This is a genomic window from Ensifer sp. M14 (genome assembly GCF_003355565.1).
Classification (GTDB): domain Bacteria; phylum Pseudomonadota; class Alphaproteobacteria; order Rhizobiales; family Rhizobiaceae; genus Ensifer.
This window is the reverse complement of record NZ_QJNR01000007.1, coordinates 573104-688446: the sequence shown is the minus strand read 5'-3', so window position 1 is coordinate 688446 and position 115343 is coordinate 573104. Positions and strand designations below refer to the sequence as shown.

Annotated in this window: 98 protein-coding genes and 1 pseudogene; 59 read left to right on the top strand and 40 right to left on the bottom strand. The window is 62.5% G+C overall.

Features of this window, described 5'->3' with window-relative positions; genetic code table 11:
- Positions 1-145: 145 nt before the first annotated feature.
- From BLJAPNOD_RS24875 to BLJAPNOD_RS24855, 5 genes are all read left to right on the top strand, one after another.
- The gene (locus BLJAPNOD_RS24875) at positions 146-442 is read left to right on the top strand and encodes a hypothetical protein (RefSeq protein ID WP_115421794.1); all 297 of its coding nucleotides are present in this window, start codon (positions 146-148) and stop codon (positions 440-442) included.
- Positions 443-539: 97 nt separating this feature from the next.
- On the top strand, positions 540-923 hold the full coding sequence (locus BLJAPNOD_RS24870) for a hypothetical protein (RefSeq protein ID WP_077501628.1): 384 nt from the start codon (positions 540-542) through the stop codon (positions 921-923).
- Between the two features lie 87 nt (positions 924-1010).
- Entirely contained in the window at positions 1011-1685 is a 675-nt protein-coding gene (locus BLJAPNOD_RS24865; protein WP_077501630.1) for a response regulator transcription factor, read from the top strand.
- Positions 1682-3151 carry a HAMP domain-containing sensor histidine kinase gene (locus BLJAPNOD_RS24860; protein WP_115421793.1) on the top strand — a complete coding sequence of 490 codons (1470 nt, stop codon included), beginning with the start codon at positions 1682-1684 and terminating at the stop codon, positions 3149-3151. Before BLJAPNOD_RS24865 ends, BLJAPNOD_RS24860 begins: the two co-directional genes overlap by 4 nt.
- Before the next feature lie 208 nt (positions 3152-3359).
- Positions 3360-4580 (top strand): adenylate/guanylate cyclase domain-containing protein, encoded by a 1221-nt coding sequence (locus BLJAPNOD_RS24855; protein ID WP_244611098.1) that lies wholly within the window; start codon positions 3360-3362, stop codon positions 4578-4580.
- A 46-nt stretch (positions 4581-4626) separates the two neighbouring features.
- Here the strand turns inward: BLJAPNOD_RS24855 and BLJAPNOD_RS24850 are convergent, their stop codons facing one another.
- Both BLJAPNOD_RS24850 and hutC read right to left on the bottom strand, forming a co-directional pair.
- Positions 4627-5265 carry an alpha/beta family hydrolase gene (locus BLJAPNOD_RS24850; protein WP_077501800.1) on the bottom strand — a complete coding sequence of 213 codons (639 nt, stop codon included), beginning with the start codon at positions 5263-5265 and terminating at the stop codon, positions 4627-4629.
- A 233-nt stretch (positions 5266-5498) separates the two neighbouring features.
- Positions 5499-6254, bottom strand: coding sequence for a histidine utilization repressor (gene hutC, locus BLJAPNOD_RS24845; RefSeq protein WP_077501635.1), 756 nt, complete (start codon positions 6252-6254; stop codon positions 5499-5501).
- Here hutC and BLJAPNOD_RS35215 point away from each other — a divergent pair.
- Positions 6165-6395 (top strand): hypothetical protein, encoded by a 231-nt coding sequence (locus BLJAPNOD_RS35215; protein WP_147294581.1) that lies wholly within the window; start codon positions 6165-6167, stop codon positions 6393-6395. The genes hutC and BLJAPNOD_RS35215 overlap by 90 nt on opposite strands.
- A gap of 448 nt (positions 6396-6843) precedes the next feature.
- Here BLJAPNOD_RS35215 and BLJAPNOD_RS24840 read toward each other — a convergent pair whose 3' ends face one another.
- Complete coding sequence (locus BLJAPNOD_RS24840; RefSeq protein ID WP_115421791.1) at positions 6844-7035, bottom strand: hypothetical protein; 192 nt, start codon at positions 7033-7035, stop codon at positions 6844-6846.
- 418 nt (positions 7036-7453) lie between these two features.
- On the opposite strand from BLJAPNOD_RS24840, the gene repA reads away from it, so the two are divergent.
- From repA to BLJAPNOD_RS24815, 4 genes are all read left to right on the top strand, one after another.
- Complete coding sequence (gene repA / locus BLJAPNOD_RS24835) at positions 7454-8650, top strand: plasmid partitioning protein RepA (RefSeq protein WP_077501639.1); 1197 nt, start codon at positions 7454-7456, stop codon at positions 8648-8650.
- A gap of 3 nt (positions 8651-8653) precedes the next feature.
- A complete protein-coding gene (repB, locus tag BLJAPNOD_RS24830) occupies positions 8654-9658 on the top strand; it encodes a plasmid partitioning protein RepB (protein ID WP_115421790.1) in 1005 nt (334 codons plus the stop codon).
- A 155-nt stretch (positions 9659-9813) separates the two neighbouring features.
- Positions 9814-11106: a plasmid replication protein RepC gene (gene repC, locus BLJAPNOD_RS24825; protein WP_115421789.1), complete on the top strand. Its 1293-nt coding sequence runs from the start codon at positions 9814-9816 to the stop codon at positions 11104-11106.
- Positions 11107-13905: 2799 nt separating this feature from the next.
- Positions 13906-15060 (top strand): RHE_PE00001 family protein, encoded by a 1155-nt coding sequence (locus BLJAPNOD_RS24815; protein WP_115421788.1) that lies wholly within the window; start codon positions 13906-13908, stop codon positions 15058-15060.
- Positions 15061-15271: 211 nt separating this feature from the next.
- Here BLJAPNOD_RS24815 and BLJAPNOD_RS24810 read toward each other — a convergent pair whose 3' ends face one another.
- Both BLJAPNOD_RS24810 and BLJAPNOD_RS24805 read right to left on the bottom strand, forming a co-directional pair.
- Positions 15272-16426, bottom strand: a complete 1155-nt coding sequence (locus BLJAPNOD_RS24810) for an amidohydrolase (RefSeq protein ID WP_115421787.1) — start codon at positions 16424-16426, stop codon at positions 15272-15274.
- A gap of 335 nt (positions 16427-16761) precedes the next feature.
- Positions 16762-17586, bottom strand: a complete 825-nt coding sequence (locus BLJAPNOD_RS24805) for an IclR family transcriptional regulator C-terminal domain-containing protein (protein WP_077501648.1) — start codon at positions 17584-17586, stop codon at positions 16762-16764.
- A gap of 148 nt (positions 17587-17734) precedes the next feature.
- Between BLJAPNOD_RS24805 and BLJAPNOD_RS24800 the strand changes: the two genes are divergently transcribed.
- Genes BLJAPNOD_RS24800 through proC form a run of 6 tightly spaced genes read left to right on the top strand, consistent with a single transcriptional unit; the run spans position 17735 to position 24915 of the window.
- On the top strand, positions 17735-18505 hold the full coding sequence (locus BLJAPNOD_RS24800) for an enoyl-CoA hydratase/isomerase family protein (protein WP_115421786.1): 771 nt from the start codon (positions 17735-17737) through the stop codon (positions 18503-18505).
- A gap of 57 nt (positions 18506-18562) precedes the next feature.
- Positions 18563-19639: an ABC transporter substrate-binding protein gene (locus BLJAPNOD_RS24795; protein ID WP_115421785.1), complete on the top strand. Its 1077-nt coding sequence runs from the start codon at positions 18563-18565 to the stop codon at positions 19637-19639.
- Positions 19640-19650: 11 nt separating this feature from the next.
- Complete coding sequence (locus BLJAPNOD_RS24790; protein ID WP_077501653.1) at positions 19651-20730, top strand: ABC transporter ATP-binding protein; 1080 nt, start codon at positions 19651-19653, stop codon at positions 20728-20730.
- Positions 20727-22493 (top strand): ABC transporter permease subunit, encoded by a 1767-nt coding sequence (locus tag BLJAPNOD_RS24785; protein WP_077501654.1) that lies wholly within the window; start codon positions 20727-20729, stop codon positions 22491-22493. The genes BLJAPNOD_RS24790 and BLJAPNOD_RS24785 overlap by 4 nt, the downstream gene beginning before the upstream one ends.
- Before the next feature lie 21 nt (positions 22494-22514).
- Complete coding sequence (locus BLJAPNOD_RS24780; protein ID WP_115421784.1) at positions 22515-24047, top strand: AMP-binding protein; 1533 nt, start codon at positions 22515-22517, stop codon at positions 24045-24047.
- A gap of 28 nt (positions 24048-24075) precedes the next feature.
- The gene (proC, locus tag BLJAPNOD_RS24775) at positions 24076-24915 is read left to right on the top strand and encodes a pyrroline-5-carboxylate reductase (RefSeq protein WP_244611072.1); all 840 of its coding nucleotides are present in this window, start codon (positions 24076-24078) and stop codon (positions 24913-24915) included.
- A gap of 30 nt (positions 24916-24945) precedes the next feature.
- On the opposite strand, the gene BLJAPNOD_RS24770 is transcribed toward proC, so the two are convergent.
- A complete protein-coding gene (locus BLJAPNOD_RS24770; RefSeq protein ID WP_077501659.1) occupies positions 24946-25872 on the bottom strand; it encodes a LysR family transcriptional regulator in 927 nt (308 codons plus the stop codon).
- A gap of 288 nt (positions 25873-26160) precedes the next feature.
- On the opposite strand from BLJAPNOD_RS24770, the gene BLJAPNOD_RS24765 reads away from it, so the two are divergent.
- The 5 genes from BLJAPNOD_RS24765 to BLJAPNOD_RS24745 are packed head-to-tail and all read left to right on the top strand — an operon-like array spanning position 26161 to position 30414.
- Positions 26161-26937: a 5-oxoprolinase subunit PxpA gene (locus BLJAPNOD_RS24765; RefSeq protein WP_077501660.1), complete on the top strand. Its 777-nt coding sequence runs from the start codon at positions 26161-26163 to the stop codon at positions 26935-26937.
- Between the two features lie 16 nt (positions 26938-26953).
- Positions 26954-27196: an acetyl-CoA carboxylase gene (locus tag BLJAPNOD_RS24760; protein ID WP_077501662.1), complete on the top strand. Its 243-nt coding sequence runs from the start codon at positions 26954-26956 to the stop codon at positions 27194-27196.
- Positions 27193-28578 carry an acetyl-CoA carboxylase biotin carboxylase subunit gene (locus tag BLJAPNOD_RS24755; protein WP_077501664.1) on the top strand — a complete coding sequence of 462 codons (1386 nt, stop codon included), beginning with the start codon at positions 27193-27195 and terminating at the stop codon, positions 28576-28578. Before BLJAPNOD_RS24760 ends, BLJAPNOD_RS24755 begins: the two co-directional genes overlap by 4 nt.
- The gene (locus BLJAPNOD_RS24750) at positions 28578-29453 is read left to right on the top strand and encodes a carboxyltransferase domain-containing protein (protein ID WP_115421783.1); all 876 of its coding nucleotides are present in this window, start codon (positions 28578-28580) and stop codon (positions 29451-29453) included. Before BLJAPNOD_RS24755 ends, BLJAPNOD_RS24750 begins: the two co-directional genes overlap by 1 nt.
- A complete protein-coding gene (locus BLJAPNOD_RS24745) occupies positions 29443-30414 on the top strand; it encodes a biotin-dependent carboxyltransferase family protein (RefSeq protein WP_115421782.1) in 972 nt (323 codons plus the stop codon). Before BLJAPNOD_RS24750 ends, BLJAPNOD_RS24745 begins: the two co-directional genes overlap by 11 nt.
- 94 nt (positions 30415-30508) lie before the next feature.
- On the opposite strand, the gene BLJAPNOD_RS24740 is transcribed toward BLJAPNOD_RS24745, so the two are convergent.
- A complete protein-coding gene (locus BLJAPNOD_RS24740; protein WP_077501670.1) occupies positions 30509-31519 on the bottom strand; it encodes a GntR family transcriptional regulator in 1011 nt (336 codons plus the stop codon).
- A 575-nt stretch (positions 31520-32094) separates the two neighbouring features.
- Here BLJAPNOD_RS24740 and BLJAPNOD_RS24735 point away from each other — a divergent pair.
- The 20 genes from BLJAPNOD_RS24735 to abc-f all read left to right on the top strand — a co-directional run bounded on the left by BLJAPNOD_RS24735 (position 32095) and on the right by abc-f (position 55786).
- Positions 32095-33171, top strand: coding sequence for an ABC transporter ATP-binding protein (locus tag BLJAPNOD_RS24735; RefSeq protein WP_077501672.1), 1077 nt, complete (start codon positions 32095-32097; stop codon positions 33169-33171).
- A gap of 60 nt (positions 33172-33231) precedes the next feature.
- Positions 33232-34131 carry an ABC transporter permease gene (locus BLJAPNOD_RS24730; protein WP_077501673.1) on the top strand — a complete coding sequence of 300 codons (900 nt, stop codon included), beginning with the start codon at positions 33232-33234 and terminating at the stop codon, positions 34129-34131.
- A gap of 2 nt (positions 34132-34133) precedes the next feature.
- Positions 34134-34979: an ABC transporter permease gene (locus tag BLJAPNOD_RS24725; protein WP_077501675.1), complete on the top strand. Its 846-nt coding sequence runs from the start codon at positions 34134-34136 to the stop codon at positions 34977-34979.
- Positions 34979-35728, top strand: coding sequence for a 3-oxoacyl-ACP reductase family protein (locus BLJAPNOD_RS24720; RefSeq protein WP_077501677.1), 750 nt, complete (start codon positions 34979-34981; stop codon positions 35726-35728). Before BLJAPNOD_RS24725 ends, BLJAPNOD_RS24720 begins: the two co-directional genes overlap by 1 nt.
- Positions 35729-35742: 14 nt before the next feature.
- Entirely contained in the window at positions 35743-36516 is a 774-nt protein-coding gene (locus BLJAPNOD_RS24715; protein WP_115421781.1) for an SDR family NAD(P)-dependent oxidoreductase, read from the top strand.
- Between the two features lie 78 nt (positions 36517-36594).
- Positions 36595-37827 (top strand): extracellular solute-binding protein, encoded by a 1233-nt coding sequence (locus BLJAPNOD_RS24710; protein ID WP_077501680.1) that lies wholly within the window; start codon positions 36595-36597, stop codon positions 37825-37827.
- A gap of 74 nt (positions 37828-37901) precedes the next feature.
- Positions 37902-39008, top strand: a complete 1107-nt coding sequence (locus BLJAPNOD_RS24705; protein WP_115421780.1) for an ABC transporter ATP-binding protein — start codon at positions 37902-37904, stop codon at positions 39006-39008.
- 90 nt (positions 39009-39098) lie between these two features.
- A complete protein-coding gene (locus BLJAPNOD_RS24700; RefSeq protein WP_077501684.1) occupies positions 39099-39980 on the top strand; it encodes a polysaccharide deacetylase in 882 nt (293 codons plus the stop codon).
- 59 nt (positions 39981-40039) lie between these two features.
- Positions 40040-40372 carry a hypothetical protein gene (locus BLJAPNOD_RS24695; RefSeq protein ID WP_077501685.1) on the top strand — a complete coding sequence of 111 codons (333 nt, stop codon included), beginning with the start codon at positions 40040-40042 and terminating at the stop codon, positions 40370-40372.
- Positions 40365-41444 (top strand): GTP-binding protein, encoded by a 1080-nt coding sequence (locus BLJAPNOD_RS24690; RefSeq protein WP_115421779.1) that lies wholly within the window; start codon positions 40365-40367, stop codon positions 41442-41444. Before BLJAPNOD_RS24695 ends, BLJAPNOD_RS24690 begins: the two co-directional genes overlap by 8 nt.
- Positions 41441-42661, top strand: a complete 1221-nt coding sequence (locus BLJAPNOD_RS24685; RefSeq protein WP_115421778.1) for an extracellular solute-binding protein — start codon at positions 41441-41443, stop codon at positions 42659-42661. Before BLJAPNOD_RS24690 ends, BLJAPNOD_RS24685 begins: the two co-directional genes overlap by 4 nt.
- A 12-nt stretch (positions 42662-42673) precedes the next feature.
- A complete protein-coding gene (locus BLJAPNOD_RS24680; protein ID WP_077501688.1) occupies positions 42674-44041 on the top strand; it encodes an amidase in 1368 nt (455 codons plus the stop codon).
- Between the two features lie 226 nt (positions 44042-44267).
- A complete protein-coding gene (locus tag BLJAPNOD_RS24675; protein ID WP_077501689.1) occupies positions 44268-45239 on the top strand; it encodes a helix-turn-helix domain-containing protein in 972 nt (323 codons plus the stop codon).
- Positions 45240-45346: 107 nt separating this feature from the next.
- Positions 45347-47386: a hydantoinase/oxoprolinase family protein gene (locus BLJAPNOD_RS24670; RefSeq protein ID WP_115421777.1), complete on the top strand. Its 2040-nt coding sequence runs from the start codon at positions 45347-45349 to the stop codon at positions 47384-47386.
- Positions 47379-49334, top strand: a complete 1956-nt coding sequence (locus BLJAPNOD_RS24665) for a hydantoinase B/oxoprolinase family protein (protein WP_115421776.1) — start codon at positions 47379-47381, stop codon at positions 49332-49334. The genes BLJAPNOD_RS24670 and BLJAPNOD_RS24665 overlap by 8 nt, the downstream gene beginning before the upstream one ends.
- Before the next feature lie 56 nt (positions 49335-49390).
- Positions 49391-49834, top strand: coding sequence for a GNAT family N-acetyltransferase (locus tag BLJAPNOD_RS24660; protein ID WP_077501692.1), 444 nt, complete (start codon positions 49391-49393; stop codon positions 49832-49834).
- Between the two features lie 41 nt (positions 49835-49875).
- Positions 49876-51255 (top strand): aspartate aminotransferase family protein, encoded by a 1380-nt coding sequence (locus BLJAPNOD_RS24655; protein WP_077501693.1) that lies wholly within the window; start codon positions 49876-49878, stop codon positions 51253-51255.
- A 246-nt stretch (positions 51256-51501) separates the two neighbouring features.
- The gene (locus tag BLJAPNOD_RS24650; RefSeq protein ID WP_077501695.1) at positions 51502-51978 is read left to right on the top strand and encodes a GNAT family N-acetyltransferase; all 477 of its coding nucleotides are present in this window, start codon (positions 51502-51504) and stop codon (positions 51976-51978) included.
- Between the two features lie 17 nt (positions 51979-51995).
- Entirely contained in the window at positions 51996-54020 is a 2025-nt protein-coding gene (locus BLJAPNOD_RS24645; RefSeq protein WP_077501697.1) for a beta-N-acetylhexosaminidase, read from the top strand.
- A 143-nt stretch (positions 54021-54163) separates the two neighbouring features.
- Entirely contained in the window at positions 54164-55786 is a 1623-nt protein-coding gene (gene abc-f / locus BLJAPNOD_RS24640; protein WP_077501699.1) for a ribosomal protection-like ABC-F family protein, read from the top strand.
- 130 nt (positions 55787-55916) lie between these two features.
- Here abc-f and pepT read toward each other — a convergent pair whose 3' ends face one another.
- A complete protein-coding gene (gene pepT / locus BLJAPNOD_RS24635) occupies positions 55917-57149 on the bottom strand; it encodes a peptidase T (protein WP_115421775.1) in 1233 nt (410 codons plus the stop codon).
- Between the two features lie 136 nt (positions 57150-57285).
- Entirely contained in the window at positions 57286-58821 is a 1536-nt protein-coding gene (locus BLJAPNOD_RS24630) for an MFS transporter (protein WP_115421774.1), read from the bottom strand.
- A gap of 169 nt (positions 58822-58990) precedes the next feature.
- Between BLJAPNOD_RS24630 and BLJAPNOD_RS24625 the strand changes: the two genes are divergently transcribed.
- Positions 58991-59902, top strand: a complete 912-nt coding sequence (locus BLJAPNOD_RS24625; protein ID WP_199566022.1) for a LysR family transcriptional regulator — start codon at positions 58991-58993, stop codon at positions 59900-59902.
- 135 nt (positions 59903-60037) lie between these two features.
- Here BLJAPNOD_RS24625 and BLJAPNOD_RS24620 read toward each other — a convergent pair whose 3' ends face one another.
- The 17 genes from BLJAPNOD_RS24620 to BLJAPNOD_RS24540 form a co-directional block, all read right to left on the bottom strand.
- Positions 60038-60430, bottom strand: a complete 393-nt coding sequence (locus tag BLJAPNOD_RS24620; protein WP_115421772.1) for a hypothetical protein — start codon at positions 60428-60430, stop codon at positions 60038-60040.
- Positions 60431-60599: 169 nt separating this feature from the next.
- The gene (locus BLJAPNOD_RS24615) at positions 60600-61592 is read right to left on the bottom strand and encodes a dihydroxyacetone kinase subunit DhaK (RefSeq protein ID WP_077501706.1); all 993 of its coding nucleotides are present in this window, start codon (positions 61590-61592) and stop codon (positions 60600-60602) included.
- 60 nt (positions 61593-61652) lie between these two features.
- Positions 61653-62063 (bottom strand): hypothetical protein, encoded by a 411-nt coding sequence (locus tag BLJAPNOD_RS24610; RefSeq protein ID WP_077501707.1) that lies wholly within the window; start codon positions 62061-62063, stop codon positions 61653-61655.
- A 1-nt stretch (position 62064) separates the two neighbouring features.
- Complete coding sequence (locus BLJAPNOD_RS24605) at positions 62065-63657, bottom strand: putative PEP-binding protein (protein WP_115421771.1); 1593 nt, start codon at positions 63655-63657, stop codon at positions 62065-62067.
- The gene (locus tag BLJAPNOD_RS24600; protein WP_077501709.1) at positions 63641-63982 is read right to left on the bottom strand and encodes an HPr family phosphocarrier protein; all 342 of its coding nucleotides are present in this window, start codon (positions 63980-63982) and stop codon (positions 63641-63643) included. Before BLJAPNOD_RS24600 ends, BLJAPNOD_RS24605 begins: the two co-directional genes overlap by 17 nt.
- Positions 63982-64380 carry a dihydroxyacetone kinase phosphoryl donor subunit DhaM gene (gene dhaM, locus BLJAPNOD_RS24595; protein WP_115421770.1) on the bottom strand — a complete coding sequence of 133 codons (399 nt, stop codon included), beginning with the start codon at positions 64378-64380 and terminating at the stop codon, positions 63982-63984. Before dhaM ends, BLJAPNOD_RS24600 begins: the two co-directional genes overlap by 1 nt.
- Positions 64377-64985 (bottom strand): dihydroxyacetone kinase subunit DhaL, encoded by a 609-nt coding sequence (dhaL, locus tag BLJAPNOD_RS24590; RefSeq protein WP_115421769.1) that lies wholly within the window; start codon positions 64983-64985, stop codon positions 64377-64379. Before dhaL ends, dhaM begins: the two co-directional genes overlap by 4 nt.
- Before the next feature lie 33 nt (positions 64986-65018).
- Positions 65019-66659: a dihydroxyacetone kinase subunit DhaK gene (locus BLJAPNOD_RS24585; protein WP_115421768.1), complete on the bottom strand. Its 1641-nt coding sequence runs from the start codon at positions 66657-66659 to the stop codon at positions 65019-65021.
- Positions 66660-66714: 55 nt separating this feature from the next.
- Positions 66715-67722, bottom strand: a complete 1008-nt coding sequence (locus tag BLJAPNOD_RS24580; protein WP_115421767.1) for an ABC transporter ATP-binding protein — start codon at positions 67720-67722, stop codon at positions 66715-66717.
- A complete protein-coding gene (locus BLJAPNOD_RS24575) occupies positions 67715-68812 on the bottom strand; it encodes an ABC transporter ATP-binding protein (RefSeq protein ID WP_115421766.1) in 1098 nt (365 codons plus the stop codon). Before BLJAPNOD_RS24575 ends, BLJAPNOD_RS24580 begins: the two co-directional genes overlap by 8 nt.
- A gap of 3 nt (positions 68813-68815) precedes the next feature.
- Positions 68816-69028, bottom strand: a complete 213-nt coding sequence (locus BLJAPNOD_RS24570) for a hypothetical protein (RefSeq protein WP_077501715.1) — start codon at positions 69026-69028, stop codon at positions 68816-68818.
- Entirely contained in the window at positions 69025-69978 is a 954-nt protein-coding gene (locus BLJAPNOD_RS24565) for a carbohydrate ABC transporter permease (RefSeq protein WP_077501717.1), read from the bottom strand. Before BLJAPNOD_RS24565 ends, BLJAPNOD_RS24570 begins: the two co-directional genes overlap by 4 nt.
- Positions 69975-70931 (bottom strand): sugar ABC transporter permease, encoded by a 957-nt coding sequence (locus BLJAPNOD_RS24560; RefSeq protein ID WP_199566021.1) that lies wholly within the window; start codon positions 70929-70931, stop codon positions 69975-69977. Before BLJAPNOD_RS24560 ends, BLJAPNOD_RS24565 begins: the two co-directional genes overlap by 4 nt.
- A 99-nt stretch (positions 70932-71030) precedes the next feature.
- The gene (locus BLJAPNOD_RS24555) at positions 71031-72356 is read right to left on the bottom strand and encodes an ABC transporter substrate-binding protein (RefSeq protein ID WP_115421764.1); all 1326 of its coding nucleotides are present in this window, start codon (positions 72354-72356) and stop codon (positions 71031-71033) included.
- Between the two features lie 346 nt (positions 72357-72702).
- Entirely contained in the window at positions 72703-73944 is a 1242-nt protein-coding gene (locus BLJAPNOD_RS24550) for a saccharopine dehydrogenase family protein (protein WP_115421763.1), read from the bottom strand.
- Positions 73945-74087: 143 nt separating this feature from the next.
- On the bottom strand, positions 74088-75185 hold the full coding sequence (gene nspC, locus BLJAPNOD_RS24545; RefSeq protein ID WP_115421762.1) for a carboxynorspermidine decarboxylase: 1098 nt from the start codon (positions 75183-75185) through the stop codon (positions 74088-74090).
- Between the two features lie 49 nt (positions 75186-75234).
- Positions 75235-76053: a hypothetical protein gene (locus BLJAPNOD_RS24540; RefSeq protein WP_147294580.1), complete on the bottom strand. Its 819-nt coding sequence runs from the start codon at positions 76051-76053 to the stop codon at positions 75235-75237.
- Between the two features lie 816 nt (positions 76054-76869).
- Here BLJAPNOD_RS24540 and BLJAPNOD_RS24535 point away from each other — a divergent pair.
- The 8 genes from BLJAPNOD_RS24535 to BLJAPNOD_RS24500 all read left to right on the top strand — a co-directional run bounded on the left by BLJAPNOD_RS24535 (position 76870) and on the right by BLJAPNOD_RS24500 (position 86913).
- Positions 76870-77916 (top strand): LacI family DNA-binding transcriptional regulator, encoded by a 1047-nt coding sequence (locus BLJAPNOD_RS24535; protein WP_077501728.1) that lies wholly within the window; start codon positions 76870-76872, stop codon positions 77914-77916.
- 2 nt (positions 77917-77918) lie between these two features.
- Positions 77919-78896, top strand: a complete 978-nt coding sequence (locus BLJAPNOD_RS24530) for an ABC transporter permease subunit (protein WP_077501730.1) — start codon at positions 77919-77921, stop codon at positions 78894-78896.
- The gene (locus BLJAPNOD_RS24525) at positions 78896-79792 is read left to right on the top strand and encodes a carbohydrate ABC transporter permease (RefSeq protein ID WP_077501732.1); all 897 of its coding nucleotides are present in this window, start codon (positions 78896-78898) and stop codon (positions 79790-79792) included. The genes BLJAPNOD_RS24530 and BLJAPNOD_RS24525 overlap by 1 nt, the downstream gene beginning before the upstream one ends.
- A 49-nt stretch (positions 79793-79841) precedes the next feature.
- Complete coding sequence (locus BLJAPNOD_RS24520) at positions 79842-81266, top strand: extracellular solute-binding protein (protein WP_244611070.1); 1425 nt, start codon at positions 79842-79844, stop codon at positions 81264-81266.
- Positions 81253-82437 carry an ADP-ribosylglycohydrolase family protein gene (locus BLJAPNOD_RS24515; protein WP_115421760.1) on the top strand — a complete coding sequence of 395 codons (1185 nt, stop codon included), beginning with the start codon at positions 81253-81255 and terminating at the stop codon, positions 82435-82437. Before BLJAPNOD_RS24520 ends, BLJAPNOD_RS24515 begins: the two co-directional genes overlap by 14 nt.
- Before the next feature lie 17 nt (positions 82438-82454).
- Positions 82455-84563 carry an ADP-ribosylglycohydrolase family protein gene (locus tag BLJAPNOD_RS24510; RefSeq protein WP_244611069.1) on the top strand — a complete coding sequence of 703 codons (2109 nt, stop codon included), beginning with the start codon at positions 82455-82457 and terminating at the stop codon, positions 84561-84563.
- Between the two features lie 83 nt (positions 84564-84646).
- On the top strand, positions 84647-85702 hold the full coding sequence (gene ugpC / locus BLJAPNOD_RS24505; protein WP_115421759.1) for a sn-glycerol-3-phosphate ABC transporter ATP-binding protein UgpC: 1056 nt from the start codon (positions 84647-84649) through the stop codon (positions 85700-85702).
- On the top strand, positions 85699-86913 hold the full coding sequence (locus BLJAPNOD_RS24500; protein WP_077501737.1) for a CoA transferase: 1215 nt from the start codon (positions 85699-85701) through the stop codon (positions 86911-86913). Before ugpC ends, BLJAPNOD_RS24500 begins: the two co-directional genes overlap by 4 nt.
- A 204-nt stretch (positions 86914-87117) precedes the next feature.
- Here the strand turns inward: BLJAPNOD_RS24500 and BLJAPNOD_RS24495 are convergent, their stop codons facing one another.
- On the bottom strand, positions 87118-87555 hold the full coding sequence (locus BLJAPNOD_RS24495; RefSeq protein ID WP_077501804.1) for a hypothetical protein: 438 nt from the start codon (positions 87553-87555) through the stop codon (positions 87118-87120).
- Positions 87556-87779: 224 nt separating this feature from the next.
- On the opposite strand from BLJAPNOD_RS24495, the gene BLJAPNOD_RS24490 reads away from it, so the two are divergent.
- Positions 87780-88115 (top strand): hypothetical protein, encoded by a 336-nt coding sequence (locus tag BLJAPNOD_RS24490; protein ID WP_244611068.1) that lies wholly within the window; start codon positions 87780-87782, stop codon positions 88113-88115.
- A 33-nt stretch (positions 88116-88148) separates the two neighbouring features.
- On the opposite strand, the gene BLJAPNOD_RS24485 is transcribed toward BLJAPNOD_RS24490, so the two are convergent.
- Entirely contained in the window at positions 88149-88889 is a 741-nt protein-coding gene (locus BLJAPNOD_RS24485; RefSeq protein ID WP_158556163.1) for a response regulator transcription factor, read from the bottom strand.
- A 656-nt stretch (positions 88890-89545) separates the two neighbouring features.
- On the opposite strand from BLJAPNOD_RS24485, the gene BLJAPNOD_RS24475 reads away from it, so the two are divergent.
- Positions 89546-91495 (top strand): hypothetical protein, encoded by a 1950-nt coding sequence (locus BLJAPNOD_RS24475; protein WP_077501741.1) that lies wholly within the window; start codon positions 89546-89548, stop codon positions 91493-91495.
- A 32-nt stretch (positions 91496-91527) separates the two neighbouring features.
- The gene (locus tag BLJAPNOD_RS24470) at positions 91528-91746 is read left to right on the top strand and encodes a hypothetical protein (RefSeq protein ID WP_077501743.1); all 219 of its coding nucleotides are present in this window, start codon (positions 91528-91530) and stop codon (positions 91744-91746) included.
- Between the two features lie 252 nt (positions 91747-91998).
- Here the strand turns inward: BLJAPNOD_RS24470 and BLJAPNOD_RS24465 are convergent, their stop codons facing one another.
- The 4 genes from BLJAPNOD_RS24465 to BLJAPNOD_RS24450 form a co-directional block, all read right to left on the bottom strand.
- Positions 91999-92445, bottom strand: a complete 447-nt coding sequence (locus BLJAPNOD_RS24465; protein ID WP_077501745.1) for a GNAT family N-acetyltransferase — start codon at positions 92443-92445, stop codon at positions 91999-92001.
- Positions 92446-92683: 238 nt separating this feature from the next.
- Positions 92684-93274 (bottom strand): TetR/AcrR family transcriptional regulator, encoded by a 591-nt coding sequence (locus BLJAPNOD_RS24460; RefSeq protein ID WP_158556162.1) that lies wholly within the window; start codon positions 93272-93274, stop codon positions 92684-92686.
- A gap of 211 nt (positions 93275-93485) precedes the next feature.
- Complete coding sequence (locus BLJAPNOD_RS24455; protein ID WP_077501749.1) at positions 93486-94061, bottom strand: hypothetical protein; 576 nt, start codon at positions 94059-94061, stop codon at positions 93486-93488.
- A gap of 332 nt (positions 94062-94393) precedes the next feature.
- Positions 94394-95752, bottom strand: a complete 1359-nt coding sequence (locus BLJAPNOD_RS24450; RefSeq protein ID WP_077501751.1) for a dicarboxylate/amino acid:cation symporter — start codon at positions 95750-95752, stop codon at positions 94394-94396.
- A gap of 237 nt (positions 95753-95989) precedes the next feature.
- On the opposite strand from BLJAPNOD_RS24450, the gene BLJAPNOD_RS24445 reads away from it, so the two are divergent.
- Positions 95990-96421 carry an OsmC family protein gene (locus tag BLJAPNOD_RS24445; RefSeq protein WP_077501754.1) on the top strand — a complete coding sequence of 144 codons (432 nt, stop codon included), beginning with the start codon at positions 95990-95992 and terminating at the stop codon, positions 96419-96421.
- A gap of 227 nt (positions 96422-96648) precedes the next feature.
- On the opposite strand, the gene BLJAPNOD_RS24440 is transcribed toward BLJAPNOD_RS24445, so the two are convergent.
- Entirely contained in the window at positions 96649-97671 is a 1023-nt protein-coding gene (locus tag BLJAPNOD_RS24440) for an LLM class flavin-dependent oxidoreductase (protein ID WP_115421756.1), read from the bottom strand.
- Positions 97672-98046: 375 nt separating this feature from the next.
- On the opposite strand from BLJAPNOD_RS24440, the gene BLJAPNOD_RS24435 reads away from it, so the two are divergent.
- Positions 98047-99327: a DUF2254 domain-containing protein gene (locus tag BLJAPNOD_RS24435; protein ID WP_077501758.1), complete on the top strand. Its 1281-nt coding sequence runs from the start codon at positions 98047-98049 to the stop codon at positions 99325-99327.
- Positions 99328-99532: 205 nt separating this feature from the next.
- On the opposite strand, the gene BLJAPNOD_RS24425 is transcribed toward BLJAPNOD_RS24435, so the two are convergent.
- Positions 99533-100561, bottom strand: a complete 1029-nt coding sequence (locus BLJAPNOD_RS24425) for a helix-turn-helix domain-containing protein (protein ID WP_115421754.1) — start codon at positions 100559-100561, stop codon at positions 99533-99535.
- 125 nt (positions 100562-100686) lie between these two features.
- Here BLJAPNOD_RS24425 and BLJAPNOD_RS24420 point away from each other — a divergent pair, with 125 nt between their 5' ends.
- On the top strand, positions 100687-101304 hold the full coding sequence (locus BLJAPNOD_RS24420; protein ID WP_115421896.1) for an isochorismatase family protein: 618 nt from the start codon (positions 100687-100689) through the stop codon (positions 101302-101304).
- Between the two features lie 144 nt (positions 101305-101448).
- On the opposite strand, the gene BLJAPNOD_RS24415 is transcribed toward BLJAPNOD_RS24420, so the two are convergent.
- On the bottom strand, positions 101449-102636 hold the full coding sequence (locus tag BLJAPNOD_RS24415; RefSeq protein WP_244611067.1) for an MFS transporter: 1188 nt from the start codon (positions 102634-102636) through the stop codon (positions 101449-101451).
- 122 nt (positions 102637-102758) lie between these two features.
- Between BLJAPNOD_RS24415 and BLJAPNOD_RS24410 the strand changes: the two genes are divergently transcribed.
- Complete coding sequence (locus BLJAPNOD_RS24410) at positions 102759-103697, top strand: AraC family transcriptional regulator (RefSeq protein WP_077501764.1); 939 nt, start codon at positions 102759-102761, stop codon at positions 103695-103697.
- A 38-nt stretch (positions 103698-103735) separates the two neighbouring features.
- Here BLJAPNOD_RS24410 and BLJAPNOD_RS24405 read toward each other — a convergent pair whose 3' ends face one another.
- From BLJAPNOD_RS24405 to BLJAPNOD_RS24395, 3 genes are all read right to left on the bottom strand, one after another.
- Entirely contained in the window at positions 103736-109798 is a 6063-nt protein-coding gene (locus BLJAPNOD_RS24405) for a putative Ig domain-containing protein (protein ID WP_115421752.1), read from the bottom strand.
- 164 nt (positions 109799-109962) lie between these two features.
- Positions 109963-110946 carry a helix-turn-helix domain-containing protein gene (locus BLJAPNOD_RS24400; protein WP_158556161.1) on the bottom strand — a complete coding sequence of 328 codons (984 nt, stop codon included), beginning with the start codon at positions 110944-110946 and terminating at the stop codon, positions 109963-109965.
- Positions 110947-111459: 513 nt separating this feature from the next.
- The gene (locus BLJAPNOD_RS24395; protein WP_115421751.1) at positions 111460-112950 is read right to left on the bottom strand and encodes a PLP-dependent aminotransferase family protein; all 1491 of its coding nucleotides are present in this window, start codon (positions 112948-112950) and stop codon (positions 111460-111462) included.
- 112 nt (positions 112951-113062) lie between these two features.
- Between BLJAPNOD_RS24395 and BLJAPNOD_RS24390 the strand changes: the two genes are divergently transcribed.
- The gene (locus BLJAPNOD_RS24390; RefSeq protein ID WP_115421750.1) at positions 113063-114295 is read left to right on the top strand and encodes a benzoate/H(+) symporter BenE family transporter; all 1233 of its coding nucleotides are present in this window, start codon (positions 113063-113065) and stop codon (positions 114293-114295) included.
- 98 nt (positions 114296-114393) lie between these two features.
- Here BLJAPNOD_RS24390 and BLJAPNOD_RS24385 read toward each other — a convergent pair whose 3' ends face one another.
- Positions 114394-114606 (bottom strand): hypothetical protein, encoded by a 213-nt coding sequence (locus BLJAPNOD_RS24385; protein WP_244611097.1) that lies wholly within the window; start codon positions 114604-114606, stop codon positions 114394-114396.
- A gap of 36 nt (positions 114607-114642) precedes the next feature.
- Between BLJAPNOD_RS24385 and BLJAPNOD_RS24380 the strand changes: the two genes are divergently transcribed.
- Positions 114643-115029: a hypothetical protein gene (locus BLJAPNOD_RS24380; protein ID WP_147294579.1), complete on the top strand. Its 387-nt coding sequence runs from the start codon at positions 114643-114645 to the stop codon at positions 115027-115029.
- 171 nt (positions 115030-115200) lie between these two features.
- On the opposite strand, the pseudogene BLJAPNOD_RS36120 reads toward BLJAPNOD_RS24380, so the two are convergent.
- A pseudogene (locus BLJAPNOD_RS36120) lies at positions 115201-115343 on the bottom strand (HlyD family type I secretion periplasmic adaptor subunit); the annotation flags it as partial.

Genomic DNA, 115343 nt, shown 5'->3' with positions numbered 1-115343 from the left:
AACGACGAACGAGCGCAAACTTGAACGCTGTTGCCATGCTCATGCCGCTTTCAGATGGCTTCAGACAGCCGCCTTCTCCTTCCCGGCGTGCATGCGCGAAACGGTGCTCGAAGAGCAAACGAAAAACCTATGACGAGATAAAACGATGAAGATCAGAAGCGCGTTCAAGCTCTCTCCAAAACAGAGCCGGAATTTGCCCACCGAGTATTTCATCCTCGCGAATGTGCGCTTCGAAGGGCAGGTTGTCGGATACCTCGCCGGGCGGCCCATCCGCGAGACGGTAACCGACGGCAGCGGGCTTCGGTATCGGTTCGTCGGCGTGGCCGCGCGCAACGCTGGTGGCGGACCGGACGTGCAGTCGCTGAGGCAGGGCGAGTGGATCGTTCAGCCGGGACTTGTCTATGCCAGTATCGACGACGCTCCCGCCAACCGGGCCGCCTGACGCCGACAGCGTGGCGCAATGCTCGAAGACGACCGCAATGTCTATGTAATCTTGGCAGATTAGCTCCGGGGCAGACAATTCGAACCCGGGATCGGACATGCCCTTCTATAACGCGCGCGGCGCTTTCGCCGTCATCGCCACCACCGCCACCGTCATTCTGACCGGCTGCGCCTCCACCGAAATGAAGAACTATATCGGCCAGCCGGTGGAATCGGTCATCATCGACTACGGCCCGCCGACGGCGGTGCTCGATCTTGGCTGGGATCAGCGCGCCTATCAGTGGCGCAAGATCTCGACCAATGTCGTTTCCGGCTCGACGAGCGGTGAGATCCGCGACACGCGGCGCGGCCAGCGTTATGAAGAATACGTAACGCCTGGCTATGTCGAGGAGCAGGAATGCTTCTATACATTCTACGCCCGCCAGCAGGGCGGCCGCTGGTACGTCACCAATTTCCGTCAACCAAAGCTCGAATGCGAGTGAGCACTTCAACTCCGCTTTGATTTGAGAAATGATGCATTCGGCACCGCGGTCACCGGCCGTCCGGAGCCGCAATCAGGAGAGATCGGCATGCGCATCTTGCTGCTAGAGGACGAGCCCGAAATGGCATCGGCCCTGAAGAGCGCGCTCGAGCGTCGACAGGTGATCGTCGATCATGTTTCCACGCTCGCCGATGCCGAGGCCGTCGTCGAGCTCTGGTCCTATGACGTGATCGTGCTCGATCGCCGCCTCCCCGACGGTGAGGGCCTGAGCCTCATTCCGAAGCTGCGTGCGTTGCGCGTCGAGGCGCCGATCATGATGCTGACGGCGCTCGGCACCATCAACGACCGCGTCACCGGGCTCGATGGCGGCGCCGACGACTATCTCGCCAAGCCGTTTGCGGTCGAGGAGCTGATGGCGCGGCTTCGGGCACTCGGTCGCCGTCCCGTCACGCTCAAGTCCGACCAGATCCTGGTCGGCCGCCTGACCTATGATTTCCGCCATCGCGAGGCTGTCGTCGACGACAAGCCGCTTGACCTGTTGCGGCGGGAAAGGCTGGCACTGGAGGCGCTGATGCGCCGGCCGGGCCGCACCGTGCTTCGCGCGACACTGGAAGATTCCGTCTACGCGATGGAAGACGAGATCGATTCCAATGCGCTAGATTCCCACCTTTCGCGGCTGAGGCGAAAGCTCGAAGAGGTCGCAGCCGGTGTCGAGATCAGGGCAATCCGCAACCTCGGCTATCTCCTGCGCGCCACGGCATGAAAAAATCTCGTCCACGCTCGCTTCAATGGGTGCTGGTGCGCCGCCTCATCCTGCTGCAGGCGGCGACGTTCGTCGCCTTGATCGTTCTCTTGGTTGCGATCCTGACGATCGCCCAGCCGCGGCTGATTATCGACAACGAGGCGGCCATAAAGCACCTGTCCGAGGCCCTGGCCCGCGACGAGACAGGCGGCCTGCTGGTGCGCGACACCGAGGAGCTGCGAGCGTTTCGGGAGGATTTTCCCAATCTCTGGTTCGTCATCCGCGATACCGGCGGACATGTGGTCCAGGAAGGCAGCATTCCCGCGGCATATGAAGCGGCTGGCGGCGAACTCTTGAAGAACATCGGTCGCGCAACCTTGCGGTTCGACGAAGGCGATCGGAGGCCGGAAGCCGCGCTCGCCAATGTCGACACCGATATCGGCCGGGTGCAGATCCTTGCCTCCTCGATCTCGTCGCGCGACGAGAACCACGGGCTCGAAGTCGAGATCAGCGTGGATGCCAACATGGCAAAGGATGCCGATGGCGATCCCGACTGGCTGCGCGTGCTGCCCGTCCTGGCGCTCCTTGTCCTTTTCCTGCTGCTGCCGATCATTCTGGTTATGGGGGTCGCCACGCTGGTTACTACGCCGGCTGTCGTTCGACGGTCGCTTGCCGGTCTCGTTGCAACGGCCGACCAGGCCGGGAGGATCGATATCGACAATCGCGCGGTGCAGCTGGAAACGGCCCAGGTACCGACGGAGATCGCGCCAATGGTGCATGCCTTCAACAACGCGCTTTCCCGTCTGGACGAAGGTTACGACCAACGCAATCGTTTCCTGACCGACGCTGCACACGAACTGCGCACGCCGATCGCCATCCTTCGCACCCGCGCCGAATTGTTGCAGGAAGATCCGCAGAGCGCGCGACTGCGGAAAGATATCGAGCGGCTATCGCACCTGGCGCAACAGCTTCTGGAGCGACAGGTGCTTGAGCACAGCACGGGCAGCCGCGAGGTCGTTGACCTCGTGGCGCTCGCCAAAACGCTTGCTGCCGATTTCGCACCGCTTGCTTTCGAAGCCGGCTACGAACTGGCCTTCGAGGCGGAAGCGACGAAGCCAGTGCCAACAAGCATTCATGTGCAGCAGATTGAACAGGCCGTTGCCAACCTCCTGCGCAATGCCGTCGAGCATGGTGGCAACCGCGGAACCATAACCGTGCTGGTCGACGCACGAGGCGGCATCGAAGTTCATGATGACGGTCCCGGCATTCCCCACGACGAACGGGAGCGTGTCTTCGAACCATTCTATCGTTTGCGCCCGCGTTCGAGCGGTGCCGGCCTCGGGCTCAATCTCGCCCGTGAGATCGCCCGGCTGCATGGCGGCCGCATCGACATCCTCTACGGCTCCTGGTCCGGCGCGCGGATACGGCTGCAATTGCCTGTTCTCGACGTCAATCATCCGGCGATCCTATCGACCGCCAGCGCGTGAACGGCGCCGGGCGGCGGTGGAAAACGTGCCGGCATCGGCGGCCTCAGCTTTTCAGATCACTTTTCGCCCTGGCTCTTATCAAGAGCCGGCCGATGGTCCACATATGTCTCGGCGTTTCACGGTCGGCTTTCCCGAGAGCTCCCGTTTCGATACGAGCAGGACCGTCAGAGCAGAGTGGAGAATTGCGATGCAGACTTCATCCCAGGCCATGGCCGGAGCGCTGGATGAAAGCGGCGCCCTGCCAATGGAGAGCAGAAAGATTCTCGATTGGTTGGTCACCGAGACCCGCGACCAACGCTTCATCGACAATATCTTCGTGGATCTGTGCGAGCGGTTGGTGCAGGCCGGCGTACCGCTTGCGCGCGCGACACTGCACTTCCGGATCCATCACCCGCAATGGCTCGGCGCCCGCATCCTCTGGCGCAAGGGACTGTCGGAGGCGGACATTCGCATGTACGACTATGGCGTCGAAGACACGTCACAATACCTCAACAGCCCGCTTTACGCGATCAACAATGGCGCCAGCCAGGTTCGCAAGAACCTCGAGGTGGCGGCCGATGACGACGTGCCGAACGCGCTCTATGACGAGTTGCGCGCCGACGGCCTGACCGAATATATCGCTCTGCCGCTCGAACACACGCTCGGCAAGCGCCATGTCGTGACCTTCGCCAGCGACCGCAAGGGTGGTTTCGAGGCGGTCCATCTCGAAAGCCTCACCGGCTTGCTGCCGGTCCTGGCGCTTGTCAGCGAAATCCGGCTAAAGAACCGGATGGCGCGAACGTTGCTGGAAACCTATGTCGGGCCGCATGCAAGCGAACAGATCCTTGCCGGCGCAACCACGCGAGGAAGCGGTGTGACCGTCAGCGCCGCAATCCTGATCTGCGACCTTCGCGACTTCACCAAGCTCTCCGACCTATGGCCGCGGGATGACGTGATCGAGCTTCTCAACGGCTATTTCGACGCGATGTCCGAGCCGATCGAGCGGCATGGCGGCGAGATCTTGAAATTCATGGGCGACGGCCTGCTGGCGATTTTCCCGCTCAGCAATGCCCAAGCCAGTGAGAACCTCCTGCAGGCCATTGGCGAAGCGGAGGCCGCGATCGCCACCCTGAACCAGGAAAACCTGGCAAAAGGACGCGAAGCGCTGGGCTACGGCATCGGCGTTCACGTCGGCGACGTGATGTACGGCAATATCGGCTCGCGCCGTCGGCTCGACTTCACGGTGATCGGGCCGGCCGTCAATATCGCGTCGCGGCTGGAAAGCCTGACCAAGCAGGCGAAGCGTCCGGTGCTGTTGTCACGCGCCTTCGTCGAACTGGCGGGACGCACGCGCGAAATGGAACATCTGGGCGCCTTTGCCTTGAAGGGGCTCGATGAGCCGATCGACGTCTTCGCATTTTCGTCCGGCACCGCTCAAGCGGCGGAATGATCGGGATGGAGGCTCGCGTCCCTGCATGAGGGACGGCAGCAGTCGTCTACTCCAGACGATCGCCCACTCGGCGCGAGACGGTCTCAGCCATGGTTTTCAGGTGATCCGCGGCGGAATGGCCTGAGATCGTCTTGCGCGGCTTGAGATCGTGGTCGCCGTCTTCAAGCCAAAGAATTTCTATTGCGTCGGAGAGCAGATATCCAGGAACCTCCTCCCGCGTGCCGAATTCATCGCGCGTGCCCTGACAGATCAACGTCGGCGTTTTCAGATCTTCGAGGTGTTTGGTGCGCAGCTGGTCTGGCTTTCCCGGTGGGTGGAAGGGATAGCCAAGACAAAGCAGGCCGATGATTTTCCCCTCTGCATAGAGGTCATCTGCAATCATGCTGGCGACGCGCCCGCCCATTGATTTGCCGCCGATCAGCAGCGCGCCTGTTGCGCCAAGGGTGGCCACCGCGGCCTTGAACTCCGGATTGAGCGTTTCGGCACGTGGTGGCGGCTTGCGGCCACCCGATCGGCGTGCCGCCATGTAGGCGAATTCGAACCGAGCGACCCGAAAACCTTCGGCGGCAAGCGCTTTGGCAGAGGCGGTCATCGATGCGGAATCCATCGGCGCGCCGGCGCCGTGCGCAAGCAGGATTGTCACGGCTGCGTTCTCTGGTCCATCAAACAGCATGGTCTTTTCCATCTCTTCACCTTCGCGCTCATCCGTCAGTGATAGCAGCCTCATGTCAAACCCGACGGCCACCATCGATCGCCGCAGTCAATCGCGCGGATCGCTCAGGGCAGGCTGCGCAAGACGCAAACGACCACGCGCGTCACCGGAAGAATTCAAATGCCGCTGGCAAGAAGCGGAAACAGAGAGCCGATCCGGCGAGGCAGGCGTCGCGCGGTCTTCGCCAACCGCTTGAGCGCATCCCCCTAGCCGAGCGGGCTTGGCGCGAATTGCGCCACCAGTTCATGCCTGTCGCCGGGATAGGTCAACCGAACATGGGTTACCGGCGCACGGCCACTCCAGGTGCGGCGCTCGATCACAAGACAAGCAGCACCGTTCGAAATAGCGAGCGCCTGTGCCGCGCCGCGACCTGCGCCAACAGCCCTGATGCGATGCTCGGCCGTGCTCCACGGCACCTTGCCCAGCAACCAGGAACCGGGCGCTGACGTTTCAAAGCGTTCCGTTTCGGCTTCAGGAACGGCTGCCAGGCTGATAAGCCGCTCCTCGAAACAGAAAGGCCGGCCGCCGGCGAAATGCCGGCACGTGACCTCGAGCAGTCTTGCAGACGACGGCAGATCGAGGCGACCCGCATCCCGGCTCTCGGCCTTGCGGATATTGCGTTCATCGAGCTGGAAACTGTACTCCAACCCGAGGGATTGAACCTCCAACTTGACGTCATGGATTTCCATTACCGCCGATTGTACATGGGGAAAGGTGACGTAGCTCCCGGACTTGCGTCGACGTTCGATCAGTCCGCGCTTGACCAATTCGGTCAGCGCCTTGTTCACGGTCATGCGCGAGCAACTGTATTGTTCGGTCAATTCATGTTCGAACGGGATACGGTGGCCGGGCGGCCACGCGCCGGAGAGAATATGACCTTCGACCTCCCCGAGTATTCGTTGGTGCAACGAAAGCGACGGCGTTTGGTTGCCTGTTTCGTCGGCTGGTTGATCGCTCGAAATGTTGGCACCCTCGGTGGTTTACTGTCACCAGCAAGCTTAAACATTTCCCAGCGCCGCGACAGCCCTCCCCTCGCCCTTTCCTGCTTTTCCACCAAAGCGTCGCTGTCGGCCGGCCTCGCGGAACCGACAGGCGCCGGTTGACGCATCGGCCATCAGCACTCCCAGTACTCGCATCGCCACGAGCGCCTGGCGGTGGCAGGCCGTTGGGGGCCGTCGGTAGCGTCATCGCGCCGACAAGCATGGCCCGGCAGCCGTTGATTGGAACAGACCCACCATAACTCATTGTAATGCTTTGATTTATTGCTGCGGTCGGCGCGATATGACCAACGAATACACCGGGTGGTGTCGCCGCGATCCGGCTTGCGTCTCAAGCGAAGGAGTTATGGCCAAAAAGCTTGCCAAGCGTTGACAGCTGTCAACCGTCGGCTCCTCGTGTGGTCATAATGTCAGCTCGGTGACCGTGCCTATGACGGCATCTGCTTTCCCGCGTATTTGCGGGAATACCATCATGGATCGCGGACTGCTTTCGAAAAGCAGTGAGGCCACATGATCACCGTTCATGCACGCGATCTCAGTGGCTGCGCCCGTATCAGTAAAACAGGTGCCACGGCGTCAGAAAGGCCCGGGCCCATTCCTGTTCGCGCTCACGCTCACGCTCACGCTCACGATCGTCCGCCGGCTCGCGCGGCGTCAACTCGATGCGTGGCTTTACCGATTGCACAACAGCCTTCGGAGCCGGGGGCTCAAGGTAGCCAAGCGTCATCCCGCCGAGATAGAACATGTTGCACCCCTTCTAGTCCGCCTGACATCATCGTCATCGCATCACGATCTTGCCACAATCCGTCTGCCTGTCAATAGTCGACTAAATCCATATTCTAATAGCGCGCATTGCCGGCGCGGTGGGCGATGTGCCCACGGCGGTGTTGGGGTCTCCTCTGGGGCAATAACACATGGTCCGATGACGCCCGTGGCGGCGCTATTCTGGGCAGGTCGAATCGGTTCACAATGGCAACTTTCCGGTCGGCATCACCAGAGTTGTCCGCGGACAACCGATGACCTCTCCGGTGCGTTCACTGGTGCGTGGACCACTTATACAGGCGTCCGGCTATCCATTTGTACATTCACACCGAATCGGATCATAGTGCATCTGCGCATATTGCCCCGATAAGACAATTTTTGCGCAGTTTTTGGAGAACTCGATGTTGCAGCATAAAATCCATGGCCTCGATGTGCAGGAGCATTTACCAACGCTCCTGGCTGCCGACGCCTTGGAACTCGCGCATCAGCTCCAGCAGCATCAGAAGAAGATCTTCCCGCCGCAAATGCAAAAGACGTTGCGTCTTTTCAGCCCGGCCGAGGCCGCTGCTTTTATCGGAATCGGCGAAGGCTATCTGCGCCAGATCGCCTCAGAGGGCCATGGCCCCGAGCCGTTGTCAAACGGGCGGCGCATGTATGCGGTCTCCGATATCGAGCGCATTCGTCGTGTTCTGGACGAGGGTGGAAAATCGGGAAAATACGTACCGCATCGTCGCGGTGACGAGAGACTGCAGGTCATCTCGGTCATGAACTTCAAGGGCGGGTCGGCCAAAACAACGACCTCGGCGCATCTTGCGCAATATCTGGCGCTTCGGGGCTATCGGACGCTTGCGATCGATCTCGATCCGCAGGCCTCGCTTTCGGCGCTCTTCGGCCACCAGCCGGAGCTGGACGTCGGTGAATCCGAAACGCTGTACGGCGCCATTCGCTACGAGAACCCGCGGCCAATCGCTGAGATCGTCCGCTCGACCCACATGCCCAACCTTCATCTGGTCCCCGGCAACCTTGAACTGATGGAGTTCGAGCACGAGACGCCGAAGGCGATGACCAGCGGCTCGGCCGAAACCATGTTTTTCGCGCGGATCGGCGATGTGCTTGCCGATATCGAGAGTTTTTACGACATCGTCATTATCGATTGCCCGCCGCAGCTCGGTTTTCTCACCATGTCGGCGCTGTGCGCCGCTACATCGGTGCTGATTACCGTGCATCCGCAGATGCTCGACGTCATGTCCATGTCCCAGTTTCTCTCGATGACCAGCGAGTTGATGCGCGTCGTCGAAGATGCCGGCGGCCGAACAAGCTACGACTGGATGCGCTATCTCGTGACCCGGTTCGAGCCGAACGACGGTCCGCAGAGCCAGATGACCGGCTTCATGCGATCGATCTTCGGCAATAGAATGCTGCACAACGCCATGGTCAAATCGACAGCCGTTTCCGACGCGGGCGTAACAAAACAGACGCTCTATGAAGTCGAACGATCGCAATTTGTCCGCGGCACCTACGACCGCGCAATGGATTCCCTGACCCTCGTCAATGGCGAGATCGAGGAACTCCTGCGCAAAGTGTGGGGAAGGAAGTAAGCCGTGGCCCGCAAGAACCTCATCGGTGTTTCAGACAACCACGTCGCAGACGGCGAAGATGACCGCCCGCTCGCCGGCCGGCCAATCGTCGGCCTCACTCCCGGACAGCGGGCATCGAGTCCGATCGGCGGCATTACGCGCTCGCTTTCGAATATTACCCAGAAAGTGGAACGCGCTCAGGAGCTGGAACGCCAGCTCGCCGAAGGTCTGGCAATTATCGAACTCGATCCGGCACTCGTCGACGCTTCCTTCATCGCTGATCGTCTAGGCGTTGCAGCCGAAGCCGAGCAGTCGCTTCTGCAGCAAATCCGGGATCACGGACAACAGGTTCCCATACTGGTTCGCCCGCATCCGCGCGAGGACGGGCGCTACCAGGTGGCCTATGGTCATCGTCGCCTGACCGCCGTGCGAGAACTCGGCAGCAAAGTCAGGGCTGTCGTTCGCGATCTCAGCGACGAACAGCTGGTGATCTCGCAAGGCCAGGAAAACAACGCGCGCACCGACCTATCCTTTATCGAGCGCGCGTTGTTTGCTGCTCGCCTTGAGGACCGAAATTTTTCGCGGGATGTCATCATGTCATCTCTGGGCGTCGACAAGGCCGCCCTGTCGAAGATGATCGCCATCGTGCGCCGGATTCCGGTCGACCTCATCGAGATAATCGGTGCCGCGCCATCCATTGGGCGGAGGCGATGGACGGAACTCGCCGATCTCTTGGTCAACGATGACAAGGTCACCGAAGCCCATGGTTATGCCCGCCGTACCGATTTCCTGGCCCGCGAGAGCGACCAGCGTTTCGAGACGCTGTTTGCATTCCTGAGCAACGTGAAGGTCCGCAGCCAGGCAGTGGCATGGGTGGCGCCGGATGATACCCGCCCCGTGCGCATCCGGGAGACAAACAGCGAGACGACGCTTTCTTTCAACAAGAAGGCCGCGCCGGGTTTTGCAGATTTCGTGAGGCAGAGGCTCAAATCTCTGTACCTCGAATATCAAGAGGAAACAGGAGACTAACAGAGCAAAAGAAAAAGGCTTCCGAACGACTAGCGCAACGGAAACCCTTCTCTCGTGTAGCAACTAGAGAATCCCATTTCCGCGAATCACTGTCAAGCGTTTTTAACGTCGTTTCGGCGAACGAACTTCTTTTGCCTTTGAAAAGGTGAAGAGAGATGGAGCGTGGAAATGTGACGACGCCCTTTGGGCGGCGCGCGATGACGCTTGGCATGTTCACAAGCCAAGTCGTCGCGAGCGAAATCGATTCGCATCAGTCGATCGATAAATGGAAACTGTTTCGTACCGTCTGCGAAGCCAAGGCAATCGTCGGCGTATCCGACCGTGCGTTGGCCGTGCTCAATGCATTGCTCAGCTTCTATCCGAAGGTCGAGCTGACCTGCGGTAAAGGCCTGGTGGTTTTCCCATCGAACAACCAACTGGCTCTGCGCACGCACGGCATGGCCGGTACGACCTTGCGCCGTCATTTGGCAGCCTTGGTGGACGCCGGCCTTATTCTCCGCAAGGACAGTCCCAATGGCAAACGCTACGCCCGTCGAGACACAAAGGGGTCGATCGGCGACGCCTTTGGATTCGATCTCTCTCCGCTGCTCGCACGCGCCCGTGAGCTACAGACAGCAGCAGCCGAGGTCGCACTTGCCCGCCAGGAGACACAGCTCGCCCGTGAGCGTCTCAGCCTTTGCCGTCGCGACCTCTCCAAGCTCATCGAAGTCCTGCGCGAAACTGATCCGGCGTCCGACTGGAACGGGCTGCAACAGCGTTACCTGCTCGCCGTCGATAATCTATCGAGGAAGCCTGCGCTTGCTGAAATCGAACATACGCTCGGCCAACTCGGCATCTTGCGTGCGGAAGTGCTCAACCAATTGGAACAACTAATAAATTTACGAAAACTGGCCACCAATGGTAGCCAAAATGGCTGCCACATACAGAGTTCACAACCAGACTCTTCTACTGAATCTGAACAGGGCTTGGGAAATGAAACGCAGGCAGGTTTGAGATCGAACAGCGGAGCAAGCGTTCTCGTCGAGGAACCGCCGGTTGAAACCGTCACGACTAACTTTGCCGGTAGACCGGACCCGTTGCCGACCGAGCCGCGTCAATCCACACAGGCTTTCCCGCTATCGACGGTGCTGAAGGCGTGCCCTGACATCATCGATTATGGCCCTGGCGGCGAGATCCGTTCCTGGCGCGACCTGATGACGGCAGCCGTGGTCGTCCGCTCCATGCTGAATGTCAGCCAAGGCGCACATGACGAGGCTTGCCGGGTGCTCGGCCCGGAAACGGCGGCCGCGGTGCTTGCATGTATTCTGCAGCGCTCGGCGCACATCACGTCAGCTGGCGGCTATTTACGCGACCTAACCCGCAGGTCTCTTCGGAAAGAATTTGCCGTTGGTCCCATGATTATGGCGTTGCTTCGATCTCATCCCGGCAACGTATCGCTAGCCAACTGACATCAAAGCATGGTTTGGTTTTGGATCAGGTTGACAGCTGTCAACCGATGTTTACCCGCGCGCCGAGTTTAACACGCCAAAGGCATTTATCTGTCTGCCACTGCCATACCTGGCCATCAGACGTCAATCGTTCAGATGAGAGGTGAGGTTCTCACCGGTACGATGAACCAAGTGTGCATTACGTATCGACAGCCTATGTCGAGCAGATGCAGATAGGGAACCTGGCCCTCCGAAAGATCATAATGCCCTTGGTCGTCGGAAGAAGCGAGTTGCCTCGCCTGAACCTCGCAACGTCACAGTTGGCAGTTCGGGAGCAATTACCAGCGTGGGTCCGCTGAAATCGTCAAACAGGTCAGAGAGCGGTTGTGAGGCGCATCAAATTGCCTTGCGTTTGGACAAGGCCTGCGCGTAACTTCTCTCTGCGCGAGATTTTAGCGCAGGCATGCGTCAAACTCGGGGACGGTTATGTATTTCAACAGGATGATATTTAGATCTTCGTTCGTCTCGCTGGTGATTTCTCTGGCGGTCGTCGCCTCACCGGTGGCAGTTCCCGGGAAAGCAAACGCTCAAACCAGTATCAACATCAACATCGGGGTCGGCACGAGCCTCAACAGCGGTCGTGGCATTACGTGTAGTCAGGGAGAACGGCTGCTCCGCAATCGAGGCTTCCGTGATATTCGTCGGGTCGACTGCCGTGGCAGGTTTTTCGTCTATCGCGCATGGCGTGGCAACACCCGCTTCGAAATCGGAGTTCGTCAAGTCGATGGTAGGATTGTTGACATGCGGCGCATCGACCGCCGGAGGTAGAGACGGGCTTTACACCGTCCGCGAGTGACCGCGATCCATGAGGCTCGATCCGGAGCCATGGCCATTCGACATCGCGGCAACCGTCCAGCATCGCTGAGTAGCTCGGGGTGTATCAATCTCAGTTCTCGCTGACGTAACGGGCAAATCTTCTGCATCCGGTTTCTCTGTTATAACCCGGCTTATTGGGGCTACCCTATGGGAAATTCTGGCCGGCGGGACGGAAGTGTACCGACCGGCAAAGTGGGATGCGTGCGAAGAGAGGGCGTTGCGCCCCAGTTCCCGGGAGGGGACAACTGGGCGAGTTGGATGGGAGACTTTTCTGTATTCCACTGAGTCCGCATCCATTCAAGAAAGCAATTCGGCGCTGGAGGACGGACCGGATAGGGGCTTGTCCGGTAAGCGGGACGGTGCTCGAAAGGAAGCTAAATCAGCGATAACTTCCCTCACCCGAAGCCCAGGCCCGCTTATGGTCATCGACGCAAGACAAGTGGACCTTTGGTACAAGGTGAGCTGCATATCAGTCGGTTGAGACCGGAAGTTGCGCGTCCGCACGGACTGTCAGACTTTCTGCGTCCGGAGCGTGCCCGGAGATCTGCGCGCAGGCAAAAGCGCTGCGCCATCCTCCCACATGCGAGAGTGCGAAACGATGCTGTGGATCTCCACTGGCAGACAGTTGGGCTGTGCCTGCCGCGGTCATACGGCGTGTTGACAGCTGTCAACACTGCTGGCCGTATCCGTCTGGATTTCGACCCCCCGGAACCAGGCTTGGTTTTCCTGCGAATGCCCAGATTTGTAGAAGCGACCAGCGTTCGGTTTGGCTGCGACAATGGAACTATGTGCGCCATTGGATGAGCCTGGCTGGCGGTCAGGTCTGGGTGGCAGTGCGCGAGCAGTGGATCATTCTTCGATGCAGAGAATGTGAAGCGGGCAAGACCGCAAGACGGTGGCATCACATTGAACGGAATGTAGGGGGCTTCGGTTGTTTCTGTGGGCAGGCAGTTTGTCTGTGTCTGACGGAGATTCGCGCCGCTGTCGCCGCCCGTGGGCTTCGGCCAAGGCCATTGGTAGCTCTGCCTTTAGACACATGCACAGGGTCCCATCCTCACTAAGATTTCCCGACGCGGGTAGGGTGGCCGGAGTTGCGGTAGCCTGTCATCTCAGCGTCGGAGGAGGTGCGCCATGTTCGAGATGTTTGAGGCTACAATGGATGCCGTTGACAGCTGTCAACTCGTTGCGGAATAGCAGGGCGTCTGCGAAATGATGCTGTTCGGGACGCCGTATTTGCGATGAGCTGTGGAGCGGTGGTGGGCAACCCACCACCTGGCAATGGCCAAGGCGCTTTTGCTGTCCGGCACAGCAGCACCCCTTTGGACGAATGTCAGCGGTGGTCATGGCGTGGGCGGCGCCTGTGGCTGTAGCTGTGGCTGTGGCCGAGTGGAATTGCGCAACCCTTGGCAACGGGTTGCCAAGGGGCTCTGATATCGGGGCATCCCTCGGATGGTCGGAGTGCGCCAGAATTGGCGTGATCATGCAACTCCGGTCTCGCCGGCAAGTTGACAGCTGTCAACACGAAGCCCTCACTCACCTGTTGCCCTTGCCGGCAGGCTAGACAAATCTGCGATCTCCGATTTTGTCTGCTCCCAATTCCGCCCGCTTGGCGCGGAGCGTCAGCCTATCGCTGCCAGATAGCCCCTTGCTGCCGCTTTCAGAGCTGTTATCGGAATAGAAAGGATGCGGTGTTATCCTGGCGATGTTCGGTTATCTCGCGTTGCGAATGGCTGACAAGAGCGTACAATCGCACTGTCAAATCCGTTCGATTCGTGTCCGGTTTGCGCTCAACTGCAACGCCACGGCGCCCAATCTGGCCTGCGTGGCTGACTGATGCAGAAACCCGACGACAATCACTGTAATAATCGGTAAAACCACGCATCTTGTGTGTCGGAAGAAAACGCGCGCTTTTCTTCCGTTTGTCGAAAATAACGTGTGATTGTAATGCGATACGATATCCCAAACACAGTCTTGCAAGCGCTGTTTTCTGCGTCGATCGAAGCTGAAGATCGACTCGCACGGCTGGATGAGCGTGCCGGTCGCCACCCGGTCGCCGAAGGATTCCGGGAGCGCGGTCAGTTCTTCGATGCCGCGAGTGCCCTCTGGGTTGCCGGCGAGCTCGTTCACGTCGAGGACCTCGTGCTGCATGATGCGCATATGGATGCCCGCGCACCAACGCACGAGTTGACGATTGCGCACGCGATCTTGCGGACGCGCCGCCGGATCTGGCTGTCTGACCCGGAATGGGCACTGTCGAGTGGCGGTCTCGGTGTTCTTCGAGGCGAGCAGGTTGTTGCCGGGACTGCGTTGCTTGATGCGGACCGGGGCCGTTCGACCGGAGCGGCGGAGGAAGAGGACGCCGCCATTGACGACGATGCGGGTGACAACCCGCTATCCCTCGAATTTGCTGAGATCGACGCGGCGATCGAGCGGTCGCAACGCCTGCTTGATGAACAGCCGGGCGAACTCGGCGACAGTGGGTTGGGCGGAACGGAGCGCCCATCCGCCCCGGAGCCCAAGGGGCAGCTGGGCCTGCTTTTCGATGACGAGTGGGATGAGGGTGCGCGGCTCGAGGCATGGCGGTCGTTGATCCCCGCGGCGGATCGTCTGCCGGCCTGCCTTGGCGCCGCGATGCTCTTTGATGCCTGGGAGCAGATCGAGCCGCTTCGCAGGCAGCATTGGTTGGGAGGGTTGCTCGTCGGTGCTTATCTGCGCGCCCGCGGCAAGGTGACGTCGCATTTGCTCTGCTTCAATACCGGCCTGAAGACAATCCGCCACGAGCGACGCCGATCGAAAGAGCAGGAGGTCAGGCTGAGGGCTTTTCTCGACGCTCTGGTTCTCACGGGAGACCTTGGCCTCAAGGAACTGGATCGGCTGCTCCTTGCCAAGACCCAGATGGAAATGCGCGTGCGCCATCGCCGTTCAAACAGCAGCCTGCCCAGCCTGATCGAGTTGCTGCTGTCGCGGCCGATCGTTTCCGCGGGACTGGTCGCGCGGCATGTGGGCGTCACCCAGAGGGGTGCTCTCAACCTGGTTCGCGAACTCGGTGCCAAGGAGATGACGGGCAGAGGGCGTTATCGCGGGTGGGGCATACTGTAGCCGGCCGCAGCGCCGGCAACCGTTGCCGCTGATGATATTGGGTCTCGCCAAATTTTGCAGGCGGCGGTTCTCGCTCGCTGAGACGGCGTTTCAACCGTAAGCCACAGGTCGACGATGGCAGCCGTCGACCCGGATCGCGCCGGCGCGATCTGCCGGTCGGTTTCTACTCGCTTGACCGCAATGATTCCGTTCGGCCTCCGGCTGTCGGCAACTAACCGAGCAGGTTACGGATCGTCCGCATAAAGGCACGAGCACCCACGGCGATCAGAGCATCGGGAAAATCGTAGTCGGGATTGTGCAGGCGAGGGTGGTTTTCGCCTGCCCCCAGAAAGAACATGGCCGAGGGGGCGACACGCCCAAACAGGCCGAAATCCTCCGATGCCTTCATCGGCAGCGTCGTCGCGCCGCTGTCATGGCCGATCTCTTCCTCGGCAAGGGCTCGGCGCAGTTCGCCGACGGCCTCCGGCGCATTGCTGCATTGGTGGAAGATGTCCTCGTAGCTGATCGACGAAGCGAGCCCGCCGGCCGCCGCATGTTTATGAACCAGAGCTTCGGCGCTCCCGACGAGGTTGATCATTCGCGCGTCTGTCAGCGTGCGCAATGTCGCCCAGATCTCGGCACGGCCGGGGCTGATGCCGAAGGCGGGCTCGCCAAGGCGCGCATGGGTCACGGTTACCAGTGTGAAATCGGCGTCGAGGCGGCCTCCGGCACCAAGGCCGGTCAGTTCGCCCAGAAGGTTAGCCATGGCAAAGGTCGGGGGGATGCCATCCTCCGGGCAGGAGGCATGCGACGTCTTGCCGGAAAGCACGATCTTCATGCCGCGCGATGCGCAATTGACCGGACCGTCCGCCAGGGCGACGTGCCCCAGCGGCAGGCCGGGAAAGTTATGCAGCGAAAACACGAAGTCCGGCTTCAGCGCTTCGAATTTCGGGTCGGCCAACACGGCGGCGGCCCCAGCCCCATTCTCTTCGGCCGGTTGGAAAAGCAGGATGGCCCGCCCGCGTGCCGGTCTTTTCTGGGAGAGGCCTTTGGCTAGAGCCATCAGGATTGCCGCGTGACCGTCATGCCCGCACAGATGTCCCTTGCCGGCGATTTCGGATCGATAGGGCAGGGGCGAAAGTTCTTCGATCGGCAGAGCATCGAGTTCGGCGCGGATCATGACGGTCGGGCCATCGGCCAATCCTTGATAGACGGCCGCTACCCCATGTCCGCCGAGGTTGGTGACGATCGCGTCCGGTTCGCTTGACCGCAGCGCTTGGGTCACCGTCCTGGCTGTCTCGGCCTCTTGGCCGGATAACTCCGGCCTGCGGTGAAGTTCGCGCCGAAACGCGGTGATCTCGTCCAGTTCGCCACCATTCAAAAACATGCCCAACATCCCAAGCTAGAAAATCTGGCCGCGCCGCAGAGCGCCGCAGAGCGAGCCTTAGTAATGGCCGCGAATGTGAAGTGACGTTTCAGCTCTGTCCACCCGTGAAAGTGCAAAAGGCGGGAGGCGGCCTGCTATACGGAGGACTGGATCCGCGACGAACTGGCCACGGGCCCGCTCAAACCCCCGCCGCTCGAGGAGGGGCGGAGCGCTGGGGCGATGAATCTCGTCTCACAAGATCCTGATGGTGCCGGACCGAGCGCCCACCGGTTGGGGGAGATCGTCCCGCACGAGGCGCAAGGCATCGCTCAAGCCGTCGGCCCGATGTCGAACACTTATCTGCGGGCGCCGCCAACGAGCGAGATCGAGCGTGCGGCGGCGGTCACCAACGGGGCAAACCGTTCTTCGGTTTCTTCTGGCGTATAGCGGCTGCGGGATACCGCGATGTTGATCGCGCCGTAGGGCGTGCCGTTGGCATCCAGCACCGGGGCCGCGATCGACAGGTCGCCGTGGAAGTATTCCTCGAAGGCCGTGGCGTAGCCCTGGGTTGCGGATTGTTTCAGCTTTGCCTTCAGCGCGTCGATGTCCCATGTGGTGTGGGGCGTAAACGGGTAGAGATCCGATCTTTCGAGGATGGCATGCGCGGTGTCTTCCGGCATGCCCGACAGGATAGCGATGCCGGGGGCTGTGCAATAGGCCGGCAACCGCGTGCCGGTGATGACGTCGTTGTTGAGGACATGGCGGCTCATGAAGCGCGACACGAAGACGATGTCGGTATCGTCGAGCACGGTGAGGTTGACGGTCTCTTCGGTCGCTTTGCTCAGGTGCAGCAGATAGGGCATGCCGCGTTCGACGAAGCCGCTGGCGCGGGTGTAGTGATAGCCGAAATCGAGCGCCTTCACCGTCAGCTCAAAGCGCTTGGTGTCGGCGTTCTTGCCGAGATAACCGAGCTTGGCAAGCGTGTGGGTGAAGCGCTGGGCGGCGCTCATGTCGAGCCCGGTTTCCTCGGCGATCTGCGACAGGCTGAGGTTCGGCCGGCGGCCGTCAAAGGCTCTCAGAACCCTGAAGGCTTTCTCCACCGACTGCACCAGCAACGGATCGCGGTCTTCTCCCGACGTTTCGTTCTCGTCTGTCGCAGCCTTGTTCGCCTTGCGCGCCATATATCCCCGGCCCCTGCGGTTTCCCGCATATCGATAACAGAATCGCCAAGCCTAGGAAAAGGCGCTTGACAGCTAAAATAAACATAATCACACTATGACATAACAATTATCGCATTGCAATAGTTGTTTCATTGCAACGGAGAAAATCATGGACCGCTTCATCCTGACTGAACGGCGTGGCGAGGTCGGCATCATCACGCTGAACCGCCCCGAAATCCTCAATGCCTGGCACAGCCCGATGCGCCAACAGCTGGTTGCTGCCTTCAAGACCTTCGAAGAAGATGAGGCGGTCCGCGCCATTATCCTCACCGGTGCCGGCGATCGAGCGTTCAGTGCTGGCCAGGACCTGAACGAGACCCGCACCTTCGACGGCGCCCGCGGCCAGGAGTGGGTGGGCGAATGGGAGCGGCTCTATGACGCCATGCGCTCGCTGTCGAAGCCGCTGATCGCGGCACTCAACGGCGTTGCCGCCGGCTCGGCGTTCCAGGTGGCGCTTCTCTGCGATTTCCGCATCGCGCATCCGGGTGTGCGCATGGGCCAGCCGGAAATCAATTCCGGCATCGCCAGCACCACCGGCCCCTGGATGATGCGCGAGATGATCGGCCTGTCCCGCACCATCGACCTGACGCTTAGCGGCCGGCTGATGCAATCGGAAGAATGCCAGGCGATCGGCATCATCAACCGCATCGTGCCGCAGGAACGCGTCATGGAAGAAGCCCTGTCGCTGGCGCATGAACTCGCCGCCAAGCCGCCGGTCGCCATGCGCCTTGACAAACAGCGCTTCAGGGAGATGACAGAGGCTGGTTTCCGCGACTGCCTCGAAGCCGGCGCTCGCATCCAGCGCGAAGCTTACGCCTCCGGCGAGCCCGCACGGATGATGGAACAGTTTCTCGCACGGCGTGCGGCAAGCAAGGCCTGACAAAGGCTAGGCCGCTTATGGGAGGCGGCGCGCAATCCAAAACAAGAGGGTAGAACAATGACCAACGACAAACGCATACTGATTGATCGCCGCAGCCTGTTGAAAATCGGCGGAGGCCTGGGCGTTGCCCTGGCCGCGCCTGCCATCTTCACGCGGTCCGCATTTGCCGCCGAAGCGCTGACCGTCGCCGATCCGGGCGGCCCCTACAGCCCCGGATACCGCAAGGCATTCTACGATCCCTTCGAACAGGCGACCGGCATCAAGGTCATCAACGTTGCCCGCGACGCCGAACCGACCGCGCAGTTCCGCGCGATGGTCGAGACGCAATCCTATAGCTGGGACGTCTGCACGCTGACACTTTCCGCTCGTGACATTCTGGAGAAACGCGATCTACTGGAGCCGATCAACCTGCCGGCGGCCGACGTGCCCGGGCTGATGCCCGATGCGCTCACCGAACTGTGGCTTGGCGTCGATGTCTATTCCACCATCATGGCCTATCGCACGGATCGCTTCGACGCCGCCAATGGCCCGAGCTCCTGGGCCGATTTCTGGAACGTCGAGAAATTCCCGGGCCGCCGCGCCCTGCGCAAGAACCCGATCGATACGCTGGAACAGGCCTTGCTTGCCGATGGCGTGCCGCTTGCCGAACTCTATCCGCTCGACATCGAGCGCGCCTATGCCAGCCTCGAGAAGATCAAGCCGCATGTCGATGTCTGGTGGACCGGTGGGGCACAATCGAGCCAGCTGATCCAGAGCGGCGAAGTCGACCTGATCGCGCTCTGGAACGCCCGGGCCCAGGCGGTTATCGACGGCGGTGCGCCGGTCAAGATCGGCTGGAACCAGGGTCTTTATTCGATCGAGGGATGGGGCATTCCCAAGGGCTCGCCGCGCGCCGATATCGCCCGACAGTTCGTCAAGTTCTGTGCCGACCCGAAGCAGCAGGCGCTGTTCACCGAGTTCCTCGCCTATGGCCCGACCAACCTCAAGGCCTATGAGTATATCCCGGCGGAGCGGGCCGCTGCCCTTCCGACCTCCGAGGCCAATCTGAAGGTCATGACCATTGCGCGCGAAGACTGGTGGAGTGCCAACCGCTCCGAAATGACCGAGCGCTTCAACGCCTGGATCCTGGGTTAAGGGGAAATTAGATGCTCGCGAAGCCCGAACAAGCCACTCGCCCGAAACTTCTCGTCGACGGATTGGCCAAGAGCTACGGCGCCACCGTTGCTCTGAAACCAACGCACGTCGCGGTCCAGACCGGCGAGTTCCTGACGCTTCTCGGGCCTTCGGGCTCCGGCAAGACCACATTGCTGCAGATGATCAGCGGGCTGGTCCTGCCGACGGAGGGCCGCCTGTTCATCGACGGCAGCAACGAGACGGACACGCCGGTGCACAAGCGCGACATCGGCCTGGTGTTCCAACACTACGCCCTGTTTCCACATCTGACGGTCGCCGAGAACATCGGCTTTCCCTTGAAGATGCGCGGCAAGAGCCGCGCCGAGGTCGACAAGCAGGTCAAGGGCGCGCTCGACATGGTGCAGCTCGGCCATCTGGCCGGGCGGTTCCCGCGCGAGCTTTCGGGCGGGCAGCAGCAGCGCGTCGCGCTCGCGCGCTGCTTCGTCTACCAGCCGTCGATCATCCTGATGGACGAGCCGCTGGGCGCCCTCGACAAGAAGCTGCGCGAGCACATGCAGTTCGAGATCAAGCGGCTGCACCGGCAGACCGGCGCCACGATCATCTATGTCACACACGATCAGGAGGAGGCGCTGGCGCTCTCCGATCGCATCTGCCTGATGAACCACGCCATGGTCGAGCAGATCGGCCCGCCGCAGGAAATCTACGCCCGGCCGCGCACCGCCTTTGCCGCCGATTTCATCGGCATCTCCAACATCTTCCGGGGTCGCGTCGAGCTTGGCTCGGGCGGCGTTGCCCACCTTTCGACCGCAAGCGGCCGCTTCCGGATCGATGGCACCGGGCTTTCCAATAATGCCGAGATGGCGCTGGTGGTGCGGCCGGAGCATCTCGAGCTCGGCTCGACCGGTGCAAACGAGATCAGCGGCCGCGTGGCTGAGGTCGTCTATGCCGGCTCGGAAACCCGGCTGCTCGTCGACATCTCGGCCGAACAGCTCGTTACGGTTCGTGTCCTTCCCGGCAAGGCGTTGCCTGGTATCGGCGACAAAATCACGCTGAGCTGGACGCCCGATGCGGCCGTGTTGGTGACGCCATGACCGCGGTGGCCGTTTCCACTCCGCGCTCTGAGCGCTCTAGCCGCTTCCGCTTTGGGCCGCTTTGGCTCGCAGCGCCCGGCCTTGCCTTCCTTCTGATCTTCTTCCTCGTTCCCGTCGCTCGCCTGATGGGCCTCAGCCTTGAGGATGCCGACACCGGTGCGATGACCGCGAGCCACTATGCGCGGATCTTCGAGACTGACGTCTACTTCCGCGTCCTCCTGATCACGTTCCGTATCGCCGGGCTGACGACGCTCTTCTCTTTATTGCTCGGCTATCCGTTGGCCTACTGGCTGTCGCGCCTGCCGGACCGCACGCGAGGCACGATGATCCTGCTCGTCATGGTGCCGTTCTGGACCAGCTACTTGGTCAAGAGTTTTGCCTGGGTCATCGTGCTTGGTCGCACCGGCGTCATCAACCAGATCGGCCTTGGATCGGGTCTGCTCAGCCAGCCGCTCGAGCTGTTGCACAACGAACTCGGCGTGATGATCGGTATGGTCCATGCGATGGTGCCGCTCGCCATCCTCACCATGCTGCCTGTCATGACCGGCATCGATCGCCGGCTGACGCAAGCGTCGGGAACGCTGGGCGCGACGCCGGCAAAGGGCTTCTGGCTCGTCTATTTCCCGCTGTCGCTTCCAGGCGCTGCGGCCGCCGGTCTGCTCACCTTCATCTCCTCGCTCGGCTTCTTCATCGTTCCGGCCCTGCTCGGCGGCCGTCAGCAGACGATGCTGGCGCAACTGATCATCGTCCAGGTCCAGGAGATCCTGAACTGGGCGTTCGCCGGCGCTCTTGCCGCCATGATGCTGGTGGCGGCGCTGTTGACGTGCTGGCTCTACGACCGGATCTTCGGTCTCTCCAGCCTTTCGGGCGAACCGTCCGACGGCAAGGCCGGCAAGACCGGTTTCCTGCGAGCCCTCGGTCTGGCGACCCTCGACCGGGTGGCAAGCGTCAGCAGCGCCATTGCGTCCGGCAGCCACCGGCTGCTGGGAGCTGCGGTTTCGAGCCGCATGCTCGGCATCTACAGCCTGTTGATGTTCGCCTTCCTGATGCTGCCGACGCTCGTCGTCCTGCCGATTGCCTTTACCAGCTCGCAGTTCCTCGAATTTCCGCCGCCGGGCTATGGCCTGGAATGGTTCAGGACCTACTTCACCTCCGACCTTTGGGTTGCGGCCACCATCCGCTCGTTCGGCGTCGCCTTCGCGACGGCCATCGTTGCAACGGTGATCGGCGGCTTTGCAGCACTGGCGCTTGCCCGCTCGCGCTCGCGCTGGCGGGGCATCATCTTCGCCTTCTTCCTGGCGCCGATGATCGTGCCGCGCATCGTCATCGCGGTCGGCCTGTTCTATCTCTTTGCCCAGATGGGGCTTGTTGCCACCGACGTCGGCCTGGTAATCGGCCACACGGTGCTGGCGCTGCCTTTCGCCTTCGTTGCGATTGCCGCCGTGCTGAAAAGCTATGATTGGCGGCTCGACCAGGCGGCGGCCACGCTCGGGGCAAACCGGGTCCAGGCGCTGCGGTTCGTGACCGTGCCGCTGATCAAGAGCGGCCTGACGGCGGCGTTCCTGTTTGCCTTCATCACGTCGTTCGACGAGCTGACCGTGGCGATCTTCGTCAGCGGCGGCGTTAAGACGACCCTGCCGAAGCAGATGTGGGATGACATGATCCTGCAGCTCAACCCGACGCTCGCGGCGGTTTCAGTCGTCGTCTTCATCGTCGTGACGACACTTCTCCTGGCGGCGGAAAAACTCCGCCGCTCCACCTGACACCACATCCGAGATCCTCCCATGACCGTATCTCTCGAAGGCTTCCTCGGAAGCTTCACGACCAAGGCTGCCCGCAAACCGGAACAGGTGTTCGCCCGTTTCAACGGCGAGCCGATCACTTTTGCCGCCCTCGACGCGATGTCGGCAGCCCTTGCCGCCGATTTGCGCAAACGCGGCCTGAAATCCGGTGACCGCGCCGCCGTGATGATGCGCAATTCGCGCCTGTCGTTTGCCGTGCTCTTCGGCCTTGCCAAGGCCGGCGTCGTCTGGGTGCCGGTCAATGCGCAGCTGCGCGGCGAGGGCCTGCGCTATATCCTGGAACATTGCGAGCCGGGCGTGGTCATCTGCGACGCGGAGCTTGCCGAAACGATAGCCGACAGCGGTGCCGCTCTGCCGGTGGCCGGGCTCATTCTCGCGGGCGAACAGGCAGGCGCGGCGTCGCTCGAGACGATCCTGGCTTCCGGTGCCGCCTTCGGCGATGAGTCGCCTGCCGCCGACGATCTGTTTGCGATCATGTATACCTCCGGCACCACCGGCCGGCCGAAGGGCGTGCTGGTCACGCACGGCATGATCCGGCTCGCCGGCGAGGCGGTGCGCACGCTGTCGGTGGCGGGTCCGGGCGATGTCTTCTTCGTCTGGGAGCCGCTCTATCATATCGGTGGCGCGCAGTTGATCGTGCTCCCGATCATCGAGGACCTGTCGCTTGCTATGGTCGACAAGTTCAGCGCCAGCCGCTTCTGGGATCAGGTACGCACTTATGGCGCCACCCATATCCACTATCTCGGAGGCATTCTGCAGATACTGCTGAAGCAGCCGGAAAGGGAAGATGACCGCAAGCATCCGGTGCGCGTCGCCTGGGGCGGCGGTTGCCCGAAGGAGGTGTGGCCGCTGTTCAAGGAGCGCTTCGGCGTCGAGATGCGCGAGTGCTATGGCATGACCGAAGCTTCCAGCATCACCACCTGCAACGCTACCGGTGTTGTCGGCGCCGTTGGGCAGCCTATGCCCTGGTTCTCGGTCGATATCCTCGACGAGAAGGGCGCGCCGGTGCCGGCAGGCGCCAAGGGTGAGATCGTCGTGAGGACCTCGCTGGAAGGCGCGCTGTTCAAGGGTTATCTGCGCAATCAGGAAGCGACGGAAAAGGCGCTGCGCAACGGAGCCCTTCACACCGGCGATTCCGGCTCTTTCGATGCCGACGGCAATCTCTGGTTCCATGGGCGGCTGACCGACAGCGTCCGCTGCAAGGGCGAGAATGTTTCCGCCTGGGAGGTCGAGCATGTGGCGGCCGCCTACCCGGCAGTCGAGGATTGCGCCATGATCGGCGTTGCCGCCGATGTCGGCGAGCAGGACATCAAGCTGTTCGTCAAGCCGAAGCCCGGCAGCGCGATCGATCCGATCGACCTGTCGGGATGGCTCGCCCATCGGCTCGCGCCCTACCAGAACCCGCGCTACATCGCCGTCGTCGACGAGTTCGAGCGCACGCCCAGCCAGCGCATCATGAAACACCGGCTGCCCGCGGCGCTTGATGATTGCTGGGATCGGCTGGCACGGCAGTAGGACCGAGGTACCGCGGGCGAAACTTCGAATGAAGAGAGGCGACGAGATGGAACAGTCTGGCGGAATCGTGCTGGTCGGCTGCGGCAACATGGGCTTCGCGCTGCTCGAAGGCTGGCTTGATCGGGCCGGTATTCCTGCCGCCGACATTCATGTGGTCGAGCCTGCGGAACCTCTTCGTCACCGCGCCGCCGCGCGTGGCGCAACGGTTTACGTCGATGCGTCCGGCCTGCCGGAGGCGCTGCAACCTCAAGCGGTCATTGTCGCCGTCAAGCCGCAGATCGTCGGCTCGATGCTGGGCGCATACCGTCGGTTCAGGGAGACGGCGGTGTTCGTCAGCATCGCCGCCGGCGTGCCGCTCTCGACCTTCGAGGCAACGCTTGGCGAATCCGCGATCGTGCGCGCCATGCCCAACATGCCGGCCTCGATCGGCATGGGGGTGATTGCAGCCTTCGGCAATGCCCATATCGACGAGGTTCAGACGGGTCAGGTTACGGATCTTCTGGCGGCGGTCGGCAGCGTTCACTGGCTGTCGGAGGAAAGGCTTGTCGATGCGGCAACGGCGATATCCGGTTCGGGGCCGGCCTATCTCTTCCACTTCATCGAGTGCCTGACCGACGCGGGCATTGCCGTCGGGCTGCCGGCGGACACGGCCCTTTCCTTGGCGAAACAGACGGTGGGTGGCGCCGCTGCTCTCGCCGGCACCAGCGCCTTTTCTCCGGCAGAGCTGCGCCAGCAGGTGACCAGCCCGAACGGCACAACCGCTGCCGCCCTCGAGGTTCTGACGGCCGAGCCGGGTCTGGCCGATCTGCTGAAGCGGGCCGCTGAGGCGGCGCACCGCCGGGCGTTGGAACTGGCCGTCGTTGGCTGATCGTGGCTGAAAACCAGTCCTAACCCAGGGTCAGGGCGTTGTAAACGATGCGTCGCGCAAACCGGGAAGGTGAAACGCCTGCTGGAAATAGGACCGCAGCGCCTGCATCGGCGGCGTGAAGTCCGCTCCCCGCCGCCAGGCAAGGCCGACATCCATGGCTGGCACCGGGTCGCGCACGTTGATCGTCTCGATGCGTCGGCCTTCGAGCGACCAGGGGCGATGGACCATGTCGGACAGAATGGTCACGCCCTGGCCATTGGCGACGAGCGAACGCACCGCCTCGACCGACGAGGTCCTGAGATTGACGCGCGGCTGATAGGTCGAGGCGCTCCAGTATTTCAGAGACGAATGCGCGGCTTCGTCCACCGTCAGCATGATGTAGGGTTCTTCGGAGATCTCGCGAAAACCGACGCTGTCGCGTTGGAGCAGCGGATGCTGGGCGGGCACCCAGAGCCGCCGCGTCGAGCTCATCAGCTTTTCGGTCGTCAGCGCCGGGTTGAGGATGTTGGAGGTCAGAAGCACCGCCATGTCGTAGCGGTTGGTGAGCAGGCCCTCCTCGATCGATTCCCGCTTGAGCTCGAACAGTTGCAGCTCGAGTTTCGGAAACAGGCGCCGCAGCCGCTCGATATGCTGCGGCAGGAAGTAGCCGATAACGGTATAGGTGGCGGCGATTGCCAGCGTGCCCTCGACGGCGCTGCTGACGACGTTCAGATGCGTCGCCTCGTCCACTTTCTTCAGGATCTCGTAGGCGTGGGAGAGGAACTCTCGCCCTGCCATCGTCAGGTCCATGCCGCTCGGCGTGCGCAGGAACAGGTTGGCGCCGACGATGCGCTCCAGTTCCTTGATGGCGGTGGTTACAGCGGACTGGGAGATCGAGAGATCGATCGCCGCCTGCGATATCTGGCCAAGTTCCGCGGTTGCGACGAAATAGCGAAGCTGGCGAAGGCTGATCGACAAAGCTCATCTCCCATCTGATTATTTGATATCGTGGCTTCGAAAATCAGAAAGCCTGCCGCGCCTTCGAGCAACCAACTGGGCATTCCCCAGGCACTCCGGCGCAAGCCATTCTAAAGACGCTAATTTTCAAACAGGGTTTTTGCAACTGCGAATTCTGAAAATCAGATTCAAGCCATATGAAAATAGAATTTTTCAAATGCCGTGTTTCGCCCTAGCGTTTCTTCCAGAGGTCAGGGTTGCCGGGAGAGCAATCTCCAGGAGAGCGACCTGCAACAGAGGGATGAGGCATTGCTCGACGTCGTCGATATCAATTGCGATATGGGAGAAGCCTTCGGCCGCTGGCGCATCGGCGATACCGACGATGCGACATTGATGCCGCTGATCAGCTCTGCCAACATCGCTGCCGGCTTCCACGCTGGCGATCCCAATCTGATGGATGAGACGGTTCGGCTCGCCGCCGAACATGGCGTCGGCATCGGCGCCCATCCCGGCTATCGCGACCTGCAGGGTTTCGGCCGCCGCAAGATTGCGGGCACCGCCCGCGAGCTCGTCAACGACATGGTCTACCAGGTCGGCGCGATCCGCGAATTCGCCCGCCGGCACGGTGCGCCTCTGCAGCATGTGAAGCCGCATGGGGCACTTTACATGGAGATGGCCGTCAACCGCGAACTCTCCCAGATCTTCATGCAATACATGCGCACGGTCGCGCCCAATGCTTTTGTCTTCTGCATGGCCGGATCGGCGACGGAGCTTGCAGCTCACGAAGTCGGCCAACCCGTCATCCGCGAGTTCTATGCCGACCGCGACTATGACGACAGCGGCTCGATCGTTTTCACCCGTGATGCCGGCCGGCCGGATGCCGCGGTAATCGCCCGCAAGGTCGTTCGCGCCTGTCGGGAAGGGCGGGTGCGCACGGTCACCGGCGCCGACGTCGATGTCCCGTTCGAATCCATCTGTTTTCATTCCGATACGCTGGGCGCGCTCGATATCGTGCGCCTCATGCGGGAGGCGCTGAGTGCCGAGGGCATTCGCATCGCTCCCGTCTCTCAGGTCAAAACCAGATAACATAGCGGAGGCAACCATGAGCAAGCACGAAATCCGATCGCCCCTTCCAGGAACTTTCTATCGCTCGTCTGCTCCGGATGTCCCGCCGTTCAAGGCGGACGGCGATGCCGTTTCCTCCAGCGACGCCATCGGCCTGATCGAAGTCATGAAGACCTTTCAGGAGATCCAGGCTGGGGTCGCCGGCGGCAGTATCCGCTTTCTCGTCGACAATGAAGAGCCCGTCATGGCCGGCCAGGTGATCGCCGAGGTCGAACAATGAAGCTCCGCTCGGTTCTCGTTGCCAATCGAGGCGAAATCGCCGTCCGCATCATCCGCGCCGCCAAGGCGCTCGGTATCCGCACGGTGCAGGTCCATAGCGCCGCCGACGCCGACATGCTGGCCGTCAAGCTCGCCGACGAGGCGATCGAGATCGGGCCGCCGGCGCCAAAGAAATCCTATCTCAACATAGAAGCGGTGATTGCGGCAGCCAAACGCGCCAATGTCGATGCGGTTCATCCGGGCTACGGTTTCCTGTCGGAAAACGGCGATTTTGCCGACGCTGTGGTCGATGCCGGCCTGATCTTCATCGGACCATCCGGCGATGCGATCCGGCTTCTGGGCGACAAGGTCGCCGCCCGCGCGGTTGCCGAGAAGGCCGGCGTGCCGACGGTTCCCGGAAGCGACGGCCGGATTTCCAGCCTTGCTGAAGCGCTCAAGGTCACGGAGCGCACCGACTTTCCCGTCATGATCAAGGCAGCAGCCGGCGGCGGTGGCCGCGGCATCCGCATCGTCAACAATGCGGGCGAGTTGGAGACGCAGTTTCCCCAGGCATCCGCCGAGGCGCTCGCCTCCTTTGGCGATGGTGGCCTCTATCTGGAAAAGGTCATCACCCGTGCTCGCCATGTCGAGGTCCAGATCCTCGGCGACGGCGAGAATGTCGTGCATTGCTTCGAGCGCGAATGCTCGCTGCAGCGCCGCCGGCAGAAGGTCTGGGAAGAGGCGCCGTCCTTCCTGCTTCCGCCCGAAGTCCGCCAGAAGCTTTGCGACAGCGCCGTCGCCCTGGCGCGCTCCGTCGGCTACCGCGGGGCCGGCACGGTCGAATACCTCTATGACGACGAGACCGGCCAGTTCTATTTCATCGAGGTCAACACCCGCATCCAGGTGGAACACCCGGTGACCGAGATGATCACCGGCATCGATCTGGTCGAGGAGATGTTCCGCATCGCCGCCGGTGCCCCGCTCTCGGTTCGCCAGGCCGACATCGCCGTCAACGGCCATGCCATCGAATGCCGGATCAATGCCGAGGATCCGAGGCGTGGTTTCATGCCGGCGCCGGGCAGGATCGAAAGGCTCGAGGTGCCGGAGGGTGAGGGCATTCGTTTCGACACGATGCTCTACGAGGGTTACGTCATCCCGCCGTTCTACGATTCATTGCTCGGCAAACTGATCGTCTGGGGGGAGGATCGCGCGGCGTGCCTGGCGCGCCTCTCGCAGGCGCTGGCGCGGCTGACGATCGAGGGGGTGCCGACGACGATCCCGTTGCATCGGGCATTGGCGGCAGACCCACAGATCGCCGCAGGCGCCTTCCATACCCGCTTTCTCGAGACATGGCTTGAAACTGAATTTGCCGCCGATGGCGGCCGTGCCGCGGAGGTCGCGTGATGCCGACACGATATACGTTCGGAGGTGACGAGCACCTGTTCGTCGAATGCAGCGACGAGATGTCGTTGGAGGCCTTCTTCAAGAGCCTTTCCATGGCCAACGGCGTCAAGGAGAGCGGCATCAAGGGCATCACCGAGATCTGTCCGGCCAATGCGTCCTTCCAGATCAAGTTCGACCCGGATCAGATCAAGCCCGAGGACGTGCTGAGGGAAGTACGGGCGATCGAGGGTGCGGCAGAGCGGGCCGAGCCAGTCATTCGCACCCGCATCGTCGAAATCCCGGTCTTCTACAATGACCCCTGGACGAACGAGACGCTGATGCGCTTTCGCGAGCGCCACCAGGAGCCGTCGGGAACCGATCTCGACTATGCCACCCGCATCAACGGCTATGGCGATGTCGACGATTTCGTCGCGGCCCATTCCGGCTCGCCCTGGTTCGTGTCGATGGTCGGCTTCGTCGCCGGCTTGCCGTTCATGTACCAGATGGTCGAGCGGCAACGGCAGATCCAGGTGCCGAAATACCTGCGCCCGCGCACCGACACGCCGCGGCTGACCGTCGGTCATGGCGGCTGCTTCGGCTGCATCTATTCGGTGCGCGGTGCCGGCGGCTACCAGATGTTCGGCATCACGCCGATGCCGATCTTCGATCCGACGCAGACCACCAGCTATCTGCGCGACTTCATGGTGTTCTTCCGGCCGGGCGACATCGTCAAGTTCAAGCCGATCGATCGCGATGCCTATGATCAGGCGGTCGAGGACGTCGACAAGGGGCGCTTCAGCCCGCCGGTCCACGAGGTCAGCTTCGACCTGCGTGAATTCCAGAAGGATATCACTGGCTACAACACTCGGCTGGAGGGCATGATCAATGGCCATTAAGGTTCTGCATCACGGCCTTGCGACCACCGTCCAGGACCTTGGCCGTCCGGGCTATTTCCATCTCGGGATTCCGCTCGGCGGCGCCATGGATCGCTATGCGATGCGCGCCGCCAATCTGCTCGTTGGAAACGACGAGGGCTCTGCCGGCCTCGAAGCGGTGTTCCTCGGCCCCAAGCTCGAATTTACCGAAGACGCGGTCGTTGCCGTGACTGGAGCCGACATGCCGGCAAAGGTCGACGGCGTCGAGCAGCCGGGTTGGACGGCTTTTTCCGTTCGCGCCGGCCAGACGCTGACTTTCGATTTCCTCAAATCCGGCGCCCGCATCTACATCGCCGTTGCCGGCGGCATCGACGTGCCGTTGGCGCTCGGCAGCCGCTCGACCTACCCGATCGGTGCGCTTGGCGGCTACAAGGGCCGGCCGCTTGCGGCGGGCGACGAACTGCCGGTTGGTGCAGCCAATGGGTCCAGTGAGGCCCGTTCGGTGGCTGAGCAGTTGCGGCGCCTGCCCGCAGCCCCCGTGGCGTTGCGCGTCCTGCCCGGTCTCTACTGGGATCGCCTTTCCGACGAGGCCAAGCTGAGCTTCTTTGCCGACGAATGGAAGGTGGCGCCGGAAGCCGACCGCATGGGCTACCGCTTCCGCGGCGGTCGCAAGCTTTCCTTCGTCGAGCGCGAGCAGCCGTTCGGCGCCGGCTCCGACCCGTCCAACATCGTCGACAGCTGCTACCCCTATGGCTCCATCCAGGTGCCCGGCGGAACAGAGCCGATCATCCTGCATCGCGATGCGGTTTCGGGCGGCGGCTACTTCATGCTCGGAACGGTGATCTCCGCCGACATGGATCTGATCGGGCAGATGCAGCCGCATACGCCGACCCGGTTCGTCGAGGTAACGATGGATGAGGCCCTGGCGGCGCGGGCTGAGGAAAACACTCGGCTTGAGGCTCTGCGCACGTCGCTGCGCTGACGGGGAAACGGAGGGCAGGATGGAGCGCGGGGATCGGAAGGGAAAATCGGTAGCCGCGCCCGGCAACGTCGGCAACGCAACCGAGCGCGTTTGCCTATTCGACGACGCGGGTCAGATACGCCGCGGTAACGCTTGGGCCCGGAATGATCGCAACGATCTTCATCTGGGCGATCGTTCGGTTCATCGAAGCGTCGATGTGGTTCTCCAGCATCGCCGCAGCCGCTGCGGTCGCACCGCGCGTCATCAGTTCGACGATCAGCCGGATCTCCGCAATCACCGCCGGGTCTCCCGGAAGGCCGAGCTGCCGGAGCAGCCGTTCGGTCGCGGTGACCGGCAACAGGTTGTTGCGGATCAGTTCGCGCAGGCGCTCGTTCGGCATGGCCAGCACGCAGCACTCGGTAAACTGCGTGCGGATGTCCTCGAGGTTCTGCCAGGCGTCCGCCGATTGCGCGCCGTCGCGTTCGCTGAGCCGGCTAAACAAGGCAGCAAGCCGATCCCGGTCGATATGGCCGGCGCCAAGGGCAAGCGCCTGCGGCTCGAGCAGACGGCGCAGCATGAAATGATCCTTGACGGTCTGGGCCGTCAGCGGGCCGGCAATCCAGTGCGAGCTTTGGTTCTTGCGCACCAGCCCGCGCTCGCGCAGGCGCGTAAGAACATCGCGCACGACGGTGCGGCTGACGCTGAAGTGGTTGGCGAGTTCGTTTTCGATGATGCGGTACTGGCCGAAGATGACGCAGCCGGCGACGTCGTTCTCGATCTCGGTGTAGATGCGCTCCCAGGACGAGCGGCTTTGCAGCGCCTCGTCGGCATGTTGTGGGATGGTGAGCCCGAGCGACTTGATGTCGGTGCGGTTGGGTTCGATCGCCCGGCCCGGCGGTCCGACGAGATAGCCGCGTCCCTTGAAGCGGTGAACGAGGCCGTCGCTTTCCAATTGAAGGAGCGCACGCTGAACCGGCGCCCGCGAAATCTGCAGGATTTCCGCGATCGGCCCTTCGAGCAGAACGAGGCCGGCCGGCAGGACGCCATCGGCGATGTTACTGCGCAGGACGTCCTCGGCAATTTCGTAGCGGCGCTGGGTATTCTGGCCGAGGCGTGGCTCGCTCATGCGATCGGGCGTCTTCCGTTTGGCTGGCAATTTTGTCCTCTTTCTTTACGCCACTTGCCTGGGGATGTGACAGCTGAAAATAAATGCATTTTGCATACGAGATGGCAAATTAAATGTGCGAATGCCTGTCATGTCCGGCCATGAACAGCGTGACGCGAGATCGCTGTTCAGGCAAAGATGGGCGCCGTTGCTGCCCTGTCAGTTGCGTCTATATGGTGCGCTGAGACGTATAGGAACTGCAGATTGCACGATATATCTGATTGTCTGGCGCATTTTCCGGCCGAGGTCGGCGTCTGTGATTGCGTGTCGGGATGATGGCGCATTTCACTTCGAGATAAAAGACGAATAAAAGTCTATTGCATACAAAAATCATTCATGTCATTGTTCGTGACATGCAAGCGCTCAGAAGAAGCGTGCAGGTGGAACTTATCTTTTGAACCGCAAAGGACCTTCATCCTCGACGCGCATGTGACCATGCGCGAACGCAATCGCATGTCCGTTCGGATGCCGCGTCGGCTCCGGCGACGGCGAAGCTTTGAGGGCGAGCGTTACGGCGGCAAACTGGCAGGAAACCAATGTCGACGGTCCTTCAGCTCAAGAACATCACCAAAACCTACGGCGACATGCGTGCGCTCAGCGGCATCGATCTAGCCTTGCCCGGCGATGCCTACATTTCGCTTCTCGGGCCGAGCGGATCCGGCAAGACGACGCTCTTGAGGGTCATTGCCGGTTTTGAGCATCCGGATGGCGGCGCGATCCTGTTTGATGGCAAGCGCATCGACACCGTGGCGCCGCACCAGCGCGGCATCGGTTTCGTCTTCCAGAACTTCGCGCTCTTTCCGCATCTGTCCGTCGCGCAGAACATTGCCTTCGGCCTGGAAAACAGGGATGTCGATCCGGTCACCGACCGGCGTGTCGTCGACGCCCGAGTGCGCGATATCATCAGCCTCGTCGGCCTTTCCGGTCTCGAGGGCCGGGCGGTCACCCAGATCTCCGGCGGCCAGCGCCAGCGTGTCGCCCTGGCGCGCACGCTGGTCACCGAGCCGCGCATGGTGCTTCTCGACGAGCCGCTCGGCGCGCTCGACGCCAATCTGCGTGCCCGGATGCGGGCGGAATTGAGGGCGATCCGCGAGCGCTGCGGCGTCACCTTCCTGCATGTCACCGGCAGCGAGGCCGAGGCCTTGGCAATGGGCGATACGGTCCTGGTGCTCGAAAGCGGTCGCATCGCCCAGTCGGCGGATTCCGATACCGTCTACAACAGGCCCGCGTCTCCGGCCGTTGCCCGCTTTCTCAACTGCTACAACCTCTTTCCCGGACGGATCGAGGGTGGCACCTTTGTTGGCGGCGTCGGCCGGTTTGCACTTGGCTCAGGGGCGCCGACGCGGGCGGCATCGCCCGCCTATGCGATCCGCTACGACCGTGTTGCCGTCCGGCCGCGCGAAGCCGCTACCGCCGAGGACGAGATCCGCATCGAGGCGAATTTCGTCGCCAGCGAATACTCCGGTGCCGCGGTCAATTCCTTCTTCGCGCTCGATGACGGCCGGGTTTTCGAGGTCGAAAGCCACCTCAGCCACGCAGCGCCTGAGACCTATGCCGAGCAGGGTCGCTACGCGCTCGTCTGGAAGCGGGAGGACGCCCTTGTCTACGCTTGAGACCGTTTTCGCAAAACCCGGCGCCATGGCGCCGCACCGTTCCCGCCCGGAGAATGAGAGATGAGCATGATGGCCGTTGCGGAACAGACGGAAACCGAACCCGTCGTCGAGAAAAAATCACCGGGAAAGGCGCTTTGGCTGCTGGCACCCGGCGTCATCTGGATGAGCCTCTTCCTCGTCCTGCCCATGCTGATGATGGTCTACGTCTCCTTCTGGACCCAGACGACCTTCACCATCGAGCCGACGCTGACGCTGAAGAGCTGGGTCACCTTTTTCACCAGCGACACCTATCTCGGTGCGCTCTGGACCACGGTGCGCATCTGGCTGATCGTGCTCGTCGCCACCGTGCTGGTGGGCTATCCCGCCGCCCTTTTCGTCGGGCTATTCGTCAAGAACAAGGCGCTGCAGACGGTGCTCCTGGTGCTGTGCGTCATCCCCTTCTGGACCTCGTTCCTGATCCGCGTTCTCGCCTGGCGTCCGATGCTCGGCAAGGAGGGCGCGATCAACATGATCCTGATGAACTTCGGCATCACCGACGCCCCGATCGAGGTGCTGCTGTTCTCCGAGCTGTCGGTGATCATCGGCATGACCCAGATCTACTGCGTGTTCATGGTCGGGCCGATCGCCTTCATGCTCGGCCGCATCGACACTTCGATCATCGAGGCCGCCCAGGATCTGGGCGCCGGCTTCTGGCGGATCTTCCGCACGATCATCCTGCCGCTGTCGATGCCGGGCGTGGTCGTCGGCGCGATCTTCGTCTCGGTCATGGTCCTCGGTGAATTCGCGACCTCCGCCGCCCTGTCGGGCCGCAAGGTCAACCTGCTCGGAAACATCATCGTCACCCAGGTCGGTTCGCTGAAATGGGCCTTTGCGGCGGTCGCCGGCGTCGTGCTCACCATCCTGATGGGCGCGGTGGTTGCGGCGCTGCTCAGGGTCGTCGATCTCAGGAAGGAGCTCTGATCATGAATGCCAGCGGCATCAAAACCGGCCTTGGCGCCTATACCGCGCTCTTCCTGGTCTTCCTCTATGGCCCGCTCGTCGTGCTTGCCATCCTGTCCTTCCAGACAGGACCGGAGGGCGGACCGCAGTTCCCGATCATCGAATGGTCGACCTATTGGTACAAGCATCTCTTCGGCCTGACGCCGCCGTCGCGCATCGCGCCGCTGCCGATCGAGCAGGCGCTGGTCCGCTCGCTCGGCCTTGCGGTGATGACCATGATCGTCTCGACGGTGCTGGGCGTCACCGCAGCGCAGGCCTTCCGCCGCAAGTTCCGCGGCTCGGGCGTCGTCTTCTACCTCATCGTTCTCGGCATGATGGTGCCGGGCGTGCTCGTCGGTCTCGGCATGGCGCTCGTTGCCAACACGCTTGGCATCGATCGCCACTGGTGGAGCACCGCCTTCGTTCTCCACGTGGTTTACACCTTCCCCTTCGCCTTCCTGGTGATGCTGGCGATCTTCAACCGGTTCGATCCGAGCATGGAGGAGGCGTCCTGGTCGCTCGGCGTCACGCCGGCGCGCACCTTCCGCAAGGTGACGTTCCCGCTGATCTTCCCCGGCGTGCTTTCCGCCATGCTCTTTGCCTTCACGCTCTCCTATGACGAGTTTTCGCGCACGCTCTTCGCTTCCGGCCGCGATCTGACGCTGCCGTTGGCGATCTACGGCACCTTCTCCGTCGAAGTGCATCCGAACGTCTTTGCCTTCGGGGTGCTGACGACCCTGTTCTCCTTCGCCCTGCTCGGCACCTATGCGGCGCTGATGATGCTTTCGGTGCGCCGCGCCAAGCGCATCGCGATCCAGGAGGAGGCATGATGGCCGGCTCCTCCGCACTCGGCTCTGCGATCGTCACCGGTGCCGGATCCGGCATCGGCAGGGCCATCGCCTTGCGGCTGGCGGCCGACGGCTATGCCGTCGTCGTCAACGATCTCTCGTCGGAACGCTCAGAGGCGGTTGCTGATGAAATCGCTGCTGCGGGCGGCGTAGCGCTCGCGGTATCAGGCGACGTTTCAAGCGAGGCCGACGTCAAGGCGACGGCCGAGAAGGCGGCGCAATTTCACGGCCCCGTGGCGCTGCTCGTCAACAATGCCGGCATCGCCCATCAGGCGCTGTTCGAAAATCTCGAGGTCGCCGATTTCGACCGGATGTTTGCGGTGCATGTGCGCGGCACCTTCCTCATGACCAAGGCCGTGCTGCCGGGAATGCTTGCCCGTGGCGAGGGTGTAATCGTCAACATGGCCTCGCAGCTCGGCCAGATCGGCGGTGTCGAGCTCGTGCACTACTCGTCCGCCAAGGCGGCGATCATCGGCATGACCAAGGCGCTTGCCCGCGAGGTGTCGAGCCGCGGCGTGCGCGTCAACGCGGTCGCGCCCGGCCCCATCAATACGCCGCTCGTCATGGGGCTGTCCGAGGATTGGCGGGCGGCAAAGAAGGCGCAGCTGCCGCTTGGGCGGTTCGGCGAGCCGGACGAAATCGCCGCGACTGTCGCGTTCCTGGCCTCGCCGGCGGCGAGCCTGTTCGTCGGGCAGACGCTCGGACCGAACTCCGGCGACGTGATGCTCTGACAGGAAAGATGAAAATGCCAAATCCTCCCAAGACCTCCCGCATTGTCATCGTGACCGGTGCCGGCATCGGCATCGGTCAGGCGACCGCCAGGGCTTTTGCCGCCAAGGGCGACCACGTCGTCGTCACGGACATTCTCGAGCGCGAAGGCTCAGCCACCGTCGAAGCCATCCGAGAGGCCGGCGGGTCCGCCGAATTCGCCTATTACGACGTCCGCTCGACGTCGGCCACCGACGCGCTTGTCGCCGATCTGGAAAAACGCCACGGCCGCATCGACGTCGTCGTCGCCAATGCCGGTATTGCCCATCGCACCCCGCTTGCTGCGCTCACCGACGACAAGTGGGACCTGACCTTCGACATCGACTTGAAGGGCATCTTCCGTCTCGCGCGGGCGGTTGCGCCGGGCATGCGGCAGCGCGGCGAGGGCAACATCGTTGCGCTCTCCTCGATCATGGGCGTGGCCTATGGCTGGGATGAGCATGTGCATTACTCCGCCGCCAAGTCCGGCGTTGTTGGTCTGGTGCGGGGGCTTGCGGTCGAATTTGCCGGCGACGGGGTTCGCGTCAACGGCGTGGCACCCGGCTACATCCGCACGGCCCAGCTGCTGTCGGAGGAAAACTCGCTCGGGCCTGATGGCGCGGAAGCCGCTGCGGCCTTCATCCCGATGAAAAGGCTCGGGACGCCTGACGATATCGCCGACGTCATCGCGTTCCTGGCATCCGACAGCGCGAGATACATGACCGGCCAGGTGCTGGTCGTGGATGGAGGCCTCCTGGTGGGGCGCTACTAGCGCCGCGTTGCGCGGCGAAAGAACAAGGGGCTCGCATCAAGCGGGCTCCGGGGAACAACAACAACTGGAGAAGAGACAATGCCAAATCTGGAAATCAATCGCCGCTCCCTCCTCAAACGGTCCGCAGGCATGATGGCACTGGCGATGGGCGGCGGTACGCCGTTCCTGACGTCGCGCGCCGCCTTCGCGCAGGCCGCCGACCTGGCCGGCCAGCAGCTGCGCACCATCGGCCTCTCGGTTACCGTTCAGGAGCGCATCCTCGAGCAGTTCAAGGCCGCTGCAGGCGTCGGCGGCACCTCCGGAACGGCCGCGACCTTCCCGGACGCCCAGACGAAGATCCTCTCCGGCTCCAAGGATTATGATTGCTGGGAAATCATCGCCGAGCGCCTGCCGTCGATCGTCATGACCAACAATGTCGAGCCAGTCTTGGCCTCGTCTTTGAAGAACTGGGCCAACATACGCGATACCTTCACGACCGCGAGCGACAAGTGGGATCGTTCTGCCCAGATCGTCGGCCAGATCTGGACCGACGAAAGCCAGACGGCGCTGAACATGGTGCCAGCCGTCTATAACTACGATTCCATCGGCTACAATCCCGATGTGCTGTCGGCAGAAGAAGCCAACAGCTGGACGGCGATCTTCGATCCGAAGTGGAAGGGCAAGTCCGGCATCAACACCGACCCCTTGATCGCCATCGGCCAGGCGATGATGGCGATGAACTCGCTCGGCCTTTCCGACGTCAAGAACCCCGGCAATGCGACGGCCGCCGAAATCGACGAAGCTGCAAAGTTCCTGATCTCCAAGAAGAAGGAAGGTCAGTTCCGTGCCCTCTGGGGTGATTTCGGCGAACTCGTCAACCTGATGGCCTCGGGCGAGATGGTCGTCTGCGACGCCTGGCAACCGGCGGTTATGGCGGTCAAGGCGCAGGGCAAGCCCTGCCGCTACGCCGTGCCGAAGGAAGGCTATCGCGGCTGGGCGATCGGGCCTGCGATGATTGCCGGAACCGCCAACAAGGAGGCGGTCATCGCCTATGCGGACTACTGGCTATCGGGCGAGCCGGGTATCACCGTTTCCGAGCAGGGCTATTACTCGCCATCGACCAACATCAAGAACGTCATGGCGCCGGAGAAATATGCCTTCTGGTACGAGGGCAAGCCCTGGGTTGGCGCCGAGGAGCGCGGCATCAAGGAAGGCGACCTGCGCGACGGCGGCTCGCTCGATGAGCGCGCCAAGAACGTCGCCTACTGGCACCAGTGGCCGGATGAATACGACCACCTGATCCAGAAGTGGGACGAATTCCTCAACGCCTGATGAAGGACGGCCGGGGCGCAAGCCCGCCCCGGCCTTTCCACCAACGCATCCGCTATTAGAACCGGAGAACGACTGTGATCTTCGACCTCGAACTCAACAATGTCGGCAAGGTCTATGACAACGGCACGCCCGCCGTGATCGATTTCAACCTGTCGGTTTCCAAGGGCGAGTTCATCGCGTTTCTCGGGCCATCAGGCTGCGGCAAGACGACGACGCTGCGCATGATCGCCGGCTTCGAATCGATCTCCTCCGGCGAGATGCTGATCAAGGGCAAGCGCATGAACGACATTCGGCCGGAACACCGGCCGACGTCGATGATCTTCCAGAGCTACGCGCTCTTTCCCCACATGACCGTGCGCCGCAATGTCGGCTACGGCCTCGACGTCAAGGGCATGGCGAAAGCCGAGCGCGACGCCAAGGTCGACCGGATCCTGGCGACGCTGGGCCTCGAAGACATTGCCGAGAAGAAGCCCGACCGGTTGTCGGGTGGCCAACGCCAACGCATCGCGCTTGCCCGCGGGCTGGTGGTCGAGCCGGACATTCTACTGCTCGACGAGCCGCTCGGCGCGCTCGATGCCAATCTGCGCAAGGCAATCCAGAACGAACTGAAGCTGCTGCAGAAGACGCTCGGCGTCACCTTCGTCTTCGTCACCCATGCCCAGTCGGAGGCGCTGGCGCTCTCCGACCGGATCGTGGTGATGAACCAGGGCAAGGTCGAGCAGATCAGCCCGCCGCATCAGCTGTACACCCGGCCAAACACCGCCTTCGTCGCCCAGTTCATCGGCAACAACACGATCTTCCAGGGCGAAGTCGAAGGCGCATCGGACGACCGGACCTTGGTTTCGACGCCGCTCGGGCAGCTGTCCGGCCGGCCGAACGGGACCCTTTCCAAGCGGTCGCGGGTCAACGTCGTCATCCCGGCCGAAGCGATCGAGGTGCACCCGGCAGCTCGGGTTTCTCGTGACCAGATTGCTCATACGGTCGGCGGTAACGTCGTCAGCGCCAGCGTCAGCCGCTTCGATGTCGTCGGCCACGTATCCCATCTGACGGCGGCACTGGCAGACGGGCGCACCGTTTCGCTCGAAGCCCATGTCGACAAGTACCAGCCCGACTCCTTCCCCGTCGGCGCGGACATTCTTTTGAGCTGGCAATCGGGCGAAGCCACCGTCATTCCAGCCTGATCACTAGAGCGGGATGAGGAAAAGTGTGTGCGGTTTCCGCCCGCATCCCGCTCCGACTTACGAGAAGAGAAAACACGAAGGAGACATACCATGGCCAAGGAAATCCTCTGCAGCTTCGGCGTCGACGTCGACGCGGTAGCCGGCTGGCTCGGGTCCTACGGGGGCGAGGACTCACCGGACGATATCTCGCGCGGCCTTTTTGCAGGCGAAGTCGGCAGTCCGCGACTGCTGAAGTTGTTCGAACGCTTCGGCATCAAGACCACCTGGTTCATTCCCGGCCACTCGATCGAGACCTTCCCGGAACAGATGCAGGCCGTGGCGGACGCCGGCCACGAAATCGGCATTCACGGCTATACCCATGAAAACCCGATCGCCATGACGCGCGAGCAGGAGACCGAAGTTCTCGATAAGTGCATCGATCTCGTCACCAAGCTCTCGGGCAAGCGTCCTACCGGCTATGTCGCGCCGTGGTGGGAGTTTTCCAACGTCACCAACGAGCTACTGCTGGAACGCGGGATCAAGTACGACCATTCGCTGATGCACAACGACTTCACGCCCTACTACGTCCGCGTCGGCGACAAGTGGACGAAGATCGACTATTCCAAGAAGCCGTCCGACTGGATGGTGCCGCTGCAGCGCGGCAAGGAGACCGATCTCATCGAAATCCCGGCCTCCTGGTATCTCGACGACCTGCCGCCGATGATGTTCATCAAGAAGGCCCCAAACAGCCACGGCTTCGTCAATCCGCACGATATCGAGCAGATGTGGCGTGATCAGTTCGACTGGGTCTATCGCGAGATGGACTATGCGGTGTTTCCGATTACCATCCACCCTGACGTTGCCGGGCGGCCGCAGGTATTGATGATGCTGGAGCGGCTCTATGCCCACATGATCAAGCATCCGGGCGTGAAGTTCGTGACCATGAACGAGATCGCCGACGATTTCGCCAAGCGCTTCCCGCGCAAGAAGTGAGCGACTGACGGGGGCGGACCGAGTGCCGTCCCCGCTTTTTACACCGATTGGATGAAACGATGTGCTCTCTCTGTGGCGTCCTTGGAGGCAACGAACACTGGGCCGATGCCGTGGCGCGGCCGGGCGTCTATACCCGCAATGTCGAGCGCATCGACCGCCGGCGCGAGCGCGCCAACCGCGTGCGGATCGCCAATGCGATGCTCGCGCGTTTCGGTCTGACCATCTCGGATTGGCAGGGCGCCTCCTTCGTGCTCGCCACCCGCACCGGCAAGAGCGAGATCATCGAGGACCTCGGCCATCTCTGGCCGGCGGCCGAACGGCTTTGCGGCCGTCCCTGCGACCCGCTCGATCCCGGCCTGATTGCCGCTGCGGAGGCCGCGATCGATGACTGAACCGCAGATCCCGAGGCTGACCCCGATCAATCTGCTCACGGGCTTTCTCGGCTCCGGCAAGACGACACTGCTCGCGCGCCTGCTCGCCGATCCGGCCCTTTCGGACGCAGCCGTTCTCATCAACGAGTTCGGGGAGGTCGGTCTCGACCATCACCTGGTCGAGCGCATCGACGACACGATGGTGCTCTTACAATCTGGCTGTCTCTGCTGCACTGTGCGCGGCGAACTGGCCGATGCGATCAAGGATCTGCATTCGAAGCGGGAACGCGGGCTGGTTCCGCCTTTCCGTCGCATCGTCGTCGAAAGCACGGGACTTGCCGATCCGTTTCCGGTGCTGTCGACGATCAAATCCGACCCGGTGTTGCGCCATCATTTTCGCCCCGGCAACGTGATCACCACGGTCGATGCGGTCAACGGTCTCCGCCAGCTTGGAGCCTATGTGGAGTCCAACCGGCAGGTCGCCGTTGCCGATCGGCTCGTCATCACCAAGGCAGATCTGGCGCCAGCGGTCGATGTGTCGGGCCTTGTCGAGAAGTTGCGTGGCATCAATCCGGACGCGCCGCTTCTGACGGCAAGCGATCCGTCCTTCGACGTTGCCGCGCTCGTCGACGAAAACCTCGGCCTGCGGGCCGCGGTGCTGCAATCGACCAGCGGCTTCTATTGCGAGGCGCCGATCCAGCTGGCAACTGCGCAAGGCGGGGTGCACCCGTCGGCGGTGACCTCCTTCGTGATGTCGGTGGAGCGCGCCATCGACTGGACGGCATTCGGTATCTGGCTAACGATGCTGCTGAACCGCCACGGCGACAGGGTGCTGCGGGTCAAAGGCATTCTCAATATTGCCGGCGAGGAGCGTCCGGTCGCCATTCATGGTGTCCAGCATCTGGTACACACACCTGTTCATATGGAGCGCTGGCCGGATGAGGATCGCCGCTCGCGCATCGTGTTTATTGTTGACGGTCTGGATGTCGAGCTGCTGAAACGGTCGTTCGAGGCTTTTGCCCTCGACCGGTCCCCCGTCGAGGATGCGGCCGGCCCGAAACGCAGCCTTCAGGAACGTCAGTCGTCTTCATGAACAAGCACCAGCCTGACCAAGCGACAACAGCGACACCATCCCTCCACCTCTCAGGGCGCCCACGTTTGCGCGTGCTCGGCACGGCGATCTCGCTGCTGGAGGAGTTGCGGGTTCGCGCCGAGGCGGATCTCGGCATCGAGGTCGTGTTCGACAACAACGACTTCCTGACGACGCAGCACAAGGCGGCGCAGGAGCCTGACAGTTACGACATCTACGACCAGTGTTTCCACAATCTCGATATCGTCTGGTACTGGCGGGCGATCCAGCCGATCGAGATCGGCCGCATTGCGCTTTGGAACGAGATCAACGATCTGACGAAAACCGGCCATATCGGCCCGAACGCTCGCTTGGGGCAGGGGGATGCACCGGTCAAGAAACTGTTCGTGCAGCCCAATCTCGAACTCGGGGACACACCGTCGAGCACGATCTCGATGCTGCCGACGACGCACAATTTCGACAGTTTCGCCTACAGGACAGACGTCGCGCCCAACACGGTGTCGATGAACAGCTGGGCAGCGCTTCTCGACGAGCGCTGGGCCGGACGCGCCGCCCTCGTCGACGAGCCGGCGATCGGTATCTTCGATGCGGCGCTTGCCGCACAGGCGTCGGGCCTGATGTCGTTCGACAATATCGGCGCTATGACGGTCGACGAGATCGACCGGCTGATCGGCCTGCTCGAAGAGCGCAAGAAGAACGGCTATTTCCGCGCCTTCTGGCGCACGGCCGAAGATGCGGCGCGGCTGATGGTGCGGGGCGAGACCGATATCCAGAGCATGTGGTCGACGGGCATCAGTATTCTCAACGGCCAGGGCGTGCCGGTGGAACAAGCGGTGCCGGCGGAAGGCTATCGCGCCTGGCATGGGGGCCTGTGCCTCGCCCGTCATCTGTCGGGCCGCATGCGCGATGTCGCCTATGACTATCTCAACTGGTGGATCTCGGGCTGGCCGGGCTCGGTCGTCGCGCGTCAGGGCTATTACATCTCGACACCGGAGCGCTCGCGGCAGTTTATGTCGGTGGCCGAGTGGGACTACTGGTATGGCGGCCTGCCGGCGGCCAGCGACCTGCCGGGTCCAGATGGCGGCATGCGCATCCGCGCCGGATCGGTCAGGAGTGGCGGTTCCTACTGGCAGCGCGCCAACTGCATCGCGGTCTGGAACACCACCATGGACGAACACAATTATCTCGTCCGCCGCTGGATGCAGCTGGTCGAGCGATAGAAGGACGACGGCATGACGCAGGATCTTGGCGGACGGTCGATCGCGCAGTTGTCTGCGCTGCTGCAATCCGGTGCGCTCGATCCGCGAGACCTGACAGGCTGGACGCTTGAGCGGATCCGCAACCACCATGACCAGGCGATCTTCACCACGGTCCTGCCGGAGCGGGCGACGCGCGAGGCGGAGGCTTCCGCAAGGCGCATTGCCGCCGGCCGTCCGCTCGGGCTTCTGGATGGAATTCCTGTCGCCTGGAAGGACCTGTTTGCCGTCAAGGGGGCCGCGACGACGGCGGGATCCGTCGTGCTGAAGGACGCGCCGGCGGCACAAGAGGATGCTGCGGTGGTGACGGCGCTTAGCCACGCCGGCATGATCAGTGTCGGTCGGGTCAACATGAGCGAGTTCGCCTTCTCCGGGCTCGGCATCAACCCGCATTACGGCACGCCGCGCAATCCGCGCGCCACGGACGTCGACCGGCTGCCGGGCGGCTCGTCCTCCGGTTCCGGCGTCGTGGTGGCCGCCGATATCGTGCCGGTCTCGATCGGCACGGACACGGGCGGGTCGATCCGCATTCCCGCCGCCTTCAACGGCATCGTCGGCTACAAGGCGACGCGCGGCCGCTATTCCATGCGCGGCGTCTTTCCGCTCGCCAAGAGCCTGGATTCGCTCGGCCCCCTCTGCCGCACGGTCCAGGACGCCGTCTGGGTGGATGCAGCGATGCGCGGTCTGCCCGCACCGGAGATCCGGCGCGGCAGCCTCGCGGGCCTGTCGATCGTGGTGCCGACAACGGTGGTGTTCGACGGCGCCGAAGACGGGGTGGTCTCCGCTTTCGAGGCAGCGCTCGGCCGGCTGCAACGGGCGGGTGCCCGCGTGCGGCGCCAGCCATTTCCTGCGTTCGCGCGCATATTCGAAACCATGGCGCGGAACGGGCCGCTGGTCACGGCCGAAGCCTACGCGCTCCATCGCGAGCGGCTAGAAGGCCTCGAGGCGGCATCGATGGACCAGCGCGTCGTGGCGCGAGCAAGGCTCGGGCAAAAGATCAGCCTTTCCGAGTACATCGCTACGCTTGAATTGCGCGAGGCGCTGATCGCCGAGATCGCCGCCGAGATCGGGCCGAACGAGCTGATCGCCTATCCGACGGTCGCGCATGTCGCACCTCCGACAGCGCCGCTTCTCACTGACGATGCTTTGTTCGCCGATACCAACGCCAGAACCTTGCGCAACACGTCGATCGGCAATTTTCTCGACTGGTGCGGGGTCTCATTGCCCTGCGGCAATGGGGACGCCGGCATGCCGGTCGGTCTGCTCCTTTCCGCCCAGCCGCATCATGACGCGCATCTGCTGTCGATGGCGCTTGCGGCGGAAGCGGTGGTGCGCGCCGATTGAGCTGGCACTACGCTAAGCGACAAGAGCAAGCGCACTTTGCGACTAGCCGGAGGGCGAAAGGCATAGTCTACTGCTTGAAGACCTCCGGAAATGCCGGTCGCAAAAGCCCTGAAGAGGCTGCGACATCGAAGGCGACCGACGGGAACAATGGGCCGCGATCGGCCGTCGCCTCGGCAACACGGGAACAGCCAAGGCGAACGGACGGCGGACGGGATGGGAGCTTCGCATGGACGTGAGTTATTCCACGGCAGGCACGGCTGCGCGCGAGCGCAAGCGGTATTGGGACGAAGCGGTGTCGAGCACCTATTTTCCGCTCGATCTGCGCTTCCAGAATTCCGCGGATTTTTCCGGCGACTTGAACGTCTGGGACCTCGGCGCGGTCTCGCTGTCGCGGCTGGAATCCGACGGCCTTCTCTACCGCCGCCAGAAGCGGCACCTCCTGCATGAGCGCGAAGAGAGTTACCTGATCACCGTGCCCGAGACGGCGGAGATCAGTTTCGAGCAGAGCGGCAAGGCGGTGCGCTGCAAGCCGGGCGCCTTCCTCGTCGAGCGCAGCCATCTGCCCTATGAGTTCAGCTACACCGCCAAGAACACGCTCTGGGTGCTGAAGGTGCCGATCGCGACGTTGCGCCCCCGTGTCGGCCTGCCCGAACGCATCGCGTCGCTGAGTTTCGATTCCACCCGGGGCACAGGCGCATTGTTCGTCGATATGATCCGGCTGATCGCGCCGCGGCTTGTCGAAATGGATGCGCCCGCCCGCGACATGACCGGCAAGCACCTGGTCGATATCCTGGCGATGTCGCTGATCTCGGATGAGCGCATGCTGACGTCGGATGCCGGCTCGGTCCAGGTCGGCCACCTGCACCGCGTCGAAACCTATGTCCGCGCCAATCTCGCCCGTACCGATCTTGGGCCTCAGGTGATCGCCGATGCCTGCGGCATCTCGGTGCGCTACCTGCACCAGCTGATGAAGCGGCAAGGCACGTCCGTTTGCCACTGGATCCGGCTTCAACGACTTCTGCGCTGCGACGAGATGCTGCGCGACCCCTCCTGCCGCAGGCTGGTTTCGGAAATCGCCTATGCGCTTGGGTTCAGCGACCACGCGCAACTGAGCCGTCACTACAAGGCGCATTTCGGCTACAGCCCAAGCGAAGCCCGAGAGCGCTACAGCATAACGCCATCGAACGGCCCCGGCTGAGCCGGCGGCCGGAAAATTCCAGACAGACACGAGGTGAACGCACGCCCGACTGGGCGAGGGGCGAAGCCTTGTCCGCTTTTCAACGAATCTAAGACAGGAGACGGATCTTGCAGAAACTTCGCGTTGCGGTCGATGTCGGTGGCACTTTCACCGACATCTGCATCATGGACGAGACCACGGGTCGGATCCGGGTCGAGAAGACGTCATCGTCAGCCGATCCGATCGACGGCATCATGTCCGGCGTCGAAAAGGCCGGCATCGACCTGTCGAAGGTGGCGCTGTTTTCGCACGGCACCACCGTTGCCACCAATGCCCTGATCACAAGGCGACTGCCGCGAACGGCAATGGTCTGCACGCGCGGTTTCCGCGACGTGATCGAGATCCGCCGTGCCAACAAGGAAGACCTCTGGGATACCTACAAGGACGTGGTGCCACCCTATGTGCCAAGGCGCGACCGGCTGGTTGTGACCGAGCGCATCGATGCGCAAGGGGGCATCGTCGCCACGCTCGACGAGGACGAGGCCCGCGAGGTGGCGCGCATTCTCAAGCGCCGCAATGTCGCGGCCGTCGCCGTCTGCTTTATGAACGCCTTCATGAACGGCGCCAACGAGCGGCGGATGAAGCAGATCCTGATGGAGGTGATGCCCGGTGTGCCGGTGTCGACCTCGTCGGAAGTCCTGCCCGAGATCTTCGAGCATGAGCGGTTCTCGACCACTGTCGCCAATGCTGCCTTGAGCCCCGTCGTCGTCGACTACACCACGCGGCTCGGCAAGCGCCTGCAGCAGGACGGCTACGAGCGCGATCTTCTGCTTTTGCATACCGGCGGCGGGGTGATGACGCCGAAGAGCGTCGAGGATTTCGCCGCACGCCTTGCCGGCTCCGGCATTGCCGCCGGCGCGATTGCCAGCAAATACATCGCCGAACTCTGCGGCTTCCGCAATTCCATCGGCCTCGACATGGGAGGCACCTCGACCGACGTTTCGCTTGCCTATGACGGCCAATCGCGCATCACCAAGGACTGGTTCATCGAATTCGGCTATCCGATCCGCTTCTCCTCAATCGAGGTTCTGACCATCGGTGCCGGTGGCGGATCGCTTGCCTGGACCGACGAGGCCGGATCGCTGCGCAACGGTCCGCAATCGGCCGGCGCCAATCCCGGCCCGGCCTGCTACGCCAAGGGCAATCGGCAGCCGACCAACACCGATGCCAATGTCGTGCTTGGCCGGCTCGGCACCAGCCTTGCCGGTGGCAAAATCACGCTTGATGCGGATCTGGCGCTTGAAGCCGTGCGCGAAGGGGTGGCCGCGCCGTTCGGGCTCGAGCCGCACGCAGCCGCCGATGCCATCATTCGTGTGGCCAACGCCAACATGTCGGATGCGGTGCGGCTGATCTCGATCAGCCGCGGCTACGATCCGCGCGATTTCGCGCTCGTCGCCTTCGGCGGTGCAGGCGCCTTGCATGGCGCGGCGATTGCCCGCGAACTGTCGATCCCGGCCGTCATCGTTCCGCCGAATCCCGGCGTCACCTCGGCGCTCGGCTGCCTGCTCGTCGACATGCAGCACGATTTTTCCGAGAGCTATCTGAAGCCGGCTAACGATGCTGACGCAACGGCCATCGAAGAGGCCTTCGTCCGCCTCGAACAGGAAGCGCTGGAACGGCTCGCGCACGAGGGTGTCGCGGCCAAGGACGTGGTGCTCCAGCGCAGCATCGACATGATGTATCTCGGGCAGTGGCGGTCGCTCGCGGTCGCCGCGCCGTCGCCTGTCACCGACATCGCGCGGCTGGTCGAAGCCTTCCATCGTGAGCATCAGCGTGAATACAATTTCCGCCGCGATGAGACGCCGGTCAGCCTGTTCCGCATCAACCTGAAGGCCGTCGGCATGGTGCCGAAGGCGTCGCTTGCAAAGCACGAGCCGACCGGACTGATCCCTACACCGAAGACGCGGCGCAGCGTCTGGTTCGCGGCCGATGCCGCGCTCGACACGCCCGTCTACGACCGCGAAACGCTGCCCGCAGGCTTCGTGTTCAAGGGGCCTGCCATCGTCGAACAGCTCGATTCCACCGTCGTCGTCCCGCCGGGAACGACCGCGGAAGTGGACACCTATCTCAACATCATCATCCGTATCGAAGGTGAAGCGAATGTCTGAACAGCAAAACCTTGACCCGGTGACCTTCGAGGTCCTGAAAAACTCCTTCATCACCAGCGTCGACCAGATGGCCGAGCAGATCTTGAGAACCTGCTACTCCTTCGTCATCTACAACCGCGACTTTTCCAGCGCCCTTCACGATGCCGAAAGCAATTCGGCAGCCCAGGGTAACCAGGACATCGCGGTCCATGTCGGCACGCTGCACTTCACCTGCAAGGACGTGATCCGCGCCTTCGACGGTGACATGCATCCGGGTGACGTCTACGCCATCAACGATCCCTATGCCGGCGGCACCCACTTCAATGACGTCCGGCTGATCCGGCCGATCTTCGTCGATGGCAGGATCATCGCCTTCAGCCAGTCGAACGGCCACTGGTCGGATCTCGGCGGCAGCGTGCCCGGCTCCTTCGATGTCGCCGCCAAGGAAATGTTCAGGGAGGGCATGCGCATCACGCCGATCCGGCTGTTCGACAAGGGGCGGTTCTGCAAGGATGTCGCCCATCTCATCGCCTCCAACACCCGCGACCCCGCCTCGATCATAGGCGACATTCATGCCCAGGCGCAGGCGACCCAGGTCTGCGAGCGCGAGATCCTCCGGCTCGTCGGCAAGTACGGCGAGGGCACGGTCAAGCAGGGGCTCGGTGCCGTGCAGGATTATGTCGAGCGGGCCATGCGCCAGCGCATAGCCGCGCTGCCGGATGGCGAATGGGAAACGCAGGACTTCATCGATCGCGACCCGGCCGGCAACGAGGGCATGATCCCGATCAAGGTCAAGCTGACGATCAAGGGCGACCGGGCGATCTACGACTTCACCGGCAGCCACCCGACCATCGGCTCGATCTACAACTCGGCCTTCGGCGCCACCTTCTCGGCGGTTGCGGCCGGCATGAAGACCTTCTTCCCCGACCTGCCGCTCAACAGCGGCTTCTACCGGGTGTTCGAAATTATCGCGCCGGAAGGCTCGATCGTCGATGCGAAATGGCCGGTGGCTGTCACCGGCTTCCTCATGCCTTTCGAGAAGATCATGAACGCGATCTACGAGATCTGGTCGAAGATCATCCCGGAGCGGGCCATCGCCTGCGCCTTCAACCTCGAATATCTCCTAACCGGCGGACGCGACGCGCGGGCGGCGGAAAAGCCGATCTTCATGTTCTACGACTGGCTGCCCGGCGGCTGGGGCGGGCGCAACGGCAAGGACGGCTGCAACGTGACCACCGCCTGCTTCGGAACCGGCCTGATGGCCCAGCCGGTCGAAGGTCAGGAACGGGCGAACCCGATCCTGACGACGGAATTCGAGGTGCTGACGGATTCGGCCGGGCCTGGAAAGTGGCGCGGCGGTGCGGGCGTTTTGAAGACCTCCCGCATGCTGGAAGCGGAAAACACCGTCATTTCCTATATCTGCGACCGCGAGCGCGCGATCGTCTGGGGCATCGAAGGCGGGCTGCCCTCCATGCCGCACGGGCTGACGTTGACCCGCGAAAAGACCGGCAAGAAGGAATGGCTCGGGGCCACCTTCTCCGATGTGGCAATCGAGGCAGGCGATATCTTTTCGCGGCCGACGGCCGGCGGCGGCGGCTTCGGCGATCCTCTGGAGCGCGATCCGCAACGGGTTCTTGCCGATGTGATCGACGATTATGTTTCGGTGGAGCGGGCGGCGAAGGATTACGGCGTCGTCATCGACCCCGTCGATCCGGAGATCTGCGCCTACGAGATCGATGCGGCGGCGACAGCCGAATTGCGGCGACAGGTCCGGGCAGACCGGTCGGGTTGGCTGGATGCTGATCCCGCCGAGGTCTCGGAAAAATTCAAGGCGGGCGAGATCAATGCGCTCGACGCAGTGCGCCGCTACGCGGTGATCCTCGACTGGGATACGGGCGATCTGCTACCCGTCTCCACCGAACAGTTCCGCGACATGTATCGCAAACGGTCGGCTGCCGCCTGGCAGTAGCAACGGAAATGCTTGGTCGGTGGGCGGCGCGCACACCCGGAAAACAGGGGGACGGCATGGCAGGTGTTACGATCGTCGCGGCCGCTGAGGCCGACAGATCCGCATGGAACGAGCTTCACGCAGGGTTCGCCGCCTTCTATGGCGTTGACCAGACCGACGAGATGCGGGACCGGGTCTGGGGCTGGATCCGCGACGGTGCGCTCGAATGCAGGCTGGCGATCGATGGCTCCGGCCGGCCGATCGGTTTGACGCATTTTCGCGAATATATTCGGCCGCTGATGGCGGCGCGCGGCGGTTTTCTCGACGATCTCTTCGTTGCGCCTGAGGCCCGTGGCAGCGGCGCGGCGCCTGCTCTGATCCGGGCCGTTGCCGACATCGGGCGCGAACGCGGCTGGTCCGTCATCCGCTGGATCACGCGCGACAACAATTACAGGGCTCGCGGCCTCTACGATCAACTGGCCACCCGAACGGACTGGCTGACCTATGATATTGCCCTGTGATCACGCATCACGATGATCACGCCTCAAAACTGGAGACGCCGATGACCGCACAGCCCAATTCCACCGAAGCGCGGGACATGGCCTACCACCTCCATTCCTATACCAACCCGCGCAAGCTGGAGCGGGAAGGGCCGCTGATCATCGACCGCGGCGAGGGCATCCACGTCTTCGACAACAGCGGCAAACGCTACATCGAAGGCATGGCGGGGCTCTGGAGCGTGGCCGTCGGGTTCGGCGAGACGCGGCTGGTCGAAGCCGCGCGCAGCCAGATGGCGAAGCTTCCCTATTACCATACCTTCTCGCAGAAATCGCATGGGCCGGTGGTGGATCTGGCAGAGAAGCTGATCGGCATGGCGCCGGTGCCGATGTCCAAGGTCTATTTCGCCAACTCCGGATCTGAGGCGAACGATACCGCGATCAAGCTGGTCTGGTATCGCTCCAACGCGCTGGGCAAGCCGGAGAAAAAGAAGATCATTTCGCGCATCAAGGGCTATCACGGCGTAACCGCGCTGAGCGCCAGCCTGACGGGCCTGCCTAACAACCACCGCTCCTTCGACCTGCCGTTTGCCAACATCCTGCACACGACCTGCCCGCATTACCGCACCGGTGCGGAGCCGGGGCAGGACGAGCTCGCCTTCTCGCGCTGCTGCGCCGAGGAGTTGGAGGCGCTCATCCTCGATGAGGGGCCCGAGACGATCGCCGCCTTCATCGGCGAGCCGGTCATGGGCGCCGGCGGCGTCATCGTTCCGCCGGAGGGCTATTGGGCGGCCATCCAGGACGTGCTGCGCAAATACGACATCCTGCTGATTGCCGACGAGGTGATTTGCGGCTTCGGGCGGACCGGCAACATGTTCGGGTCGCAGACCTTCGGCATGCGCCCGGATGTCATGACGCTCTCCAAACAGCTGTCGTCGTCCTACCAGCCGATCGCGGCGCTTGTGATCAATGACAACGTCTACGAGCCGATCGCCGATGAGGCCGACCGGATCGGCGCGCTCGGGCACGGATTTACCGCAAGCGGCCATCCGGTCGCCGCTGCCGTATCGCTCGAAAATCTGGCGATCATCGAGGAAAAGGATCTGGTCGGCAACGTCCGCCGGCTTGCGCCGCAATTCCTTGGCCGGCTCAATGCTCTGGAACGCCATCCGCTTGCGGTCGAGGCGCGGGGCGTCGGTCTCATCGGTGCGCTTGAGCTTGAGGCGGCGGATGGGGCGGCCGCAGGTGCTACCGGCGCGCGGGCGGGAGCGATCCTGCAGAAGAACGGCCTCATCTGCCGCAATATCGGCGATTCCATCGCCTTTTGCCCGCCGATGATCATCACGGCTGCCGAGATCGACGAGATGTTCGATATCGTCGAGGCGAGCCTTGGCGAACTCGGTCAGACGGACATCGAAAGAAGATCGTCGCAGCGGACCGGTTGACGTTCGCCGGCGCGCCTTCTGCATGGTTGCGCCCTTATCCCTGATCGTTGCCAGACGACGCCGATTGACAGGCCTCCGATCCTGGTAATAGCATTAAGTCAAAGTTATTGACTTAATGGTGTGCCGTCGGAACTTGAGGAGAGTTCGTCATGTCGGCAGTCGAGGAGGTTCGGCTGCGGTGCTTGCACATCCCAAGCTGCTGGCCGTCATTCGGCGCCGCCTCCTTCCAACGTCACAGGGTTCTCAATGGATTATCTTGTCAATCTGTCGCCGCTTCGATCAAAGCCAGAGCTCGACCAACGGATCGACGCTGCCGGGGTGACGATCAGGCGCGCTTTGGCGCCCGAATTCGAACTTGTGACCGGATGGGTGCGGGAAAAATTCGGTGCGGGCTGGGCGGGCGAGACCGCCGTCGCGTTTGCGCGTCAGCCTCCGACCTGCTTTCTCGCCACGCGAAACGGAAGCCTCGTCGGCTTTGCCTGTCATGAATCGATCGCGCGTGGGTTCTTCGGTCCGACCGGCGTCGACGAGGCGGCACGTGGCGAAGGCGTCGGGCACGCGTTACTCCTTGCCTCTCTGCTCGATCTGAAGACGATGGGCTACGCATACGCCATCATCGGCGATGTTGGGCCGTCGGGTTTCTACGAGAAGACTGTCGACGCCATGCCAATCCCCAATTCCGCGCCTGGCATTTATGCCGGCATGCTCAAGATCGACGACTAGCCCTGCTGGAGATGATGATGACGATCGCCACAAAACCGGAATTTCGGCTGGAAACACTCTGGACGCCGGCAAAGACGGATACGCAAGCGGTTTATTCGCTGACATTGACGAACGCCTCCGATCGTCCGCTGAAGGATTTTCGCCTTTGCGTTTCGGGACCGGCCCGCATCGACCCCGCTGCCGTTGTCGAAGGAGGGGAGCTGCTGAGCCGGCTTTCCAACCATTCCGAGTTCGCGCCGCCGGCCGATCTGGTGCTTGAGCCTGGAAGCGTGTGGACCGTGAAGGCGCATGGCATGAGCTTTGCGCCGCAGCATTGGACCGACGGCGCCAACTCCGCCTACCTTGTCCTTGCCGACGGCAGCACCGCGCCGATCTCCGTCGTGCCGTCGCGCGCCCACGGCGACAATGCCGAGCTGAAACGCGGCGCTGTCATCTATCCCGTGCCGAAGGTCGCCCCGGTCGCGGTCTCCGTCGTGCCCTGGCCGCAGGAGGTGTCCGTCTCCGGACGACTGACGCCGCCATCAGGGATCGACCTTGCGCCGGAGGGGGCGGAAGCCGAAGCTGCAGCGCAGGCGTTTGCCGAGCTGACGGGCAGCCTGTTCCCGGTCGAAGGGCTTGTCCGGCCGGTGGCGGAAGGTGGCCTTCCGGCAACGCTGTCGCTCTCCGGCGACCTTGCGGAGGAAGGCTATCTCATCCGCTTCTCACCGGCCGGCGTCGCAGTGACCGGCGGGACGCGCATCGGTATCCTCTATGGCCTGATCACGCTCGGACAAATCCTGCGCGGTGCCAAGCTTCATTCCGGCACGTTCCTGTTTCCGGCCGGCGGCGAAATCCGGGACGAGCCGGCGCTCGGCTGGCGCGGCACGCATCTCGACGTCGCCCGTCAGTTCTACAGCACCGCCGAGGTTTCGCGGTTCCTCAGGTTGATGGCCTGGAACAAGCTCAATCGCTTCCACTGGCATCTCTCCGACGACGAGGCTTGGCGCATCGAGATCGACGCCTATCCGGCGCTGACCGAGATCGGCGCCTGGCGCGGCCATGGCCGCAAGATCCCGCCGCTGCTCGGCTCCGGCCCGCAGGTGACCGGCGGCTATTACACCAAGGCCTCCGTCCGCGAGATCGTCGCTCTGGCGGCGACTTTGGGTATCGAAGTGATGCCGGAGATCGACGTGCCCGGCCATTCCTTCGCGATGCTGCAGGCCATTCCCGAGCTGCGCGATCCCGATGAGACCGGCAGCTATTATTCCGTGCAAGGCTTCCCGGACAATTGCCTGAACCCGGTGCGTGAGGAAACCTATCGTGTGCTCGAAGTCGTCTTCGACGAACTGATCGAGCTCTTCCCGTCGAAGATCATCCATGTTGGTGCCGACGAGGTGCCGCTCGGGGCCTGGTCAGGTTCGCCCGAGGCGCTTGAACGTCTGCGGACGGTCGCCGGCGACGAAATGGCGGCGGCTCACGCCAAGCGGCTGAATGTCGTCACCAACACGCATGGCGCCGACGAGATCGACGGGTCGGGTGCCGCCGTGCTGCAGGCGGAGTTCCTCGCCCGTGTCCAGGGCTTCCTTGCAAGTCGCGGCTGCGTCACCGGCGGCTGGCAGGAGGCGGCTCATGGCAACGTCATCGACAAGGAAAAATCTCTGCTATTCGGCTGGCGGACGGTCGAGGCCAACGCCGAGTTAGCCGGCGAAGGCTACGATATCGTCGTCTGCCCGGGGCAGGTCTACTATCTCGACATGGCCAACAGCCCGGCCTGGTCCGAGCCCGGCGGCAGCTGGGCCGGCTGGTCTGATCCGGAAAAACTGTATCTGTTCGACCCGATCGAAGGCTGGACGGAAGCGCAGAAGAAGCATTTGCGCGGGCTGCAATGCTGCATCTGGTCCGAGCCGATGACCGATCGCGGCGTGTTCGACCGCCTGGTGTTCCCACGGCTGTCGGCTCTCGCCGAAACCGGCTGGACCCGCCCGGAGCGCAAGAATTTCAAACGCTTCGAGGCACTGGTCGGGTTGATGCCGGTTCTCTACGGCTTCTATTCCGAGCAGTAATCGTCCGGCTGAACGGGGCGTCGGAGCAATTTGATGCCTCGCTCCCCTTGCATTTTTGGGTGGGCAGAGGTCGCGAATCAACGTTTGCGGCGTGGCCGTCACCCGTGACATAAGGGCGCCGCAACGTTTCGGGCCCCTAAAATATGATTCGTATCGAGAATATCAGCAAGCAGCTCAGCCACCGGATCCTCTTCATCGAGGCATCCGCCGCCCTCAACAAGGGCGAGAAGGTCGGCCTCGTCGGCCCCAATGGCGCGGGCAAGACGTCCCTCTTCCGGATGATAACGGGCGAAGAGATGCCGGACGAAGGCCAGGTCGCCGTCGATAAGGGCGTGACGATCGGTTACTTCAACCAGGATGTCGGCGAGATGTCGGGCGGTAGCGCTGTTGCCGAGGTGATGAACGGTGCCGGGCCGGTCAGCACCGTTGCCGCCGAACTGCACGAGCTTGAAGCCGCCATGGTCGATCCGGATCGTTTGGACGAGATGGACGCGATCATCGAGCGCTACGGCGAGGTGCAGGCGCGCTACGAAGAACTCGACGGTTATGCGCTCGAAGGCCGCGCGCGCGAAGTGCTTGCGGGCCTGAGCTTCTCCCAGGAGATGATGGACGGCGACGTCGGCGCGCTTTCCGGTGGTTGGAAGATGCGCGTCGCGCTGGCCCGCATCCTGTTGATGCGCCCTGATGTCATGCTGCTCGATGAGCCGAGCAACCATCTGGATCTCGAAAGCCTGATCTGGCTTGAAGCCTTCCTCAAGGGCTACGAAGGCGCGCTCCTGATGACCTCGCACGATCGCGAGTTCATGAACCGGATCATCACCAAGGTGGTCGAAATCGACGGCGGCCAGCTCAACAGCTATTCGGGCGATTACGGCTTTTACGAACAGCAGCGGGCGCAGAACGAAAAGCACCAGCTGGCGCAGTTCGAACGCCAGCAGGCGATGCTCGCCAAGGAAATCAAGTTCATCGAGCGCTTCAAGGCGCGCGCCTCGCACGCAGCCCAGGTGCAGAGCCGGGTCAAGAAGCTCGACAAGATCGATCGGGTCGAGCCGCCCAAGCGCCGGCAGGCCGTGTCGTTCGAGTTTCGCCCGGCGCCGCGCTCGGGCGAAGACGTCATCAACATCAAGAACGTGCACAAGAAGTACGGCGAGCGCAGCATCTATGAGGGCCTCGACTTCATGGTTCGCCGCCGCGAGCGCTGGTGCATCATGGGCATCAACGGCGCCGGCAAGTCCACGCTTCTGAAGCTGGTGACGGGCTCGACCGATCCGGATGAGGGCAGCGTCGCGCTCGGCGCCAGCGTGAAGATGGGTTACTTCGCCCAGCATGCCATGGACCTGCTCGATGGCGAGCGCACGGTGTTTCAGTCGCTGGAGGACGCATTCCCGCAGGCCGGCCAGGGGCCGCTCCGCGCGCTTGCCGGCTGTTTTGGCTTTTCCGGCGACGACGTCGAGAAGCGCTGCCGGGTGCTGTCGGGCGGCGAGAAGGCGCGGCTGGTCATGGCGATGATGCTGTTCGATCCGCCGAACCTCCTGGTGCTCGACGAGCCTACCAACCACCTCGATCTCGATACCAAGGAAATGCTGATCAAGGCGCTGGAGCAGTACGAGGGCACGATGCTGTTCGTGTCGCACGACCGCCACTTCCTGGCGGCCCTGTCCAACCGCGTGCTGGAGCTGACGCCCGAGGGCGTGCATCAGTATGGCGGCGGCTATACGGAATATGTCGCCCGCACCGGCCAGGAAGCGCCGGGCCTGCGCAGCTGATTTCGATCGATCGCGGCCTTGCCGCGATAATTGTCCGAAACGATAAGGGCCGATGCGCGCAATGTGCTTCGGCCCTTTCTTTATTGAAGTCCTTATATCGAAGCCGTTGCGCCGGCTTCGATGCTTGGCGTCAGGCGCGCTCTTCCCAGACCTTGGCGAGTTCCACCAATGTCTTGACGGCCCGTTCCATGTCCTGTCGGCTCACCCATTCGAGTGGCGAATGGAAGGCGTGGCCGCCGGCGAAGATGTTGGGGCAGGGCAGGCCCATGAACGACAGGCGCGAGCCGTCGGTGCCGCCGCGGATGCTGCCGCGCACCGGCGTCATGCCGGCGCGGCGCACGGCCTCCAGCGCATTGTCGGCGATCTCAGGATTGCGGGCAAGGATCGCCTTCATGTTGCGGTACTGCTGCTTGACCTCGAAGGAGTAGGACGAGCCCGGATAGGCGGCGATCACATCCTTTACGATACCTTCGAGCATGGCTTCCTTGGTCGCCAGGCCCTCGTCCTCGAAATCACGGACGATCAGGCTGAGGCTCGCCTTTTCCATCGTGCCGGTGACGCCGGTCGGATGGATGAACCCTTCACGGCCTTCCGTGCTCTCGGGCGCGATGTCCTTCGGCAGGCGATCGATGATGGCACCGGCGATCTTGATGGCGTTTTCCATCTTGCCCTTGGCAAAGCCCGGATGGATGGCAACGCCTGCGACCGTGATCTCGACACCGTCGGCCGAGAAGGTCTCGTCCTCGATGTGGCCGGCGGTTTCGCCATCGATGGTGTAGCCGAACTGGGCACCGAGCTTCTTAAGGTCAACCTTGTCGGCGCCGCGGCCGACTTCCTCGTCCGGCGTGAAGAGGATGCGGATGGTGCCGTGCTTGATATCCGGGTTGTCCATCAGGACCTGCGCTGCCGACATGATCTCGGCAACGCCGGCCTTGTCGTCCGCGCCCAGAAGAGTGGTGCCGTCGGTGGTGATGATGTCGTTGCCGATCTGGTCGAGCAATACAGGATGCTCGCTGACGCGGATGACCTGTTGCGGATCGCCTGTCAGCCGGATGTCACCGCCCTGGTAGTTCCTGACGATCTGCGGCTTGACGTTGGTGCCGGTGAAGTCCGGCGCCGTATCCATATGAGAACAGTAGCAGATGACTGGAACCGGCTTGTCGACGTTCGACGGAATGGTGGCATAGACGTAGCCGTGTTCGTCGAGGTGCGCGTCCGATACGCCCATCGCCAGCAACTCTTCGACCAGAAGCCGGCCGAGCGTCTTCTGCTTTTCGGTGGTGGGCGTGGTCTTCGACTTGGCATCCGATTGGGTGTCGATAACGACGTAACGGAGGAAGCGATCGATAACAGTGTCGGTCATGGGCAATGTGTCCAATATATCTGCGTCAACGATAGTCCCGCTATAGCGCATCGCCGGTGCCGCAGTGAATGGGCTTTCCACCGCGTCGACGGGTTTTGTCGACGCGGTGGAGGCGGCGCTTGATCTGCGACGTGCGTTACAACGATTTTACCGTTCTACACTCAAGGGCCGATTCCGCCTTGGGGCGGAGACCGAAGACGAGCAGGCTTGCGGCGGCAGAGAGCCAGACGCCAATGGTGCCGTAGAGCATGACCCAGCCGAAACCATCCCGCAGTGCCGCATGAGTAACGCTCTGCGACAGGCCATAGTCCGAAGACAGCATGCCGCCGGCGGAAATCTTTTCGGCAAGCGTGCGGAGGTCGGCGAAGGCTGTCTGCCCGAAAAGCGAGCTTTGCAGCGAGAACAGCACACCCTCGACCAGGATGAGGCCCATCAGCGCGATGTTGATCGCCAGAGAGATCATCCGCGCGCTGGTGTCGATGCCCGAGGCCATGCCGACCCGTTCGGGGGTGACCGCGCCGGTTGCGGCGTTGGTGACCGTGGTATTGGTGAATCCGAGACCGATGCCCGCCAACACGCATCCCGGCAGCATTGTCGCCCAGCTGGCGTTCTCGACGCTGGCGCCGATTTTCATCATGAGAAAGCCAAGACCGATCGTGAACAGACCTGCGGGGATGACGATTCCTGGACGAAGGCGAAGCATCAAGCGTTCGGCAAAGGGCGGAACGACGAGTGGGGGAAGGGTATAGGCGAGAAGTGCTACGCTTGCGGTCACGCCGTCATAGCCGAGGCCCGCCTGAAACCAGATCGGCAGATAGATCATGAACGGCCAGAAGCTGATGTTCATGCCCATCGAGCCGAACAGCGCGCCGGAGAAGCTGCGGATGCGGAACACCGAAAAATCGAACATCGGCCGGGCACTGACTTTCTCGGCAACGACGAAGCCGATCAGGCTGACGATGGCGACACCGAGGATTGCCAGCGCGGTCGGGCTGGCAAAGCCGAGTTCGGGGCCTTGCGTGATGAAGTAGGCGATGCAGAAGACCGCGGCCGACAACGTCACGATCCCGGCGACGTCGAGGCTCTCGGCGTCAGGGTCACGCGACTCCTGTACGCCCGCGAGCGCAAGCGCCATTGTGATGCCCGAAAGCACGACATGGACGAGAAACACCCATTCCCAACTCAGGAGCGCGACCGTCGCGCCACCGACGATCGGTCCAAAGCCGAGACCGATGCCGAAGACGATGCCCCACCAGCTGAAAGCGATCCCGCGCTGGCGACCGGACGGGAACTGCTGCGACAGCACGGCGATCTGGCAGATGAGCATCACGCCGCCGGCCATGCCCTGGAGGAAGCGGGCGACGATCAACACCGAGGTGTTTTCGGTCAGCCCGCAGATCAGCGAGGCGATGCCGAAGGCGACGATGCCGGCGACAAAGATGCGCTTACGGCCGTAGCGATCGGCCAATGTGCCTGCCCCCATCAGAACCGCGGTGACGGCGATGGTGTAGGCGTTCATGATCCATTGAAGCTGTTTGAAATCTGCGCCGAGCACCTGCTCCAGCGTTGGCAGGATCGCCGGAATGCTCGAAATCTCCAGGCCGAACATCAGCGAGGAGAGGCAGACGGCTGCCAGTGCCAGCGCACTGCGGCGGGTTATGGGTTCGTTCATGCTTGCGGTCTTTCGCTGCTGCGGCGGGCTTCGCGGAAAGCCGGTCCCGGCCCTTCCACGCGCTCCGCCCGAATTGATATCGCTTGGGCAGGGGCACCATAGGCGGGTCTTGATCACAACTGAATTGTATGGCTAGCTATTTCAGAGATAACAAAATCGGATGATTGCGATGACGACGCTGGATGTGGATGCGGTGCAGGCCTTTGTCGCGATTGCCGATTTTCAAAGCTTTACCCGCGCGGCGGAGTTTCTCGGCAGCACCCAAGGGGCGATCAGCGTCAAGCTGAAGCGGCTCGAAGATCGGCTTGGCGTCAGGCTATTGGAGCGGACGCCCAGGCAGGTTCGCCTCTCGGCGCAGGGCGCCGTCTTCATCGCAGGTGCACGCGAGTTCCTCGCCGCCCATGAGCGGGCGCTGGCCGGGCTGTCGTCGACACGCCGCCGCTTTGGCCTCGGCATTGCGGCGCACGTCGCCGGACCCGAAGTGCCGACATTGCTGGCGCGGCTTTATGCCCACGACCCGGGACTGTGCATCGAAGTCCGACTGGAAACGTCGCGAAACCTGCTTGGCGCCTTCGACCGTGGAGAACTCGATGCCGTGATCATCCGGCGCGACGAGGATCGGCGCGACGGCGAGACGCTTGGGCCGGAGCATTTCGGCTGGTTCGCGTCTCCTGGCTTCAAGCGCGCACCCGGTGAGCCGCTGCGCCTGGCAGCGCTGGCGCCGCTTTGTGGCGTGCGCGATATTGCGACACGCGCGCTCGACGCGGCCGGCGTTCCCTGGGTGGAAGTGTTCGTCGGCGTATCGACGGCTGTCAACGCCGCCGTCTCGGCGGGGCTCGCCGTCGGCCCCTTCTCCTGTCGCCTTGCGCCATCAGACACGATCGAAGTCAGCAAGCAGTTCGGCCTGCCGCCGCTTCCATCTTCGGAGATCGTCCTGCATTCGACCCTGACCGACGCGCGATCCCGCAAGGCCCTGCAAACCCTTGCCGCCGCCTTCCGGGAGCGACACGCCGCGACGATGGAGGCCGACGACTCGTCGGCTCGAAAGGTCTGGCCGAAGATCGAGCTTTCGGCATCCTGAGTGCCGCGGGCGAGACCGATCGTGGAAGCCTTGCCCGCTGGCGCTATGTAACGATTAAAAAAAAGCTACAGCGCTGAAGTCTGCGGCGTCCCGGCCTGAATCAAAAGCGATTTCGGGGGCGCCATGGGCGGAAAATTACCGCGTGGTGCCGAAGCGCCGTTGCTCCAGGCCGATCCGGCGCGCCGGCGCCGATGGCGCCTTGACCCAGCCCTGGCCGGTCGGTGGCTTTCTGTCGGGCTTGTTGGCGCTCGGCCCCTTAAGCCAGCGAATGATGGCCTCGAAGCCGTGTTTGGCGAGGCGCTTGGTGATCCGCAGACTGTCGTCGTCGAGATCGCAGGCAACGCCGATTTCCCTCCAGTCGAGCTTGTTGCCGGTCTGCGGTGGCATTGCCCGCCTCACCACGAAGTCCAGCATGTAGTGGCGGAGGTTGTCGTAGTCGTGTTTGGGAAGGGCGCGGGCGAGCCGCAGCTCGCAAAACGATGCAATCTTTTGATGAAAATTGTGAACCGGGGCAGTCAATGGGGGCATGTCACTTGCAACTCATACGTGGTTAGCCGGCGAGACGCCGGGGTACGGGCAGCTAAGTGAATCGCGTTAATGAAGCGTTTAGCCTGTCAGTGATTGCATCGAGCCCGTGCGGACCAATCGGTAAGGGCGGCCAATCCCCATCCGTGAAAGAAGGCCTTGAGGTTCTGGTTTACGACCACCGCAGCGCCGCGGTCGTTACAGGGGAATCCCACAATCGCAACTCTTCCTCGGTCAGAAGGGCGAGCGTGATCGACAGGCCCTGCATGTCGAGCGAGGTGACGTAGGTCCCGACGAGCGAGCGCTCAATGGCAATGCCCCGCTCCTCCATGAAGCGGCGGGCGGCGTTGTACGCCAGGTAAAGCTCGGCAGGTGGGGTTCCGCCAAGGCCGTTGACGAAGAGCAGCGCCTTGGCGCCGGGCTGCATCGCGATGTCGCCGACGATCGTTTCGCAGAGCTGGTGGACGATTGCGTCCGAGGCGGTGAAGGGCTGCCGCGAATGCCCGGGCTCGCCATGGATGCCGATCCCGATTTCCATCTCGGCAGCACCCAGGACGAAGGTGGTGCGTTGCGTGTGCGGAACCGTCACGCCGTTGAGTGCGACGCCCATCGACCGGATCCGCGCGCTCAATCCGTCTCCGAGCCGCTTCAGCGCCTGAAGCGGCATGCCTTGCTCGGCACCAGCACCTAGCAGTTTCTCGACGATGAGCGTTCCGGCAACCCCGCGGCGTCCGCGACCTTCCCCCACCCGTGGCGTTTCGATATCGTCGCTGACAACAACCATTTCGAAGTCGTGGCGGCTGGCCGCCATCTCCATCGCCATCTCGAAGTTCATGATGTCGCCGTCGTAATTCTTGACGATCAGCAGGCAGCCATTGCCGGTATCCGTCTCTTCGATGGCGCTGATGATCTGGCTCGGCGTTGGCGAGGTGAAGACGTGACCGATGCAGGCTGCGTCCAGCATGCCCTGGCCGACGAAGCCGATATGCATCGGCTCGTGGCCGGCGCCGCCGCCGGATATGACGGCAACCTTGCCGGCCCGAAGGTGCCGCCGCCGAACGCATTTTCGGTCCGCTCCGAACACGACGAACGACTCATGGGCGCGCACGAAGCCTTCGACGCTTTCGGCCGCCATGGTTTCCGCAGTGTTCATAAACTTCTTCATCGAGCCCCTCCCAAGGCGGCGACTGTGCTACCGTTCAGCGGCGTGGCCTGCATATGGACCTCATTCCGACCCACCCGAGATCGCGGCGATCTTCTGCACGAGTTCGGAGATCGCTTCCTCCAGCAACCGGTTCCGCCGCTCGTCGCCAAAATCGGGGACCATCAGGGACAGGTGACGCAGCTTTTCCGACGATCCGAGCTCCGGCAGTTTTCCAGGATGCGCAGCCTGATAGGCGGAAAGGAACCGCTCCTGCTCGGCAGCGCTGAAATGACAGACGCGGAAGATCGTTGCGAGATGACGGGCCGGCAGCGGCGTCGCATAGGTGGGGCTGGTGATCTGCGTGACGAAGCTGCGGTGTTTTCCAAGCTCGGTCGCGAGCCGTTGGCGCGTCCCGGATGGCCGGTTGTCGATGATCTGCGCCAGAACGGTTTTGTAGGCGATGATGGCGTCTTCGTTGTCTTCGCGCGCCATTCTAGTCTCCGGCTGCCCTGGTCCCGTCGGCATTCAAACCGACAAGCGCCGATCCTATCGCGGGACGTTGTGCCGGCGCCACGGAAAAATGTCTGAGCCCTGCCGCAAGCAACGCCGGCAGGAAGGACGGATTGCCAGCCATATCCCCGCATATGCTGACGGGCTTGCCGGCGGTGAGTGTCATCGCCTGGGTTATGAGGCGCAGGACGGCCGGAGCCGCCTTGTCGCGATAAGCCCTGATGTCGGATCCGTCGCGGGCAGATGCCGCCAGGTACTGCGCGAGATCATTCGTGCCGAAGGAAAAGAACTCGGCGTTCTCGAAGGTATCGAGCATCAGCGCTGCGGCCGGCACTTCGACCATCATGCCGATTTGTGGAAGGCGATGGGCTATCTTGCGGCGAAGCAGCAGCGCGGCTTCCTCGGCAAAGATCTGCCGCATGTTGTCGATCTCGGAAGGAAAAGTCACCATCGGCAGCAGCACACGCAGTTTGCCGAACAGGGCTGCACGCAAGAGGGCGCGGGCCTGAAGCCGGGCGATTTCCGGTCGGGCGAGAAGCAGCCGGATACCACGCATGCCCATGGCGCCGGAATCGTCATCAAGGCCCGCGAGTGGCTTGTCCCCACCGATGTCGAGCATGCGGATCGTCACGGGCTTGCCACCCGCCCATTCCAGCGCGCGACGATAGATCTGGAACTGCTTGTCTTCGTTGGCGGCGTCCGCAAGTGAGCGCACGGCGAATTCCGAGCGCATCAATCCGATCCCCGCAGCCGTTGCCGCATCGATGCCGTCGATCTCCAAGGGGTCGTTGACATTGATCGACAACTGGATGGAGACGCCATCCGATGTTTGCAGACTGCCATGGTCGATGGCAGCCGCATCGGTGTGTGGCGGCACGCGAGCCGGCACAGGCGACAGACCCTCTGCTTGCGCATCGAGAAAGACCATGCCGGCATCGCCGTCGATCCGCACCTGGCTGTCTGTGGCCACGTCAAATCGCCCGCAGCCGATTACCATCGGGATAGACTTCGCGCGAGCAAGCAGCGCGACATGGCCGGCGGCGCTGCCGCCAAAAAGCACGATGCCGCCCCCGGCGGACCAATCATGGCCCAGGAACCGGCTCGGCTCGATGTCCTTGCCGACGAAAATCGAGCCGGCCGGAAAGTCTTCGACCGGTGTGCCGGACAAGATGCCGAGCACGCGGTTCTTCATGTCGAGGATATCGACGGCGCGGGCGCGCACCTCTTCCTCATCGGCGCCCTCGAGTTCGGCAACATGGGTATCGATGGCGGCCACCCAGGCAAAGACGGTGTGCTCTCCGGCACTGACGCGCTCTTCGGTCATTTCGGCGATCGTCGGATCGCGCAAGACCTCGATCTGGAAGTCGATGATATCCCTGCTGTCGCCGTCCACCCGATCGGCGAGATCCTGAAGCGCGGAGATCGCTGTTTCGACGGCCTCCGCCAGCGTTCCTGGGCCCGATGTCCCTGGTGCAACAGGCACGGAGACCAATGCCGGTCTGTCCGCAAGATAGACCGGGCCGGTTGCGATACCTGGGGAGGCGCCCGTCGCCCGGAGCTTACGTGGTTCGGCCATGCTTCTTGTCTTCATCGAAGTTTCGCTCGATGAGTTCCTTGAGCGCGCGGATCGCTTCCTCGGCAAGAATGCCGTCCGCCCGGATCCTGAGGATCGAACCCTTCCTGATCCTTGCGCCCATGATCTTGATGATGCTCTTGCCGTTCAGCCAGATGTCGCTGCCGTTGACGGCGACTTCGATCGAGCACGGAAACGACTTCGCAAGCCGGGTAAAGGTCACGGACGGCCGCGCATGCAGCCCCACGCCATGCTTGACCTCGATTTCCGTCTGGCATGTGGCGGCCAATGGCTCGACCTCTCCCATGGTTAGTCTCGATCCGCTCATCAGGGCGACAGCTCCTCGGCGGTCGCGACCACCTTCGAAAGGGACGCCCCGCCAGACGCTTCCGCTGCGGCCATGACCGCGCCCTCGACCAGCGGCGCGTTGCAGATTGTCACTTTGGCGGCTCGGGGCATGCCCAGCATTTCGATGGCCATCTCGCTGTTGGTCTCGGCGCCGCCGAGATCGACGAAGACGGCGACGCCCGCCTCCGACCAGGCGTCTTCGATCGCGCGCAGGATGCCCGCGGCATCGGTACCGAGCTCGCCTTGGACATTGCCGCCGGACCAGGCGAGCGGCACGCTGTCGCCAACCATCTGCCTGACCATGTCGGCGATGCCTCGCGCCACCAGCGGCGAGTGCGAGACGATGACGATGCCCACGTTCACGGTCGTTGCGGTCATTCCGGACGGTTCTCCTCAAGGTATCGGCAAATCGCCATCGTCAACAGCGCGCAGCTGGATGCGCCGGGATCCACATGTCCGATCGAACGGTCGCCGAGATAGGCCGCGCGTCCGCGCATTGCCTTCATCGGGGCGGTATCGCCGGCGGATCGTTCTGCCCGGCGGGCTATATCCGACAGCCGGGACCGGTGCGCAAGCGCATCCTGCACCGGATAGAGCACGTCGAGCAGCGTCTTGTCGCCGACGGCCGCACGGCCGCGCCGAGCTACCGCATCAATGGCGCGCTTCAGGATGATTGGAAACGCGTCATCGGCTTCCTCAGCCCGAAGTTCGCGGCCCATTTCCATCAGCAATGTGCCGTAGAGCGGCCCGGCGGCGCCGCCGATGTTCATCACCAGGGTCAGGCCGATCTTCTCGACGGCATCGGGCAGAGGCAGGCTGGTAAGATTGGCTTCCTCGGCGCTGACGGCTTCGCAACCGCGCTGCATGTTGGTGCCATGATCTCCATCGCCGATGGCGCGATCGAGCGCGCACAGATGGTCGCTGTTTGCCGCGATGGTCGCACGGCAAACTTCGATCAACCCGGCAATCAGCATCGGTTCCATCTGCACCAGCGCCCTCCCAACCGCTTCGCCGCCTTATGCCATGGCGGCCGCGACCTCGAATACGCCGGCGACCGCAACCGCGCCCGGATCCGGCACGCCGTCGAGATCCTTTTCGCCGACATAGGAGGCACGTCCGGCCTTGGCCTTTTTCATGGTCCTGGTCGATTCGGCGCCGGCCGCCGCAGCTTCAGCCGCCGCCGCAACGCTGCCCGAGGTCAGGGCCTTGAGCGCCGGGGCAAGCGCGTCGACCATCGTGCGATCACCGACCTCGGCGCCACCATAGAACGTCATCCGGTCAAGCCCGGCAAGAAGTGCGGCGGCGATATCCGGCTTTTCCGTCATCGCCTTGGCAGCAGCGGTGAAGAAGATCGACAGGAGCACGCCGCTCGATCCGCCCATGCTGGTGCTGAGGATGTCGCCGATCGAGGCCAGCGTCGCGGCCGGCTGCTTCAGCGGCAGCCCCGAGAGCCTCGCCAACACGCTGCGCGCGCCGGTGGCAACCGTGGAGCCCGTGTCGCCGTCACCGACACGGCCGTCGAGCCTGTTGAGCTCACTCTCGAGCGAAACCAGATGTTCGCAGAGCGCCGCGATCAGCCGCTTGGTGCGCTCGTCGTCGCTGGCTGCAACCGCGCCATTGGATTTGGCGGCGACCTTCGGTGCGGGAAGAACGACGATGGCGTGGCGTTCGACAGCGGGAAGCCATGCGTGCGGTCCGACCGCTGCCGTCAGCGCCGCCTCGCGGCTGTCGTCGAGCGCAATCAGCGAGAGCGAGAAACCGTTCATGTTGAGCGCCGTCATCATCGGCGCCGGCCCGACGATCAGCTTGACGCTGGCGGCGAGCGGGGACGACAGCACGGCATTGGCAATGACGCTCATTTCGAGCGGTGGTACGGCGCCGAGGTTGTTGATCAACAGCGCGTGCGGCCCGGTCTTGTGCTGCGCTGCCGCAAGCCGCGCAGTCATGGTGGCGACGATATCGGCGACCGGCTGAAGCGCGATCCGCTCGACACCCGGCTCGCCGTGGATGCCGAGCCCGAGCTCGCCCTCGGCCTCGCCGAGGCGATCTTCGTGCGCCTGACCGGGGACGCTGCAGGTGCTAAGCGACATGCCGAGCGAAATGATATCTCCGGCCGCCTTGGTCGCGTGGGCTGCGACCGATGCCAGGTCCTCGCCAGCCTCGGCATGAAAGCCGGCGATCTTGTGGACGAACAGCGTGCCGGCGACGCCGCGCGGCTGGTTGATGTCCGGTATGGCGATATCGTCGGCGACGATAACCATTTCGACATCGAAGCCTTCGGCCCGCGCCTTCTCGGCGGCAAGGCCGAAGTTCAGCCGGTCGCCGGTATAGTTCTTGACGACCAGCAAGGCGCCTTTCGGGCCTGTGACGGCCCGGATCGCCGTCAGCACCGCATCAACGCTCGGCGAGGCGAAGATTTCGCCCGACACCGCCGCCGTCAGCATGCCCTTGCCGACGAAACCCGCATGCGACGGTTCGTGGCCGGCGCCGCCGCCGGAAATGATCGCGACCTTCGACTTGTCCCAGTCGGCACGCAGGATCACCTTGATCTCGGGGAAGGTATCCAGACGGGCAAGGCGTCCCGCACCACTGGTCAAAAGCAGACCATCGACCGCTTCGGTGACGATGTTTTCCCGACGATTGAAGAAATGTTTCATGGAATGGTACCCGTCTGTTTGTCGTTGCATGCCGTCTTCGTTTGACCTTTGCGGCTCAGGCGAGCCGTTGTCCACCCGCATCGAAATAGAGCGGATCGCGCAGCGTCAGATTGATCCGGTCGCCCGGCCGGATCTCGATATAGGGATCGGCGAGCGTGACGAGCTTGTGATCGCGGACGCGGATGTGCAGATGGTTCTGGTCGCCCAGATGCTCGATCCAGTCGACTTGCGCGTTGGTATTCTGGTTGACCGCGATCTCGAGATGTTCGGTCCGGGCTCCGATCGTCTTCGTGCCCGCCGGCGGTGTGGCGCCTTCGAGCAGGTCGGCCGGCAAGAGGTTGATGTGCGGCTGGCCGAGCCGTGCGGCGACATGGAGATTGGCGGGATTGGAGTAGATCTCCCGGGGTGTGCCGACCTGCATCAGCTTTCCCTCCGCCAGAATGCCGATACGGTCGGCCATGGTCATCGCCTCCACCTGGTCATGGGTGACGTAGAGCAGTGTCGAGCCCAGTTCCTTCTGGATGCGTTTGAGCTCCAGCCGCAGTTCCGAGCGCAGCTTGGCGTCGAGCGAGGAGAGGGGCTCGTCCATCAGGTAGATCGACGGCCTGCGCACAAGAGCGCGACCGATGGCAACGCGCTGCATCTCGCCACCGGACAGCCGCGTCGAGCGGTTTTCCAGCTTGTGGTCGATCCGCACCATGCGGGCAATCTCGCGCACCCGCCGGTCGATCTCGTCATTGGACAGTTTTCGAACCGGCGCTTTCAGGGGAAAGGCGAGATTTTCATAGACTGTCATGTGCGGATAGAGCGAGTACTGTTGGAAGACGAATGCGACGTCCCGTTCGGCCGGCGCCTGACCGGCGACATCCCGGCCGGCAATGTCGATGCGGCCGGTATCCGGCTTTTCCAGGCCGGCGATGAGGCGAAGCGTCGTTGTCTTGCCGGCCCCGGTCGGTCCCAAGAGCACGACGAACTCGCCGTCGCGGATGGTCAGATCGAGATTGCTGATGGCCTGGTTGTCGCCGAAGCGCTTGTTGAGGCCCTTGAGAACAATATCAGCCATGCTGGCCTCCCGAATAAAGCGATGAGGCGACCGCGCGACCTGACTTGCAATCGAAGAGCGCGAGGTTGGCGGGGGTGAACTCCAGCCCGACAGTTTCGCCGATCTGGAAATTGCGGTTCGCCGGCACGCGCGCCTTGATCAACCCGCTACCGGTTTCAATGGCCACGACCTGGTTGGTGCCGAGATATTCGCTGCCGTAGACGGCCCCGCGCAGCGGTGAGGCATCGCTGAAGCGGATATGCTCCGGTCGCACGCCGAGCGCAAGTTCGCGCTCCTCGGTATCCTGGTGGATCTCCGGCACGATGACGTCGACGCCGTTGAGCGAGATGGAGGAAGCTCCCTTTCGCAGGCTCGATGTGAAACGCATGAAGTTCATCGGCGGCGAGCCGATGAAGTCGGCGACATACATGCTCGCCGGCTTGCGGTAGATTTCTTGCGGCGTGCCGAACTGCTCGATGACCCCATGGTTCATTACGGCGATCTTGTCGGCCATGGCCATGGCTTCGTGCTGGTCGTGGGTGACATAGACCGTCGTTGCGTGCACGCGGTTGTGCAGTTCTCGCAATTCATGAACCATGACCTCGCGGAACTCCGCATCGAGGGTGCCGAGTGGCTCGTCCATCAGAAAGCATTTCGGCCGCCGGACGATCGCCCGGCCAAGGGCGACACGCTGCCGGTCGCCGCCGGCAAGCCCCGAGACGGAACGGTCGAGGATATGGCTGATCTGCAAGAGCCGCGCAGTCTCTTCGACGCGCTCACGGATTTCCGCCCTGGGCATGCCCTGGGATAAAAGCGGGAAACCGATGTTCTTGCGCACGTTCATGTGTGGGTAGAGCGCAAAGAGCTGGAAAACGAAGGCGATGTCGCGGGCGCTGGCCCGGTTGAAGGTGACATCCTCGCCATCGAGGTAGATTTTGCCGCTCGTCGGCAGCTCAAGCCCGGCGATCATGCGCAGCGTCGTCGTCTTGCCGCAGCCCGATGGCCCAAGGAGCGCCAGGAACTCGCCATCGTTGACAACGAAGCTTGAATCCTGGACCGCGACGAAATCGGCGAATTCCTTGCGAAGGTTCTCAATTCTGATCTCGGCCATTGGTCACTCCGGAAATTTCGAAACGATGATGAACATCACCGTGCCTGCGAGCAGCGTCACCAGCGAATAGGTGTAGAGCACCAGCGCAAACGGCTGGAACAGCATCAGGAAGCCGGTGGCGATCAGTACGGTCGCGATGGTCTCCATCGGGCCGCGCCGGAAGAAGAACGGCCGCTTTGGAGAGGTCTTGGTGGGTGTCCGCGTCAGGTCTGTCATTTGCGCACCGCTCCGAAGGTGATGCCGCGCAGCAATTGTTTGCGTAGCAGAATGGTGAAAACCAGGATCGGGACCAGGAAGATGGTCGTGCCCGCCGCGACTGCCGGCCAATCCTGGCCGCCTTCGCCGATGATGGTCGGGATGAACGGCGGCGCTGTCTGCGCCTGGCCCGAGGTCAGGAGTGCCGCGAAAGCATATTCGTTCCAGGCAAAGATCAGGCAGAAGATGGCGGTCGCGGCGATGCCCGTGGTTGCCTGTGGCAGCACAACCTTTCGAAACGCCTGCAGCCGGGTGTAGCCGTCGATCATCGCGGCTTCCTCGTATTCCCGCGGGATCTCGTCGATGAAGCCCTTGAGCAGCCAGACGGCGAGCGAGACGTTGACGGCGGTGTAGAGCAGGATCATGCCGAGCGCGGTGTCGGACAGGCCAAGCTCACGGTACATAAGGTAGATCGGGATCGCGACGGCGATCGGCGGCATCATGCGGGTTGACAGGATGAAGAACAGCAGGTCGTCGGCAAGCGGCACCTTGAAGCGCGAGAAGCCGTAGGCCGCCAGCGTTCCGAGGAAGACGGCAAGGAAGGTCGAGCCGAACGCGATCACCAGCGAATTGACAAAGCGCGGCAGGAAGTTCGACGGACCGGCGATCACCATGTTGCGCTTGCGGGTGACCTCGTCGCAGGTGCTGGTCGGTTCCGGCAGGGCGGCGATGTAATCAGGCGTCTGCCGCGTCCTCGTCGTGAACAGGTTGCAATAGCCCTCCAGCGTCGGCGTAAAGACGATCTTGGGCGGATAGCTGATGGAGTCCGGTGGTGACTTGATGCTGGTCAGGAAGATCCAGACGAGTGGGATCAGCGTGATCAGGGCGTAGACGATGACGATCGTGCCGGCCACGCGTTTGCTGGTGTCGCTCGGCGCGACGACCGAATGGGCGGTGTTGGCGGAGCTCATCGTTGTTTCACCTTGTTGAGGGCTTTGACGTAGATGTTGGCAAGGCCGAACACCGCGACGAAGAGAATGATCGCGAAGGCGGAAGCCCGGCCGGTTGCCCAGCTTTCGAAGGCCGCACGCTTGAGCGTGATCGAGGCGACTTCGGTGACGGACCCGGGCCCGCCGCCGGTCAGCAGCGTCACCATGTCGAACATTTTGAAGTTCTCGATGCCGCGGAAAAGAACCGCGAGCATGATGAAGGGAAGGGCCATCGGTACGGTGATCGACCAGAACTGCCGCCAGGCAGAGGCGCGGTCGACTTCGGCAGCCTCGTAGATGTAATCGGGGATCGAGCGCAGCCCGGCGAGGCAGATCAGCATCACGTAGGGCGTCCACATCCAGGTATCGACGATGATGATCGCCCAGGGCGCCAGCGAGACGTCGCCGAGCATCCGGATCTCCGAGGTCGGAATGCCGGTGACCATCGAGGCGGCATAGGCGAAGAGGCCGATCTGCGGCTCATAGAGGAAGCGCCAGAAATTGCCGACGACGGCCGGCGAAAGCATCATCGGGATGAGGATGATCGTCGTCCAGAAGGCGTGGCCGCGAAACTTGCGATCGATGAAATAAGCGAGCGCAAAGCCGATGACGGTCTGCAGCACGATCGTCCAGAAGACGAAATGCGCCGTGGTCTGCATCGCCTGCCAGATATCAGGATCGGTCAGAACGCGTTCGTAGTTTCTAAGGCCGACGCCTTCGACGGCTGCGTTCGGCCGGTTGGCGCGATAGTTGGTGAAGGACAGATAGATTGCCCAGAGCAGCGGAAAGATATTGATCGCCAGCAGCAGGGTGATGGCGGGGGCGATGAAAGCCCAGGCGATCGCCCTGTCGGAGAGGCCGCGTACCCGCCGGGCGATCGGCGCCGGCGTCGCCATCGCGGCCGTCTCGGCGATGGAGGAATGGGAAAGGGTCAAGGTGTCACCTGGTCTTTTGGGTCGAGATTGCGCGGCGGCCCGGCCGAAAAACGATCGGGCCGCACTTAGGGGCAAGAATGCCGGCGTGTGGGACCGGGATCAGATCTTGCCGTCTTCCTCGAACACCTCGGTCCAATCCTTCACCAGGCCGTCGAGTGCTTCCTTTGCGGTGCCGTTGCCGGCGATCACATAGTTGTGGACGCGCTTCTGCATGTCCTGGAGCAGGGAGGCGTAGCTCGGCTCGGCCCAGAAATCCTTGACGATCGCCATGGAGTCGAGGAACGCCTGGGCATAGGGCTGGCTGGAGGCAAAGCCCGGTGCGTTGACGACGGCCTTCAGGCAGGAGTAGCCGCCGAGTTCCCACCACTTCGACTGCACGTCAGGCTGGGCGAACCACTTGATGTACTGAAGCGCTGCATCCCGCTTTTCAGAATAGGACACGACCGATATGCCCTGTCCGCCGAGCTGGGCGAAGTGCGCCTTCTCGGCTGGATTGGGGAAGAAACCGATGCGATCGCCGCCGACCTTCTCGTCCTTGTAGAGGCCGGGCCAGGTGAAGGCGAAGTTCATCTGCATCGCCACCTGCCCCGATTTGAAGGCATCGGCGGATTCGACCATGTAGACGTTGGAGCTGCCGGGCGGTGTGCAGCAATCGTAGAGCGCCTTGTAGAATTCGAGGCCCTTCACCGTGTCGGGCGAATTGACGAAGCCTTCCATCTCATAGGGCTTCTTAGGGTTTTCATACTGGAAGCCCCAGTCGTAAAGCACGTTGGTGACACCCATGGTGATGCCTTCCGAGCCGCGCTCGGTATAGATCGAGGCACCATAGACGGTCTTGCCGTCGACTTCGCGCTTCTGGAAGAACTCGGCGATCTGCTTCAGCTGATCGTAGGTTTTCGGCGGGCCGAGATCCCAGCCGTATTTCTCCTTGAATTCCTTCTGCAGTTCCGGCTTTTCGAACCAGTCCTTGCGATAGGTCCAGCCGACGACGTCACCCATTGCCGGCAGCGCCCAGTAGTTCGGCGTGTTTTTCGGCCATTCCGAGTAACCGACAACGGTCGCCGGCACGAAGTCATCCATCTTGATGCCTTCCTTGTCGAAGAACTCGTTGAGCTTGACGTAGTGTCCGTTCTCCGCCGCGCCGCCGATCCACTGGCTGTCGCCGATGATCAGGTCGCAGAGTTTGCCTTGGGAGTTGAGTTCGTTGAGAAAGCGGTCGGCATAGCTGGTCCACGGCACGAATTCGAACTTCATGTCGATCTTGGTCTTGGCGGTGAAATCCTTGGACAGCTCGACCAGGGCGTTTGCCGGGTCCCAGGCGGCCCAGCACAGCGTCAGTTCTTCGGCCTTGGCCGCATTCGGCAAGGCTGACGACAGGGCAAGCGCCGAGGCGAGCCCGAGAAGGGCTTTCAATTTCATCTGCATGAGTTCCTCCCAGAACTGAAAAGCCGGCTCCCCGCCAGCGTCGAAACGGTATCGACTTCAATGAATGCTCACATGAACTCCTCACGTGTCATGTTTAGCAATATGTTTAGTGAATAGCATTTTTGTAAACAACGCAAGCGGCAATCGTTGCTGCGGTGCACACACGGTCGGACACCGCGGCCGTGTTGAAAGACGGTTGAAGCGTCTGAAGCGTGCATCCGTTTGGCCCATGAGGTCCCGCGAACCCCGAAATACGACGAGGCCCAACCACGTTGCGGTGATTGGGCCTCGTTTATGCGCCGGCAGGTCGAGCGGAACAGCCTGTCGGATATGAAGGTCTACGGTCTCAGGAGAACGTCAAGGCGCGGTCGCCGTCCGCATCCTTGATGCGGGTCGGAAGCCCGATCCGGTTGAGGATATCGAGGAACGGGCGCGGCGGCAGTTCTTCGACATTGACCATCTGCTTCACGTCCCATTCGCCCGATGCGATCAGCATGGCGGCGGCGACCGGCGGGACGCCGGCGGTGTAGGAGATGCCCTGCGATCCGACTTCTTCGAAGGCTTGCCTGTGGTCGGCCACGTTGTAGATGAAGACTTCGCGTTCCTCGCCGTCCTTCAATCCCTTCACGAAATCGCCGATGCAGGTCTTACCCTGATAGTTCGGTGCCAGCGACGACGGATCGGGCAGGACTGCCTTGACCACCTTCAACGGCACGACCTCGAGGCCTTCGGCGGTCTTTACCGGCTGCTCCGACAGGAGACCCAGGTTCTTCAAGACGGTGAAGACGTTGATGTAGTGATCGCCGAAACCCATCCAGAAGCGCACGTCGGCGCCGTCCATGTGTTTCGCCAGCGAATGAACCTCGTCGTGGCCGGTCATGTAGGCCTTGCACTTGCCGACCACCGGCAGGTCGTATTCCTTGCCGACTTCGAACATCGAATTGGTCTGCCACTGGCCGTTCTGCCAGGAATAGACGACGCCGGTGAATTCGCGGAAGTTGATCTCGGGGTCGAAGTTGGTGGCGAAATATTTGCCGTGGCTGCCGGCATTGATGTCGACGATATCGACGGCGGTGACCTTGTCGAAATACTCATCCTTGGCGAGACGCGCATAGGCGTTGACCACGCCCGGGTCGAAGCCGACGCCGAGGATGGCGGTGACGCCCTTTTCCTTGCATTCCTGCGCACGCTTCCATTCGTAGTTTCCGTACCACGGCGGCGTTTCGCAGATCTTCTTCGGGTCTTCGTGGATCGCGGTGTCCATATAGGCAGCACCCGTATCCATGCAGGCACGCAGCACCGACATGTTTACGAAAGCGGAGCCGACATTGATGACGATGCCGGCCCCGGTCTTTTCGATCAGTGCCTTCGTCGCCTCGACATCCATGGCGTCGAGCGCATGCGCTTCGAGTGTTACGTCGGTCTTCAGGCTCTTCTTTTCGCGGACCGAGGCGACGATCGCGCGGCACTTTTCGACCGTTCTGGATGCGATATGGATGTCTCCCAGTACATCGCAGTTCTGTGCGCACTTGTGCGCCACGACCTGAGCCACGCCACCGGCGCCGATGATGAGAACGTTCTTTTTCATTTCGGGTGTTTTTTCCTTTTTCTTCGGGGATGAGAGGAGCTTGGAGCGTCGTGCGTTCGGAAGAACGCACCAAGGACGCTCCAGCCCTTTGATTCCAATGCATCCTGTCCGCCTTCCGAGATTTCGCGGAAGGCGGGATGCTTTTATGAGAGGCTCTGTTCGTAGTCGGCGAAGGAAAATTCGCGGACAAGCCTGACGCTGCCGTCAAGATCTCTGATGGCGATCGACGGCATGCCGACGCCGTTGAACCAGTTCTTCTTGACCATGGTGTAGCCGGCCGCATCCTGGAACGAGACGCGGTCGCCGACCTTCAACGGATCGGGAAAGCGAAACTCGCCGAAGATATCGCCGGCAAGGCATGACTTGCCGCAGATCATGATGCTGTGCGGACCTGCATTCGGCTCGACCTTGGCGCTTTCGCGGTAGATCAGGAGGTCGAGCATGTGCGCCTCGATCGAACTGTCGACGATGGCCAGATCCTTGCCGTTGTTGAGCGTGTCGAGGACGGTGGTCTCGAGCGTCGTGCTCTTCGTGATCGCGGCTTCGCCGGGCTCGAGATAGACCTGGACGCCATGGCGGCCGGAAAAAGTCCTCAGGCGCTCGCAGAAGGCATCGACCGGATAATCGTCGCCGGTGAAGTGAATGCCGCCGCCGAGGCTGACCCAGTCGGCGCGGGAAAGCAGGGCGCCGAACTTTTCCTCGATCTCAGACAGCATCCGGTCGAACAGATCGAAATTCTTGTTCTCGCAGTTGTTGTGAATCATGAAGCCGCTGATGCGGTCCATCGCGGCCTCGATCCTGTTCGCATCCCATTCGCCGAGCCGGCTGAAGGGGCGGGCGGGGTCGGCAAGGTCAAAACTGGACGAGCTCATTCCGGGATTGAGGCGCAGACCGCGGGCAATGCCGGAGGCTTTGTCGGCGAAACGGTCGAGCTGGCCGATCGAGTTGAAGATGATCTTGTCCGCATGGCCGATCACCTCGTCGATTTCGGTGTCGCCATAGGCGACGCTGTAGGCATGGGTTTCGCCGCCGAATTTTTCGCGCCCGAGGCGCACTTCGTAGAGCGACGAAGACGTCGTGCCATCCATGTATTCCCGCATCAGATCGAAGACCGACCAGGTGGCGAAACACTTGAGCGCAAGCAGCGCCTTGGCGCCCGACTTTTCGCGCACATAGGCGATCTTCTCCATGTTGCGAAGCAGCTTCGCCTTGTCGATCAAATAGTACGGGGTCTGGATCATGATGTGCCTTGTGTCTTCAGAAGCTTGTGGTGTCGGTGGAACGAGGGGGCTATCTGACGGTCAGCCCGAGCACTCGCCGTTTCATCGTACGGGCGGCAAGCGAGATATTGACCGAGCGCTTCGAGCGGTAATTCGTAGCCAACGTTGCGACATCGCCCGCCTCGTCGATCATTGGCGCCGTGGGCAAACGCTCGGGCAGGCAAGCGCTGTTTGCCGCCGACGCCGGACAGAACAGCTCTCCTCTCACCGAGCCGAGCCAGATCATTTCGTGCTCGGGCGACCGCCTGACAACGGCCGCAGCCTCAAGAAAATCCGCTTGAGCGACGGCATCCTGCGGGTCGAGACGAAGGCGTTCCTGGCTGGCGTGGATCGCTGTCGCAATCCCATGCAGATCCGATTTGGGCCTGCGCCACAGCAGATATCGCCCGTCGATCAGGTCGATATACTCGTCGAGCATGGCGACGGGCAGCAGTTCTTCGGCAAACTGGCCGAAGAACTGGAAGGGATCCGCGGAGCAGGCCGGCTCGCGGCTTGCGCCGCTGCCCTCTGACACTTCTGGCTCGAAGTCGACAATGCGGGCGACCGAAACGGCGATTTGCGGCCAGTTCGAAAGCGCCTGATCGGCCAAGCGCGGCATGAGCCCGGCGTGCGACCAGAGCGCATGGATGACGGCAAGGCTGACGCGCGCTGTTGCGTTGAATTCGAAATGCTTAGGGCTGCATGCGCCGGCCGCCCGTCGTGCGCCTTCCAGCGTGTCGCAATCGAAGAGGTCGGCAAGCGCCGCCGGGCTCTCGCCGAATGCGGATGCGATGTCCAGCTCGGTAAACACGCCCGAGTGCCAGCTGTCAGTTTGCGGGAGATTTTTCATTGCATGCTGTCGAGAACTTAGAGCCTGCTCGCTATCAGGAAGTCCGCTCAAAGCGGCGCGAGGCGGCGATCGATTTCATCGTCTCAGCCAGTAGGGAGATAGCTGGGATGGCGTGACATGCCCCGGTCGCGCACGATAAAAGCCGCGGCCGGGTTACGATCCCGCTTTGAGGCGCACGGGTTCTCGAAGGGCATATGAAGTCACGATCAACATGCCACTATCGTAAATGCGACGGCGCATATGTCAAGGCGATGCGCCCGATGTGCGCAACCGCCGCACCTTCGTCGGCCCTTTGGCCGTTGGTGGGGTAGCGGCCTTTGTCCGATCTCGGCCGCGAACGTCCAGCGACCGCCGTGCCGTCGCCGAGTTGAACGGAAACCCGGCGAAGTCTGCCCCCGCGAACTCTGCATTGGCCGTCGCCCGGAACCAGAGGTGGTCCCAAGCAGGCGCGCTTTCCGCGGAACCAAAAACGGGTGGGGCGTCATGGGCAGAAAAAAATCCCGGTGGCTACGGGAATATTGGAAGAGCGATCCCGCTCCGGCATGAGTTCTGGTTTTGCATTGATTGAGAACCGGGCACCGAGCTGTCACATTAACGGGGTCGCTCGACGCGCAGCCATCCTCCCGGCTGCGAGAGCGATGTTCCCTCTGGAGGTCATACACCTCTCAATTTGAGGCCGCCGTCTGAACGGTGGCCTTTTTCTTTTTGGCACCTCAACAGGACCGGCAAAATCACATCCTAAATCGCACGGACTTGCGGACTCGAAATCTCCGTGGTAACGTTCCCACGAGTTCATGCCATGGGAGGGCGTGTTTGATGCAGCGGAGGCGGCCGACGATCATTGACGTCGCGCGAAAGGCGGGGGTGTCCAAGAGCACCGCCGGCCGGGCACTCTCCGGCGCGTCCAATGTTACCGACGAGGCGCGCGAGCGTGTGCTTGAGGCTGCCCGTGCCGTCGGCTATGAGCGCAATGATCTCGCCGTCGGCATGCGGTCCGGGCGCACCGGCCTGCTTGGCCTCGTCATTCCTGATATCACCAACCCGTTCTGGGCCGAGGTTGCGCGCGGCGCGCAGGACCGTGCAGCCGAAAACGGCACCTCGCTTCTGGTGTTTTCCTCCGATTGGGATCATGGCCGCGAGGCCAGCCATCTGCGGGCTTTGCGGCAGGCGCGGGTCGATGGCGCCATCATCAATCCGGTGGCCGACAGCTTCGACGACCTCGACCGGTTCGGGCTGCCCTTCGTCTTGATCGGCTCGAGTGCCGAGCGTTTTCCGGCCAATTCTTCCGTCGGTTCGGATATCGCTCAGGCGGTCAGGCTCGGCATGGACCACCTGGTTTCAAAGGGACATCACGCACCTGCGCTGATCCTCGGGCCAAAGTCGCGTATCGCGCGGGCCCGGTTTCTACGGACCTTTCATGAGCATTGCGTCGAGCGCGACATCGACCCGGCAGCACTGCCGATGGAAGATGGCGAATACACCGTCGAAGGCGGGCGCACGGCGATGATGCGGCTGCTTGAGCGCGACCGGGTCGGCCATCTCGCTGTTTTCGCCGCCAACGATCTGATGGCGCTCGGCGCCATGGTGGCCGTGCGCGAAGCCGGGCTTCGCTGCCCGGAAGATGTCTCCATCCTCGGCTTCGACGGCATTCCCGCAGGCGCATTTTCCTGGCCGGGACTGACGACGGTCGCCAAGCCCGGGCGCGAAATCGGCGTGCGCGCCGTCGACTGCCTGTTCGATGAAATCGCCGGCCGCCCCGAGCATGGCCGGGTGTTCATGCCCTGCCGGCTGGTCGAGCGCGGTTCGCTGGCCGATCTGTCGCTTAACCAGCCCAGACGCGCAGCAAGCTCCGGGAGGGGGTAGGAATGACCAATCGTGACGAGGCGGTGATCTCGCCTAAATTTGGGAACGTTCCCAAATCGAGCGCACGCAGCAGGACGGGACGCGTTGCGCTCGCCGCCGACGGCTGGCGGCGGTGGTGGCCCTATTACGTCATGATGGCGCCGGGCATCCTGTTCTTTCTCGTCTTCCATTATCTGCCGATCTGGGAGGCGCGCATCGCCTTCGAACAGGTCCGGATCGTGCCGCCCAACATCTGGGTCGGTATCAAGCATTTCCAGGTGCTGTTCTCCTCGCCGGTGTTCTGGCAGGTGCTCGCCAACACGCTGATCATCTCGGCGATGAAGATGGTGTTCTTCCTGCCGGTGCCGATCATCGTCGCGCTGCTGTTGAACGAGGTTCGCGGCGGCTCGCTGCGCAAGTTCATCCAGTCGGCGATCTATCTGCCGCATTTCCTGTCCTGGGTGGTGATCGCCGGCATCTTCATCGCGGCGCTGTCGCCGACCGACGGTGCCGTCAACAATCTCATGGGCATGGCCGGCATGGCGCCCCGGTCGTTCATGACCGATACAGGCGCCATCCGCTGGGTGCTTGTCTTCACCGAAATCTGGCGCTCGGCCGGCTGGGACAGCCTGCTCTATCTCGCCGCCATCATCGCCATCGACCAGCAGCTCTATGATGCCGCCGAGATCGACGGTGCCAACCGCTGGCAGAAGATCCGCCACGTCACGCTGCCGGGCATCGTGCCGACGATCGCGACGCTGTTCATCCTCAATGCCGGCATGTTCCTCAATGCCGACCTCAACCAGGTGATCAACCTCTCCAACGATGTGGTGCGCAGCAAGATCGATATCGTCGATACCTATGTCTACCGCATCGGGCTGCAGACCGGCGAGTACTCGCTGGCAACGGCTGCCGGCCTGTTCAAGGCGGTGCTCGGCACGATGATGATCGTGATCGCCCACTTCGTTTCCAAACGCCTGACCGGGAAGGGAGTCTGGTAATGGCCCTGTCGCGCAAGACCCCGATCGAACGCATCGAATATGCGATTATCGTTTCGACGCTGCTGTTGCTCGTCGTCGTCACGGTCCAGCCGATCCTCAATCTGCTCGCCGTCTCGTTGTCGGAGCCGGCCAAGGTGCCAGGCATGAGCGGTCTGACCATCATACCCAGGGGGTTCTCCTTCGAGGTCTGGAGCGTTCTGCTGCAGCACCCCAACGTGCAGCGCGGTATCTTCAACTCGATCTTCATCACCGCTGTCAGCACCGTGATCGGTGTCGTCGGAACGGCATTGATGGCCTGGGGGCTTTCGAGGCCCGGCTTGCCCGGTCGCAAGGCGCTGTTCATCCTTGTTCTCGTCACCATCGTTTTCGAGCCCGGCATCATTCCCGATTATTTCGTCAACAAGCGCCTGGGCCTTCTCGACAGCTACTGGTCGGTGATCCTCTTCAAGGCGGTCAATGCCTGGTACCTGATCATCCTCATCCGCTTCTTCGAGGAGATCCCGAAGGAACTGCTGGAAGCCGCAGAACTCGATGGCGCCAACCCTTTCCAGGTGTTCTGGCACCTGGTCCTGCCACTCGCCAAGCCGGCGCTTGCGACCATCTCGCTGTTCTACCTCGTCTTTCACTGGAACGAGTTCTTCCGCGCGATGATCTATCTGAACGACCAGGGCAAATGGCCGTTGCAGGTAGTGCTGCGCCAGTTCGTCATCGACGGCGACAAGGTCGCGATCGTCGGCGCCAACAGCGCCAGCAACAACACCGGCGCCAGCCAGATCGATCTGAGGTCGCTGAAAGCCGGCATGATCCTTCTGACCATCGTGCCGATCCTGGCGATCTATCCGCTGATCCTGAAATTCTTCACCAAGGGAACCATGAGCGGCGCGCTCAAGGGGTGACGAAGACACCAGTTCCAACAAAGAAGCCTATCTAAACGGAGGAGACGAAATGCTTAGAAAAATGGTCCTGCTGGCATCGACAGCCCTGGCGCTCAGCCTTGGTGCGGCCGCCCCGACAATGGCCGAACCGGTCAAGATCCGGGTGGTGTCCAAGGACTTCACCCCGTCCAACCCCGACGACGTCAAGCACCTGCAGCGCATTGAGGAAGCGCTCCGGGCGCAGGGCACCGATCTCGACATCGAACTCGTCGATCTGCCGTCTTCCGGCTATGCCGACAAGCTGTCGGTGATGCTGCTTTCGGGCGATATCCCGGACCTGATCTATTTCCAGGGCGGCGACGCCAAGATGGTCGAGCAGGGCGTGCTTGAAGACCTCGGCCCGATGCTGGCCGACACCAAGTACCTGAAGGACGCGCTGTGGCCGCACAATGTCGAGCGCCTCAAGAACTATCCGTATCTGCTCTACGTCTATCCGGTGCGTGGGCCTCAGCCGGTGATCCGCAAGGACTGGCTGGAAAAGACCGGCCTCAAGGCGCCCGAAACCGTTGAAGACTATGTGACGCTGTTCAAGGCGATCAAGGACGGCGACCTCGACGGCAACGGCGTTGCCGACAGCTACGGCGTGACCACGGCAGACAACACCAACGAGCTCGATTCCATCTTCAACCAGGCCTTCGGCATCACCGGCACCTGGATGAAGAACGCAGGCGGCGAGTGGGTCCATGCGCGCATCACCAGCCAAGAGAAGGACAAGATCGCCTTTTACGCCTCGCTGCGCGAGCAGGGCCTCTACGATCCTGAATACATCACCACCAAGTTCGACGTGAAGGAAGACAAGTTCTACACCGGCCGTGCCGGTGTGATCTTCGGCTCCTCCGGCGAGGTTATCGACATTTATGGCGGTAAGATGCGCCAGGTTCATCCGGGCACCGAGCTTGTGCTCCTGGCGCCGCCGAAGGGGCCGGGCGGCCAGGGTCTCTCAGCCGTCGACGTTTCCAAGGAATCCCGTGGCTTTGCAATCTCGAGCATCTCCGAGCACAAGGCCGAAGTGATGAAGCTGCTCGACTTCATGGCCAGCCCTGAAGGCCAGATGTTCGACCGCCTCGGGTTCGAGGGCCAGGAATACACCAAGGACGGCGACGCCTATAAGGTCACCGACAAGATCGCCACCTGGTACGCCCGCTTCATGGTGGCGGCCAACTGGACCCCGCCTGTCGTCTGGCAGTCGGAAGCGGCCCAGCAGTCGCTGGCGACGATCCAGAAGGATTTCAAGCCGGACAACACCTTCGTCTGGCCTGCCGATTACGCCGCCGATCTCGACGCCACCGAAAACGTCTACCGGTCCTGGGTCTACAAGTTCATCTCCGGCGCCGCCAAGATGGATCAGTGGGACCAGTATGTCGCGGAGTGGGAAGCGGCTGGCGGAAAACGTCTCAACGAGTATGCAAGGACTGTTCTCGATGCAGAAAAGTAGCGTTCAAGGGCTCTCTCTCAAAGGGAGAGTCCGCGCGCTCATCCATGGCGTCGCACTCGGCGACGCCATGGGGGCGCCGGTCGAAAAGCTGCCGGCCGCCGAAATCGCGCAGCGATATGGCCGGGTGACGTCGCTGGACACCGAGTGGCACAAGATGTCGCTCGATGCCACGGCCCGCAACGGACGGGTGCGCGGCAACGGCATCGTCACCGACGACACGCTGATGACGCTCTGCCTGATGGATATCTATGGTGACGTCGGCCGGCATCTCGATGCCTGGGACATGGCTGACGGCATGGTCAGGCAGATCGCCTGGGTGCCGCGCTACGTGCCGGAACTGCAGCGCGAAGCCATGCTGATCGAGCGGTTGTTCTATCCGGAAAAGTGGATCTTCCAGCGCCATCAGCTGACTTCGTGCGACCCGCGCCAGGGCGGCATCGGCAACATGGTCAATTGTGGTGCCGCGATGTACGTGGCGCCGATCGGCGTCGTCAACGCCTGCGATCCGAAGGCTGCCTATGACGAGGCGATTGCATTCGCCTCCGGCCACCAGGAAAGCTTCGGGCTTGAGGCAGCCGGCGTGTTTGCCGCCGCTGTTGCTGCCGCCTTCATTCCCGGAACGGATATCGAAGGCGTGGTCGAAGCGGTTCTGGCGCTGGCCAAGGACGGCACACGCAACGCTATCGCCGATATCGCCGACGTCGCCCGCAGGCTCAAGGCACAAGGTGCAGATTACCAGACGGTTGTCGCCGCGTTTCATGCGGCCATCGCGCCCTATTCTCCCATGGGCGACGACGTCAACCACACGCCCGCCAAGGCGGGGCGGCTGACTGCCGCCTATCAGCCAAGCCGCCTCGGCTCGATCGAGGAGCTGCCTTTGGCGCTCGGCTTCTGCTTGTTCAACGACGGCGACTTCCGCCGCTCGATCGAGGACGGCATCAATTCCGGCCGCGACACTGACTCCATCGGCGTCATGGCCGGTGCGATCCTCGGTGCGATGCATGGCGAAGGCGTCATCGACGCTGCCGACCACGCGCTGCTCGACCGGGCAAACCGGCTCGACCTCACCGCTGCCGCCGATCGCTTCACCGAGGTGGCAACGACCATGCATGCCGCCGATCAGGCGGCCGCCGACAGGCGGACCAACTTCCGCGCCGCCCTTACCTTCTGATTGATAACGAAAGACGCATGATGCCCAAGCTCAGCAAAGAGACGATTTACGAGAAGATCTATGCCGGTTTCATCGGCAAGGCCATTGGCGTTCGCCTGGGCGCGCCGGTCGAACCGACGATCTGGAGCTATGAGCGCGTCCAGAAGACCTATGGCGAAGTCACCCAGTATCTGCGCGATTTCAAGAACTTCGCTGCCGACGACGACACCAACGGCCCGGTCTACTTCATTCGTGCGCTGCGCGACTACGGGCTCAAGGCGAGTGCTGCCGATGTCGGCAAGACCTGGGTGAACTATGCCGCCGAAGAGCACGGCATGTATTGGTGGGGCGGCTTTGGTGTTTCGACCGAGCACACCGCCTACCGCAACCTGCGCGCCGGCATTCCCGCACCGCAATCCGGATCGATCGCCCAGAACGGCGCGACGGTCGCCGAACAGATCGGCGGGCAGATCTTCATCGACAGCTGGGGCTGGGTGCATCCGGGCGAGCCGCAGAAGGCGGCCGAAGCTTCCGCCCGCGCCGCAAGCGTTGCCCATGACGGTGACGGCCTGAACGGTGCCCGCTTCTGCGCTGCTGCCATCGCCAAAGCCTTCGAGGCGACCTCGATCGCCGAGGTGATTGGCGCAGCCATGGCGACCATCGATGCGAAATCGACCTATGCCCGCGTGGCGCAGGCCGTCATCGATTTCCACAAGGCCAACCCGGGCAACTGGCGCGCCTGCCGTGACATGCTGACAGCCGACTGGGGCTATGACCGTTATCCGGGCGTCTGCCACATCATCCCGAATGCCGGCGTCACGGTCATGGCGATCCTCTATGGTGAAGGCGACCTGCCGCGCACCGCCGAGATTGCCACCATGGCCGGCTGGGACACCGACTGCAACGCCGGCAATGCCGGCGCCATTGTCGGCACGTTCCAAGGGCTTCAGCCCGGCTGGGACAAATACCGCAAGCCGATCAACGACTTCATCGTCGCGTCCGGCGTCGTCGGTTCGATCAACATCGTCGATATCCCGTCCTTCGCTCGCGAACTGACGGTGCTGGCGCTGCAACTGCGTGGCGATGAGGTGCCGGTTCTCTGGCTCGAAGATTTCACCCGCCGTGGCGTCCGCTTCGATTTCGACCTGCCCGGTTCGACCCATGGCTTCCGCACCGAAGGCTTCAACCAGATCAGCCTCAAGGGCTCGACCGAAAAGCAGGCCGAAGGCTCGCGCGGCTCGCTCGAAATCCAGCTCGACCGGCTCGAGCGCGGCCAGGGCGGGCGCATCTTCTGGAAGCCGTTCTATCGCCGCTCCGATTTCGACGACGAGCGTTATCGCCCGATGTTCTCGCCACTGGTGGATGCCGGCCAGAAGGTGTCGTTCAAGCTGTGGCTCGATCCGTGGAACGGTGACGGCAACCTGCGCGTCGCCCCCTATATCCGCCGGGCCATGTCCGGCGCGATCGAGGAAACCGGCGCGTGGCACGTGCCCAACCATGAAGGCTGGCAGGACTACGCATTCACCGTGCCGGAAGGTGCCGAAGCGATCGACGAGATCGGCATCCAGGTCGAATATTTCGGCCGTCTGAAATTCCTCGGCCGCCTGTTCCTCGCCGATTTCAAGGTCGAGGGCGCTGGCCACACCGTCATCGATCCGAAGGGCGAAGTGCAGGAATGGGGGGCGATCTCGCGCTTTACCTGGAACCGCGGTCACTGGACCCTGCAGGATGGCCGCATTCACGCCCATACGGCCAGCGATGCCGACATGTGGACGGGTCATTACTACGCCCGCGACGTCGAGGTTCTGGCCGATATCAAGCCGCTCGCCGGGCCGTCGCAGCTGGTGACGGCGCGTGTTCAGGGCACAAGCCGGTTTTATGCCGCCGGCTTCGACGGCGACGATGTCGTCATCCTCAAGGAGGATTTCGGTACCACCGTTCTTGCCCGTGCCCCGTTCAAGCGCGAGCTTGGCAAGAGCTACGGCTTCGCGTTCACCCTCAAGGGCGAGGCGTTGTCCTTCGCCATCGACGGAAAGACGCTGATCGAGGCGAGCGACGATCAGTTCGTCTATGGCATGGCCGGCCTTCGCCTCGGTGCGCTCGGTCGCATGAGCGTCGGAACGATCGAGATTGTCGAGACCGCCTAATCGACTTCGATCCCGTCGGCCGGTTCGTCATACCGGCCGACGGGGCAAGAACTGCGCTGGCGCACCAAATGGGAGGAGAGACCATGTCCGAGATTGAACTCAGGAATGTGGGCAAGAGCTACGGTAGCCTGCCGGTGCTCGATGATATTTCGCTGGAAATGGGCAGCGGCGAGTTCGTGGTCCTGGTTGGCCCGTCCGGTTGCGGGAAGTCGACGCTTTTGCGGATGATCGCCGGGCTCGAGGACATCAGCGCCGGCGAGATCACCATCGGCGGTCGCATCGTCAACGACATGCCGGCCAAGGAGCGCGACCTTGCCATGGTGTTCCAGAGCTATGCGCTCTATCCGCACATGAAGGTCTCCGACAATATGAGCTTCGCCTTGAAGCTTGCCGGGGTGTCGAAGAGCGAGATCAAGCGTCGCGTCGACGAAGCAGCCGACATTCTTGGCCTTGGGCATCTGCTCGAACGGCTCCCGCGCGAACTGTCGGGCGGCCAGCGCCAGCGCGTGGCCATGGGCCGCGCCATCGTGCGCGATCCGCGTGCCTTCCTCTTTGACGAGCCGCTTTCCAACCTCGACGCCAAGCTTCGGGTGAAGATGCGTGGCGAGATCAAGAAGCTGCACCAGCGCCTGGGCAAGACGACCATCTATGTCACCCACGACCAAACGGAAGCCATGACCATGGCCGACAAGATCGTGGTGCTGAACGGTGGCAAGATCGAGCAGATGGGACCGCCGCTCGACCTCTACAAAAATCCGCAGAACCTCTTCGTCGCCAGCTTCATCGGCTCGCCCGAGATCAACCTGTTGCGCGGCGAAGTGGACGGTCAGGCGCTGCGGCTTGCCGATGGCGCCCATCTGCCTTTGCCCACGGGCCACGGGCTCGCTTCGGGGCGCAAGATCGTCTACGGCATCCGCCCCCAGCACATCCACCTTGCCGACAATGGCATTGCCGCCGAGGTCATGCTGGTCGAGCCGACCGGGGACGCGCAGGAGGTGATGGTTCGCATCGAAACCACCGACATCACCATGGTTCTCGGAGAAAGTGCCCTTCTGCAATCGGGCGCGAAGGTGACGATCGGCTTTGACACGGCCAACGTGCTGCTGTTCGACGACAAGACCGGCGGACGCATCCAATGAGCGGTTTCGCAAGAAAGCACTGGGACCCGGAAGCCGAAGGGCCGCTCGAGGGGATCAAGGTGCTCGACCTTTCGCGTCTGGTCGCCGGCAACATGCTGTCGCTGCAACTGGCCGATTTCGGCGCCGACGTGATCAAGATCGAGCCACCGGCCGGCGATCCCTTGCGCGAGTGGAAGGATGAAGGCCTATCGCTGTTCTGGAAGACCTATGGGCGCAACAAGCGCTCCGTCGTCCTCAACCTGCGCGAAACGGCGGACCGCGAGGCGCTCTGGTCGCTGATTGCGACGGCCGATGTGTTCATCGAGAATTTCCGCCCGGGAACGCTGGAGCAGATGGGCTTCGGTCCGGAAGCGCTTCTCGCACGCAATCCCGATCTCGTCGTCGTGCGTGTGTCCGGCTTCGGCCAGACCGGCCCCTATGCGGCATTTCCGGGCTTTGGCACCATCGTCGAAGGCATGAGCGGCTATGCCTACCGCACCGGCTTTCCGGACCGCGAGCCGGTGCTGCCGCCGCTCGCGCTTGCCGACATGATCGCCGGTGTCTACGGCATGTCGGCGACGATGACGGCGCTTTTTGCCCGGGAAAAGGGCAGGGCGCGCGGACAGGTCATCGACCTGTCGCTGCTGGAGCCGATCTTTTCGGTGCTCGGTCCCGAGGCCGCGATCTACGCGCTCAACGGCACGGTCAAGGAGCGCATCGGCAGCGCCTCGAACACCGCATGCCCACGCAACGTCTACCGCTGCGCCGACGGCAAATACGTGGCACTTTCTGGTTCGACGCCGGCGGTCGCAAGGCGGATCTTCGAGATCATCGGACGCGCCGACATGAACGAGGATCCGCGCTTCCGTTCCAACAGCGAGCGCCTCAAGCACCGCGATCTGGTCGATGAGGCGATCGGCGCCTGGTTTGCCGTCCGCTCTCACGATGAAGCCCTTGCGATCATGCGTGACAGTGGCGCCACGGTCGGGCCGATCTACAACATTGCCGACGCGACCGACGACGCGCATTTTTCCGAGCGCGAGGTCATCGTATCGCTCGACGATGCGGAGCACGGGGCGTTGCCCATGCACAATATCGTGCCGCGTCTGTCCGAAACGCCGGGACGCTTCCGGCGTCCGGCGCCGGCGCTGGGCGAACATACGGCGGAGGTCCTGGCTGAGGCGGGTCTTTCCGCAGCGACAGTTGCTGCGATCACCGAAGCTGGTCGGTAAATCCGCTGTCGTCATGGCAAGCCGCCGGTTTTCAGTCCGATTCGTTCGCATGGCTGAGCGCTGCGGCGCCGGGCCTTGCCTGCGCCGCTGGAGGGGTATGGGTCTGGCGCCACCCTCAGACGCTTGGCCGTCATCGCAAGCCTCGGCGCGCTGCCACCGGCGCTTAGCGACGGCGCGTACACTGTCGCGACCTTCCGGCCGATGTCAGCCGAAGAACAACGCGCGCATGCGGGCCAGCAGGCCGCTGCGTTCGCCGCTCAGAATCGATCGGACGAGCCCGGCTGCCGTTGCAGCGTGCACCGTTGCACCGAAGTGGCAATAGCAGATCACGCCGTGAAGCTGCCAGTCGCGCAGTCCGAAGAACCGGAGCGCCTCCCCGTAGGTATCGTCTTCCAGGCCGGCGGCTCGTAGCATCGGGTCGTTGAACGCCACGGAAATTGGCGAGCCGTCGCTGCGCAAGGTATCGCGCACGGCGGCCGACTGATGCTCGGTTTCATAGAGCGTCGCCAGATGGCGGGTCGGGCTCTGCTCGAGAAGCTCCGCCCAGCGTTCCAGGCGCTCGCTGTGGGACATGTTCAGCGGACGGACGTCCGGTTCGATCTGCGCGAAGACCTGCAATTGCTCGCGTGTATGGTGCTTCATTGTCGCCTCCATTTGGACGATAGATGCGCTGCGCCAGCCCTTTTCCCTGCCGTGAGCGTGACTCTTGTCGCACCTGAAGTCCAATCACGATGACGCCTCCTGATCCGCCGCCGAGATGATGCGACGGCGTTGCGTCCACAGGCAAGATGCCTGTCCTTGGGGCAGGACCCAGATTTCGCCATCTTGTGGGATCACGCCGACTGCCTATTGCAAGGGAGGCATCCATGAAGACGAAGGCGCGCGACCGCGAACTCATCGACGCGATGAGACGATACTTCGTGGCAAAGGCCGAGCTGTCCGCGCTGCGGGCGGCACTCGAACAGGCTCGGCGTGCCACGGGTGAAGACATCGGCCGCTTCTATGATCCACGCACCAATGTCGCCCACGCCGATCAGATCCGGCGATCGCATGCCCTCAACGCCGAGATGCGCTTGCTGATGGATCGGGCAGCAGCCTGGGGGCGCCTAGAGGTTGCCGAGCTGGAGAAAGGTCATGCGCCGGAAGAGCCGGAAACCGCGTTGCCGCCAGCCGGTAATCCCCCCGGGTCCTCCCCCGCATAGCCACGGCGTGCCGAGCCGGGCAGCCGATCCGGCTCACACGACAGTCACTGTCCCAACGAAGCGCACCCCGGCGGCATGGACGATGTGCAGAGGCAGATCAACGCCAGCTGCGCGGGCTTTCATCCGCAATCGCCGAAGTGCGGCGTCGAGGCGGCGGCTCTCCCGGTCGGAATGGGTGTGGCCGAGGAGGGTGTCGATGGCACCGCGCGAAACGGTCGCGCCCGCGGCGCTGGCAAGGTGTTCCATCAACATGGCTTCCCGCCCAGAAAGCTGGATCGACACGCCAGCCGGCGCGATCAGCCGGCGTTGCTGCAGCTCCAGAAGCCAGGGCTGATGCGTCGTCGCCGAGGGGCCATTGCTGCTTGCGGCATTGGCTGACGGTGTTGGAATGGCCCGGATGCGCCGTGCAAGGTTACCGATGGCGAGCGCCAGTTCCTCGCCATCCACCGGCTTGGTCAGATAGAGGTCGGCACCTTGCTCATACCCGTTTATGCGATCCTCGCGATTGGCGCGCGCGGTCAACATGATCACCCCCATGCGTTTGCCTGAGGAGGCTGCGCGCGCGAGTTCGAAACCGCTGACGTCGGGCAGGTTGACATCAAGGATCGCCACGTCGAAATCGTTGTGGATCAGCGCGGTGTAGAAACCGATGCCCGATGCGACATCCGTGACATCGATCGCTTGCAGCCTCAAGTAGTCGGCAATGCCGTGCCGCAGATCGTGGTCATCCTCGACCAGGATGACGCGGATAGCCGTCGCGCGCTGATCCTGCACGTTTGCAGCTTGTGAAAAAATGGCTTTTGTCGTCATAAGCGTGCGCGAAACATTCCGGAATAAAATTGAGACCGACCTGCGGTGGTGTGCCTGTCGTCATGCAAGACGAAGCTATCGTGAAGCATGCCATATGGCACTTGGCAGGATGGATCGGTAAGCATGCTCCGCTTCGCGGCCGAAGCATCGGCCGGACCAGCGTTGGTCTGGTGCTTTCTCGCGGTGATCTCAGTGCTATTGCAGCAAAGCTTCGTGCTTGGCGGCAATGGCGCTTTTTGTTCTTGGTCGAGAGCGCAAGACGATTGGCGGCTACCGGCGATCCTCGAAAACAAGGCGAAATGATAGGGATGCTACGGTCATTGGGTCCTTGGCAGAAGCCGTTTTTGGTCATTGCGCCGCAAATTGGAACAAAGCTTCAAATGGTGCATGGAATAGCTGCCGTCAGACGACCGAGCGGTGGCGGGACGCTATGGCAACCTCTGATTTGCCTCGCGTGAGTTCCCGGTTGAATTCTGCGCGCGATTGCGACAAACTCCCTTTCGCAATCGTTTGTCCACACGCTCCCTAGATAACAGGCCTAGAGGCCTACACACTGCCTTTGGGTCTTCTTTTGGCGCAGGGGTGCTGATCAATATTGGCGGAACGGCCCAAAGGTACAAATGACCTTCTTTCTGCAAACCTTTGGTGGCTTGAAGCTCGTTGATTCAGAGGGGCGGCAAGTTGCCTACCCCGAAAAAGGTTTGTTGCTTCTGGCCTATCTGCTGACGATCAAGGAAGGGGCCGAGCATCGCGCCGCGATGGCCACATTCCTGTGGGGAGACGAGGACAACGCCGTTTCCCTCGTCAACATGCGCAAGATGATATCAAGGATAAAGCTTCGCCAAGACGAACTCGGTGCACAGCTCCTCTCCTTTTCCAGCAACATGATCCACGTCGAACGGCTGGCGGTGTCGTCGGATATGGTTTGGGTTGCCGATGAGGATGAGGCGGACCCCTTGCGCCAGTTGCGCAATCTCGCGACGATGATGCATCGCTCCTTCCTGGGACCCGTCGGTTGCCAGAGCCGCGACTTCTACGGATGGTTTTCCGAGCAGAAAGACCGTCAAAATACCCTTCTCAAAGCGCTGCTGAAGAGGGTGTCGCGGGCGGCGCGTTCGGAGGAAGACGCCGAAATTCTCAAGGATGCGGGGATCCTGTTGATTGGGGCGGAACGCGCCGATCCGGACACTCTGCAACTGCTTGTCGAAGTCTTCAACGCCGAAGAAGAGGTCGACCAGCTCCGCAAAATTCTCGAGAAGCGGAGCAACGCGCTGGCGCGAGGTGCTGATCTGGTCAACGCCACGGTGAACCGGGATGCCAGGCAAACAGCAACGAGTGCACCGGCTTACCCTTCTCTCACCAGCATATCAGAGCAACGCCCTCATGCTGAACCTGACGACATGCGCCGGCACGCGGTACCGCGTCTGGTGCTGTTGCCTCCAAGCGATCATATCGGGCGCCCGGACAGCCGCTTCATCGCGAACGCCTTGATCGAGGACATCACGATCGGGTTTTGCGCGTTCAACAGTCTTCAGGTCATCGCGCACCATTCCGCCGTCCAGATTGGACATCAGCTCGAAGACCAGGCCGATTTCTTTCAACGCCACGCCCTCAATTACATCCTCGACAGCCGGATCAGCAATCAGACAAGCGAAGGAACGTTGTTCGTTCAGCTTGTCTTTTTCCCCGATAATGAGGTCGTGTGGGCGGAACGGTTCAGCCTGAGCCAGCCTGACCTCGTCGCTGCACGCCGCGTGATCGCACGAAACATCGCGCTTTCGGTTTCAAGCGAGATCGAACGGCACGAGGCGACGCGGCTTTACAGGGAGCTGAACCCGGCGGCGTACCACAGTTATCTCGTGGGAAGACGGCACCTGAACCGGCTCACGTTGCCCGACCTTCGGCGTGCGCGCAAGGAGATGAAGACGGCTCTCCACGCGAGTACGAATTTTGCCCCGGCGCTGAGCTCGATTGCCAGAACCTATTCCAAGGAATGGCTGCTGACCGCACGGGGCGACATCGAGCTGCTGAAATCCGCCGAGGGGTTTGCAGTGCGCGCAATAGATGCGCGCCGGAACATGGCCGATGGCTACCGCGAGCTTGGCGTCGCCAAGCTTTTGCAGGGCGCATTCGATGAAAGCGCCGAGGCGATGGAACTGGCCGAGACGCTGGGTCCGCACTACGCGGATATCATTGCCGATCATGCGGATACGCTCGTCCATTGTTCGCTTCCCAGCAAGGCGTTGCTGAAGATCGAACGGGCGATCGAGCTCAATCCGTTGAGCCCGGACTCCTATCTCTGGACCGCGGCCGGCGCAAACTACGCGCTGAGCCAATTCGAGACCTCGCTGGACTATATCGGCCGTATGGCCGATCCGAGCCTGGCGGACAGGCTCTCGGCCGCGAACTGGGCGATGCTGGACCAGAAGGACAAGGCGCGTGTCTTTGTTCGCCGGGTGCGCGAAGCCAACCCCAACTTCGATCTGGAGACGTGGCTTGCGGCAGTTCCGAGCAAGGAACAATGGCACAGAGACCTCTATCGAGACGGCTTGAAGAGGGCGGGATTTTAACCGGAGCAATCCATCGTGAGAGGGGAAGATGAATGACCAAAGTTGTTGTGATCGGCATCGAGGGTGAAAAGGGGCTTTGGGTGGTCGATTTGGACGCTCGCAGTGTCGAGCCTCTCGAAACGCCGAAGTCAGGCGGACTGAAGACGGTCGCGGATCTGCGCGCAACAGGGGCGAGCGTGATCAAGGGTGCGGATGTGGCGCTGGTCGTCAAATCGGCTGCCGCAGCGTCGTCGGGCCACTACGAGGGGTAAGCGCTGGCGCGTGAATGCAAGGCTCGATCGCTGCCGACTGCGCGATGCGGACGGTGGCGACGGCTGCCTCGGTTTTGTGGTGGCGTCGCCTCTCGAGGTCTGCTGCCTGACCTTTGAATGGCGATCGGGGTGGCGGGGAACTTGCCGACCGGGTCTAGGGTGTTCCTGCGCCGCGCGTCACAAGGCGCAGGACCGTTGTTGCGCGGCCCGTCGATGTCAGACGGCCATCCGTGCCGGCGCGACCCTCTCGATCTACCCCATGGACTTCGAGTAGACCCTCAGCTTCGCAACCTGTTTGTAGTCGCTGGCCTTGTAGTATTCCGCGGCGGCTCCCTGGCTTTGCGACAAGAGCCAAGCGCTTGAAAAGCCGGCGTCGTGCGCTTCTGCTTCGAGCAGCTTAAGCAGCCGCTTACCAATGCCTCTGCCTTGATGAGATGGAAGGACAGCGATCTCGGGTATGTAGAGGCCCCTGCCGGAAGCGGATGTGTGCGGGAGGCCGATGGCAAAACCGAGCAATTGTCCGGCCTCAAGGGCTCCGACCCCCATCCAGCCCGGCGTGGTCGTCAATTCGCCCATGCGCGCCGTCGCCCCCTCCCGCGACCACTTTTCATTCCAAGGCGGCTCTACGTAAGCCTGCACGATGATCGTCGCTGCCTGTGACGCCTGGTCCTCATTTATCCGTTGAAAGATGACCGGCATCCAGGCTCCGCTTTGACTGTATTCCTCAAATCGGCATTGATCCAAGGAGGAAATTGTAACGCGCTACTGCGACAGAAGTGTCGCTTATTGAGTATTCCAATCCTCGAAGAATAACAACTCTACGGTATTGTCTGTTGCACTTAAAACGCACTGATTGAAATCGGGGTATTGCAGGCGACGGTCGGTCTTAAGCCAGGTGCGAACGCAACCGGTTGTCTGATCCGAATGTCTCGTGACGTCATCGGCCGTCTTGCAGCGATCGAAGATAGCGTGGGATCGTTCGCTGAAAGACAGCGCTTACGGTCTCTTTTCCTTCGAGCATGCAGAGAAGTCCGCCCCCCTCGATCAAGGCCAGGCATTGGTCGGCAACGACGTCCGGCAACAGGCAAGAGCGCAGTCGCCCCGCCTCCTGATCTTGCCGCACGGCCGCGGCAATCTCAGCGCGTGCTGTCGCGATCTTAAGCGTTATCACGGACTTCACCTTCGGCAAGATTGAGAAGATAAAGCGATAATAAGCGTTCACGTCGGTCGTGAAGGTGGCGATCTCTGCAATGAGGCGCTCATAGCCGGCGCACAGTTCATAGATTATTTGCTCAAGGTTCGCGTCGCTTCCTGGCCGGGCGGCAGTCTCTTCGGGTTCAAAAAAGCGAACAAAGAAATACTCGATCGCGGCGTCGTGCAGCGCGTCCTTGTCCTTGAAGTGGTGATAGACAGCGCCTTTCGACAGGCCGGATGCTGTCACCAGATCCGACATGCTGGCATTCTCGTATCCACGTTCCAGAAACAGCCGGAATGCGCACTCGATGATGGAGGTCTTGGTGTCTTTCACGATGTCTCCTAAGTGGGTCGGACCATGGCCTCGGCGTAAGTCCGCCGACATCGACCCGGGCCAACCTGTTGAAACCGCCCTGCAAACCCAGAAGAACAGTGTCCCTGTTGCCTTTATCGAGCGCAGTGCCGGGCGAACGCGGTTGGTATCGGGATCGCTCGACCGCGCCCTGATGCCGGTTTGTCGAGATCTCGAATGAGAACGCCATCGATCAAGCCCGTCCTTCTGGCGCGCAGCCCGATTGGGCACAGGGATAGTGATCCACTGCAAAGCTGAAGAGGACCTTCAGCATGAACAGGGCGAAAACGATCGACATGAAGGGGGACAAGCCGGGGGATAGCGCGAGCCAGCTCAGGCCTGCTGCCAGCAGAAACCCACCGGCAAACGTCTGTAGCGGGTTTGATTTCAACACGTTGACGACAACGGCACCGGCGATCGTGTAGCTCCACACGGCCAAAGAAGCCGCGAAGTCGGTGCTGAGCAGAAGGGCAACGATGATCGCGTGGATATGGATTGCGATGAAGATCCAGCGGTTGCGCGGCCGAGCGGCGTAAAAGTCGTTCGTGGATCGCGTGAAGTTTGCGACGCAACCGGCAGCGATATCGAGCACAAGGATCAGCGCCAACGCGCTTCTCCACGATGGCACTGACGTCAGCAAATCCGGAAATCTGGTGGCGAGGGCGACAGGCAGAGCGATGCCGAATGCCACTGTCGCGGCCAGTTCCGGCAGCGTTTGCTGCAACCCGAAGACATCGTGGAGATGGCGATGCATGGCGATGGGCTTCAACAGGCATCTCCCTCAAAAAACCGAACGGTCGGTTTGTCTCATGCTGTGTCTCTGGCGTCAATGCCTACCAGCGAGACGGCGAAGCTCTGTCTGCGGACGGTGGTGCAACGCGGAGACTATGCGGGAGGGGGGCTTACCGATCGCGTGAGGTCACCGAACGACTTCGGAAGGCTGGATGCGAACGCAGGACGGCAGAGACGTCGGTCGGCTGGTTTCAGCTGCCGATCGTAGGGCCCACCCGGCATGCCGGGTTGCCCGCCGTCGGACGCAAAGAGGCCGGCAAGAATGCCGGCCTCCGTCGTCTGTTGTTCCAATCTTGCAGCCCGAAGAAATCAGGCGGCCTGAAGAGCGGCGTCCGGTTCCGGATCTTCAATCGACTTTCCGGCATTGTAAACAGTCTCGTCGAGAATGCCTTCGCGCTTGGCAACGATCGTCGGCACCAGGGCCTGTCCGGCAACGTTGACGGCGGTGCGCCCCATGTCGAGGATTGGGTCGATGGCGAGCAGCAGGCCCACACCCTCGAGCGGAAGGCCAAGCGTCGAAAGAGTGAGCGTCAGCATGACGGTGGCGCCGGTGAGGCCGGCGGTCGCTGCCGAGCCGAGCACGGAGACGAAGACGATCAGCACGTATTCCTGGATCCCGAGCGGCACGCCAAAGAACTGGGCGATGAAGATCGCCGAGATCGCCGGATAAATGGCAGCGCAACCGTCCATCTTGGTCGTCGCGCCGAGCGGCACGGCAAAGGCGGCGTATTCGCGGGGCACGCCGAGGCTCTTTTCGGTCACGGTTTCGGTGACGGGCAGGGTGCCGACCGAAGACCGCGACACGAAAGCCAACTGGATGGCCGGCCAGGCGCCGGCGAAGAAGCGCGCGGGCTTCAGGCCATGGGCGACCAGCAGTGCCGGATAGACGACGAACAACACGATGGCGAGGCCGATATAGACCGCGGCTGCATACCAGCCGAGCTGGGCCAGCGTTCCCCAGCCATATTGCGCCACGGCGCGGCCGAGCAGGCCGATGGTGCCGATCGGCGTCAGCCGAATGACCCACCAGAGGATCTTGCGGACAATGACGAGCAGCGACTGGTTGAAGGCGAGGAACGGTTTGGCTGCGTCACCTGCCTTCAGCGCGGCAGCGCCGAATACGATCGAGACGACAAGGATCTGCAGCACGTTGAAGTTCAGCGACGTGCTGGCGCTTCCCTCCGTCAGCTTGGTGCTTGCCTCCAGGCCCAGAATATTGGCGGGGACCAGGCCCTTGAGGAAATCGAGCCACGAGCCGGCATAGGACGGTGCTTTGGCAGCTTCCTGCGAAACGGCCGAGCCGATGCCGGGCTGGATGACGAGGCCGAGCGCAATCGCGATGACAACGGCGATGAGCGAGGTGATCGCGAACCAGAGAAGCGTTTGCCAGACCAGCTTTGCCGCATTCTGCAGCGTCGCCAGATTGGCGATGGAGGCAACGATCGCCGTGAAGACGAGCGGCGGGACCAGGGCGCGCAGAAGCTGCACGAAGATAGTGCCGATCGTCTGCAGCGTCACGGTCAGCCAGTTGGGGTTGCCGGCCGCGTCGGCGCCCATGTTTCGGGCGATGAGGCCGAGCAACAGGCCGATGACCATGGCCGCGAGAACCTGGAAGCCGAACGACAGGAAAAACGGCTTCGGCGGGGATTTGATAGAAGCTTGGGACACGATTTACACTCGATTGATTGATGGAGCGGAGCGTCTGGGAGGTAGCGTCCGCAACGAGGGCAAATTAGTCAAGGTTGCAAAGGAGTTTAAGCAACCGTTTGGCTCGGGACCAATCATGGGTGGAATAATTTTCCTGACCGGCGAAATCCGCGGCTGTGGCGCGTATTCCCCCCTCATGGCAATCCGACGTCACTGCCCTATCTGAAGCCCGTGGATTTCACCTGGAGGAGACGGAGCATGCAGATCAATCGCACGGGACAGGCCAAATGGGCCGGCGGTCTCAAGGATGGCAAAGGCCAGATCTCGACGCAGAGCGGCGCGCTCAAAGAGTATCCCTACGGCTTTGCGGCGCGCTTCGAAGGTGTGCCCGGTACCAACCCGGAGGAACTCATCGGTGCAGCGCACGCCGGCTGCTTTACCATGGCCTTGTCGTTGATTTTGGGAGAGGCCGGCCTTACGGCTGACAGCATGGAGACCACCGCCAAGGTCACGCTCGAATCCGTCGCCGACGGCTTTGCCATCACTGCCATCCATCTGTCCCTGAAGGGACGTGTGCCGGGGGCGGATCTCGCAAAGTTCACCGAACTCGCCAACAAGGCGAAAGCGGGATGCCCGGTTTCAAAGGCGCTTGGTGCGGTTCCCATCACACTTGACGTCAGCTTGGCATGAGCGACGTCAGCCTGGCATGAGCGACGTCAGCCTGGCATGAGCGACGTCAGCCTGGCATGAGCGACGTCAGCCTGGCATGAGCGACGTCAGCCTGGCATGAGCGACGTCAGCCTGGCATGAGCGACGTCAGCCTGGCATGAGCGATGTCAGCCTGGCATGAGCGTGAACCCGGACATGAGGCGGGCGCCTATCGCGATAGGCGCGCCGCGACGGCAGTGTCCGGTTGCTCAACGCCAGCCGAGCGCGGGAGCGACGTGCTTGAGTATCGCTTCAATGATGTGGGCGTTGTAGTCGACGCCGAGCTGGTTGGGGACGGTCAACAGCAGCGTATCGGCTTCCGCCACCGCTTCATCACCGGCAAGCTGTTTGATCAGCGCGTCCGGCTCGGCGGCGTAGGATCTGCCGAAGATCGCCCTTGTGTTTTCGTCGATGAAGCCGATCGTATCCTGTTCCTTGCCGCTTTGGCCGAAATAGGCACGGTCGCGATCATCGACGATCGCAAAGATGCTGCGGCTGACGGAGACCCGGGGCGTGCGGGTGTGGCCCGCTTCCTTCCACGCCTGCCGATAGGCGCGGATCTGCGCGGCTTGCTGCACGTGGAACGGCTCGCCGGTCTCGTCGTCCTTCAGCGTCGAACTCTGCAGGTTCATGCCGAGCTTGGCCGCCCAGACGGCGGTGGCATTCGAGCTTGAGCCCCACCAGATGCGGTCGAGCAGCCCTTCGGAATGGGGCTCGAGCCGCAGCAAGCCCGGCGGGTTCGGGAACATCGGCCGCGGGTTCGGCTGGCCGAAGCCGTTGCCTTTCAACGCTTCGAGAAACACTTCCGCGTGACTGCGGCCCATGTCGGCATCCGATGCGCCGTCCTGCGGGACGTAACCGAAATAGCGCCAGCCATCGATCACCTGTTCGGGCGAGCCGCGGCTGAGACCGAGCTGCAGGCGGGAGCCCGAGATCAGGTCGGCGGCACCGGCGTCTTCGGCCATATAGAGCGGGTTTTCGTAGCGCATGTCGATGACGGCGGTGCCGATCTCGATGCGCTTCGTCCGAGCGCCGACGGCGGCCAGCAGTGGGAAGGGCGAAGCCAGCTGCCGGGCAAAATGATGCACGCGGAAATAGGCACCGTCAGCGCCCAGCTCTTCGGCGGCGACCGCAAGGTCAATCGACTGCAGCAGTGCGTCGGCCGCCGAGCGGGTCTGCGACTGGGAGGAGGCTGTCCAATGGCCGAAGGAAAGAAATCCGATTGTCTTCATGATAGCGCCGCCTGGGACTGTGTCAGTGATACCATCCTAGATGGCATAAGTCAGGCTCGCACGACAGCCGTGGAGGGTCGAACGCTGTGTTTCCGATCTGCTCATGAATCATCATGTTGCACCAACCTCCAAACACGCAATGCTTGTCATTCATATCCAGCGCCCCAAGGCCATGGCGGAGCCGAAAGCCGTGACCTGCAGGCGTAACCCTGGCGGGAACATGGATGCGGTTCCCGACGAAACAGCATGGTATATATTAGGTTCCAGGTTGCCGACGCCGATCTTCTCTTGGCGGGAGATGTTCGCCTACGGTGCTCCTGGTGGCAGACCTGACCGTCCCCGGCTCGAAGGGCCAAGCGAGAGGAATGAGGCCGAATGCGCTGGAACAAGTTGTACGCGTTAAAGAGCTACATGCGGTCCTCGCTGTGGGTCGTTCCATTTTTTGCACTCCTTCTGCAGCAAGCCTTCCTGCGCGCAGTGCTTGTATTCGAACAGTGGACGGACTGGGTGCCGTTGTGGCCCTTGGAGAAAGAGGGGACGGTTGCAGCGATGCAGGCGATCATTAGCCTGGCGCTTTCGTTCATCGTCTTCACGTTCGGCTCCCTGCTCGTGGCCATACAGATCGCGAGCGGGCAGCTTACGCCCCGGATCATTGCGACCACGCTGCTGCGCGACAACGTGATCCGTTTCACCGTGGGCCTGTTCATCTTCACTTTGCTCTTTGCCATTGGGGCGATCAGCCGCATCAGTACGTCGACTCCGTCGCCCATCTTGTGGATCTCGGGGATCTTTGGCGTTCTGTCGCTGGCAGCCTTCCTCTATTTCATCGATTACTCCGCCCGGCTGTTGCGTCCCGTCAGCATCATCCATCGCGTCGCCGAGCAGGGCTTTGCCGTTATCGAGGCGGTCTATCCTGGCCCGCTGTCGGATGCCGACGAGCAACCACAACCGGACGAGCCGCGCGAAAAGCCGGGAAGCGTCGTCTTGCATGTCGGTTCGTCGGACATCGTTCTTGCAGTCGACGTGAAGGCTCTGACGATCCAAGCGCATCGAACGGACGGCGTGATTGAACTTGCCGCGCGGGTCGGCGATTTCGTCTCATACGGACAGCCGCTGTTCCGCCTGTATGGCGGCGCCAAGGCAATACCGGCCAAGGACCTTCGCGACGGCGTCGTCTTCGGGCGCGAGCGGACCATCGAGCAGGATCCGACGTTCGCCTTCAGGGTTATTGTCGACATCGCCACCAAGGCGCTTTCAAAGGCGATAAACGACCCGACGACAGCGGTGCTTGCCATTGATCAGTTGCAGCGACTGCTGCGCAGCGTTGGTGGGCGCGAACTGCGCAATGAGTATGTCCACGACGCCCAGGGACGTCTTCGCGTGGTGTTCCCGACGCCGAATTGGGAGGATTTCGTGCAGCTTACGTGTCGAGAAATCCGGATCTATGGAGCTGAAAATCTTCAGATTGCAAGGAGGCTGCACGCAATGATCGATGATCTTGAAGCGGTGCTGCCGGAAAGCCGGAGGGGTGCATTGAGCATTGAGCGCGATCTGCTCGACCAGACAATCGACAAGGTCTACCTTTTGCCTGAGGATGCAGCCCTTGCGCATATTGCCGATACGCAAGGGCTGGGAGGTTCCCCTAAAGCCAGTTGAAATGCGCGTATCCGCATCGCCGATGTCCGAACATATTGGCTTTGGCGTCCCCGACCAGGGTAGCCGTGTTCTCGATGACACCATCCAGATCCGCCAGCTTGGCCGCAGGCGCGGAATCTGCCTTTGCCAAGACGGGGGCGAATGATGCAGGGCTTCCGATCGCCCTGAGATCTCCGGCATTTCGTCCCGGCCAAGCGCGAAACATTCAGCGCTCGTGATCCACATCCACCGCTTCAAGGCCCTGCCGGATTGGGAAGCCGTGGTGGTCATGCTCACCTGAGTCAGGCTTACTCCTGAACTGCCGTCGGTAGCTTGCCGGCGAGATCGAGAAGGCGCGGGTGAAATGCTGGCGCAGCGATACCGTGGAGCCGAAACCGGCCATCTCCGCGATCCGGTCGATCGGGCATGAGCCGGTTTCGAGCAGGCGTTGCGCGGTCGCCAGCCGCTGATTGAGCAGCCATTGGGTGAATGTGGTGCCGGTCGCCTTGCGGAAATGCCGAGTGAAGCTGCGCAGGCTCATTCCGGCCCGTGCCGCCAGCTTCTCGAGCGACAGTGGCTCGCTGAGATGCTCGATCGCCCAGTTGATCGTCGCGCCGAGCTGCACTTCGCTGACGGCCGCGGGCATCGGCTTCTCGATATATTGGGTCTGGCCGCCATGGCGATGCGGCGCCACCACCAGTCGACGGGCGATGCGGTTGGCAATTTCCGCTCCATGATCCCGCCGAACGATATGCAGGCAGCAGTCCATCGCCGCCGCCGTTCCAGCGGATGTGATGATGTCGCCATCATCGACGTAGAGCGCATCCTGATCGAGGGCGACCTGCGGGTGGCTACGTTGGAACTCCTCGGCCCAGGCCCAATGGGTGGAAGCCGGTCGCCCGTCAAGCACCCCGGCTTCAGCCAGGACGAAGGTGCCAAGACACAGGCCTACCAGCCGGGCGCCGCGCGCATGGGCGACCTTCAGGCTTTGCAGCAAGGCTTCGGGTGGCCGCTCGTCCGGATCCCGCCAGGCCGGCACGATGACGGTGTCTGCCTCGCCGAGATGGCTCAGATCATGCGTCACTTCGATGCGGAAACCCGAGCCGGTGGGAATTGATCCGGTGTTTTCGCCGCAGATCAGCAGCCGGTAGCGCGGCACTCCGAGCTTCAGCAATTCGTCGCCGAACACGATGCAGGGCACCGAGAGGTGGAAGGCGCTGATGCCTTCAAAGGCGATGACGGCGATAGTGTGCATCGGTACTGGGATCCCGTTCTGAGGAGTTGGCCAGAACCTAGCATATATTGTCATTCCGGCCACTTTCGCGAGAGCGTCGCATGCGGGATTTTTGCGCCATCAACAACGTGAAAGGACTTCTCGTCATGCAGCACCCAACCATCCGCGCCATCGCCGGAGCGACATCACCGCAAAGTATCGATCCAGCCAGAACCGCCCTCTTAGTGATCGATTTTCAGAACGAGTATTTCAGCGGCAGGATGCCGATCCCGGATGGCGAAAAGGCGCTGGGCAACGCCAAGCGCCTCATCGACCGCGCCGATCAGGACGGAATGCAGGTCTATCACGTGCAGCATGTGACGCCGGCCGGAAGCCCGGTCTTTGCCGAAGACAGCGAGACCTCGGCGTTTCACGACGCGATCACGCCGTCCGCCCATCATTCGGTGGTGCGCAAAACGTCGGTGAGCGTCTTCCCGACCACCGACATCGACCGGCGCCTGAAAGAGGCCGGCATCGATACGTTGATCATCGCAGGGCTGATGACCCATGCCTGCGTTGCGGGTGCCGCCCGCGATGCCGTGCCGCTCGGTTATAATGTGATCGTCGCCGAAGACGCCTGCGCCACGCGCGACCTCGATATGGCGGATGGCAACACCGTCGGCCATATCGCTCTGCACCGCGCAGCTCTGGCCTCGATCGACGACACCTTCGGCGACATCGTCACGACCGATCGCCTCCTGGCTCTGCCGCTGACGGCCAAATGAGGCGTTAACGGTCGGTCACTTTTGCAGGAAGCGCCGCCGTGTGGTGATCAAGCAGACGGTGGCGACTGCTAACCGACGGGCAGTTGGCGGCCTTGATCCCGAGGAAACGCAGGATCTTGGCCGCCAACCGGTTGGGCTTTCAATTCAGCTCGGCTGGAGGGCCACTTTGCGAGAGACCGCCACGAGCGAGGCGCCCAGCAGCGCAGCCAGCGCGGCGAACAGGAACACGCCGGCAGGTCCCTGCAGTTCGACGAGCACGCCGCCGAGGATTGCCCCCGTCGAGATGGCGACCTGGAATGTCGTCAGGGTCGCAGCGCCGGCACCTTCCGCCTCGTCGCCGGCAGCCCGGCTGATGAAGGACTGGACGCTGACGGGCAGGGCGCCGAAGGCGAACCCCCAGGCGGCCGTGGCTGCGGCGGCAATGCCCGGCAGCACGCCGGCGACGGCGAGAAGAAGAGCCGTGGCGGCGATACCAACAGCCGCAAGCATCATCGACAGGCGGGTGTTGCGCTCCGCCAGGAAACCGCCGGCGATATTGCCGAAGAAACCGCCGATGCCAAAGGCGAGCAGGATCGCGGTGATCATCTCGACGTCAAAACGCGGCACCTGTTCGAGATAGGGGCGGATATAGGTGAAGCCGGCAAAGTGGCCGGTGACAACCAGCAGGATCGTGGCAAGGCCGAGCCGGATCGCCGGGCGCCTGAGAACTCTGGCGATCGTCGCGAGACTGGTGGTGCCGAGCGGCGGCAGGGATGGAACGGTCAGTGCCTGGACGATAAAGGTGATCACTCCGACAGCGGCTGCCAGCAGGAATGCGTAGCGCCAGCCGAGCGTGGCGCCGATCCAGGCACCGACGGGCGCGGCGCACACTGTCGCGATCGATACGCCTGACATGACGATCGCCATGGCGCGGGGCATCAGCCTGCCGGGAACCAGCCGCATGGCCAGCGCCAGCGACATGGCCCAGAAGCCGCCGAGCGCGACGCCGAGTAGGACCCGAGCCGCAAGCAGGAAGGGAAGGTTGGGCGAAAAGCCCGCCATCAGGCTGGAGACGACGAGCAGGCCGGTCAATGCCAGGAGCACCGTGCGGCGGTCGAACCGTCCCGTGTAGACAACGATCGCCGGGCCGGCGACCGCCGCAACGACGGCGGTCGTCGTCACCGATTGGCCGGCTGCGCCGAGGCTGACCCCGAGGTCGGCCGACATCGGCGTCAGCAGGCTTGCCGGCAGAAACTCTGCCGTCACGAGGCCGAAGACCCCAAGCGAAAGGGATACGACGGCGCCCCATCGCGCTCGGCTCTGGTCGTCCGTCGGGGCCGCTGATTTTGTCACCACGCCATCCATATTCTTGATCTCCGCGATTGTTGATGGCGAAAATAGGTGGGATCTTCAGGAGTTTCTATGCTAGAAAATCCAAAAGACTGTGCCGTTTCTCCAAACTTGCCGGTGGTTTTATGAGCGATGCATTGACCGAAATCCTGCGCGGGCTGCGGCTCGACGGTGTTGAATACGGACGTTGCCAACCCTGCGCGCCCTGGGCGACGGCCTATCCGGCGCAGGAACCCGCGCGGTTCCACTTTCTCGCATCAGGCTCCGCCCACCTTCGCGCGCCGGATGGCGAATGGATCGAACTTGCCCAAGGCGATGCGATCCTTCTGCCCAGAGGCGATGCGCATGTGCTTGCCAGCAAGCCGGGCATTCCGCCGGTCTCGATTGCCGACCTGCCGAGACGGCAGCTGTGTGACGGCATCGTCGACGTGCAATGCCCGTCGACGGACAGCAAGAACCTCATCTTCTATGCGGTGATGCAGTTCAATGTCGATCGTCTGCATCCGCTCCTGCAACTGATGCCGGCCGTCATGCGCACCAGCGATCTTGCTGCAAGCGAGCCGTCGATCCCGCCGCTTCTCGATGCCATGCTGCGTGAAGCGCAAATGCAAAGGGTCGGCTCGGGCGGCATTCTCTCGCGTCTTGCCGATGTGCTGACCGCAACGCTCATTCGAACCTGGGTGGAGCATGGCTGCGGCACCGCGACTGGCTGGCTGGCGGCCGTCCGTAACCCGGAACTCGGTCGTGTGCTTGCCGCCATCCACCTTGAGCCTGCACGGGATTGGAGCGTGCCCGAACTGGCAAAGCTGATGGGGGCGTCGCGATCGGGCTTTGCCCAGCGTTTCGTCGACACCATGGGCGAGACACCGGCGCGCTATGTCGCGCGCATGCGAATGCATCAGGCGCATCAATGGCTGCAGGAAGGGCAGCGGGTGGCCCTTGTCGCCGGCCGCCTCGGTTATGATTCCGAGGCCTCGTTCAGCCGCGCCTTCCGCAAGATCATCGGGGCACCGCCAAGCCACTATCGAAGCAAGGGACTCCCCAAGGAGCAGCTGGCTTCTTGAGAGAAACCGAGGCCTCTGGCCCCGGACGCCCCCCGAGGTCAGAATCGCCCGCTGATGCCGACCTTTGCACCGGCAGATGTCTCGCCGTCGCCTTCGATGTTGAACAACAGTCCCGTGTCGATCGACCAGCTCTGCGCGGTTTGCAGCGATAGCGCGGCCGAGAGCGAACCGAACAGACCCGCGCCATCAAGCCCGGAGTAGCCGACCGTGCCGGCGAGCTTGGGCGTCAGCGTCATGTCGTTCTCAAGGCTGAACTGCCGCGCAATCTCCGCCCTCAGGCTGACCCGCAACTGCTCTTCGGTAAAGCCCTTGAGGTCGACGATGTCGCCGGCGCCATTCTTCACCCCATAGTCGTCGACCGTCTCGGAGAAATAGACCGCCCGCAGCGCCGGCGTAAACACGGTTGCATCGTCCAGCTGCCATTGCCCCTTGACCGCGGTGTCCAGCAGCAGGCGGCGCGTGTCGAATGTGCCGTCAAAGGCAGTCGTGTCTATGGTGTTGGACGAGCCGCCATAAAGCAGGCTCGTATCCCAGAAGATGCCCTTGCCAAGCTCGAAGGAGGCATAGGGACCGGCCAGCCAGCCATTGCCGGAAAGCTCTGCATCCTCGTCGGTTGGGTCGGTCATGCGGTCATAGTGGAAGGACAGGCCGAGCAGTGCTTTCTCCGACAGCAGATAGTCTGTGCCAAGCGAGACCATACCGAAGTTGCCCCACTTGTCGTCGTCGTCCTTGCGGCGGTGCATCAGGAATGTGCTGTCGAGCCAGATGTTGAATGGCGAGGTTTCGGCCTGGTCAACGCCATCGGCCCTGTCGCGCGCTGCTTCCATCTGGGCAAGGCTGGTGGAAAAGCCAAGTGTCACGCCATCGGTTGAAGGTGTCATACGGGTGGTGACGGTGTCCGTTCCCGCGGCCATCTGCCGCCGGTCCAGCAGACCCGGCACCTTGATGGTCGAGGCGATCAGGTTTTGCCGCGTCCGCACGAAGTCACGCACGAGCGCGTCGATCTCCGCGGCGTGGCTGGAGGCATCGAAGGCGAGATTGTAGGTCACGGTCCCGGTGTTGGAAGCGCCAAGCGCGCTGACCAAACGGAAGCCGATGCGCACCTGGCCGGAATAGGCCTTGTTGGGCGTGAACTTCAGATACCAGCCAACCGGAGGGGCGACCGGGCCAACCTGTGCCAGCTCGCCCTGGATGATGGACGCCGTTCCAGCTTGGGCCGGCTCGACAAAGGTCGCCTCGGCCGCGGTGAACGGACCGCCGGTGGCGCCGCGATTGAGATAGACGTCCGGCGGTGCCGATCCGGCCGGGACATCGACCACCTTGTCGCTGACGGTGATCGTGCGGGCCTGAACATTGAGCGTATAGCTCGCCGTTCCCGTTGCGCCGTTGCTGTCGCGAACCTCGATCGCGAACGTGTAACTGCCTGCGGCATCCGCGGCCAGCGCGCCGGTCAGTTCACCCGTTGAGACGTTGATGACCATGCCTTTGGGCAAAGCGCCGGATGCAAGGCGATAGAGCATTGGACCGGTTCCGCCCTTGGCGGCAATCGGCTGGCTGTAGTCCTCGCCGGCCATGGTGTCCTTGAGCGTTCCAGCGGGTGGCTCGAAGGTGAAGTTGACCGGCGCCGGTTCAATCGTGATCGAATAGCGCGCGGTTCCGGCAGCGTTGTTGGCATCGGTTGCCGTCACGGTGAAATCATGGTTTCCGGCTCGGGTCGGGATGCCGGCGATCGCGCCGGTGGCGCTGTCGAGCGCGAGGCCCGCAGGAAGCTGGCCCGATGTGACCGCATAACGATAGGGCGCGGTTCCGGCCGAGGCGGTGACGGTGGCGCCGCTATAGGCGGCTCCGGCGGTTCCGCTCGCCAGCGCGCCAGCCGGTGGCGAGAAGGTGAGCGTCGGTGCTGTCACCGTGATCGCCACCGTCGCGGCAGGCGAGGTGCCGGTGGTGTTCGTGGCCACATAGGTAAAGCTGTCGGTGCCGGAATAGCCCGGTGTCGGGGTATAGGTGATCGCCAGTCCGGACACTGCGGCCGTGCCGTGCGCCGGCTGGGTGCCGATGGCCACGGAATCCGCAGCGCCGCCGCTGAGATCGAGCGTGATCGGGTTGGCCGCGGAGTTCGCGGCGACGGTCGCACGCACATTGTTGGCAGTCGGTGCCTGGATGACGATGGCGATCGAGTAGCTTGCGGTTCCCGTTGCAGTGTTGGCGTCGGTTGCCGTCACGGTGAAATTGTGACTTCCGGTCGTCGTCGGCGTTCCCGAGATGCGACCGGTGGTGCCATCGAGCGCGAGGCCTGCAGGCAGTGCGCCTGAAGCCACGGCATAGCGATAGGGCGCGGTCCCGGCCGATGCGGCGACGGTGACGTCATAGGCTGTCCCGACGATACCCCCGGTCAACGTGCCGGCTGCGGGCGAGAAGCTGAGGGTGGGCGCCGTGACGGTGATCGTCACGGTCGCGGCTGTCGAAGTGCCGGTGGCGTTGGTGGCGGTGTAGGTGAAACTGTCGGAGCCGGAATAGCCTGGCGTCGGGGTGTAGGTGATCGCAAGTCCCGAAACCGCAGCCGTACCGTGTGTCGGCTGCGTGCCGATGGCGAGCGTATCGGCGATCCCGCCGCCGAGATCGAGCGTGACCGGGTTCGCCGTGGAGTTTGCTGCGACCGTTGCGCTCACATTGCCGGCGGTCGGGGCCTCGACCGCAATCGCGATTGAGTAGGCCGCTGTCCCCGTGGCGTTGTTGGCGTCGGTGGCCGTGACCGTGAAGGTGTAGTCTCCGGCGGTCGTCGGCGTTCCCGAGATGAGACCGGACGCTGGATCGAGCGTCAACCCGTCCGGCAGCGTGCCGGTCACGGCATAGATGTAGGGTGCAGTGCCGGCCGATGCAGCGACCGTGACGCCGCTGTAGGCGGTTTTGGCGGTCCCGCCGGGCAAGGCGCCGTCGACCGGCGAGAAGCTGAGGGTGGGCGCTGTAACGGTGATCGTCACGGTCGCGGCTGTCGACGTGCCGGTCGCGTTGGTGGCGGTGTAGGTAAAACTGTCGGAACCGGAGTACCCAGGCGTCGGTGTATAGGTGATCGCAAGTCCAGAAACCGAAGCGGTGCCGTGCGTCGGTTGCGTACCGATAGCGAGCGCATCGGCGATCCCGCCGCCGAGATCGAGCGTGAGCGGGTTCGCCGTGGAGTTTGCGCCAACCGTTGCGCTCACATTGCCGGCGGTCGGGGCCTGGACCGCAATCGCGATCGAGTAGGCCGCTGTCCCCGTGGCGTTGTTGGCGTCGGTGGCCGTGACCGTGAAGGTGTAGTCTCCGGCGGTCGTCGGCGTTCCCGAGATGAGACCGGACGCTGGATCGAGCGTCAACCCGTCCGGCAGCGTGCCGGTCACGGCATAGATGTAGGGTGAGGTGCCTGCGGATGCAGCGACTGTGACGCCGCTGTAGGCGGTTTTGGCGGTCCCGCCGGGCAAGGCGCCGGCGACCGGCGAGACGCTGAGTGTGGGTGCCGTGACGGTGATCGTCACGGTCGCGGCCGCGGACGTGCCGGTCGCGTTGGTGGCGGTGTAGTCGAAGCTGTCGGAACCGGAATATCCAGGCGTCGGGGTGTAGGTGATCGCAAGTCCAGAAACCGAAGCGGTGCCGTGCATCGGCTGGGTGCCGATGGCAAGCGTGTCCGCCGCGCCGCCACTGAGACTGAGTGTCACCGGATTGGCCGTGGAGTTCGCCGCAACCGTTACACTCACAGCGTTGGCGATCGGAGCAGGCTTTGGTGTGACCGAACTGGACGCATCGGAGGCCGGACCGGGGCCGATGCTGTTGGTGGCCGTGACTGTGAAGGTGTAGACCGTGCCGTTGGCAAGGCCCTTCACGGTTATGGGACTCGATCCGCCGGTTGCCACGGCACCACCTGGATCAGACGTCACGGTGTAGCTGCTGATCGGCGTGGTGCCCGCGTTCATAGGGGCGGTGAAGCTGACTGTTGCCTCGCCGTCACCCGGCACAGCGCTGACGGCTGTCGGTGCGTCCGGAGCTGCGCCCGCGCGAGTGACGACGATGTCGTAGGTCGTCTTCGTGACGGCGTCCTGCGCCGTAACCACGATGCTTACGGCGTTGTCGCCGACCTGGAGGTTGACGGGAAGGCTGCCCGGCGCCGTGACGACAGTTCCGTTGACCGAGACGACGGCGCCCGAATGTGTGCTCGCCGGAGTGACGGCTATGGTGGAAACACTGTTGCCCACCGAGACCGTGTAGCTTGTCGTGGCAGCGTCGAAGGCTGGAGCGAGCGTGCCATACGATAAGCCAATGCCTGAGAGGCTGGCATCGCTGGAAGGCGGCGCGACGATCATCGGGGTGCCGCCGGTGTACGCCTTGGTCATCTCGTTGCCGGCGAAGTCCTTGATCCCGGTGCTGGCGGACAGGCCGAGCGCCAAGGTACCTTCTCCCGAAACATTCGCGATCTGCACCTGATAGGTCGATCCCGATCCCGACACACTGTCGATCGTGCCTTGCGCGGTTCCTGTTTTCGCCAGGGTGAACTTGCCGATGTCCACGGCCGTGACCGGTTCGGAAAACGTGACGTCGAAGGTGGCGGCTGTCGCGGCGGGGTTGACTGACGTTACCGTGGGCCGGACGCCGTCGATCCTGATGCCTGATGTATCGGCAATGTTGCGCAGTGTGATATCTGCATCCACTAGGCGGTTGTAGTCCGTGATCGTTGCCCCCCCGCGCGCCATTGACGAGATTGCGATTCCGTCTTCGTCGAGGTCGTTTTCGGCAACAGTGTAGGAAAACGTCATGGTGTTAAAGACGGCGCCGATCAGGTTGATCCGCCGCTCGACAGCCCCAAAGACAGCCTTCAGGTACGGCCCCCCGTTGCTGGCGATGTGCTGATCGAACTCCACGTCGAACAGCAGCGTGGCGCCGATCGCGTAGGTTCGTGCCGGCGTGTCGAGCGGCTTGACGGCGGTGACGACCGGCGCGGCGACGTAGGTGTAGCCGTTCGCGCGCGTCACGGAGCTGTTGCCGACAGTCGTAACGGTCACATCGACTGGCCCGGACGTTCGTGCCGGCGCAATGGCCGTAATCCGGGTGGCGCTGTCAACGGTGAATGTGGTAGCAGGCGTGCCGCCGAATGCAACGGCACTCACACCGATGAAGTTGGTGCCGGTGATGGTCACGGACTGTCCGCCGGCTGTGCTTCCGATGGACGGCGCGACACCGGTGATCGTGGCAGGTGCGGCGCGCGTGACGACCACCCAATAGGTCCGCTTGACCGTGCGGTCCTCGGTCATGACCGTGATGGTGAGCGTGTTCTCGCCGACATCGAGCGGCACAGCGTTCGACGCGCCCGAGACAGCGCTTACGCCGTTGATCTTCACCGCCGTTGTGGTTGCGGCGGTGGACGGTGTCACGCCAAGAGTGGAGACGCCGTTGGCCACGGTCGCCGTATAGATCATGGTGTTGGTATTGAAGGCCGGCTCGAGGTTGCCGCTCGAGAGGTCGAGACCGGAAAGAGCCGCGTCCAACGGGTTGCTCTTCGTGACGCAGACGACGTCCATACGCCAGGGGTATGTCGTCGGGCTATAGTTTATGGTTTCGACGAAGAGACCACCTTGAACGAGGTCTTTCCCTGATATCGATGCGGATTCGTCGCCGGTTACCGTGCCTGCCTGATTCTCGACCGACATGTATTGGGCGCCTATTTGGGCGACCGCGGAAAAGTATCCGTAATCCAGGTAGGTCGGATTGCGGATCAGATCGATATGAAGCTGGTCCGTGGTTTCAAAGTCAGTTTTTGGATAGGTCCCCGTGAAAAATCCGACCTCCTTCCCGTTCAGATCGGCAACGATATCCTCGCACCCTTTCGATGCGAACGCCTCTCCCGCCGCAGCCAGGAGGCCGAAAAGAAGAAAGACCAAGGCCGTCAGCAGACGGATCTGATAGTGCCAAAACCGGCGTATCTTTCCATCTTTCGGCCCCGCCACCACCGGTGTGGCGATGCACTTTCGTTCGACGATGCCGTCAGACTGCATCGCAGCGGTGTCGCCGCCGCTTGCCACACGAACGGCCCGGTTGCAGGAGCGTGCGGCCGTGGCCGATCGATAGCTTGTCATGACGGATTTCTCTCAACAAAAACCGCGCCATGGCAGGCGCGCTTCGTGTTAGCTCGGAGAAAGTGCCGTCTTCAATTGGCGCAGACGGTCAGGCGTGGAAATGCGCACCCCGTGCCAATGACCCTGCGTTTACTGCCAAATCGGCTGTCTTGCCGCGCAGGTCCTTATCGCCCGATCAGGCTGATCCATTGCGACCAGTCGGTCGCCGACAGCCCAGGTGCGGATTTTAGCAGGGCCGGATGATGCGCCGAAAGATGCCGTAGCTCCCGCGGCGACATGCCGAATTCCCGACGAAACGCACGGCTGAAATTGGCCGCGTTGGTAAACCCATGCGCTAAGGCGAGGTCTGCGATTGCAACGTGCCTGTATTCCGGCGCTCGCAGATTTATGAAGGCGCGCCGCAGGCGCTGCTGCGCCAGGAAAACCGAGAATCCCCCAACCAGTTCCAGAAGCCGGTAGACCGTTCGGCGCGACAGCCCGAATGCGCCCATGACGCGCTCCACGGTCAGATCGGGTTCGAGCAAGTGGTCGGTTATGTAGCGCCTGACCGCGATCGACAGCGCATGGCCGACGCTTGCTGCATTGCCCTCGCTCGTCTGGCTGTTGATCGCGGCGCCGGCAAGATCAAGCAGCGGAGACAGGACCGCTTCCGCGTCGCCGACGGAGATATGATCCAGCTGTTTGTGAAGGCTGCCGAGCGTGTCCCTCAACAGCGAAACGAGCGGCATGCTAGCCGGTAGGACCAGTTCATGATTGTCGTCCGGGCGCTTCAGGCGGGGGGCCAGCATCTGGCGCGGAATGACGAGGCTGAGATGCTCATGATCGATGGTGGATGTGGCGAGCGGCTGCGCCATATCGATCACGTAGAGGTCACCGGGGCGGGCAATGCTGTCGGAGCTGCCGCGGGTGCCGCTTTGACCATTGAGGTAGAACTGCACGAGATACCCGTCCATGCCGTCCCGGGCGATCTTGTAGCGGGACCGGTCGAAGTCCTGACCGCTCGATCGAGTGCGCGCGACCCCGACACCTCCGATCAGGGCCGCATCGACGCTGGCAAAGAAAGGTTCGTCGGATGGACCGCGAAGGCGCGTGTCAAAAAGAACGCCGATCGACTCGCGCCACATCAAATGGGCGTCTTGCTGCCGCATCGCTGTGGTGTCGAATCGAGAGCGCGGCAATCCGAAGTGATCGATAGGCGAGGAGCCCAAGCTTGACGTTGCATCAAATGACATGGTCGGAAAACTTCGTTCTTTGCGCTGAACTGATGGTCATAAATTGACAACTGGCAATTGGCTTATCCGAGCATGTCTACCACAACTCCTGAATACATCCGCTCACGTCGCGACTCTCGCTGGCTGGAAGCTAAACACTAGAGCATCCCGCCTTCAAGCGGAACTACCTAAGGCGGATAAGATGCTCTGGAATCAAGGAGCTAGAGCGTCTTTACGCGTTCTTCTGAACACACGGCTCTCCAGAGATAGCTGGATGTTCTTGCGAGATCATTTCAGCCGCAAGGTGAATATAAAAATTTCGCCGTGGCAAGCTTCAAGCGGATAAAGGTAGACTGCGGCCGTATGCCGTTGCGGCGCACTTCAGCTCTGTTTGCCGGATTGCCGTACTGCTTTTGACTGAAAACCGCTCCGCACTTTTCCCGGAAAGTTCTATGGGCTCTTTGCGGCCTGAAGAGCGCCTGCAAGCTTTCTGACCGCGACGTCAAGCTCGATCGGCGTATAGGCGGCGAATCCCATCAGGAACCCGGCCTTGCCATCGCCGGAGGCATGAAGCCCCGACAGGCCCAGCAGCTCGACGCCGACGCGTCGCGCCGCGTCGATCGCCGTGCACTCTGGCAAGCCGCAGGTCAGCACGCACGGCATCTGCAGGCCGCCGATCGGAATCCGCGGCTCTACGAAGGCCGAAAGATGTGTCCGCACAAGGCCAGCAAGCGTATCGAGCCGCTCGGAATAGATGCCGCGCATGGCGCGAACATAAGCGCCGAAATGCCCGCCTTCCATGAACCGGGCGAGTGTCAGTTGCGCCATCGAAGCGGTGTGGCCGTCAAGCAATGTCCGTGCGACGGTCATCGGGTTGACCAATTGTGGAGGCAGCACGACATAGCCGATCCGCAACCCGGGAAAGAGCGATTTGGTGAAGGTGCCGATGTAAACGGTCCGGTAATGAGGGTCGAGGCCCTGCATGCAGGCCGTTGGTTTTCCGGCATAGTGGAATTCGCTGTCGTAGTCGTCCTCGATGATCCAGGCCTGGTGCTTACCTGCCCATTCGATGAGGGCAAGTCGTCGATCGAGTGCAAGCGTCGCACCGGTCGGAAACTGATGCGAAGGCGTCAGGAAAACGGCCTTGGCCTTGTGAGGCTGGCTCAAGATCCGTTCGACCGTGATGCCCTGATCGTCCACGGGAATTGGAACACATTCGAGGCCGGCAGCGTCGAATGCCTTGCGCGCGCCGTAGTATGCCGGATCTTCGATGAAGATGCGGTCACCGGGATCGAGCAGCATGTTGGCGCACAGCGCCATTGCCTGTTGTGAACTCGTGAGAACCAGCACACGGTCGGCGCTGGCACGAGCACCCCGTTCCAGGTTGACATAGTCGGCAATCGCGCGTCGAAGCGGTTCTGCGCCTTGTGGATCTCCGTGAAGGAGGGCCTGTGTGCCCGTTTCCTTCAGGACCTGGCGCTCCAGACGTTCCCACAGCGAAAGCGGAAAGCTGCGCGTCTCTGGCACACCCGGTGCGAATGGCCGGGGTACAAGTTGCTCGCGGACGCCGCCGCTGCGCGACATGGCGGCGCCGCGTCTGCTGAGGCTTGGCTCCTTGTGACGCTGAAGCGCGTCTCGCCGCGGAACCCTTTGGCCCGTGGAGAATGCCTTCACCTCGGCGACGAAACTGCCGCTGCCCACCCGTCGGTCGATAAAGCCCTCGGCATGGAGCTGGGAATAGGCGGCCTCGACGGTGTCGCGGGATACACTGAGTGATCTGGCGAGCGCACGCGATGCCGGCAGCGGTCTGCCGGGAACAAGCGCACCATCGACGATGAGTTGCCTGACTGCCCGCTGAATCCGTGCGTGGAGCGGCAACTCTGCGTGCGCGGGATGGGCAAGCCAGGCCTTCACCGTTTCCAATTGGCAATGCTTGAACAAATGGTCTGGCCGATGATCGAGAAGTGGATGGCTCTATCAGTCCATTTGTCGATTAGAAGTCAAGCCGCATCCTCACCCGGCGCCAGAGACTTTCAGGAGATTCAATCGGATCATGTCGCATATCTCGTCACCATCGCCCTCCCGTTTAAGTGATCTCACGCATCCCATTGTCGCCGGTTTGATCTCCGTCATCGTCAACTACGGCGGAACCTTCATTCTGGTCTTCCAGGCCGCAAAGGTCGCGGGTCTGAGCCCGGAACTGACCGCATCGTGGGTGTGGTCCGTTTCCATCGGGGTCGGTCTGACCGGACTGTTTCTGAGCTGGCGCTATCGCGAGCCGATCATCACGGCCTGGTCGACCCCGGCTGCGGCATTCCTCGTGACGGCGCTTGCGACCACGTCCTATGCAGAAGCGGTGGGTGCCTATCTGATCTCGGCAGCTGCCTTCGTCGCATTGGGGCTTTTGGGCTGTTTCGATAGGGTCATCAAGCTGATCCCGCCCGGCATCGCCTCAGGGCTGCTCGCGGGTATATTGCTGCAATTCGGCATCGGGGCTTTTGGAGGCGCGACGGTCGATCCGCTGCTGGTCGGGCTTCTGATCCTTGCCTATGTGCTGCTCAAGCGCTTTACCGCACGCTATGCCGTGGTCGGCATACTGGTGCTCGGTCTCGTGTTCCTGGCTATGCAGGGCCGGATCGATCTTTCCGGGCTGCAGTTGAAGCTGGCCGCGCCTGTGTTCACCATGCCGCAATTCTCTCTGAATGCGCTTCTGAGCGTGGCGCTGCCGCTGTTTCTAATCACCCTGACCGGGCAATACATGCCGGGCATGCTGGTTCTGCGCAATGATGGCTTCAAGACCAGCGCCAGCCCGATCTTGACGGTGACGGGTTTGGGTTCGCTTGTCATGGCGCCGTTCGGCTCTCACGCCTTCAACATCGCGGCCATCACCGCCGCAATCGCTACCGGCAAGGAGGCGCACGAAGACCCGACGAAGCGTTGGGTGGCGGGGATCGCGGCGGGCGCCTCTTACGTTCTTGTCGGCGTGTTCGGCGTGACACTTGCCGCCGTCTTCATGGCATTGCCGGCAACGTTCATCACCACCTTGGCCGGGCTTGCGCTGCTGGGCACGATCGGCGGCAGTCTCGCCGGCGCAATGGCCGATCCGAAATCGCGCGAGGCAGCGTTGATTACCTTCCTCGCTTCGGCCGCGAACATCAGCCTGCTCGGGATCGGTGGAGCGTTCTGGGGGCTCGTGATCGGTGTTGTCGCTTCCATCGTGCTGAACGGCTGCCTGCCGCGTCGGGACAGTGGCAAAATGGTTTCCATCGAGGGGGCGGAAGAGTGATGTCCGGCTTCCGCCGGCTCAATCCGGAAGCATGTGGCGCGCGGCCGTCGCAAACGCGACCATCGCTAATGCTTTGGGAGACTTCGTACCCGCCGTCCTCATAAGGTCGGACGTCGATCGCTGACCATTTTCTCGACCACGACTGCTTGAGCGGGGCCAGGCGTGCGCTTCGCCCTCCATTCGATCGGGTTAATGCAGGTCACGCGCCTGAACTCGCGGTTGAAGTTGGATTTCGCCAGAAAGGCGACGTCGTAGACAATCGTCGTAGTGGCGATGTCGGCGCTTTCCAAAAGCCGGCATGCCTCCGCGATCCGGAAATCGTTGACATATTGCGACAGGTTCTTGCCGTGGACAATCTCGCTAGAGGCTTCGGCGCTTCACCTCTGGAAGTCATTGACGATGGCCGGCTGAAAGTGGCGTTCTTGGCCATCCCGGCACTTTTTCTTGCCGATGGCCTGCGCGACGTGCACAAACCCGTGGCGCTCTGGGTAGCCGCCTTGGACGACATCGTGCCGGTGGTGCCGGACTTCGCCATCCTCCGGGACGGATTGCCGGTCAGGCCCGTTTCCCATATCGAGCCCGATGCGGGGCTCTACTCCTTCCTCGCGCCATACACCCGGACCCAACGCGCGGAGTTGTACGAGATCTGCACCGATCTGCCGGGCTTCGATCGCGTCGCATTTCATCCGCGGCTGAACGCTGCCGCGGTCGCCTTCTTCAGGGCAAATCTCTAGGCGGATGCTTGGGTGGATGTGTGTGGCGCGAGGCGAGGTGCCTCGCGGCTCCCGGCCCTGACATCGGGCGCCATATTGCCGTGGGTCCTGAAATGGTCGGCTGTCCGAGCTTCATGCCGCCAATCCTTGAGCCGGTGGCAAATCGGTGGCGTCACCGGCGCATCATTTCCCTCACTCCTCGCGGAATGCTCTGAGCATCTGGTCGGTGAATGGTTTTGTGAGGTATGAGATTGCGGTTCTCTCGTCGGTCTGGACGAACACTTCGACGGGCATTCCGGGCATGAGCTTGCGGCCGCCGAGCTTTTCGAGCGGCT

Excerpts from the sequence above, each read along its gene's own strand:
- BLJAPNOD_RS24685 (WP_115421778.1), top strand. The coding sequence starts at position 41,441 with ATGAACAAGCACCAGCCTGACCAAGCGACAACAGCGACACCATCCCTC.
- BLJAPNOD_RS24515 (WP_115421760.1), top strand. The coding sequence starts at position 81,253 with ATGCAGAAAAGTAGCGTTCAAGGGCTCTCTCTCAAAGGGAGAGTCCGC.
- BLJAPNOD_RS24475 (WP_077501741.1), top strand. The coding sequence starts at position 89,546 with ATGACCTTCTTTCTGCAAACCTTTGGTGGCTTGAAGCTCGTTGATTCA.
- BLJAPNOD_RS24750 (WP_115421783.1), top strand. The coding sequence starts at position 28,578 with ATGCCGACACGATATACGTTCGGAGGTGACGAGCACCTGTTCGTCGAA.
- BLJAPNOD_RS24555 (WP_115421764.1), bottom strand. The coding sequence starts at position 72,356 with ATGCAGATGAAATTGAAAGCCCTTCTCGGGCTCGCCTCGGCGCTTGCC.
- BLJAPNOD_RS24610 (WP_077501707.1), bottom strand. The coding sequence starts at position 62,063 with ATGGCGCGCGAAGACAACGAAGACGCCATCATCGCCTACAAAACCGTT.
- BLJAPNOD_RS24410 (WP_077501764.1), top strand. The coding sequence starts at position 102,759 with ATGAGCGATGCATTGACCGAAATCCTGCGCGGGCTGCGGCTCGACGGT.
- BLJAPNOD_RS24760 (WP_077501662.1), top strand. The coding sequence starts at position 26,954 with ATGAGCAAGCACGAAATCCGATCGCCCCTTCCAGGAACTTTCTATCGC.
- BLJAPNOD_RS24530 (WP_077501730.1), top strand. The coding sequence starts at position 77,919 with ATGACCAATCGTGACGAGGCGGTGATCTCGCCTAAATTTGGGAACGTT.
- BLJAPNOD_RS24540 (WP_147294580.1), bottom strand. The coding sequence starts at position 76,053 with ATGAAAAATCTCCCGCAAACTGACAGCTGGCACTCGGGCGTGTTTACC.
- repA (WP_077501639.1), top strand. The coding sequence starts at position 7,454 with ATGTTGCAGCATAAAATCCATGGCCTCGATGTGCAGGAGCATTTACCA.
- dhaL (WP_115421769.1), bottom strand. The coding sequence starts at position 64,985 with ATGGAACCGATGCTGATTGCCGGGTTGATCGAAGTTTGCCGTGCGACC.
- BLJAPNOD_RS24520 (WP_244611070.1), top strand. The coding sequence starts at position 79,842 with ATGCTTAGAAAAATGGTCCTGCTGGCATCGACAGCCCTGGCGCTCAGC.
- BLJAPNOD_RS24400 (WP_158556161.1), bottom strand. The coding sequence starts at position 110,946 with ATGCGGCAGCAAGACGCCCATTTGATGTGGCGCGAGTCGATCGGCGTT.
- BLJAPNOD_RS24510 (WP_244611069.1), top strand. The coding sequence starts at position 82,455 with ATGATGCCCAAGCTCAGCAAAGAGACGATTTACGAGAAGATCTATGCC.
- BLJAPNOD_RS24730 (WP_077501673.1), top strand. The coding sequence starts at position 33,232 with ATGAGCATGATGGCCGTTGCGGAACAGACGGAAACCGAACCCGTCGTC.
- BLJAPNOD_RS24710 (WP_077501680.1), top strand. The coding sequence starts at position 36,595 with ATGCCAAATCTGGAAATCAATCGCCGCTCCCTCCTCAAACGGTCCGCA.
- abc-f (WP_077501699.1), top strand. The coding sequence starts at position 54,164 with ATGATTCGTATCGAGAATATCAGCAAGCAGCTCAGCCACCGGATCCTC.
- BLJAPNOD_RS24660 (WP_077501692.1), top strand. The coding sequence starts at position 49,391 with ATGGCAGGTGTTACGATCGTCGCGGCCGCTGAGGCCGACAGATCCGCA.
- BLJAPNOD_RS24860 (WP_115421793.1), top strand. The coding sequence starts at position 1,682 with ATGAAAAAATCTCGTCCACGCTCGCTTCAATGGGTGCTGGTGCGCCGC.
- BLJAPNOD_RS24720 (WP_077501677.1), top strand. The coding sequence starts at position 34,979 with ATGGCCGGCTCCTCCGCACTCGGCTCTGCGATCGTCACCGGTGCCGGA.
- BLJAPNOD_RS24500 (WP_077501737.1), top strand. The coding sequence starts at position 85,699 with ATGAGCGGTTTCGCAAGAAAGCACTGGGACCCGGAAGCCGAAGGGCCG.
- BLJAPNOD_RS24655 (WP_077501693.1), top strand. The coding sequence starts at position 49,876 with ATGACCGCACAGCCCAATTCCACCGAAGCGCGGGACATGGCCTACCAC.
- BLJAPNOD_RS24465 (WP_077501745.1), bottom strand. The coding sequence starts at position 92,445 with ATGCCGGTCATCTTTCAACGGATAAATGAGGACCAGGCGTCACAGGCA.
- BLJAPNOD_RS24870 (WP_077501628.1), top strand. The coding sequence starts at position 540 with ATGCCCTTCTATAACGCGCGCGGCGCTTTCGCCGTCATCGCCACCACC.
- BLJAPNOD_RS24790 (WP_077501653.1), top strand. The coding sequence starts at position 19,651 with ATGCTCGCGAAGCCCGAACAAGCCACTCGCCCGAAACTTCTCGTCGAC.
- BLJAPNOD_RS24425 (WP_115421754.1), bottom strand. The coding sequence starts at position 100,561 with ATGCACACTATCGCCGTCATCGCCTTTGAAGGCATCAGCGCCTTCCAC.
- BLJAPNOD_RS24625 (WP_199566022.1), top strand. The coding sequence starts at position 58,991 with ATGACGACGCTGGATGTGGATGCGGTGCAGGCCTTTGTCGCGATTGCC.
- BLJAPNOD_RS24810 (WP_115421787.1), bottom strand. The coding sequence starts at position 16,426 with ATGTTTTTGAATGGTGGCGAACTGGACGAGATCACCGCGTTTCGGCGC.
- BLJAPNOD_RS24785 (WP_077501654.1), top strand. The coding sequence starts at position 20,727 with ATGACCGCGGTGGCCGTTTCCACTCCGCGCTCTGAGCGCTCTAGCCGC.
- BLJAPNOD_RS24570 (WP_077501715.1), bottom strand. The coding sequence starts at position 69,028 with ATGACAGACCTGACGCGGACACCCACCAAGACCTCTCCAAAGCGGCCG.
- BLJAPNOD_RS24780 (WP_115421784.1), top strand. The coding sequence starts at position 22,515 with ATGACCGTATCTCTCGAAGGCTTCCTCGGAAGCTTCACGACCAAGGCT.
- BLJAPNOD_RS24390 (WP_115421750.1), top strand. The coding sequence starts at position 113,063 with ATGTCGCATATCTCGTCACCATCGCCCTCCCGTTTAAGTGATCTCACG.
- BLJAPNOD_RS24420 (WP_115421896.1), top strand. The coding sequence starts at position 100,687 with ATGCAGCACCCAACCATCCGCGCCATCGCCGGAGCGACATCACCGCAA.
- nspC (WP_115421762.1), bottom strand. The coding sequence starts at position 75,185 with ATGATCCAGACCCCGTACTATTTGATCGACAAGGCGAAGCTGCTTCGC.
- BLJAPNOD_RS24405 (WP_115421752.1), bottom strand. The coding sequence starts at position 109,798 with ATGACAAGCTATCGATCGGCCACGGCCGCACGCTCCTGCAACCGGGCC.
- BLJAPNOD_RS24805 (WP_077501648.1), bottom strand. The coding sequence starts at position 17,586 with ATGGCGCGCAAGGCGAACAAGGCTGCGACAGACGAGAACGAAACGTCG.
- BLJAPNOD_RS24840 (WP_115421791.1), bottom strand. The coding sequence starts at position 7,035 with ATGTTCTATCTCGGCGGGATGACGCTTGGCTACCTTGAGCCCCCGGCT.
- BLJAPNOD_RS24665 (WP_115421776.1), top strand. The coding sequence starts at position 47,379 with ATGTCTGAACAGCAAAACCTTGACCCGGTGACCTTCGAGGTCCTGAAA.
- BLJAPNOD_RS24725 (WP_077501675.1), top strand. The coding sequence starts at position 34,134 with ATGAATGCCAGCGGCATCAAAACCGGCCTTGGCGCCTATACCGCGCTC.
- BLJAPNOD_RS24445 (WP_077501754.1), top strand. The coding sequence starts at position 95,990 with ATGCAGATCAATCGCACGGGACAGGCCAAATGGGCCGGCGGTCTCAAG.
- BLJAPNOD_RS24695 (WP_077501685.1), top strand. The coding sequence starts at position 40,040 with ATGTGCTCTCTCTGTGGCGTCCTTGGAGGCAACGAACACTGGGCCGAT.
- BLJAPNOD_RS24675 (WP_077501689.1), top strand. The coding sequence starts at position 44,268 with ATGGACGTGAGTTATTCCACGGCAGGCACGGCTGCGCGCGAGCGCAAG.
- BLJAPNOD_RS24525 (WP_077501732.1), top strand. The coding sequence starts at position 78,896 with ATGGCCCTGTCGCGCAAGACCCCGATCGAACGCATCGAATATGCGATT.
- BLJAPNOD_RS24850 (WP_077501800.1), bottom strand. The coding sequence starts at position 5,265 with ATGGAAAAGACCATGCTGTTTGATGGACCAGAGAACGCAGCCGTGACA.
- BLJAPNOD_RS24865 (WP_077501630.1), top strand. The coding sequence starts at position 1,011 with ATGCGCATCTTGCTGCTAGAGGACGAGCCCGAAATGGCATCGGCCCTG.
- BLJAPNOD_RS24800 (WP_115421786.1), top strand. The coding sequence starts at position 17,735 with ATGGACCGCTTCATCCTGACTGAACGGCGTGGCGAGGTCGGCATCATC.
- BLJAPNOD_RS24580 (WP_115421767.1), bottom strand. The coding sequence starts at position 67,722 with ATGGCTGATATTGTTCTCAAGGGCCTCAACAAGCGCTTCGGCGACAAC.
- BLJAPNOD_RS24550 (WP_115421763.1), bottom strand. The coding sequence starts at position 73,944 with ATGAAAAAGAACGTTCTCATCATCGGCGCCGGTGGCGTGGCTCAGGTC.
- dhaM (WP_115421770.1), bottom strand. The coding sequence starts at position 64,380 with ATGACCGCAACGACCGTGAACGTGGGCATCGTCATCGTCTCGCACTCG.
- BLJAPNOD_RS24855 (WP_244611098.1), top strand. The coding sequence starts at position 3,360 with ATGGCCGGAGCGCTGGATGAAAGCGGCGCCCTGCCAATGGAGAGCAGA.
- BLJAPNOD_RS24605 (WP_115421771.1), bottom strand. The coding sequence starts at position 63,657 with ATGGCCGAACCACGTAAGCTCCGGGCGACGGGCGCCTCCCCAGGTATC.
- BLJAPNOD_RS24815 (WP_115421788.1), top strand. The coding sequence starts at position 13,906 with ATGCGATACGATATCCCAAACACAGTCTTGCAAGCGCTGTTTTCTGCG.
- BLJAPNOD_RS24585 (WP_115421768.1), bottom strand. The coding sequence starts at position 66,659 with ATGAAACATTTCTTCAATCGTCGGGAAAACATCGTCACCGAAGCGGTC.
- BLJAPNOD_RS24600 (WP_077501709.1), bottom strand. The coding sequence starts at position 63,982 with ATGAGCGGATCGAGACTAACCATGGGAGAGGTCGAGCCATTGGCCGCC.
- BLJAPNOD_RS24875 (WP_115421794.1), top strand. The coding sequence starts at position 146 with ATGAAGATCAGAAGCGCGTTCAAGCTCTCTCCAAAACAGAGCCGGAAT.
- BLJAPNOD_RS24700 (WP_077501684.1), top strand. The coding sequence starts at position 39,099 with ATGGCCAAGGAAATCCTCTGCAGCTTCGGCGTCGACGTCGACGCGGTA.
- BLJAPNOD_RS24575 (WP_115421766.1), bottom strand. The coding sequence starts at position 68,812 with ATGGCCGAGATCAGAATTGAGAACCTTCGCAAGGAATTCGCCGATTTC.
- ugpC (WP_115421759.1), top strand. The coding sequence starts at position 84,647 with ATGTCCGAGATTGAACTCAGGAATGTGGGCAAGAGCTACGGTAGCCTG.
- BLJAPNOD_RS24735 (WP_077501672.1), top strand. The coding sequence starts at position 32,095 with ATGTCGACGGTCCTTCAGCTCAAGAACATCACCAAAACCTACGGCGAC.
- BLJAPNOD_RS24645 (WP_077501697.1), top strand. The coding sequence starts at position 51,996 with ATGACGATCGCCACAAAACCGGAATTTCGGCTGGAAACACTCTGGACG.
- BLJAPNOD_RS24795 (WP_115421785.1), top strand. The coding sequence starts at position 18,563 with ATGACCAACGACAAACGCATACTGATTGATCGCCGCAGCCTGTTGAAA.
- BLJAPNOD_RS24680 (WP_077501688.1), top strand. The coding sequence starts at position 42,674 with ATGACGCAGGATCTTGGCGGACGGTCGATCGCGCAGTTGTCTGCGCTG.
- BLJAPNOD_RS24690 (WP_115421779.1), top strand. The coding sequence starts at position 40,365 with ATGACTGAACCGCAGATCCCGAGGCTGACCCCGATCAATCTGCTCACG.
- BLJAPNOD_RS35215 (WP_147294581.1), top strand. The coding sequence starts at position 6,165 with ATGACCTTCGACCTCCCCGAGTATTCGTTGGTGCAACGAAAGCGACGG.
- proC (WP_244611072.1), top strand. The coding sequence starts at position 24,076 with ATGAAGAGAGGCGACGAGATGGAACAGTCTGGCGGAATCGTGCTGGTC.
- BLJAPNOD_RS24715 (WP_115421781.1), top strand. The coding sequence starts at position 35,743 with ATGCCAAATCCTCCCAAGACCTCCCGCATTGTCATCGTGACCGGTGCC.
- BLJAPNOD_RS24495 (WP_077501804.1), bottom strand. The coding sequence starts at position 87,555 with ATGAAGCACCATACACGCGAGCAATTGCAGGTCTTCGCGCAGATCGAA.
- BLJAPNOD_RS24615 (WP_077501706.1), bottom strand. The coding sequence starts at position 61,592 with ATGAAGAAGTTTATGAACACTGCGGAAACCATGGCGGCCGAAAGCGTC.
- BLJAPNOD_RS24740 (WP_077501670.1), bottom strand. The coding sequence starts at position 31,519 with ATGAGCGAGCCACGCCTCGGCCAGAATACCCAGCGCCGCTACGAAATT.
- BLJAPNOD_RS24435 (WP_077501758.1), top strand. The coding sequence starts at position 98,047 with ATGCGCTGGAACAAGTTGTACGCGTTAAAGAGCTACATGCGGTCCTCG.
- BLJAPNOD_RS24535 (WP_077501728.1), top strand. The coding sequence starts at position 76,870 with ATGCAGCGGAGGCGGCCGACGATCATTGACGTCGCGCGAAAGGCGGGG.
- BLJAPNOD_RS24745 (WP_115421782.1), top strand. The coding sequence starts at position 29,443 with ATGGCCATTAAGGTTCTGCATCACGGCCTTGCGACCACCGTCCAGGAC.
- pepT (WP_115421775.1), bottom strand. The coding sequence starts at position 57,149 with ATGACCGACACTGTTATCGATCGCTTCCTCCGTTACGTCGTTATCGAC.
- BLJAPNOD_RS24490 (WP_244611068.1), top strand. The coding sequence starts at position 87,780 with ATGAAGACGAAGGCGCGCGACCGCGAACTCATCGACGCGATGAGACGA.
- BLJAPNOD_RS24470 (WP_077501743.1), top strand. The coding sequence starts at position 91,528 with ATGACCAAAGTTGTTGTGATCGGCATCGAGGGTGAAAAGGGGCTTTGG.
- BLJAPNOD_RS24440 (WP_115421756.1), bottom strand. The coding sequence starts at position 97,671 with ATGAAGACAATCGGATTTCTTTCCTTCGGCCATTGGACAGCCTCCTCC.
- BLJAPNOD_RS24650 (WP_077501695.1), top strand. The coding sequence starts at position 51,502 with ATGGATTATCTTGTCAATCTGTCGCCGCTTCGATCAAAGCCAGAGCTC.
- BLJAPNOD_RS24565 (WP_077501717.1), bottom strand. The coding sequence starts at position 69,978 with ATGAGCTCCGCCAACACCGCCCATTCGGTCGTCGCGCCGAGCGACACC.
- BLJAPNOD_RS24630 (WP_115421774.1), bottom strand. The coding sequence starts at position 58,821 with ATGAACGAACCCATAACCCGCCGCAGTGCGCTGGCACTGGCAGCCGTC.
- repC (WP_115421789.1), top strand. The coding sequence starts at position 9,814 with ATGGAGCGTGGAAATGTGACGACGCCCTTTGGGCGGCGCGCGATGACG.
- BLJAPNOD_RS24755 (WP_077501664.1), top strand. The coding sequence starts at position 27,193 with ATGAAGCTCCGCTCGGTTCTCGTTGCCAATCGAGGCGAAATCGCCGTC.
- BLJAPNOD_RS24620 (WP_115421772.1), bottom strand. The coding sequence starts at position 60,430 with ATGCCCCCATTGACTGCCCCGGTTCACAATTTTCATCAAAAGATTGCA.